This window comes from Rhizobium sp. 01L410 (genome assembly GCF_056400165.1).
Genome location: NZ_JBFTST010000002.1, coordinates 1 through 113525 on the forward strand (window position 1 = coordinate 1; position 113525 = coordinate 113525).

General features: G+C 61.3%; 102 protein-coding genes, 1 tRNA gene and 1 other RNA gene (1 of these 104 running past the window's edge). 66 read left to right on the top strand and 38 right to left on the bottom strand.

Going from position 1 to position 113525, the window contains the following annotated elements:
* Positions 1-98: 98 nt before the first annotated feature.
* Both AC1DV9_RS04540 and AC1DV9_RS04545 read right to left on the bottom strand, forming a co-directional pair.
* Complete coding sequence (locus AC1DV9_RS04540; RefSeq protein ID WP_477946388.1) at positions 99-758, bottom strand: DUF6538 domain-containing protein; 660 nt, start codon at positions 756-758, stop codon at positions 99-101.
* 85 nt (positions 759-843) lie between these two features.
* Positions 844-919: transfer RNA gene (locus AC1DV9_RS04545), tRNA-Ile, on the bottom strand.
* Positions 920-1071: 152 nt separating this feature from the next.
* Here AC1DV9_RS04545 and AC1DV9_RS04550 point away from each other — a divergent pair.
* The 4 genes from AC1DV9_RS04550 (at position 1072) to AC1DV9_RS04565 (ending at position 3583) form a co-directional block, all read left to right on the top strand.
* The gene (locus tag AC1DV9_RS04550) at positions 1072-1818 is read left to right on the top strand and encodes an SIMPL domain-containing protein (protein WP_477946390.1); all 747 of its coding nucleotides are present in this window, start codon (positions 1072-1074) and stop codon (positions 1816-1818) included.
* 243 nt (positions 1819-2061) lie between these two features.
* Positions 2062-2442, top strand: a complete 381-nt coding sequence (locus AC1DV9_RS04555) for a BRA0787 family protein (protein WP_112386932.1) — start codon at positions 2062-2064, stop codon at positions 2440-2442.
* A gap of 99 nt (positions 2443-2541) precedes the next feature.
* Positions 2542-2943, top strand: coding sequence for a DUF4174 domain-containing protein (locus AC1DV9_RS04560; protein WP_477946392.1), 402 nt, complete (start codon positions 2542-2544; stop codon positions 2941-2943).
* A 151-nt stretch (positions 2944-3094) separates the two neighbouring features.
* A complete protein-coding gene (locus AC1DV9_RS04565; RefSeq protein WP_477940193.1) occupies positions 3095-3583 on the top strand; it encodes a heme-degrading domain-containing protein in 489 nt (162 codons plus the stop codon).
* 44 nt (positions 3584-3627) lie between these two features.
* Here the strand turns inward: AC1DV9_RS04565 and AC1DV9_RS04570 are convergent, their stop codons facing one another.
* The gene (locus tag AC1DV9_RS04570) at positions 3628-4887 is read right to left on the bottom strand and encodes an AGE family epimerase/isomerase (RefSeq protein ID WP_477946394.1); all 1260 of its coding nucleotides are present in this window, start codon (positions 4885-4887) and stop codon (positions 3628-3630) included.
* Positions 4888-5059: 172 nt separating this feature from the next.
* Here AC1DV9_RS04570 and metH point away from each other — a divergent pair, with 172 nt between their 5' ends.
* The 3 genes from metH to AC1DV9_RS04585 all read left to right on the top strand — a co-directional run bounded on the left by metH (position 5060) and on the right by AC1DV9_RS04585 (position 9630).
* Positions 5060-8833 carry a methionine synthase gene (metH, locus tag AC1DV9_RS04575; RefSeq protein ID WP_477946396.1) on the top strand — a complete coding sequence of 1258 codons (3774 nt, stop codon included), beginning with the start codon at positions 5060-5062 and terminating at the stop codon, positions 8831-8833.
* A 165-nt stretch (positions 8834-8998) separates the two neighbouring features.
* Complete coding sequence (locus AC1DV9_RS04580) at positions 8999-9232, top strand: type II toxin-antitoxin system Phd/YefM family antitoxin (RefSeq protein ID WP_477946398.1); 234 nt, start codon at positions 8999-9001, stop codon at positions 9230-9232.
* Entirely contained in the window at positions 9229-9630 is a 402-nt protein-coding gene (locus tag AC1DV9_RS04585) for a type II toxin-antitoxin system VapC family toxin (RefSeq protein ID WP_477946400.1), read from the top strand. The genes AC1DV9_RS04580 and AC1DV9_RS04585 overlap by 4 nt, the downstream gene beginning before the upstream one ends.
* 14 nt (positions 9631-9644) lie before the next feature.
* Here AC1DV9_RS04585 and AC1DV9_RS04590 read toward each other — a convergent pair whose 3' ends face one another.
* The 3 genes from AC1DV9_RS04590 to AC1DV9_RS04600 are packed head-to-tail and all read right to left on the bottom strand — an operon-like array spanning position 9645 to position 12211.
* The gene (locus AC1DV9_RS04590; protein ID WP_477946402.1) at positions 9645-10517 is read right to left on the bottom strand and encodes a hypothetical protein; all 873 of its coding nucleotides are present in this window, start codon (positions 10515-10517) and stop codon (positions 9645-9647) included.
* Positions 10518-10568: 51 nt separating this feature from the next.
* Positions 10569-11330 (bottom strand): GntR family transcriptional regulator, encoded by a 762-nt coding sequence (locus AC1DV9_RS04595; RefSeq protein ID WP_477946404.1) that lies wholly within the window; start codon positions 11328-11330, stop codon positions 10569-10571.
* Positions 11327-12211, bottom strand: a complete 885-nt coding sequence (locus AC1DV9_RS04600; protein WP_477946405.1) for a glucosamine kinase nucleotide-binding domain-containing protein — start codon at positions 12209-12211, stop codon at positions 11327-11329. Before AC1DV9_RS04600 ends, AC1DV9_RS04595 begins: the two co-directional genes overlap by 4 nt.
* Positions 12212-12743: 532 nt before the next feature.
* Here AC1DV9_RS04600 and AC1DV9_RS04605 point away from each other — a divergent pair.
* From AC1DV9_RS04605 to AC1DV9_RS04625, 5 genes are all read left to right on the top strand, one after another.
* Complete coding sequence (locus AC1DV9_RS04605) at positions 12744-14003, top strand: ABC transporter substrate-binding protein (RefSeq protein WP_477946407.1); 1260 nt, start codon at positions 12744-12746, stop codon at positions 14001-14003.
* Positions 14004-14249: 246 nt separating this feature from the next.
* Positions 14250-15197: a carbohydrate ABC transporter permease gene (locus AC1DV9_RS04610; protein ID WP_477946409.1), complete on the top strand. Its 948-nt coding sequence runs from the start codon at positions 14250-14252 to the stop codon at positions 15195-15197.
* A 10-nt stretch (positions 15198-15207) separates the two neighbouring features.
* A complete protein-coding gene (locus AC1DV9_RS04615) occupies positions 15208-16050 on the top strand; it encodes a carbohydrate ABC transporter permease (protein WP_112386942.1) in 843 nt (280 codons plus the stop codon).
* Positions 16047-17111, top strand: coding sequence for a Gfo/Idh/MocA family protein (locus AC1DV9_RS04620; protein WP_477946411.1), 1065 nt, complete (start codon positions 16047-16049; stop codon positions 17109-17111). Before AC1DV9_RS04615 ends, AC1DV9_RS04620 begins: the two co-directional genes overlap by 4 nt.
* 12 nt (positions 17112-17123) lie before the next feature.
* Complete coding sequence (locus tag AC1DV9_RS04625; protein ID WP_477946413.1) at positions 17124-18125, top strand: ABC transporter ATP-binding protein; 1002 nt, start codon at positions 17124-17126, stop codon at positions 18123-18125.
* 190 nt (positions 18126-18315) lie between these two features.
* On the opposite strand, the gene AC1DV9_RS04630 is transcribed toward AC1DV9_RS04625, so the two are convergent.
* The 5 genes from AC1DV9_RS04630 to AC1DV9_RS04650 all read right to left on the bottom strand — a co-directional run bounded on the left by AC1DV9_RS04630 (position 18316) and on the right by AC1DV9_RS04650 (position 23305).
* On the bottom strand, positions 18316-19377 hold the full coding sequence (locus AC1DV9_RS04630; protein WP_112386945.1) for an ABC transporter ATP-binding protein: 1062 nt from the start codon (positions 19375-19377) through the stop codon (positions 18316-18318).
* Positions 19378-19389: 12 nt separating this feature from the next.
* On the bottom strand, positions 19390-20178 hold the full coding sequence (locus AC1DV9_RS04635; protein WP_112386946.1) for an ABC transporter permease: 789 nt from the start codon (positions 20176-20178) through the stop codon (positions 19390-19392).
* Positions 20175-21068, bottom strand: coding sequence for an ABC transporter permease (locus AC1DV9_RS04640; RefSeq protein ID WP_112515849.1), 894 nt, complete (start codon positions 21066-21068; stop codon positions 20175-20177). The genes AC1DV9_RS04635 and AC1DV9_RS04640 overlap by 4 nt, the downstream gene beginning before the upstream one ends.
* Positions 21069-21138: 70 nt before the next feature.
* Positions 21139-22242 carry an ABC transporter substrate-binding protein gene (locus AC1DV9_RS04645; protein ID WP_477940180.1) on the bottom strand — a complete coding sequence of 368 codons (1104 nt, stop codon included), beginning with the start codon at positions 22240-22242 and terminating at the stop codon, positions 21139-21141.
* Positions 22243-22432: 190 nt separating this feature from the next.
* Entirely contained in the window at positions 22433-23305 is an 873-nt protein-coding gene (locus AC1DV9_RS04650) for a MurR/RpiR family transcriptional regulator (protein WP_477946416.1), read from the bottom strand.
* 215 nt (positions 23306-23520) lie between these two features.
* On the opposite strand from AC1DV9_RS04650, the gene AC1DV9_RS04655 reads away from it, so the two are divergent.
* The 6 genes from AC1DV9_RS04655 to AC1DV9_RS04680 all read left to right on the top strand — a co-directional run bounded on the left by AC1DV9_RS04655 (position 23521) and on the right by AC1DV9_RS04680 (position 31067).
* Positions 23521-24294: an N-formylglutamate amidohydrolase gene (locus AC1DV9_RS04655; protein ID WP_477946418.1), complete on the top strand. Its 774-nt coding sequence runs from the start codon at positions 23521-23523 to the stop codon at positions 24292-24294.
* A 117-nt stretch (positions 24295-24411) separates the two neighbouring features.
* Positions 24412-25959 carry an amino acid permease gene (locus AC1DV9_RS04660; RefSeq protein WP_477946420.1) on the top strand — a complete coding sequence of 516 codons (1548 nt, stop codon included), beginning with the start codon at positions 24412-24414 and terminating at the stop codon, positions 25957-25959.
* A gap of 151 nt (positions 25960-26110) precedes the next feature.
* Complete coding sequence (locus AC1DV9_RS04665) at positions 26111-27481, top strand: glutamine synthetase family protein (protein WP_477946421.1); 1371 nt, start codon at positions 26111-26113, stop codon at positions 27479-27481.
* 107 nt (positions 27482-27588) lie between these two features.
* The gene (locus tag AC1DV9_RS04670) at positions 27589-28974 is read left to right on the top strand and encodes an aldehyde dehydrogenase family protein (protein WP_477946422.1); all 1386 of its coding nucleotides are present in this window, start codon (positions 27589-27591) and stop codon (positions 28972-28974) included.
* Entirely contained in the window at positions 28971-30122 is a 1152-nt protein-coding gene (locus tag AC1DV9_RS04675; RefSeq protein WP_477946423.1) for an iron-containing alcohol dehydrogenase, read from the top strand. The genes AC1DV9_RS04670 and AC1DV9_RS04675 overlap by 4 nt, the downstream gene beginning before the upstream one ends.
* Before the next feature lie 231 nt (positions 30123-30353).
* Complete coding sequence (locus AC1DV9_RS04680) at positions 30354-31067, top strand: ParA family protein (RefSeq protein WP_112386953.1); 714 nt, start codon at positions 30354-30356, stop codon at positions 31065-31067.
* 65 nt (positions 31068-31132) lie between these two features.
* Here the strand turns inward: AC1DV9_RS04680 and AC1DV9_RS04685 are convergent, their stop codons facing one another.
* A complete protein-coding gene (locus AC1DV9_RS04685) occupies positions 31133-32497 on the bottom strand; it encodes a L,D-transpeptidase (RefSeq protein WP_477946424.1) in 1365 nt (454 codons plus the stop codon).
* A gap of 249 nt (positions 32498-32746) precedes the next feature.
* On the opposite strand from AC1DV9_RS04685, the gene AC1DV9_RS04690 reads away from it, so the two are divergent.
* The 3 genes from AC1DV9_RS04690 to AC1DV9_RS04700 all read left to right on the top strand — a co-directional run bounded on the left by AC1DV9_RS04690 (position 32747) and on the right by AC1DV9_RS04700 (position 34398).
* The gene (locus AC1DV9_RS04690; protein ID WP_112515858.1) at positions 32747-33586 is read left to right on the top strand and encodes a DUF4432 family protein; all 840 of its coding nucleotides are present in this window, start codon (positions 32747-32749) and stop codon (positions 33584-33586) included.
* A gap of 71 nt (positions 33587-33657) precedes the next feature.
* Positions 33658-33996: a protein tyrosine phosphatase family protein gene (locus AC1DV9_RS04695; RefSeq protein ID WP_112386955.1), complete on the top strand. Its 339-nt coding sequence runs from the start codon at positions 33658-33660 to the stop codon at positions 33994-33996.
* 57 nt (positions 33997-34053) lie between these two features.
* On the top strand, positions 34054-34398 hold the full coding sequence (locus AC1DV9_RS04700; protein WP_112515859.1) for a RidA family protein: 345 nt from the start codon (positions 34054-34056) through the stop codon (positions 34396-34398).
* 64 nt (positions 34399-34462) lie between these two features.
* Here the strand turns inward: AC1DV9_RS04700 and AC1DV9_RS04705 are convergent, their stop codons facing one another.
* From AC1DV9_RS04705 to AC1DV9_RS04720, 4 genes are read right to left on the bottom strand one after another with little or no spacing between them, the layout of a single operon-like run.
* Positions 34463-36115: a thiamine pyrophosphate-binding protein gene (locus AC1DV9_RS04705; protein ID WP_477946426.1), complete on the bottom strand. Its 1653-nt coding sequence runs from the start codon at positions 36113-36115 to the stop codon at positions 34463-34465.
* Entirely contained in the window at positions 36112-37326 is a 1215-nt protein-coding gene (gene caiB, locus AC1DV9_RS04710; RefSeq protein ID WP_477946428.1) for a succinate--glutarate CoA-transferase, read from the bottom strand. The genes AC1DV9_RS04705 and caiB overlap by 4 nt, the downstream gene beginning before the upstream one ends.
* Positions 37327-37344: 18 nt before the next feature.
* Entirely contained in the window at positions 37345-38283 is a 939-nt protein-coding gene (locus AC1DV9_RS04715; protein WP_477946429.1) for a DMT family transporter, read from the bottom strand.
* A 29-nt stretch (positions 38284-38312) separates the two neighbouring features.
* Entirely contained in the window at positions 38313-39242 is a 930-nt protein-coding gene (locus tag AC1DV9_RS04720) for a lysophospholipase (RefSeq protein WP_477946430.1), read from the bottom strand.
* A 150-nt stretch (positions 39243-39392) separates the two neighbouring features.
* Between AC1DV9_RS04720 and AC1DV9_RS04725 the strand changes: the two genes are divergently transcribed.
* From AC1DV9_RS04725 to metF, 4 genes are all read left to right on the top strand, one after another.
* On the top strand, positions 39393-40130 hold the full coding sequence (locus AC1DV9_RS04725) for a ribonuclease T2 family protein (protein WP_477946432.1): 738 nt from the start codon (positions 39393-39395) through the stop codon (positions 40128-40130).
* Between the two features lie 113 nt (positions 40131-40243).
* Complete coding sequence (gene ettA / locus AC1DV9_RS04730; protein ID WP_112386962.1) at positions 40244-41893, top strand: energy-dependent translational throttle protein EttA; 1650 nt, start codon at positions 40244-40246, stop codon at positions 41891-41893.
* A gap of 161 nt (positions 41894-42054) precedes the next feature.
* A complete protein-coding gene (locus AC1DV9_RS04735; protein WP_112386963.1) occupies positions 42055-43071 on the top strand; it encodes an ArsR/SmtB family transcription factor in 1017 nt (338 codons plus the stop codon).
* 3 nt (positions 43072-43074) lie between these two features.
* Positions 43075-43980: a methylenetetrahydrofolate reductase [NAD(P)H] gene (gene metF, locus AC1DV9_RS04740; RefSeq protein WP_477946434.1), complete on the top strand. Its 906-nt coding sequence runs from the start codon at positions 43075-43077 to the stop codon at positions 43978-43980.
* Between the two features lie 519 nt (positions 43981-44499).
* Here the strand turns inward: metF and AC1DV9_RS04745 are convergent.
* The 4 genes from AC1DV9_RS04745 to AC1DV9_RS04760 form a co-directional block, all read right to left on the bottom strand.
* Positions 44500-45744 (bottom strand): lytic murein transglycosylase, encoded by a 1245-nt coding sequence (locus tag AC1DV9_RS04745; protein WP_477946436.1) that lies wholly within the window; start codon positions 45742-45744, stop codon positions 44500-44502.
* 80 nt (positions 45745-45824) lie between these two features.
* Positions 45825-46619 (bottom strand): glycoside hydrolase family 25 protein, encoded by a 795-nt coding sequence (locus AC1DV9_RS04750; protein WP_112386966.1) that lies wholly within the window; start codon positions 46617-46619, stop codon positions 45825-45827.
* 124 nt (positions 46620-46743) lie between these two features.
* Positions 46744-47364 (bottom strand): class I SAM-dependent methyltransferase, encoded by a 621-nt coding sequence (locus AC1DV9_RS04755; RefSeq protein ID WP_477946942.1) that lies wholly within the window; start codon positions 47362-47364, stop codon positions 46744-46746.
* 50 nt (positions 47365-47414) lie between these two features.
* The gene (locus AC1DV9_RS04760) at positions 47415-48659 is read right to left on the bottom strand and encodes a BtaA family protein (protein WP_477946438.1); all 1245 of its coding nucleotides are present in this window, start codon (positions 48657-48659) and stop codon (positions 47415-47417) included.
* A gap of 177 nt (positions 48660-48836) precedes the next feature.
* Between AC1DV9_RS04760 and AC1DV9_RS04765 the strand changes: the two genes are divergently transcribed.
* Positions 48837-50216 (top strand): serine hydrolase domain-containing protein, encoded by a 1380-nt coding sequence (locus AC1DV9_RS04765; RefSeq protein ID WP_477946439.1) that lies wholly within the window; start codon positions 48837-48839, stop codon positions 50214-50216.
* 25 nt (positions 50217-50241) lie between these two features.
* On the opposite strand, the gene AC1DV9_RS04770 is transcribed toward AC1DV9_RS04765, so the two are convergent.
* The 3 genes from AC1DV9_RS04770 to AC1DV9_RS04780 form a co-directional block, all read right to left on the bottom strand.
* A complete protein-coding gene (locus AC1DV9_RS04770; RefSeq protein ID WP_477946441.1) occupies positions 50242-51195 on the bottom strand; it encodes a transglycosylase SLT domain-containing protein in 954 nt (317 codons plus the stop codon).
* Between the two features lie 125 nt (positions 51196-51320).
* Positions 51321-51956, bottom strand: a complete 636-nt coding sequence (locus AC1DV9_RS04775; RefSeq protein ID WP_112386971.1) for a LysE family translocator — start codon at positions 51954-51956, stop codon at positions 51321-51323.
* Positions 51957-52014: 58 nt separating this feature from the next.
* Positions 52015-53226: a pyrophosphate--fructose-6-phosphate 1-phosphotransferase gene (locus AC1DV9_RS04780; RefSeq protein WP_112537757.1), complete on the bottom strand. Its 1212-nt coding sequence runs from the start codon at positions 53224-53226 to the stop codon at positions 52015-52017.
* Between the two features lie 335 nt (positions 53227-53561).
* Between AC1DV9_RS04780 and AC1DV9_RS04785 the strand changes: the two genes are divergently transcribed.
* The 17 genes from AC1DV9_RS04785 to murB all read left to right on the top strand — a co-directional run bounded on the left by AC1DV9_RS04785 (position 53562) and on the right by murB (position 71955).
* Positions 53562-54269, top strand: a complete 708-nt coding sequence (locus tag AC1DV9_RS04785) for a J domain-containing protein (RefSeq protein WP_112386973.1) — start codon at positions 53562-53564, stop codon at positions 54267-54269.
* Positions 54266-55027 carry an N-acetylmuramoyl-L-alanine amidase gene (locus AC1DV9_RS04790; RefSeq protein WP_477946444.1) on the top strand — a complete coding sequence of 254 codons (762 nt, stop codon included), beginning with the start codon at positions 54266-54268 and terminating at the stop codon, positions 55025-55027. Before AC1DV9_RS04785 ends, AC1DV9_RS04790 begins: the two co-directional genes overlap by 4 nt.
* A gap of 266 nt (positions 55028-55293) precedes the next feature.
* Positions 55294-55821 carry a lytic transglycosylase domain-containing protein gene (locus tag AC1DV9_RS04795; RefSeq protein WP_112515871.1) on the top strand — a complete coding sequence of 176 codons (528 nt, stop codon included), beginning with the start codon at positions 55294-55296 and terminating at the stop codon, positions 55819-55821.
* A gap of 210 nt (positions 55822-56031) precedes the next feature.
* Complete coding sequence (locus tag AC1DV9_RS04800) at positions 56032-57207, top strand: FAD-dependent oxidoreductase (protein ID WP_477946446.1); 1176 nt, start codon at positions 56032-56034, stop codon at positions 57205-57207.
* 55 nt (positions 57208-57262) lie between these two features.
* Positions 57263-57659, top strand: an RNA gene (gene rnpB, locus AC1DV9_RS04805) — RNase P RNA component class A.
* A gap of 418 nt (positions 57660-58077) precedes the next feature.
* Positions 58078-58515 carry a division/cell wall cluster transcriptional repressor MraZ gene (gene mraZ / locus AC1DV9_RS04810; RefSeq protein ID WP_112386977.1) on the top strand — a complete coding sequence of 146 codons (438 nt, stop codon included), beginning with the start codon at positions 58078-58080 and terminating at the stop codon, positions 58513-58515.
* A gap of 17 nt (positions 58516-58532) precedes the next feature.
* Positions 58533-59558 (top strand): 16S rRNA (cytosine(1402)-N(4))-methyltransferase RsmH, encoded by a 1026-nt coding sequence (rsmH, locus tag AC1DV9_RS04815; protein WP_477946448.1) that lies wholly within the window; start codon positions 58533-58535, stop codon positions 59556-59558.
* A 1-nt stretch (position 59559) separates the two neighbouring features.
* Positions 59560-60033 carry a cell division protein FtsL gene (gene ftsL, locus AC1DV9_RS04820; RefSeq protein WP_112443980.1) on the top strand — a complete coding sequence of 158 codons (474 nt, stop codon included), beginning with the start codon at positions 59560-59562 and terminating at the stop codon, positions 60031-60033.
* Between the two features lie 3 nt (positions 60034-60036).
* Positions 60037-61788, top strand: a complete 1752-nt coding sequence (locus AC1DV9_RS04825) for a peptidoglycan D,D-transpeptidase FtsI family protein (protein ID WP_112386980.1) — start codon at positions 60037-60039, stop codon at positions 61786-61788.
* Between the two features lie 62 nt (positions 61789-61850).
* Positions 61851-63311, top strand: coding sequence for a UDP-N-acetylmuramoyl-L-alanyl-D-glutamate--2,6-diaminopimelate ligase (locus tag AC1DV9_RS04830; protein WP_477946450.1), 1461 nt, complete (start codon positions 61851-61853; stop codon positions 63309-63311).
* On the top strand, positions 63308-64741 hold the full coding sequence (locus AC1DV9_RS04835; RefSeq protein ID WP_477946452.1) for a UDP-N-acetylmuramoylalanyl-D-glutamyl-2,6-diaminopimelate--D-alanyl-D-alanine ligase: 1434 nt from the start codon (positions 63308-63310) through the stop codon (positions 64739-64741). Before AC1DV9_RS04830 ends, AC1DV9_RS04835 begins: the two co-directional genes overlap by 4 nt.
* Positions 64742-64763: 22 nt before the next feature.
* The gene (gene mraY / locus AC1DV9_RS04840; protein ID WP_112386983.1) at positions 64764-65864 is read left to right on the top strand and encodes a phospho-N-acetylmuramoyl-pentapeptide-transferase; all 1101 of its coding nucleotides are present in this window, start codon (positions 64764-64766) and stop codon (positions 65862-65864) included.
* Positions 65865-65871: 7 nt separating this feature from the next.
* On the top strand, positions 65872-67284 hold the full coding sequence (gene murD, locus AC1DV9_RS04845; RefSeq protein ID WP_477946454.1) for a UDP-N-acetylmuramoyl-L-alanine--D-glutamate ligase: 1413 nt from the start codon (positions 65872-65874) through the stop codon (positions 67282-67284).
* Between the two features lies 1 nt (position 67285).
* Positions 67286-68440, top strand: a complete 1155-nt coding sequence (ftsW, locus tag AC1DV9_RS04850; RefSeq protein ID WP_112515877.1) for a putative lipid II flippase FtsW — start codon at positions 67286-67288, stop codon at positions 68438-68440.
* Positions 68441-68447: 7 nt separating this feature from the next.
* Positions 68448-69572 (top strand): undecaprenyldiphospho-muramoylpentapeptide beta-N-acetylglucosaminyltransferase, encoded by a 1125-nt coding sequence (gene murG / locus AC1DV9_RS04855; RefSeq protein ID WP_477946455.1) that lies wholly within the window; start codon positions 68448-68450, stop codon positions 69570-69572.
* A complete protein-coding gene (gene murC, locus AC1DV9_RS04860; protein ID WP_477946457.1) occupies positions 69569-70984 on the top strand; it encodes a UDP-N-acetylmuramate--L-alanine ligase in 1416 nt (471 codons plus the stop codon). Before murG ends, murC begins: the two co-directional genes overlap by 4 nt.
* Positions 70981-71955 (top strand): UDP-N-acetylmuramate dehydrogenase, encoded by a 975-nt coding sequence (gene murB, locus AC1DV9_RS04865; protein WP_477946459.1) that lies wholly within the window; start codon positions 70981-70983, stop codon positions 71953-71955. Before murC ends, murB begins: the two co-directional genes overlap by 4 nt.
* A 7-nt stretch (positions 71956-71962) precedes the next feature.
* On the opposite strand, the gene AC1DV9_RS04870 is transcribed toward murB, so the two are convergent.
* Together AC1DV9_RS04870 and AC1DV9_RS04875 are read right to left on the bottom strand one after the other, a co-directional pair.
* Entirely contained in the window at positions 71963-73057 is a 1095-nt protein-coding gene (locus AC1DV9_RS04870; RefSeq protein ID WP_477946460.1) for a metallophosphoesterase, read from the bottom strand.
* Positions 73058-73171: 114 nt separating this feature from the next.
* On the bottom strand, positions 73172-74482 hold the full coding sequence (locus AC1DV9_RS04875) for an MFS transporter (protein WP_477946461.1): 1311 nt from the start codon (positions 74480-74482) through the stop codon (positions 73172-73174).
* Positions 74483-74706: 224 nt separating this feature from the next.
* Here AC1DV9_RS04875 and aqpZ point away from each other — a divergent pair, with 224 nt between their 5' ends.
* The 9 genes from aqpZ (at position 74707) to ligA (ending at position 87404) form a co-directional block, all read left to right on the top strand.
* Positions 74707-75393 carry an aquaporin Z gene (gene aqpZ / locus AC1DV9_RS04880; protein ID WP_112515881.1) on the top strand — a complete coding sequence of 229 codons (687 nt, stop codon included), beginning with the start codon at positions 74707-74709 and terminating at the stop codon, positions 75391-75393.
* Between the two features lie 289 nt (positions 75394-75682).
* Positions 75683-76609 carry a D-alanine--D-alanine ligase gene (locus AC1DV9_RS04885; RefSeq protein ID WP_112386992.1) on the top strand — a complete coding sequence of 309 codons (927 nt, stop codon included), beginning with the start codon at positions 75683-75685 and terminating at the stop codon, positions 76607-76609.
* Positions 76597-77529: a cell division protein FtsQ/DivIB gene (locus tag AC1DV9_RS04890; RefSeq protein WP_112386993.1), complete on the top strand. Its 933-nt coding sequence runs from the start codon at positions 76597-76599 to the stop codon at positions 77527-77529. Before AC1DV9_RS04885 ends, AC1DV9_RS04890 begins: the two co-directional genes overlap by 13 nt.
* On the top strand, positions 77526-78857 hold the full coding sequence (gene ftsA, locus AC1DV9_RS04895) for a cell division protein FtsA (protein WP_112386994.1): 1332 nt from the start codon (positions 77526-77528) through the stop codon (positions 78855-78857). The genes AC1DV9_RS04890 and ftsA overlap by 4 nt, the downstream gene beginning before the upstream one ends.
* A 57-nt stretch (positions 78858-78914) precedes the next feature.
* Positions 78915-80648, top strand: coding sequence for a cell division protein FtsZ (gene ftsZ, locus AC1DV9_RS04900; protein WP_112386995.1), 1734 nt, complete (start codon positions 78915-78917; stop codon positions 80646-80648).
* A 290-nt stretch (positions 80649-80938) separates the two neighbouring features.
* Positions 80939-81895, top strand: a complete 957-nt coding sequence (gene lpxC / locus AC1DV9_RS04905) for a UDP-3-O-acyl-N-acetylglucosamine deacetylase (protein WP_112387448.1) — start codon at positions 80939-80941, stop codon at positions 81893-81895.
* Between the two features lie 266 nt (positions 81896-82161).
* A complete protein-coding gene (locus AC1DV9_RS04910) occupies positions 82162-83031 on the top strand; it encodes an outer membrane protein assembly factor BamD (RefSeq protein WP_477940138.1) in 870 nt (289 codons plus the stop codon).
* A gap of 13 nt (positions 83032-83044) precedes the next feature.
* Entirely contained in the window at positions 83045-84718 is a 1674-nt protein-coding gene (gene recN / locus AC1DV9_RS04915) for a DNA repair protein RecN (RefSeq protein WP_477946463.1), read from the top strand.
* A gap of 529 nt (positions 84719-85247) precedes the next feature.
* Positions 85248-87404, top strand: a complete 2157-nt coding sequence (gene ligA, locus AC1DV9_RS04920) for an NAD-dependent DNA ligase LigA (protein WP_477946465.1) — start codon at positions 85248-85250, stop codon at positions 87402-87404.
* Positions 87405-87413: 9 nt separating this feature from the next.
* Here the strand turns inward: ligA and AC1DV9_RS04925 are convergent, their stop codons facing one another.
* Complete coding sequence (locus tag AC1DV9_RS04925; protein ID WP_477946466.1) at positions 87414-87941, bottom strand: GNAT family N-acetyltransferase; 528 nt, start codon at positions 87939-87941, stop codon at positions 87414-87416.
* A 269-nt stretch (positions 87942-88210) separates the two neighbouring features.
* Here AC1DV9_RS04925 and AC1DV9_RS04930 point away from each other — a divergent pair, with 269 nt between their 5' ends.
* Both AC1DV9_RS04930 and AC1DV9_RS04935 read left to right on the top strand, forming a co-directional pair.
* The gene (locus tag AC1DV9_RS04930; RefSeq protein WP_477946468.1) at positions 88211-88801 is read left to right on the top strand and encodes a 3'-5' exonuclease; all 591 of its coding nucleotides are present in this window, start codon (positions 88211-88213) and stop codon (positions 88799-88801) included.
* Positions 88802-88874: 73 nt separating this feature from the next.
* Positions 88875-89363, top strand: coding sequence for a CreA family protein (locus AC1DV9_RS04935; RefSeq protein ID WP_112387002.1), 489 nt, complete (start codon positions 88875-88877; stop codon positions 89361-89363).
* Between the two features lie 164 nt (positions 89364-89527).
* On the opposite strand, the gene AC1DV9_RS04940 is transcribed toward AC1DV9_RS04935, so the two are convergent.
* Both AC1DV9_RS04940 and AC1DV9_RS04945 read right to left on the bottom strand, forming a co-directional pair.
* Positions 89528-89998 (bottom strand): chemotaxis protein CheW, encoded by a 471-nt coding sequence (locus tag AC1DV9_RS04940; protein ID WP_112387003.1) that lies wholly within the window; start codon positions 89996-89998, stop codon positions 89528-89530.
* Entirely contained in the window at positions 89998-91962 is a 1965-nt protein-coding gene (locus AC1DV9_RS04945) for a methyl-accepting chemotaxis protein (protein ID WP_477946470.1), read from the bottom strand. Before AC1DV9_RS04945 ends, AC1DV9_RS04940 begins: the two co-directional genes overlap by 1 nt.
* 368 nt (positions 91963-92330) lie before the next feature.
* Between AC1DV9_RS04945 and AC1DV9_RS04950 the strand changes: the two genes are divergently transcribed.
* Genes AC1DV9_RS04950 through AC1DV9_RS04960 form a run of 3 tightly spaced genes read left to right on the top strand, consistent with a single transcriptional unit; the run spans position 92331 to position 94963 of the window.
* A complete protein-coding gene (locus AC1DV9_RS04950) occupies positions 92331-92939 on the top strand; it encodes an SCO family protein (RefSeq protein ID WP_112516109.1) in 609 nt (202 codons plus the stop codon).
* Positions 92940-92942: 3 nt separating this feature from the next.
* Positions 92943-94070, top strand: coding sequence for an FAD-dependent oxidoreductase (locus AC1DV9_RS04955; RefSeq protein ID WP_477946472.1), 1128 nt, complete (start codon positions 92943-92945; stop codon positions 94068-94070).
* Positions 94071-94084: 14 nt separating this feature from the next.
* On the top strand, positions 94085-94963 hold the full coding sequence (locus AC1DV9_RS04960) for a 50S ribosomal protein L11 methyltransferase (RefSeq protein ID WP_477946474.1): 879 nt from the start codon (positions 94085-94087) through the stop codon (positions 94961-94963).
* A gap of 170 nt (positions 94964-95133) precedes the next feature.
* Here AC1DV9_RS04960 and AC1DV9_RS04965 read toward each other — a convergent pair whose 3' ends face one another.
* Entirely contained in the window at positions 95134-95307 is a 174-nt protein-coding gene (locus AC1DV9_RS04965; protein WP_477946476.1) for a hypothetical protein, read from the bottom strand.
* Positions 95308-95585: 278 nt separating this feature from the next.
* Between AC1DV9_RS04965 and AC1DV9_RS04970 the strand changes: the two genes are divergently transcribed.
* A complete protein-coding gene (locus tag AC1DV9_RS04970) occupies positions 95586-97421 on the top strand; it encodes an aminopeptidase P family protein (protein ID WP_477946478.1) in 1836 nt (611 codons plus the stop codon).
* A 50-nt stretch (positions 97422-97471) separates the two neighbouring features.
* Here AC1DV9_RS04970 and AC1DV9_RS04975 read toward each other — a convergent pair whose 3' ends face one another.
* The gene (locus AC1DV9_RS04975; protein WP_477946480.1) at positions 97472-97780 is read right to left on the bottom strand and encodes an AzlD family protein; all 309 of its coding nucleotides are present in this window, start codon (positions 97778-97780) and stop codon (positions 97472-97474) included.
* Positions 97781-97782: 2 nt separating this feature from the next.
* Positions 97783-98502: an AzlC family ABC transporter permease gene (locus tag AC1DV9_RS04980; RefSeq protein WP_112387451.1), complete on the bottom strand. Its 720-nt coding sequence runs from the start codon at positions 98500-98502 to the stop codon at positions 97783-97785.
* Positions 98503-98631: 129 nt separating this feature from the next.
* On the opposite strand from AC1DV9_RS04980, the gene AC1DV9_RS04985 reads away from it, so the two are divergent.
* Positions 98632-98880, top strand: coding sequence for a DUF2164 domain-containing protein (locus AC1DV9_RS04985; RefSeq protein WP_112387009.1), 249 nt, complete (start codon positions 98632-98634; stop codon positions 98878-98880).
* 3 nt (positions 98881-98883) lie between these two features.
* Here AC1DV9_RS04985 and pncA read toward each other — a convergent pair whose 3' ends face one another.
* From pncA to AC1DV9_RS05000, 3 genes are all read right to left on the bottom strand, one after another.
* Positions 98884-99510: a bifunctional nicotinamidase/pyrazinamidase gene (gene pncA, locus AC1DV9_RS04990; protein ID WP_112387010.1), complete on the bottom strand. Its 627-nt coding sequence runs from the start codon at positions 99508-99510 to the stop codon at positions 98884-98886.
* Positions 99511-99733: 223 nt separating this feature from the next.
* Positions 99734-100285: a hypothetical protein gene (locus AC1DV9_RS04995; protein ID WP_477940122.1), complete on the bottom strand. Its 552-nt coding sequence runs from the start codon at positions 100283-100285 to the stop codon at positions 99734-99736.
* Between the two features lie 424 nt (positions 100286-100709).
* Positions 100710-100985, bottom strand: a complete 276-nt coding sequence (locus AC1DV9_RS05000) for a hypothetical protein (protein WP_477946481.1) — start codon at positions 100983-100985, stop codon at positions 100710-100712.
* A gap of 14 nt (positions 100986-100999) precedes the next feature.
* Here AC1DV9_RS05000 and AC1DV9_RS05005 point away from each other — a divergent pair, with 14 nt between their 5' ends.
* Positions 101000-101347, top strand: a complete 348-nt coding sequence (locus tag AC1DV9_RS05005; protein WP_477946482.1) for a hypothetical protein — start codon at positions 101000-101002, stop codon at positions 101345-101347.
* 112 nt (positions 101348-101459) lie between these two features.
* On the top strand, positions 101460-101780 hold the full coding sequence (locus AC1DV9_RS05010; RefSeq protein ID WP_477946484.1) for a hypothetical protein: 321 nt from the start codon (positions 101460-101462) through the stop codon (positions 101778-101780).
* A 27-nt stretch (positions 101781-101807) separates the two neighbouring features.
* Here AC1DV9_RS05010 and AC1DV9_RS05015 read toward each other — a convergent pair whose 3' ends face one another.
* Positions 101808-104264 (bottom strand): ATP-dependent helicase, encoded by a 2457-nt coding sequence (locus tag AC1DV9_RS05015; protein ID WP_477946486.1) that lies wholly within the window; start codon positions 104262-104264, stop codon positions 101808-101810.
* Between the two features lie 68 nt (positions 104265-104332).
* Positions 104333-105010 carry a YoaK family protein gene (locus tag AC1DV9_RS05020; protein WP_477946488.1) on the bottom strand — a complete coding sequence of 226 codons (678 nt, stop codon included), beginning with the start codon at positions 105008-105010 and terminating at the stop codon, positions 104333-104335.
* Positions 105011-105297: 287 nt separating this feature from the next.
* Between AC1DV9_RS05020 and AC1DV9_RS05025 the strand changes: the two genes are divergently transcribed.
* The 4 genes from AC1DV9_RS05025 to AC1DV9_RS05040 all read left to right on the top strand — a co-directional run bounded on the left by AC1DV9_RS05025 (position 105298) and on the right by AC1DV9_RS05040 (position 111778).
* Positions 105298-106494, top strand: a complete 1197-nt coding sequence (locus tag AC1DV9_RS05025; RefSeq protein WP_477946489.1) for an efflux RND transporter periplasmic adaptor subunit — start codon at positions 105298-105300, stop codon at positions 106492-106494.
* Positions 106491-109643, top strand: coding sequence for an efflux RND transporter permease subunit (locus AC1DV9_RS05030; RefSeq protein ID WP_112537729.1), 3153 nt, complete (start codon positions 106491-106493; stop codon positions 109641-109643). Before AC1DV9_RS05025 ends, AC1DV9_RS05030 begins: the two co-directional genes overlap by 4 nt.
* A gap of 266 nt (positions 109644-109909) precedes the next feature.
* Positions 109910-110908 carry a flagellin N-terminal helical domain-containing protein gene (locus AC1DV9_RS05035; protein ID WP_112515898.1) on the top strand — a complete coding sequence of 333 codons (999 nt, stop codon included), beginning with the start codon at positions 109910-109912 and terminating at the stop codon, positions 110906-110908.
* A gap of 204 nt (positions 110909-111112) precedes the next feature.
* Positions 111113-111778, top strand: a complete 666-nt coding sequence (locus tag AC1DV9_RS05040) for a YiaD family glycine zipper/OmpA-like lipoprotein (RefSeq protein WP_112515899.1) — start codon at positions 111113-111115, stop codon at positions 111776-111778.
* Between the two features lie 51 nt (positions 111779-111829).
* Here AC1DV9_RS05040 and AC1DV9_RS05045 read toward each other — a convergent pair whose 3' ends face one another.
* Positions 111830-112237, bottom strand: coding sequence for a DUF2000 family protein (locus tag AC1DV9_RS05045; RefSeq protein WP_112387019.1), 408 nt, complete (start codon positions 112235-112237; stop codon positions 111830-111832).
* A 15-nt stretch (positions 112238-112252) separates the two neighbouring features.
* Here AC1DV9_RS05045 and AC1DV9_RS05050 point away from each other — a divergent pair, with 15 nt between their 5' ends.
* The gene (locus AC1DV9_RS05050) at positions 112253-113158 is read left to right on the top strand and encodes an AraC family transcriptional regulator (protein WP_477946491.1); all 906 of its coding nucleotides are present in this window, start codon (positions 112253-112255) and stop codon (positions 113156-113158) included.
* Here AC1DV9_RS05050 and AC1DV9_RS05055 read toward each other — a convergent pair.
* Positions 113118-113525: the end of an AbrB family transcriptional regulator gene (locus AC1DV9_RS05055; RefSeq protein ID WP_477946493.1), read on the bottom strand. It continues 690 nt past the right edge of the window; 408 of the gene's 1098 nt are visible here — the last part of the coding sequence; the start codon falls outside the window, past its right edge — the gene reads right to left on this strand; the stop codon is at positions 113118-113120. The genes AC1DV9_RS05050 and AC1DV9_RS05055 overlap by 41 nt on opposite strands.

Sequence of the window (113525 nt, forward strand, 5' to 3'; positions counted from 1 at the left end):
TTGTTAGGAAGAAGCGGCTGGATAATGCTCCATTCGAAATCAGTCAGGTCGAACCGGCGACGGGTCATCTGAGGCCTCCAAATCAAAGCCTCATTGAATCAAAGCCATGCCCGCGTGTGAACCCCGTTTATGAGTGCAGGGCCTAGTTCGACAGCGGCCCGCCGGACAAGATCGAAAAAGAAGCGGTATTTCCAGCCAGCAACGTTGGCGACAAGTTCCACCCTAAAGGTCAAAGCGTCTTTCTTCGTCCTTCGAGTGGCCAATCCATTTCTTTGAGCAATTAGCTGGATGGTCCGCCGGAGAAGGGGATCATGCATGGGATGCGACTGTAGAGATAGAAGCTGTAGTTCCTTGACTGCCTTTAATCGCCGCTCTTCAAGCTCCCCCTTATCTTCAACTTCCTCCGGCTCTGGCTCATAGAGATCACCACCCGCGAAATAGTTGGCTCGTGCCACGTAGGTGTTTGAGAACCAGTCTATGACGATCTTCTCAATTTCATCGGCAGAAAGGTCGTCCAGCTTTCGGCTATTTTCCGGTGGATAAAGCCGTCCAGAAGCCGCATCCAATAGCTTCTGGTGGTCTGCGTTGATGAATGTCGCCAGTCGGGAGGCTTGTTTGAAGTCCGATGTCTTCAAACTGGTGATTAGAAACTCCTTCCCGATGGCGTTCCTAAGTTCCGTTGGGACCCTTCTCCGCACGTAAAAACAGCGTCCACGAAGGTATAGGTACTTGTCGGGAGAAATTGACTTCCAAGCCATATGTGTAACACTTGTGTGTAACAGTACGTTTCAAAAACCACCATAAACTCAAAAAGTTAGAAAAATCAAACTCTGATAAGGTCGATGGTGGGCCCGGAGGGACTCGAACCCCCAACCAAGCGGTTATGAGCCGCCGGCTCTAACCATTGAGCTACAGGCCCTGGCGCAGGTGTCTGCGCTGCTTTGGGGCAATGGTTCCCCGCAGCGGTTTCGCTCTAGCGTAATTCGGATGCAGCGACAAGACGTTGCCGCAATAGCTTCACAATCAAACGCCAAAGAAGGGAAAGGGGTAGCGACAACCAAGGAGTGAATCATGGCGCTGCGGAATTCCACAAAGCTTGTGCTTGGCCTTTTGATGACGGCAGCGGCCGTTTTGCCGGTGACGGCGGCGGCTCTGGCCGATGATTCAAAGCCGCGCGAGGCTGTTATCACCGTGTCGGGGGATGGGCAGTCTTCGGTGGCGCCCGACATGGCGGTTATCAATCTCTCGGTCGTCAAACAGGCGAAGACGGCGCGCGAGGCGCTCGACGAGAACAACAAGGCGATGACAGACGTGCTTACCGCCTTGAAGAAGGGCGGGATCGCCGAGAAGGACCTGCAGACATCGGGCTTTTCGGTGCAGCCGCAATATAAGTATCCGCAGAGCAGCGACGGCCAGCCGAAGCAGCCGGAGTTGATCGGCTACCAGGTGTCGAACGGCATCACGGTGCGGGTTCGCGATCTTTCGAAACTCGGTGCCATCATCGACCAGTCGGTGACGCTCGGCATCAATCAGGGCGGCGATATCTCCTTCACCAACGACAAGCCCGAGGGCGTGATCGATGAGGCGCGCAAGGATGCTGTCGCCTCGGCGCTGAAGAAGGCGAAGACGCTGACGCAGGCGGCTGGTGTGAAGCTCGGCCGGATCATCGAAATCACGGAAAACAGCGGCCGGCCGATGCCGCAGCCGGTCTATCGCGCGGCAATGATGAAGGAAGCGGCCGATTCCTCGGTGCCGGTTCAGGGTGGCGAAAATACCTATAATGTCAGTGTCAGCGTCACCTTCGCGCTCGAGCAGTAAGCGCTAACATCGCTTTCCGATGTCAAAAAATGGCCGTTGGTATCCTGAGCGATATCAACGGCTTGTCTGTTTCCGGCAGGCGCTTGCAGAGAGCCCCGGGCATAAATAGCTTTATCACGCGACTGTTACACTATAAAATCGATCGTGTTATTCGGCCGTGCGAGGGAACCCGAGTTCTGTTTTCCGCATTATACCCGGCCGATGAGGAGGAAATGGCTTCATCCCTGCCAAGAGGAGACAGACATGACGAATGCCTTGCCGCCACTTCACAACGGACACGCCCCGTTCACCCTTCAGGAACTCTTTCGCGAGGCGCTCTATGCCTTCGAAGAATGGGATACGGAACTCACGGAACCGATCGTGACCTTCGAGGGGAAGGTCCTGCCGATCAGCATGGTGTTCGAAGCCATGCGCGAATGCGATGACATCGTGCCGCGGAATATCGTCGGCGCCGTCACCGAACGGCTCACCAAGCCCTGGGAAGGCGAGGGGCCGCTCGACCAGATGACGTTTTCGACGGCGGCGCGCGTCATGCGCGTTCTCGTCCGCAAACGGCTTCTCGCCAATGGCGTGACCGATGTCGTCGCCATCGAGGGACGCGCAGCGCGCGAATCCTGCGAATAGCCTTTAAGGCTCGGGATCGCTGCCTCGCGGCGATCCCATCTCTGCAACGGGAACCGCTCACGCTTCCAGCCGTTGATGGTGATAGGAAGGACGGGCATCATGCTGAAATCATTCGTACGGGAAATCATGGGAACGGCGCCGCATAAACTGCCGGCGCCGCGATGCCTCAGGCAGTTCGCCGGCAAGAAACGTGTTCTCCTGGTGTTTGCCGATGCCGAGGACGACCGCGCCAGCAGGCAGGACGATCTGCTGCGCAAGGCGCATATGCGCTTCATCGAGGAAGACATCGAGGTTTTCAATGTCGCCGGCGGCGGGGTATTTCCGCTGTTCGACGATCCGCACGATCTCGATGCCGACGAACTGCGCGAGGATCTCGATGGTCCGCAGCCGGGCGAGTTCGGGCTGATCCTGATCGACCGCGACGGCAAGGTTAAGCTGCGCGCCAGCGAGCCGATGCGGCCGGAAGAGATCATCGGGGCGCTTGTAACGATGCCGCATTGACGAAGGGCTTCCATGTGGCAGCGGCTGATGCCGCGCCAGCCACTATCGCCGATGCCGCACCAACAGCTATCACTACGATTTCGCTTTACTTTTTTCCGCGGCCTGCGGATGTTCTCTTCCGGTTGCTTGTTTCGGAAGAGGATTGCTTGTCATGACCATCGAGGACGATCTGGTTCGCATTGCCGAGCAGGAGAAGGTGCTGGCCTTCGACAGTTTCGACCTGACGACTGCCTGGCAGCTCGGCAAGCTCCTGCAGGAGCTGGCGACAGAGCGCGGCCTCGGCGTGGCGATCGATGTGTCGCTGCATTCCATGCCGGTGTTCTATGCGGCGCTGCCGGGCGTCACTCCTGACAACGTCCAGTGGGTGAGGCGCAAGCGCAATATGGTCTTCCGCTATTCGAAGAGCAGTTATGCCTCTGGCCTGAAGCTGAAATCGGACGGCAAGACGATCGAGACCAACGGGCTTTCGAGCGCCGATTACGCCGCCCATGGCGGCAGCTTTCCGATTACTGTGAAAGGCACCGGCTGTATCGGTGCGGTGACGGTTTCGGGCCTGCCGCAGCGCGATGACCATAATCTCGCGGTCGAGGCTCTGGCGCTGATGCTCGCCAAGGACCTGGATTCGCTGCGGCTTGCCTGAAGCCGGAAAGCCATTCCCGCCGGAGCGGGAATGGCAGATGCCGTTCAAATCTTGCCGCCGGCCTCGATGATGCCCTTGGTGATGCTGCCGGTTGCCGGGAAGAGCGGGATCAGGCAGGCCTGCAGGGCGTGGTAGATATCGCCCTTGCCGGGGAAGAGGCTGTGCGAGGGCACGAGGTCTTCCGTCAGTTCTTCGTGCCAGCCGCCGTTCTTGTGGTCGATGAAGCGGCGCTCGATGAGGTTCCAGACCTTGCGGTAGCTTTCCTCGTGGAAATCGCTCGGCTGATGCTCGTTGAGGAAATGTGCCGCAGCGGCTGCCTCGCAGACCGGCCACCAGAGCTTGTTGCGCTTGGCGGGCTTGTCGTCCCAGTCGAGCGTATAGAAGAAGCCGCCCTTGTCGTTGTCCCAGCCGAGTGCGATCGACTGTGAGAACAGGCCGCGTGCGGCTTCCGGCATCCAGTCCTGCTTCTTGCCGCCGAGCACCCAGAGCTGCAGGATGAGGCGGCACCATTCCAGCGAATGGCCGGGCGTGGTGCCGGCAGGGCGGAACATCTCGTTCGGGTGGTAGTAATTCTTGTCGAGCTGCCAATCGGCGCCGAAATGCTCGGCAACGCGCCAGCCTACGGAACCGGCAGCGCGGCGGATGACGAGATCGGCGATGCTTTCGGCCTTGGTCAGGTATTCGCGGTCGCCGGTCGCCTCGAAGGCGGCCATCAGCGCTTCGGTCAGATGCATGTTGGAATTCTGGCCGCGGTAGTTGCCGCCATCGAGCGGCTGCCAGTCGGCGGTGAACTCTTCGGCGATGGCGCCGTGCTTGGCTTCCCAGAAGCGGGTGTTCAGTACCTCGGTGATATCGGCGATCATGCCGTCGGCGAGCGGATGGCTGATGGTCTTGGCGGCGGAGGCGGCGAGCAGCACGAAGGCGTGGCCATAGCCCTGCTTGTTGGAATCGACAGGGCCGTTGTTGTCCAAAGACCAGAAATAGCCGCCGTTCTTGCGGTCGCGGTGGTGGTTCCAGAGATAATCCATGCCGTGGTCGACGGCATCGGATGCGCCGGGGCGGCCTAACAGCGCGCCGAGGGTAAAGCAATGCACGGAGCGGGCGGCGATGTGGATGCTGCGCACCTGTCCTTCGGCATCCAGCGGCTTGCCCTGATCATCGAGATCGTAGAAGCCGCCCTTCGGGTTAATGGAATTGTGCTGGAAGAAGTCGAAAAGGCCGTTTGCCTGGGCGAGAAGCCAGTTCCGGTGATAGGCGCGGTTCGTCCAATTGCCGAGGGCGGTGCCGCCAGTTGCGAGTGCCATGCTACTCCTCCGAATTCGTGCACAAAGCTTTGCGGAACGCCTATATAGGGGTCCGCCGAGTCTGTCATCCGCCGGGGCTTGCAAATGGCGGAATCGCGCTGCATATATTGACATAAAGATATCTTTATGTGATTTGATCGCCCTGTTATTAGCGACGTCAAGGAGTCCGCCCGTGTTCGACAATCTTTTTGGCCCCGATGGGGTAAAACGCGACGGCAGTGAGGTGTTCGCAGCGCTGAAGAAAGCTGCCAGCGAACGCATCCTCGTTCTCGACGGCGCCATGGGCACGCAGATCCAGGGGCTCGGTTATGACGAGGACCAGTTCCGCGGCGACCGGTTCATCGGCTGCGCCTGCCACCAGAAGGGCAATAACGATCTTCTGATCCTCAGCCAGCCGGATGCGATCGAAGAGATCCATTATAAATATGCCAAGGCCGGCGCCGACATTCTCGAAACCAACACCTTCTCCTCGACCCGCATCGCGCAGGCCGATTACGAGATGGAAGGCGAGGTTTATGCGCTGAACAAGGAAGGTGCCGAGATCGTCCGTCGCGCGGCCATCCGCGCCGAACGCGAAGATGGCCGCCGCCGTTTCGTGGCCGGTGCCATCGGCCCGACCAACCGCACCGCCTCGATTTCGCCCGACGTCAACAATCCGGGCTATCGCGCCGTTTCTTTCGACGATCTGCGCATCGCCTATGGCGAACAGATCGACGGATTGATCGACGGCGGCGCCGATATCATTCTGATCGAAACGATCTTCGATACGCTGAACGCCAAGGCGGCGATCTTTGCCTGCGAAGAGCGCTTCGAGGCCAAGGGCATCCGTCTGCCCGTCATGATCTCCGGCACGATCACCGACCTTTCCGGCCGCACGCTGTCGGGCCAGACGCCGTCGGCCTTCTGGAACTCGGTGCGCCACGCCAATCCATTCACTATCGGTCTCAACTGCGCGCTCGGCGCCAATGCGATGCGTCCGCATCTGCAGGAGCTGTCGGGCGTTGCCGACACCTTCATCTGCGCCTATCCGAATGCCGGCCTGCCGAACGAGTTCGGCCAGTATGACGAAACGCCGGAGCTGATGGCGGCGCAGATCGAGGGCTTTGCCCACGAAGGCCTGGTCAATATCGTCGGCGGCTGCTGTGGCTCGACGCCGGAACATATCCGCGTCATCGCCGAGACCGTTGCCGAGTACAAGCCGCGGCCGATCCCGGAGCATCGCCCCTTCATGTCGCTGTCGGGCCTCGAGCCCTTCGAGCTGACCAAGGACATTCCGTTCGTCAATGTCGGCGAGCGCACCAACGTCACGGGTTCGGCCAAGTTCCGCAAGCTGATCACCAATGCCGATTACACCGCAGCGCTCGACGTGGCCCGCGACCAGGTCGAGAACGGCGCGCAGGTTATCGACATCAACATGGACGAAGGCCTGATCGATTCCGAAAAGGCGATGGTCGAGTTCCTGAACCTGATCGCCGCGGAGCCGGATATCGCGCGCGTGCCGGTGATGATCGACAGTTCGAAGTTCCAGATCATCGAGTCGGGCCTGAAATGCGTTCAGGGCAAGCCGATCGTCAATTCGATCTCGCTGAAGGAAGGCGAAGAGAATTTCCTGGCGCAGGCGAAGCTGCTGCATCGCTACGGTGCTGCCGTCGTTGTCATGGCGTTCGACGAAACCGGGCAGGCCGATAGCTACGACCGCAAGGTCGAAATCTGCCGCCGCGCCTACAAGCTGCTGACCGAAGAGGCGGGGCTCTCGCCCGAGGACATCATCTTCGATCCGAACATCTTCGCTGTCGCGACCGGCATCGAGGAGCACAACAATTACGGCGTCGATTTCATCGAGGCGACACGGACGATCCGCAAGGAAATGCCGCTGGTGCATATTTCGGGCGGCGTCTCGAACCTGTCCTTCTCGTTCCGCGGCAACGAGCCGGTGCGCGAGGCGATGCATGCCGTGTTCCTCTATCACGCCATCCAGGCGGGCATGGACATGGGCATCGTCAATGCCGGTCAGCTGGCCGTCTATGACAATATCGATGCCGAGCTGCGCGAAGCCTGCGAAGACGTGGTGCTGAACCGCCGGTCTGACAGCACCGAGCGCCTGCTTGAGGTGGCCGAGAAGTTCCGGGGCGGGGCTGCGCGCGAAGGCCGTGTGCAGGATCTCTCCTGGCGTGAATGGCCGGTCGAGAAGCGTCTTGAGCATTCGCTGGTCAACGGCATTACCGAATATATCGAGGCCGACACCGAAGAAGCGCGACTAAAGGCTGCGCGTCCGCTGCATGTCATCGAAGGCCCGCTGATGGCCGGGATGAATGTCGTCGGCGATCTCTTCGGCTCGGGCAAGATGTTCCTGCCGCAGGTGGTGAAATCCGCCCGCGTCATGAAGCAGGCCGTTGCCGTACTGCTTCCCTTCATGGAGGAAGAGAAGCGGCTGAATGGGGGCAGCGAGCAGAAGTCGGCCGGCAAGATCCTGATGGCGACCGTCAAGGGCGACGTGCACGATATTGGCAAGAACATCGTTGGTGTCGTGCTCGCCTGCAACAATTACGAGATCATCGATCTCGGCGTCATGGTGCCGGCCACGAAGATCCTGGAGACTGCGATTGCCGAGAAGGTCGATGTCATCGGCCTCTCCGGGCTGATCACGCCTTCGCTCGACGAGATGGTGCATGTGGCGGCCGAAATGGAGCGCCAGGGCTTCGAGATCCCGCTGCTGATCGGCGGCGCGACGACGAGCCGTGTGCACACCGCGGTGAAGATCCATCCGGGCTATAACAAGGGCCAGGCGATCTACGTGACGGATGCCAGCCGCGCAGTCGGCGTGGTGTCGTCGCTGTTGTCACCTGACAACCGGGACGGCTACGTGGCCGATATCCGCACCGAATATGCCAAGGTCGCGGCCGCGCATGCGCGCAGCGAAGCCGAGAAGGTGCGCCTGCCGCTGTCGCGTGCCCGTGAAAATGCTCACAAGGTCGACTGGACCGGTTACAAGCCAACCAAGCCGAGCTTCCTGGGAACCAAGGTTTTCGAAGACTTCGATCTTGCCGATATCGCCCGCTATATTGACTGGACGCCGTTCTTCCAGACCTGGGAATTGCGCGGCCGCTACCCCGCCATTCTCGAGGACGAGAAGCAGGGCGAGGCGGCGCGGGCGCTCTGGAATGACGCCCAGGCTATGCTGAAGAAGATCATCGACGAGAAATGGTTCCGGCCGCGCGCGGTGATCGGCTTCTGGCCGGCAAATGCCGTCGGCGACGATATCCGTCTCTTCACCGGCGAGGGCCGCAAGCAAGAGCTCGCGACCTTCTACACGCTGCGCCAGCAGCTGTCGAAGCGGGACGGCCGTCCGAATGTGGCGCTGTCGGATTTCGTCGCGCCCGAAGCAACCGGTCTCGAGGAATATGTCGGCGGTTTCGTCGTGACCGCCGGTATCGAGGAAGTGGCGATCGCCGAGCGTTTCGAGCGGGCGAACGACGACTACTCGTCGATCCTCGTCAAGGCGCTGGCAGACCGCTTCGCGGAAGCCTTTGCCGAGCGCATGCATGAGCAGGTTCGCCGCGAGTACTGGGGTTACGCCAAGGACGAGACGCTCTCCAACGACGAGCTGATCACCGAGCAGTACGCCGGTATCCGCCCGGCGCCCGGCTATCCGGCGCAGCCCGATCATACCGAGAAGAAGACGCTGTTCGAACTGCTCGACGCTGAGAAGACCGCGGGCGTGACGCTGACGGAAAGCTACGCGATGTGGCCGGGTTCTTCGGTATCAGGCATCTATATCGGCCATCCCGACTCCTACTATTTCGGCGTTGCCAAGGTGGAGCGGGATCAGGTGGAAGACTACGCCGCCCGCAAGGGCATGGAGGTCGCCGAGGTCGAACGCTGGCTCGGCCCGGTGCTGAACTATGTGCCTGCCAAGGTCAGCGACGAGATCGAGAACGCGGCCTGATCTCAGGGCGGCAAGTTCAGAGATTGAATCAAGAAGGGCGGAAAGTGATTCACTTTTCGCCCTTATCGTTTTGAAATAATGATGTTTTTGGTCCCCACGTATCAGTGCTCTGGAAAATTGCTGCAGTTTCGCGTATCTTAGCTAAGTTAGCTAAGGAGCTGTGCGATGCGCGTGACCGTCCATGCCGCGAAGACCAATCTCTCGAAACTTATCGACGCCGCCTTGTCGGGCGAAGAGGTGGTTATCGCCAAGGGCCAGAAGCCCGCGGTCAAGCTCGTGCCGATCCCGCAAAACACATTTCAGATCGGTCTGCTGAAAGGCGAGATCGCCGGCGGCGGTCCGGATTTCTTCGAGCCGCTTGATGAGGCCACCCTCGCGGATTGGGAAGGCGGCAATTGACTGCCATCCTGCTCGATACCCATGCCTGGGCCTGGTCGCTGACCGGCGACGAGCGGCTGAGCCGGAAGGCCATCCATGTCATCGGTCAAGCGGACGCAGTCTTCGTCTCGCCGATTTCCCTGTTTGAAATCGGTCAGAAGGTGCGGATCGGCAAATGGCCGGAGATGGAGCCCCAGGTTCTGAAGCTGGCCGATATCCTCGAACGCCAGGGCGGCAGCAGCGCTTCGCTGACGCCTGAAATCTGCCTGCATGCATCGACGATGGCTTGGCAGCATCGCGATCCCTTCGATCGGCTGATCGCGGCAACGGCTATGGCCGAGGGGCTTCCGCTTGTTTCCGCGGACACGGTTTTCGACGAACTGTCAGGTCACAGCCGGTGGCTGGCGCGGCTCTGGTAGGGAATGCCGCGCGGCTAGGCTCTGAGCTCTGCCAATATCGCCGTCGTATCATCGCTCTGCTTGAAGCGGGGATAGTGGAGACCTTCGGGGTCGATCTCCCGTTCCAATTGGCGGAGTTCTTCGATCATCGGGCGCAGTCCCTTGTCGAGTGCCGTCCGGACCAGGCTTGCCGCGTCGTGACGTGCGTAGAGCACGACGAGGTCGGCCAGGCCGTCGCTGCAGACGATGGCGTGCGCCCGGGTTTTGACCGGTAGTTGCTGATAGACAAGATGGTCGGCTGCCTCGGGAACGAGGCCGAGCGTCCAGATGCCGCCCGGCGTGTTCTGGCTTTCGCGGTGCCGCCGAAGTGCGGCGAGCGTCTCGGTGTCACCGAGCGCGCCGCCGCCTTTGTTGATGCCGCCGGTGCGGGCGATGTGGCTGCGCGCGTGCTCCTGCTCGCGCGCATAGGCACCCGGTATCGCCGTGTGGAGGCTTGCCGAGCCGTCGTCTTGAAGCAGGAATACGCAGGAGTCGCCGAGACCATAGAAGTCGAAGGCCTCATCCGTCGCATGAATCATGGCGAAGGCCGAGAGCGGCCAGGCATAGCGGGGGACGCCTGGGTGGCTGTCGGTGAAGTCCTTGCGGGCGCCCTCGGATATAGCGCGGGCGATATCCGATATTGCCGTCTTGCGCGCAATGCCGCGCTGAAAACCATCCGCGAAACGTGCGGTGATCCAGGCGGCATCACTGCCATCAGCATCGATATATTGGCGATCGCCGAGACCAGTTGCGCCGTCGATGACGAAGGCGCAGGCCTCGTTGTGACCGAGGCGGTCTTCGTTTGCCTTTGCCGGATTGCCCGGGTCGGAAACCGCGTCGAGAACGGATATTCTGGGTCCTGTGATCATGATCTCAAGGAATAGCGCCAGGCGAGCGGCTCTTCAATGTGATCTGCATGACTACGAGGCGATCGTCAGCTCCGCGACGAAATCATAGGCATCGCCACGGTAGAGCGAGCGAGTGAATTCCACGGCGCGGCCGGAGGCGAGATAGGAGATACGCTCGATCGACAGGCCCGCGGCGCCGACCGCGACGCCGAGGAGGTGGGCGTCGGCTTCCTTCATGTTGGTGGCCGAGATGCGCTGGACGGCGCGGGTCGGGCGGACCTGGCGGCGTTCGAGTTCGGCATAGAGCGAGGTGGTGACCACCGAAGGGTCGGGCAGGAACTCGCCTGACACACTGGCGTTTTCGATCGCCAGCGGCTGGTCGTCGGCGATGCGCAGGCGTGACAGGCGCGAGACCTTGATGTCGGTGCCGAGGCCGAGGATCATCATTTCGTCAGGCGAGGGCGTGTGGATGCCCTTGTGCAGCCATTCGGAGCGAGAGGTCATGCCGCGCCGCGCCATGTCTTCGGTAAACGAGGTCAGTTGCGACAGGCGCTGTTCGACCTTGGAAACCGGTTTGGTGACGAAGGTGCCCGAGCCGTGGCGGCGCACCAGCAGGCCATCGGCGACGAGATCATCGATCGCCTTGCGGACGGTGACGCGGCTGACGGCGGCGAATTCGGCAATGTCACGTTCCGGGGGCAGGGCATCGCCGTGTCCCAGCGTGCCGCTGCGAACGGCCTCTTCCAGCGTGCGGCGAAGCTTGACGTAGAGCGGCCCGGTGCCGCCGGCCTGGACGCGTTCGGGCGAGAGGATGGCGGAGAGATCTTCGGTCATGCCGCCCCCCGAGTCTCGATGGCAAGGCGTTTGACGGCCAGTTCGACCGCCCCCTGCAGGACGTCGCCTTTCGGCTCGGCCAGCAGCGCGGCATGACGCTTCGCGAGCCAGGGGCGATAGGCTTTTGCCAGGCCACCCAGCAGGCAGATCGCCGGGCATTCCGGCCAGATCAGCGCATCGAGATTTTCGCCGATCGCGGCTGCGGCTTCGCTGACGATGGCTGCTGCGACTTCGTCATTGTTGTTCGCATGATCGAAGATCACTGGCGCGTAGCGCGCGAAATCCTTGGGCTTGGAGATATGGGCGAATTCGACGAGCTTTTCCGGATCGTTTCCGAACTCGGCCATGATCTTCTCGGTCAAGGCCGAACCGGGCCGCACTTTGTCATAAGCGAGAAGCGAGCGCTCCAGCAGGTCGCGGCCGAGGCGGGCGCCGCTCGCCTGGTCGCCGACGATGAAGCCCCAGCCGCCGATGCCGCTGATCGTGCCGTTGCGCCGCGCGTTATAGACAGAGCCGGTGCCGAAGGCGCCGATGACGCCGTCGGAATCGCCGAGCGCTCCCTGCAGCGCGATCAGGGCGTCGGTCACGACCTTGCCATCGGCAAAGGGAAGGGCCTTTTCGATGCGGCTGCCGTAGTCGCCGACATTGGCGCCTGCGACGCCGACGACGGCGGAGACACTGGAAACGGTTTCAGGCGGCAATGCGGCATCGCGCAATGCTTCTTTTGCGGCGAGAATGATGTTTTCCAGGGATCCCTGGAGATTGGACAGGATATTGGCGGAGCCTGCGGTGCCGCGGCCCAGAATCTTGCCGCTCCGGTCTGCGACCGCGGCGCGGCAGCTTGACCCGCCGCCATCAATGCCGATTGCCAGTTCCGTCATCGGACCCCCGGATAACGCTGTTCCCGTCGTTTTTTATTACCATACCAAAAAAATACCATTTACCAAGCAAAATTGGCTTTGAAATTTCATATTTCTATCATGTTGATATTTAATGATAAAAATTTTTTATGAAAATTCGGACTGCCAAAAGTTAAATTCGGCTGGACAATTGGTATTTTTTTGGCCTTAATTCTGAAAAAGGGAACAGCAAACAGGGGCAAATTTACACCGGCGCCAAAATCAAATGCCGGGACGCTCCTGAAAGTGATTGGGTTTGACACGGAACTGCCCGTTCAGGCAATCCGCCGGCTCGTCATCATCAGCTTTTTCCTCATGAAAACACCGCGCCCCGCTTGTGTATGGGAGGGTGCAGTCCGGCCCGGGGGCTCCAAGCCTTCATGCCGGTTCGAGCTTAAGGGACCGCCAGCACTGGCGATCCTCCAAAGGGGCGTTGGGTGTTTCCTCAGACACTCCGATTGCTTGTTTCAGAACCAAAGACGCGCCTGATGGCGCTTAAAAACAGGAGAGGGAAATGAAAAACACTGCTCTGAAAAGCTTCCTGCTGGCGTCGAGCCTGCTGACGTCGGCCGGTTTTGCCTATGGCGCCGACGTGACGCTAACGGTCGAAAGCTGGCGTAACGACGACCTGCAGATCTGGCAGGAAAAGATCATCCCGGCTTTCGAAGCCAAGAATCCGGGCATCAAGATCGTCTTCTCGCCGACCGCTCCGACTGAATACAATGCTTCGCTGAACGCCAAGCTCGATGCCGGTTCCGCTGGCGACATCATCACCTGCCGTCCGTTCGACGCATCGCTCGAGCTCTTCAACAAGAAGCAGCTGGCCGACCTGACGAGCCTGCCGGGCATGGAGAACTTCACGCCGGTCGCCAAGGCTGCCTGGTCGACCGACGACGGCAAGTCGACCTTCTGCGTGCCGATGGCCTCTGTCATCCACGGCTTCATCTACAACAAGGATGCCTTCGACAAGCTGGGTATTGCCATTCCGAAGACGGAAGACGAGTTCTTCGCGGCCCTCGACAAGATCAAGGCTGACGGCACCTATATCCCGCTCGCCATGGGCACGAAGGATCTCTGGGAAGCCGCAACCATGGGCTACCAGAACATCGGTCCGAACTACTGGAAGGGTGAAGACGGCCGCGCCGCTCTGATCTCCGGCAAGCAGAAGCTGACGGATGCCGACTGGGTCAAGCCGTATGAAGAGCTTGCCAAGTGGAAGCCTTACCTCGGCGACGGTTTCGAAGCCCAGACCTACTCGGACAGCCAGAACCTCTTCACGCTCGGCCGCGCAGCGATCTATCCTGCCGGTTCGTGGGAAATCGCGCTGTTCAACACGCAGGCACAGTTCAAGATGGGCGCATTCCCGCCGCCGGTTCCGAAGGCTGGCGACCAGGGCTACATCTCGGATCATCCGGATATCGGCGTTGCCCTGAACGCCAAGAGCGCCCATGCCGAGGAAGCCAAGAAGTTCCTGTCGTGGGTTGCTTCCAGCGAATTCGCCGACATCTACGCGAACTCGCTGCCGGGCTTCTTCAGCCTGAACTCCAACCCGGTGAAGATGAGCGATCCGCTGGCTCAGGAATTCGTTTCCTGGCGCGGCCCGTACAAATCGACCGTCCGCTCGACCTACCAGATCCTGTCGCGCGGCACCCCGAACCTCGAAAACGAGACCTGGGTTGAATCGGCCAACGTCATCAACGGCACCGATACGCCGGCCGTTGCCGGCGAGAAGCTCCAGAAGGGCCTCGACAGCTGGTACAAGCCGGGCAAGTAACGCGAAAACCCCTCCCCAACCCCTCCCCATAAGGGGGAGGGGTTTTTGCCGCATCCAGTCTGCGGCAATTGGCAGGGAGGGACGCATGCCGCGAGTCTTCTTCCCCCTTGTGGGGAAGATGGCCGGCAGGCCAGAAGGGGTCTTTCGTCATGCCGCAGGCGTGACGCACAAGAGAGCACCTGACCGTCCCCGAGATTCATCTGCGCTGCGCTTTGACGTCAGCCAATAGCAATAAGGCGAGGGCCAATGAGCGAAGCCGCAAACAGTCTTGACGTGATACCGATCAAACGCCCCATACGCTGGCATATCGGCGTCTTTCTCTTTCCGGCATTCGTCGTCTATTCGGCGATCATGATCCTGCCGCTGATCGAAACGCTCAGGCTTTCGTTCTACAATCTCGTCGACGGTCAGCCGGCCTTCGTTGGGCTGGCGAATTACAAGGTGCTGTTCGGAGACGCGCGCTGGGCGCGGGATTTCTGGAACGCGCTGGTCAACAACCTGATCTTCTTCGTCATTCATATGTGCGTGCAGAACCCGATCGGCATTGCGCTGGCAGCCCTGCTGTCGACGCCGCGGCTGCGGTTCGTGGCCTTTTACCGCACCGCCATGTTCCTGCCGACGCTGCTGTCCTTCGTCATCGTCGGTTTCATCTGGAAGCTGATCCTGTCGCCGATCTGGGGGGTAGCGCCTTGGCTGATGGGCCTTGTCGGGTTGAAGGGGCTTTTCGCGCCCTGGCTCGGCCAGTCCGGTCCGGCGCTGATCGCCGTGTCGCTGATTTCCAACTGGCAGTATATCGGCATACCGATGATGCTGATCTACGCGGCGCTGCTGTCGATCCCCGAAGAGGTGATCGAGGCTGCCGAATGCGACGGCATTACCGGCTGGGCGCAGTTCTGGAAGATCAAGCTGCCGCTGATCCTGCCTGCCATCGGCATCATCTCGATCCTGACCTTCGTCGGCAATTTCAACGCCTTCGACCTTGTCTACACCGTGCAGGGCGCTCTCGCCGGGCCAGATATGTCCACCGATATTCTCGGCACGCTGCTCTACCGCACCTTCTTCGGTTTCCAGCTGCAGCTCGGCGACCGCTCGATGGGGGCGACGATCGCCGCCGTGATGTTCGTCATCATTCTCGCCGGCGTCTCCTTCTATCTCTTTGCCATCCAGCGGCGCATGCGCCGGTACCAGTTCTGAGGAGCGCGACATGTCCAACAAAGCACGCACGTCTCCTCTGCGCACCGGCCTCGTCCACCTGGCGCTCCTCGGCTACACGCTGATTGCCATCTTCCCGGTGTTCCTGACGATCATCAACTCGTTCAAGGACCGCAACGCGATCTTCCGCTCGCCGCTGCAGATCCCGACGCCGTCGACTTTCAGCCTTGTCGGCTATCAGACGGTGCTGGGGCAGGGCGATTTTGCGCTCTACTTCCAGAACAGCTTTATCGTCACGGTGGTGGCGATCTTCCTGGTGCTGCTGTTCGGTGCCATGGCGGCTTTCGCGCTGTCGGAATACCGCTTCAGGGGCAATACGCTCGTCGGCCTCTACATGGCGATCGGCATCATGATCCCGATCCGTCTTGGTACGGTCGCCATCCTGCAGGGCATGGTCGCTGCCGGTCTCGTCAACACGCTGACGGCGCTTGTTCTCGTCTATACGGCGCAAGGCATTCCGCTCGCGATCTTCATTCTCTCTGAGTTCATGCGCACAGTCTCCGACGATCTGAAGAATGCCGGGCGCATCGACGGCCTCTCGGAATACGCCATCTTCTTCCGCCTGGTGCTGCCGCTGGTGCGGCCTGCGATGGCGACGGTTGCCGTCTTCACCATGATCCCGATCTGGAACGACCTCTGGTTCCCGCTGATCCTGGCCCCGGCGGAAGCCACCAAGACCGTGACGCTCGGTTCGCAGATCTTCATCGGCCAGTTCGTCACCAACTGGAATGCGGTTCTGGCGGCGCTGTCGCTGGCGATCCTGCCGATCCTCGTTCTCTACGTCATCTTCTCGCGGCAGCTGATCCGCGGCATTACTTCCGGAGCAGTGAAATGACCAGTTCACAGAAGCCCGTCCGCGTCCTTGTTGCCGGTCTCGGCAATATGGGCCGCAGCCATGCGCTCGCCTATCACAACAATCCCGGCTACGAGATCGTCGGCCTCGTCAACCGCTCGGCGCCGAAGCTCGATCCGGCGCTCGCGGGCTACAAGATCCATGCGGATTTCTATGCGGCCCTTGCCGAGCTGAAGCCAGATCTCTGCGCTGTCTGCACCTATTCCGACAGCCATGCAGACTACGCCGTTGCGGCATTCGAAGCGGGCTGCGATGTCTTCGTCGAAAAGCCGCTGGCGACCACCGTTGTCGACGCCGAGCGCGTCGTGGCGGCTGCGAAGAAGGCCGGGCGCAAGCTTGTCATCGGCTATATCCTTCGCCATCACCCGTCCTGGATCAAGCTGATCGAGGAAGCGCGCAAGCTCGGCGGCCCCTATGTTTTCCGCATGAACCTCAATCAGCAGTCCAGCGGCCCGACCTGGGAAACCCACAAGTCGCTGATGCAGACGACGTCGCCGATCGTCGATTGTGGCGTGCATTATGTCGATGTCATGTGCCAGATCACCGACGCCAAGCCGGTTGAAGTGCGCGGCATGGGCCTGCGCCTCTCCAATGAGATCGCGCCTGACATGTACAACTACGGCCAGCTGCAGGTGCTGTTCGAAGACGGTTCGGTCGGCTGGTACGAAGCGGGCTGGGGTCCGATGATTTCCGAGACGGCCTTCTTCGTGAAGGACGTGATGTCGCCGAACGGCGCGGTCTCGATCGTCATGGATCCGAACGCCAAGTCCGACGATATCGACACGCATACGAAGACATCCGTCATCCGTCTGCATACCGCCGAGACCGGTCCTACCGGCAAGTTCATCACGCCGGATCAGGACATGACGATGGCGGGCGAGCCTGGCCATCAGGAACTCTGCGATTTCGAGCAGGCCTTCATGCTGAAGGCCATCCGCGAGGATATCGACCTTAACAGGCATATGGGCGATGCGGTGGCTTCGCTGCGCATCTGCCTTGCCGCCGACGAGAGCGTACGCACCGGCCAGCCGGTCAAACTGTAAGGAATTCGACCCTTGGGATCGCTTCAACTGAAATCCATTCGCAAGACCTACGGCACGCACGAAGTGCTGAAGGGCATCGACCTCGAGGTCAAGGACGGCGAGTTCGTCATCTTCGTCGGCCCGTCCGGTTGCGGGAAATCGACCCTGCTGCGCAGCATCGCCGGCCTTGAGGACGTGACCTCCGGTACGGTTCTGATCAATGGCCGCGATGAAACGCTGACGCCGCCTGCCAAGCGCGGCATCGCCATGGTCTTCCAGTCTTACGCGCTCTATCCGCACCTGACCGTCAAGGACAATATGGGCCTCGGCCTGAAGCAGGCGGGCAAGCCGAAGGACGAGATCGAGAAGCGGGTGACGGAGGCCTCCGGCATGCTGTCGCTGGCGCCCTATCTCGCCCGCCGCCCTGCGGAGCTCTCCGGCGGCCAGCGCCAGCGCGTCGCCATCGGCCGCGCCATCGTGCGCGAGCCTGAACTCTTCCTGTTCGACGAGCCGCTGTCGAACCTCGATGCCGCCTTGCGCGTACAGACGCGTCTGGAGATCGCCAAGCTGCACCGTCAGCTGAAGGCGACGATGATTTACGTCACCCACGACCAGGTCGAAGCGATGACGCTGGCCGACAAGATCGTCGTCCTGAATGCCGGCGCGATCGAGCAGGTCGGTTCGCCGATGGAGCTCTATAACCGCCCGGCTAATGTCTTCGTCGCCGGCTTCATCGGCTCGCCGATGATGAACTTCATTGCCGCGGACAAGCTCGGTGACGCGCAAGCCAAGACCATCGGCGTGCGTCCCGAGCATTTGACGCTGTCGCGCGACAGCGGCACCTGGAAGGCGAAGATCGTCCATGTCGAGCATCTCGGCGCTGACACGATCGTCTATCTGGAATCCGACCAATGCGGGCTGCTGACGGCGCGGCTTTTCGGCGAGCATCAGTATGCTCCTGACGAGATCGTCTACGCAACGCCGGACCGGGCGCATATGCACCGCTTCGACGCGAACGATCAGGCGATCCGGTAGGGTTTGAAGGGGTGAGGGCGCTTGCCGCCCTTCTCCGGGCCGAAGCATTTGAGAATAGAAGGCGGTGTTGCTTCGCAATGCCGCCCTTTTTGCGCCAGCCGATGGGATTCCCGCCGTGCATCGCGGAAATTGCACAAAGAAAAAAGGCGCCGCTGAGAGCGGCGCCTGGCAGGAGGGTATGCTTGTCCGGTCAGTCGCGGATGACGAGAAGATCCGCCGCCATGAAGCGCAGCGTGACGCTTTCGCCCGACTGGGGCGGGGTGACGCCCGGGTTGTTGAACATGTCGAAGGAAATGATGTTGCCGCCGACATTCATGCGGGTGCGGATGACCGAGCCCAGGAAGTGGGCGGAAACGACTTCGCCGGTGAGTGCCGTGTCGCTCTTGACGCCTTCGGCGAGCGATCCGGCTTCCGGGCGCAGCGCCAGCTGCACGGTATCGCCGGCCTTGTAGGTCTGCACCGACTGCTTCAGCGTCACGCCCTGATCGCCGATCTGGATGCGGTTGGCGGCGGGGTCGACGACCTTCGCTTCGATCAGGTTAAGCGTGCCGACGAAGGAGGCGACGAAGCGGGTCGACGGCGTGTTGTAGATCTCGAAAGGCGTGCCGATCTGGTCGGCCTTGCCGGCGTTCATGACGACGATGCGGTCGGAGATCGACAGCGCCTCTTCCTGGTCATGGGTGACGAAGACGGTGGTGATGCCGAGCTGGCGCTGGATGGCGCGGATTTCTTCGCGCAGCGATACGCGGATCTTGGCGTCGAGAGCCGAGAGCGGTTCGTCGAGAAGCAGGACCTGCGGCTTGACGGCGAGCGCGCGGGCGAGAGCCACGCGCTGCTGCTGGCCGCCCGACATCTGGTAGGGGTAGCGTTCCGCCAGGTGGTCGAGGCGGATCAGGCCGAGCATTTCCTTGACGCGCGCGTCGATCTCGGCCTTCGGCTTGCCGGCAACCTTCATGCCGAAGGCGACGTTGTCGTGCACCGTCATGTTCGGGAACAGCGCGTAGGCCTGGAACACCATGCCGATATTGCGCTGGTTCGGCTTCAGCGGGCTCTGGTCCTTGCCGTTGATCGTCAGCGAGCCGCCGGTCGGCGTTTCGAAACCGGCGATCATACGCAGGATGGTGGTCTTGCCACAGCCCGATGGGCCGAGGAAGGAGACGAACTCTCCCTTCTCGATATTCATGTTGAAGTTCTTGACGACCTGAACCTGGCCGAAGGACTTCTGAATGTTGGTCAGCGTGAGAAATGACATGAGACGGATACCTTAAGCCTTGGCCGGACGGGCTTTGCCGAAGCGGGAGACGAGATTGAGCAAGCCCATGCTGAGCCAGGTGATGGAGAAGGCGATCACGGCGAGCGCCGACGGCTCATAGGCCTTGTTGGCACCGACGAGCTGCAGGTAGGGACCGAAGGCCGGACGGTTCAGCAGGGCGGCAAAGGTGAATTCGCCCATGACGATCGCCAGTGTGATGAAGGCGCCCGAGAGCACACCGCTCATGACGTTCGGGAAGATGCACTTGAACATGATCGTCGGCCACTTGGCGCCGAGGCTTTCGGCGGCTTCCGTCAGCGTCCGCACATCGATGGCGCGCATCGCCGTATCGACGGAGCGGTACATGTAAGGCAGCGACAGCGTGATGTAGGCGAAGACCAGCAGCACGTTGGTCCCCATGGTCGAGCCGGTCAGCGGCAAGATCGACGAGGAATTATACAGACGCAGATAGCCGAAGACGATGACGATCGCCGGGATAACCAGCGGCAACAGCGTGATGAACTCGATGATCTGGCGCATCTGCGGCACGCGCAAGCGAACCCAATAGGCTGTCGGCACGACGAGCAGCATGCCGAAGATGATGGTCATCAGCGCCATCAGCATCGAATAGCCGAAAGTCTGCTGGAACTGGGCATCGGAGAAGACCGACTTGTAGGCATCGAAGCTGTAGCCGTCGCGGCGCATGCGCAGCGAGAACTCGAGCGTGCCGAGAAGCGGAACGATGAAGTAGGTCGCACCAATGATGATGGCGAACCAGGCGCCGATACGAGAACCCTTCATTTCTGCCACCGTTCAGCGCGCATGCGCAGCATGAGGTAAAGAACGTTCGACACACCTGTGATGACGATCATGCCGAGCGCGATCGCGTAGCCGAGGTTGGCGTTGTGCAGCACGTCGCCGCGGATCTGTGCGTAGAGCAGGATCGGCACGATGTTTAGCGAGGAGCCGGTCAGCGCATAGGCCGTGGCGATGGCGCCGAAGGCGTTGGCGAACAAGAGCAGCGTGGTGCCGAGCAGGCTCGGCCACAGGATCGGCAGGGCGACCATCGTCCAGTACTGGCGATTGGTGGCGCCGAGGATTTCGGAGGCCTCGCGCCATTCCTTCTTCATGCCGTCGAGGGCCGGCGTCAGGATCAGCACCATCAGCGGGATCTGGAAATACATGTAGGTGATGGTCAGGCCGAAGAAGGACAGCAGGTTGAAGCCCGTGCCGTAGAGATTGAAGCCGAACCAGTCACGCAGGAAGATGGTGACAAGGCCGGTGCGGCCGAGCGTCGCCAGGAACGAGAAGGCGAGCGGGATGCCGGCGAAATTGGAGGCAACGCCCGAGAAGGTCAGCAGCGTGCCGCGCACCCAGGAGGGCAGGCCGCCGAGCACCACGGCCCAGGCAAGGAAGAAACCGATGAGCGCGCCGCCGAGAGCCGATGCGACGGAAACCCGGATACTGATCCAGTAGGCGTTCATGATCGAGGGCGTGAAGAGATCCGAGATGTTCTTCAGCGTGAACTGACCATCCGGAGTGAAAAAGGCGCCGATGACCAGATAGAGCGTCGGGATGATCAAAAACAGCAGCGCGAAGATGATGAAGGGCGCAATGCCGAGCCAATCCACCACGCGATCGCGGTTGAAGAATGGGGCAGTGCTTGCCACAGGCGCAGTCACAGTGCTCATGGAAGCTATCCGGGGGCGTCGAGGTGAAAAAGAGCCTCCCCGCCGGATGGGCGGGGAGGCGTGGCAGATATTACTGAACGTTGGCGCCGACGACGCTATCCCACTTCGTGGTGATAGCAGCCTTGCCCTTGTCCTGCTCGTCGAGCGTCGGGAAGACGGCCTTTGCATAGCCTTCAGCCGGCGGCAGCTTGTCGAGCAGTTCCTTCGGAACCTTGCCCTTTTCGGCGAGGTCGTTGAAGCGGATCGGGTGGCAATAGCCCTTCAGCCATCCGAGCTGACCTTCGTCCGAATAGAGGTATTCCATCCAGAGCTTGGCAGCATTCGGGTGCGGAGCGAAAGCCGAGATCGCCTGAACGTAAACGCCGGCGACAACGCCAGACGTCGGAACGACGACTTCAACCGGCGGGTTGCCGTTCAGGCTGTCGCGCCAGGAGAGACCGTTGTAGTCCCATGCGACGACGATCGGGGTCGAACCCTGAGCGAGCGAAGCGGACTTGCCGATAACCGGAACGAGGTTGCCGGCCTTGTTGAGTTCTGCGAAGTAGGAGAGACCTGCTTCACCAGCCTTCGTTGCGTCCTTTTCGCCGGCAGCGAGGCCAGCAGCGTAGACGGCCTGAACAGCCTGGTTCGAAGCGCGCGGGTCACCAGCGAGCGAAACCGAGTTGGCGTATTCCGGCTTCTTCAGGTCGGCCCAATCCTTCGGGACGTTCTTGACGATGTCGGTGTTCACGACGAACGAGAGAACGCCGTAGTAATCGCCGTACCAGTAGCCGTCAGCGTCCTTTGCGGAGTCCGGAATGGAATCCCAGGTGGAGACCTTGTAGGGCTGGATCAGGCCATCGGCCTTGGCAGACGGGCCGAAGGAGAGACCGACGTCGATGACGTCAGGAGCCTGCGGGCCAGTGTTGCCCTTGTTGGCCTTGATGGCTTCGATTTCGTCGCCCGAACCAGCGTCCGGGTTCAGTTCGTTGACTTCGATGCCGTACTTGGCCTTGAAGCCTGCGATGACGTCGCCGTAACCGCACCAGTTGTGCGGGAGAGCGATGGTCGTCAGCGTGCCTTCCTTCTTGGCGGCAGCGATGAGGTCGGCGCTCGGTTCAGCCGCGGCAATCGCAGTCGAAGCTACGACGATCGCAGTAGAAAGCGAAAGCAGTCGAGAAATGTTAGAGATCACTGTTGTTCTCCTTCGGTTTTCAGTGGTCTGGCGAAGCTGTTACTGACGTTGCATGAAGCTTGTATGACAGCCGCGTGACGTTAATTTTTCTTATGATTGCAGGTGCTTGCGGCCGCTGTCTTGTTTGCGACGCGCTATTCTATTTTATCTACGCCCTCATTGATTTCGTTTAGTCTTGCCCCTTTCCCTCTCAACCCAGCTTGCGGAAGAGCCTGGTCTGTTCAAACAGGCCCTCCAGCGTTTTCATGCGCCCCTTCGTTTCGTCCCATGTCGAGCTCTGGACGGCTTCGATCAGGGCCTCGACGATGAAAAGGGTAACGACGGAAGAGTCCCAGGCCGACGGTGCCTCGATCTGGACGCGGAACGCGTGCCTTGCGAGCTTGGCGGCGGGAGATCCCCATTGGTCCGTGAAGACGATGATTTCAGCACCGCGCTTGCGGGCGGCCTGCGCCAGGCTCACCATCTCCTGCTCGTAGCGGCGGATATCGAAGATGATCAGCAGGTCGCCGGCATTCATGTTGAGCACGTATTGCGGCCAGCTCGACGAATTCGAGGAGAGCAGGGCGGTGTTCGGCCGGATGACCTGCATGTGAGTGAAAAAGTACTCGGCCAGCGCGCCGGTGATGCGGCCGCCGACGAAATAGAGGCCGCGCTTGCGGTCAGACAGCAGCGACGCGACGTTCTCGAAGGTTGCCGTGTCGAGATCGGTCAAGGTCTGGCGCAGGTTGCCGATGATGGCATCGGCGAAGCGGTTGAGGATATGCGTGCCCGGCGCATTCGAGGCCCAGCGGTCGTGCTTGGCGATCGGGTTGGAGATCGTCGCTTCGACCTCCTGATGCAGATGTGCCTGGAAATCCGGATAGCCCTTGAAGCCGAGCTTCTGCACCATGCGCACCACCGTCGGCGTCGAGACGCCGGCATTTTCCGCAATGGTGGTGATGCTGCCCAGCCCGGAGACTGGGTAGTTGTCCAGCAGACTTTCAGCCAACTGCTTCTCGGCGCGCGTCAGCGCGTCGAAATGCGAGTGGATGACGTCCGAGACCGTCTTCGACGCGGCGTTCACTCGATCATGCTCCCCGGGAATGGCTTGTTTTGATCCCGACGCTTTCCCTTTGCGTCAGGTGCCACTTTCCCACTCAAAGTTAACAACGCTGTCACAATCCATGTCAACTACTGTCATGAAAAGAAATTTTCAGGATGCGCTTGACAGTGTGGAGAACCTGAAGAATTCTTTTCTTATTAATTTTTTATAAAGCCATCTGGCGAGGCGTTGCCCCCGTGCTCACTGAACTGAAGGTGCTAAACGAAGCAGAAGGAAGTTGCGTCAGCATCGAGCGGCGCGACGGCAAGAGCGCGCTGCTGATCATCTGCGAGCATGCGTCGCGAACGCTGCCTGAACGCTATGGCGATCTCGGCCTTTCGAAGGATGCGCGGGAGAGCCACATCGCCTGGGATCCGGGGGCTTTGGCGGTTGCGCGCGGTATTTCCGCCGCACTTGACGCAACGCTCGTCTCGCAGCGTTTTTCCCGCCTGATCTACGATTGCAACCGCCCGCCGGAAGCGCCGGGCGCGATGCCGGAGAAGAGCGAGATCTATCCCATTCCGGGCAACCAGAATCTCGGCGCGGAAGAGCGCAAGGCTCGCACCGAAGCGCTGTACATTCCTTTTCACGATGCCGTGCGCAGGCTGATCGCGGAGCGAAAGGCGAGGGGGCAGGAGACCGTCGTCGTCACAATCCACAGCTTTACGCCTGTTTTCAACGGCAAGCCGCGTGCAGTCGAGCTCGGCATCCTGCACGATGCCGACAGCCGCCTGGCAGACGATATGCTTTCAGCTTCGGCTGACGCGCCGCTCTACAAGACAGAACGCAACGAGCCCTACGGCCCTCAAGACGGCGTGACGCATACGCTGATCCTGCACGGGGTTTCCAACGGGTTCCGCAATGTAATGATCGAGGTCCGAAACGACCTCATCAAGGACGATGCCGGTCAAGGGGTCATGGCCGACTATCTCTCAGGGCTTCTCCAGCACTGTCTGGAAGGCTCGCACTAAAAAAGAAAACGGCCCCAGGGAGCAGCTTTGCTGCGGACCGCCCGATGGCAAATGCCACGGGCAATTTGGCACAAGATCGACCGCAATCCCGCGGCCGATCGGGAACAGGGGGAAGTCATGTCTGACTATACCGATCTGGATAAGAAGCAGGACATGAGTGTCTTGCATTCCATGGGCTATGCCCAAGAACTTGAACGACGCATGAGCTCGTTCTCGAACTTCGCAGTCTCGTTTTCGATCATTTGCATTCTCTCCGGCGGCATCAACTCGCTGGCTCAGGCAACGGCAGGTGCCGGTGGCGCGGCAATCGGCATCGGCTGGCCGATCGGTTGCTTCGTCTCGCTCGTCTTCGCCGTGGCGATGGCGCAGATCAGCTCTGCCTATCCGACGGCCGGCGGCCTCTATCACTGGGGTTCGATCCTCGGCAACCGCTTCACCGGCTGGCTGACCGCCTGGTTCAACCTGCTCGGTCTGGTCACCGTTCTCGGCGCCATCAATGTCGGTACCTATTACTTCTTCATGGGTTCCTTCGGCACCAGCTATTTCGGCCTGACCGATACGACTGTCGTGCGTATCGTCTTCCTGATCATCATCACCGGCGCACAGGCTCTCGTGAACCACATGGGTATCGGCCTCACCGCCAAGCTCACGGACTTCTCGGGCTATCTGATCTTCGCAACGGCCATCGTGCTTTCGGCCGTCTGCCTTTTTGCAGCCCCGTCCTACGAAATCGGCCGCCTGTTCACCTTCGCCAACTATTCCGGCGAAGCTGGCGGCAATGTCTGGCCGGCGACATCGGGCACCTGGGTGTTCCTGCTCGGCCTGCTGCTGCCGATCTACACGATCACCGGCTATGACGCTTCGGCGCATACGTCCGAAGAAACCGTCAAGGCGGCACATTCCGTGCCGCGCGGCATGGTTTCCTCGGTGCTGTGGTCGGCGCTGTTCGGTTACATCATGCTGTGCTCGTTCGTCCTCATGCTGCCGAACATGGACGATGCCGCAAAGCAGGGCTGGAACGTATTCTTCTGGGCGATGGACGCGCAGGTGAATCCTCTCGTCAAGGACATCCTGTACTTCGCAATTCTCGTCAGCCAGTGGCTGTGCGGTCTTGCAACGGTCACCTCGGTGTCGCGCATGATTTTCGCCTTCTCGCGTGACGGCGGTCTGCCGACTTCCAAGGCGCTTGCCAAGGTCAGCCCGAAATACCGTACGCCGGTTGCTGCGATCTGGACGGGTTCGATCCTCTCGGTCCTCTTCGTCTGGGGCTCTTCGCTCGTCTCGATCGGCGATACGCCGGTCTATACGATCGTCGTCTCGTGCACGGTCATCTTCCTGTTCTTCTCCTTCGCAATCCCGATCACGCTCGGCCTCTTTGCCTGGGGTACGTCGAAGTGGGACAAGATGGGCCCGTGGAACATCGGCGAGGGCGCCTTCAAGCTGTTCGCGGTGCTGACGGTCCTGGCGATGATCCTGATCTTCGTTCTCGGTGTTCAGCCGCCGAACGGCCCGGCTCTCTACGTTACGGTCGGCTTCCTTGTCCTGGCCGGTATCGTCTGGTTCGGCTTCGAGCAGCGCCGCTTCAAGGGTCCGCCGATCGGCGACGAAGTGGCACGCCGTCAGGCAGAAATCGCTGCTGCCGAAAAGGCCGTGGGCGAACACTAAGGCCAGAGGCTTCCCTCTCGAATGGCGGGGCCGCGGCGCACGCGGCCCCATCCCCGGTTCAATGAAAAAGCATCAGGCGGGCTTCGTCTCGCCGCTGCATGCCCTTTCGTTGTTCCGAAATCGCAAAATCAAAAATTCAGGCGGGTAAATCATGACCACCAGCTACACTCTCGACGATCTCAAGAAGGACGTGGCCGAGGGCCGCATCGATACCGTTCTGGCGTGCCAGATCGACATGCAGGGCCGCTTGATGGGCAAGCGCTTCCAGGCCGAGTATTTCCTCGACAGCGCCTGGAAGGAAACCCACAGCTGCAACTATCTCGTCGCCACCGACATGGAGATGGAAACCGTCTCCGGTTACAAAGCGACCAGCTGGGAGAAGGGTTACGGCGACTATACGATGAAGCCTGACCTTTCGACGCTGCGGCGCATTCCGTGGCTCGAAGGTACGGCCCTGGTGCTCTGCGATCTGCTCGATCATCATACGCATGAGGAAGTGGCACATTCGCCGCGCGCCATCCTGAAGAAGCAGGTGAAGCGTCTGGAAGCGATGGGCATGAAGCCGTTCATGGCCTCGGAACTGGAATTCTTCCTGTTCGACCAGACCTATGAATCCGCGCATGCCTCGGGCTATCGCAACCTGAAGCTCGCCAGCGCCTATAACGAGGACTACCACATCTTCCAGACCACCAAGGAAGAAGAGGTGATGCGGGCGATCCGTACCGGTCTGCAGGGCGCCGAAATCCCCGTCGAGAATTCGAAGGGCGAGGCCTCCGCCGGACAGGAAGAGATCAACGTTCGCTATGCCGAAGCTTTGACGATGGCCGACCGCCATACGATCATCAAGAACGGCTGCAAGGAAATCGCCTGGTCGAAGGGCAAGGCCATCACCTTCCTTGCCAAGTGGCATTACAATGCCGCCGGTAGCTCGTCGCATATCCACCAGTCGCTCTGGAGCCTCGATGGCAAGAAGGCGCTGTTCTTCGACGAGAAGGGCAGATACGGCATGTCGCCGTTGATGGAAAACTACGTCGCCGGTCTTCTCGCCCATGCAAGCGAGATCACCTATTTCCTGGCGCCCTACATCAATTCATACAAGCGCTTTATGGCCGGCACCTTCGCGCCGACCAAGGCGATCTGGAGCAAAGACAACCGCACCGCCGGCTACCGCCTCTGCGGCGATGGCAGCAAGGCGATCCGCATCGAATGCCGCGTCGGCGGCTCCGACCTCAATCCCTATCTCGCCTTCGCGGCGCTGATTGCCGCAGGCATCGATGGCATCGAGAACAAGCTTGAACTCGAAGCACCCTTCGTGGGAGATGCCTACGGCGCCCGCAAGGTTCGCGAGATCCCGCGGACGCTGCGAGCGGCGACGACGGTGATGACCAAGTCAAAGATGCTGCGCAGCGCTTTCGGCGACGATGTCATCGACCACTACACGCGCGCTGCGGAGTGGGAGCAGGAAGAATATGATCGCCGCATCACCGATTGGGAAGTGGCGCGCGGTTTCGAGAGAGCATAAGAGGCGTATCGAAGGCGGATGCAATAAACGCCACATGATCTCCATATATCCGGAGATGGTGGTGGCTGCGTCCGCCATAAGGTCGCGAAAAACATAGGATGAAGATCATGGCAATGATCCAATGCATATCACCGGTGGACGGATCGGTTTACGCGGAGCGTCCGGCGCTTTCGCTGGAAGCGGCGAAAGAAGCCGTGGCGCGGGCGCGCAAGGCGCAGAAGACCTGGGCGAAGCGCCCGCTCGAAGACCGCGTTCAGCTGGTGCTGAAGGGTGTCGCGCGTCTCAACGAGATGTCGGACGTCGTCGTGCCCGAGATCGCCTGGCAGATGGGCCGTCCCATCCGTTATGGCGGCGAGTACAAGGGCTTCAACGAGCGCTCCAATTACGTGGCCTCGATCGCTGCCGAGGCGCTGGCACCGCTGGTGGTCGAAGAGAGCGACAAGTTCGAGCGCCGCATCGAGCGCGAAGCCCATGGCGTCGTTTTCGTCGTGGCCCCCTGGAACTATCCCTATATGACGGCGATCAACACGATCGCTCCGGCGCTGATGGCCGGCAACACCGTCGTTTTGAAGCATGCGTCGCAGACGCTGCTGGTTGGCGAGCGCCTCGTGCAGGCTTTCGTCGAGGCTGGTGTCCCTGAAGATGTCTTCCAGAATGTCTTCCTCGATCACCAGACGACCTCGGCGCTGATCGCGGCCGGCAGCTTCAATTTCGTCAACTTCACCGGTTCGGTCGAAGGTGGACGTTCGATGGAGCGCGCGGCAGCCGGCACCTTCACCGGTCTCGGCCTTGAGCTCGGCGGCAAGGATCCGGGCTATGTCATGGAAGATGCCGATCTCGACGCTGCCGTCGATACGCTGATGGATGGCGCGACCTACAATTCCGGTCAGTGCTGCTGTGGTATCGAGCGCATCTATGTGCACGAGTCGCTCTACGACAGCTTCGTCGAGAAGTCGGTCGCCTGGGTCTCGAACTACAAGCTCGGCAATCCGCTCGATCCTGAAGCCTCGCTCGGCCCGATGGCGCATAAGCGCTTTGCCAAGGTGGTGCGCGATCAGATCGCCGATGCGATTTCCAAGGGCGCCAAAGCGCTGGTCGATCCGAAACTCTTCCCGCAGGATGATGGCGGCGCCTATCTCGCGCCGCAGGTTCTCGTCAATGTCGACCACTCGATGGCCTTCATGCGCGAAGAAACCTTCGGTCCGGCTGTCGGCATCATGAAGGTCAAGAGCGACGAGGAAGCGTTGGCGCTGATGAACGACAGCCAGTACGGCCTGACGGCCTCGCTCTGGACCAAGGACGCGGAACGGGCAGGGCGGCTCGGCCGCGAAATCGAAACCGGCACGGTGTTCATGAACCGCGCCGACTATCTCGATCCGGCGCTTTGCTGGACCGGCGTCAAGGAAACCGGCCGCGGCGGCTCGCTGTCGATCATCGGCTTCCAGAACCTGACGCGTCCGAAATCCTACCATCTGAAGAAAGTCACAGCATGAGCAGCAATATCACAGCCAACTGGAGCTATCCGACAGCGGTCAAGCTCGGCCGCGGCCGCATCAAGGAGCTCGCCGACGCCTGCAAGAGCCTCGGCATGAAGAAGCCGTTGCTGGTCACCGACCGTGGCCTGGCCTCGATGGCAATCACCAAGAACGCGCTCGACATTCTCGAAGACGCCGGTCTCGGCCGCGCCATCTTTGCCGATGTCGATCCGAACCCGAACGAGAAGAACCTCGAAGCCGGTGTGAAGGCGTTCAAGGATGGCGGTCATGACGGTGTCGTCGCTTTCGGCGGCGGCTCCGGTCTCGATCTCGGCAAGTGCGTCGCCTTCATGGCAGGCCAGACGCGCCCGGTCTGGGATTTCGAGGATATCGGCGACTGGTGGACGCGCGCGAGCATCGAAGGCATTGCGCCGATCGTTGCCGTACCGACGACAGCGGGCACCGGCTCGGAAGTCGGCCGCGCCAGCGTCATCACCAACTCGGCGACGCATGTGAAGAAGATCATCTTCCATCCGAAGTTCCTGCCCGGCGTCGTGATCTCCGATCCGGAACTGACCGTCGGGATGCCGAAGATCATCACCGCCGGCACCGGCATGGATGCTTTCGCGCATTGCCTGGAAGCCTATTCCTCGCCGTTCTACCATCCGATGTCGGCCGGCATCGCGCTTGAAGGCATGCGCCTCGTCAAGGAATTCCTGCCGCGCGCCTACAAGGAGGGCACGGACCTCGAAGCCCGCGCCAACATGATGGCTGCTGCCGCCATGGGCGCCGTCGCGTTCCAGAAAGGCCTCGGCGCTATCCATGCGCTGTCGCACCCGATCGGCGCCGTCTACAACACCCATCACGGCATGACCAATGCCGTCGTGATGCCGGCCGTGCTGCGTTTCAATCGCGCTGTGATCGAAGAGAAGATCGCCCGTGCGGCGGCTTATCTCGGCATCGCCGGAGGTTTCGACGGCTTCTATGATTACGTGCTGAAGCTGCGCTCCGAACTCGGCGTTCCCGAAAGCCTCTCGGCGATGGGAATCGCACCTGACAGGATCGACGAATTGTCAGCGATGGCGATCGAAGACCCGAGCGCCGGTGGCAATCCTGTCACGATGACGCTCGAAAACACCAAGGCTTTGTTCAAGGATTGCTTCTGAGTTAACCAAGGCGGACCAACCAGCTGGCCCGGAAAGCACAGGCTTTCCGGGCTTTTTTTGTCTGCAAACATCCCAAATTCTTGGGATGTAAAAAATCCGGGCTGCAATTTCGGGTCGTCCGTTTAGATTTTGTTAACCACGATTGGAAAGGATGCATTAACCGCACGATGAATCGAAAAGTGCGTATGAGAGCGATAACCGGCTCGCCACTTTTCCCTTCGAGGACCTGATATGCCAGTCATTACTTTTGCAAATACCAAGGGCGGCGCCGGCAAGACTACGGCCGTGCTGCTGCTGGCGACCGAGCTTGCGCGCAAGGGGTATCGCGTCACCATTCTGGACGCCGATCCCCAGCATTGGATTTCCCGCTGGCATGAGATTTCCGGCAACGTGAAGAACGTCTCTGTCATCGACTTCGTCACCTCGGCATCGCTGCCGCTGCATATCAGCGAGAACAAGGCCAATACCGACTATTTCATCATCGATCTGCCGGGCGCGCGCAATCCGCTGCTTGCCACTGCCGTCGGTCTTTCCGACCACGTGCTGATCCCGATCCAGGGCTGTGCCATGGATGCCCGCGGCGGCGCGCAGGTTCTGGAACTGCTCCAGTATCTGGATGAGAAGGCAGGCATCAAGATCGGTCATTCCGTCGTCCTGACCCGCGTCAACTCGATGGTCACGACCCGCGCGCTGCAGCTGGTCAAGGCGCTGCTCAATGAGCGTCACGTGCCGGTTCTCGACACGGCGATCATCGAACGCTCGGCTTTCCGCGACATCTTCGATTGCGGCGGCACGCTCGCCACCATGGATGCGACCCGGGTCTCGAACCTCGAAAAGGCCCGCGAAAATGCTCTCTGTTTCGCCGAGGAAATGATGCGCAAGCTGCCGGTCAAGCTTCCGGTTGCGGCACGTCTTTCCGGCCTGCTGATGCGTGACGCGGCCTGATTTCACAAGCCGAAACAAAAAAGCCGCCGGGAGACCGGCGGCTTTTTTGTTTCAATGCATGGCGATCAATCGACGAATTCGACCGTGACGCCGGGCTTGACCATCTTGGCCAGTTCCGTCGCGTCCCAGTTGGTCAGGCGGATACAGCCGTGGCTCTGGGTGCGGCCGATCTTCGAGGGCTCTGGGGTACCGTGAATGCCGTAGGTCGGCTTGGAGAGTGCGATCCAGACAGTGCCAACCGGGCCGTTCGGGCCTGGCGGGATGTTCAGGACCTTGTCGTTGGCGCCCTGTTGGAAGTTGATCTTAGGATTGTAGGTGTAGCCCGGGTTCAGCGCGACGCGATCGACCTGAACCGTTCCCGACGGCGAGGGCGTGTCGTTGGAACCGATCGAGGCCGGGTAAGCGGCGATCAGGTTGCCCGCATCGTCATAGGCGAAGACCTGCTTCTTGGCCTTGTCCGCCAGGATCTTGGCGACCGTACCGGTCTTCGGGTCGCCCGGATTGACAACCTTGATGATGGTGCCGGGGACGGTGAAGTCGTCGCCGGGGTTCATTTCCTTCAGGAAGGCCTCGTCCATATGGAAACGCTCGGCCAGCATCTCGGTCGTGGACGTATAGGCGAGCGACGGCAGAAGCGCCTTGTGTGCGTAGTCTTCCGGAATCTCGGCGACATAGGGGCCAGCCGCGTCTGCAGGGGTGATGGTATAGCTGATAACAGGCAGGCCGCCCGACAGGCGCAGCTGTTCAAGGATCGCGTCGGTATTGTTCGGATCGAGATTTTCGCCGGTCATCTGGTTGTAGGCATAGATCGCCTTGGTGACGTTCGAGCCCATGTGTCCGTCGATGACACCTGGCGAGATGCCGGAGCGGTCGAGGAACACCTGCAGTGCGACGATCTCCGGCTTCGACTTGCCCTTCAGGGTGATCGCGGGCTCTTCGGGTGCCCTTGGCTGCTGTGCCTGAGGTGCCTGCTGATCGGGATCGATCGCGGCATAGTCACCGTTATCAGGATAGGGCTGATCGAGCGGCTGACGCTCGATGCTTCCGTCACGCGGGATCGCGCCGGTGACTGCGCCGCGCTCCATGTAGCGGGTGCTGCCATAGCGCGTCTGATCGCCGCTCTCGGCATTATAGGGGTCGTTGTTATAGGGATCGCGCGAGGGAGCCGCGGGATAATAGCCCTTGGAGCGCATTTCGGTGGCGACGACATTGCCATAGCTGTCGACGAGAACGCGATTGCCGTTACGGTCACGCGAATAATAGACGTCGGCGCCCGGCGGGATATAGTTAACGATCTGGCCATCCGGCGTGACCATGACGACGTCGCGCTGGCGGCGGCCATATTGCTGCGCGTCCGCGACCGGCGCGACGGATGTGACGGCCAGAACGACAGCGGCGAGCGAAAGGCCGTATTTCAGAATGCGATTCACGTCTTGCACCTCAAGCAGGGACTGGGCCGACACACACCCGCGAATTTTGACGCTAGTGTGGAATTTATGAATTCGTACTGAACAAATTATGAAAATATCCGTGATCACTTGCGTGAAGCTAAACGTTTGGTTTGCCACGGTGGTTCCTCAGCGGATCGCCGGTTGCGGGCAATCATGCGCGACGTGATTGACGAAACCTTGCGCTGCCCCTAACGCTACGGCAGTTTTGAGACAGGGGGAGGGATTGAAATGATCGAGTTTGCAGCCGCCAAGGGGCCGCGCCTGATGCTGGACGAAACGTCGGTGATGGATATCGGTGCCTGCGTCGTCGATGGCGTCGACATTTCGCCCAAGCGCGCCATTCCGGATGACGGCGATCCCCGCATCGACCATTCGCTCGAAGGCTTCCTGTTCACCTGCGGCCCCGACCATATCCGTCACCGCGAGCCGATCCCGGGCCGCACCGACGGCGCGATCTATCCGCTGCATGGCTCGGTTTCCGGCCACAAGGCGAAGGTGCTGTGGACCAAGTTCGAAAACGGCAATGCCGAATGCCGCGCCGATATCGACCTCGTCACTGTCGAGGGACTGCCGCAGCGCATCGAGCGCCTTTGGAAGATCGATGGCGCAACGGGCGAAGTCTCGCTCGAGGACAAGGTCATCAATACCAGCGACCAGACCGTCCCGACCTTCCTGATGTATCATATGAATGTCGGCGGCAAATGGTTCGACGAGGGCACCCGGCTTGAAGGCAAGATGCTGGAAGACGGCGGCTTCCCCTGGACCTTCGGCGACGAACTCGGCGGGTTGTTCTGCGTCGAGGCACCGGCGACCGAAGGTGGCTTTGCCGAAGTACGCCTCGGGCCGATGAAGGCCGTGCACGGCAAGACGCTGAGGGTGCGCACGCGCTCCGATACGCTGCCGCACCTGCAGGTCTGGCGCAACCAGAATGCACCGGCGCATATTCTCGGCATCGAGCCGGTCTCGCATCGCTGGGTGCTGCGCAGCGAGCTGGAGGCGGCGGGCGAATTCAACATGCTGAAGCCCGGCGAAAGCCGCAGCTATGCGCTGACCTTCGCCTTTGTATGAGCTAACAATTGTTGACGCTCGCGGTCGCGCATCGTAGAGCTTCTGCCGTTCATTTTCAGGAGGTACGCGTGATGGACATCCGCCAGATCGACGACGACTATTCGGTATCCGGCCAGATTGCGGTCGAGGATCTCGACCAGATCAAGGCTCTGGGTTTCAAGTCGATCGTCTGCCATCGCCCGGACCAGGAAAGCCCCGACCAGACGCCGTTTTCCGTGATTGCGGCACGCGCCAAGGAGCTTGGCCTGGAGATCGCGCATGTGCCTGTCGGCACCATGGGCGTCACCGAAGAAGCCGTGACCGGCATGGTCGACGCGCTTGACGAATTCCCGCGCCCGATGCTCGGCTATTGCCGCTCCGGCGCCCGTTCCACCGCGATCTATCAGAAGACCCATCATATTCGCGGCTGACCCTGCGGCGCGGTTTTGTCCGCGCCCTTCATTCCATAAGAAACTCAGGAGAAAACCATGAGCATCAAGCGCATCGGCCCCGGTCCCCGCATGAGCGGCGCCGTCGTCCACGGCAACACCGTTTACCTCGCCGGCCAGGTTGCCGAAGGCGAGAGCGTTACGGATCAGTGCAAGGCTGCTCTTGCCGAAGTCGACCGCCTGCTGGCGGCTGCCGGCTCCAGCAAGTCGAAGATCCTGCAGACACTGATCTATCTCTCCGACATTTCCGACTTCGCCGAAATGAACGCTGCCTGGGAAGCCTGGGTCGATCCGGCCAACACCCCGGCGCGCGCCACCAGCGAAGCCAAGCTCGCTGCACCGAAATACAAGGTCGAGTTCATCGTCACGGCGGCGATCGACTGATTTTCCGGAATTACCGAAACCGGAAGCCGGTGGGTTCGCTCACCGGCTTTTTTGTTTGGAGCCCTTAGCTCTTCGTCCTGATCTGCGTCAGCGTGCGGGCCGGTGTGATGGCTTCAGGATCGAGCTTGATCTCGATGATCGCCGGCTTGCGGCTGGCACGGGCGCGCTCGAAGGCGGGCACGAACTCTGCGGTCGTCTCGACCGTTTCGCCATGGCCGCCATAGGCGCGGGCGAGGGCGGCAAAATCGGGGTTGGTGAGATCGGTACCGCTGACGCGGCCCGGATATTCCCGCTCCTGATGCATGCGGATCGTGCCGTAGATGCCGTTGTTGATGACAAGCACAATGATCGGCAGGTTATAGCGCACAGCGGTGGCGAATTCCTGACCATGCATCATGAAGCAGCCGTCTCCGGCAAAGCAGATCACCTCGCGCTCCGGAAAGAGCTGCTTGGCGGCAACGGCGGCGGGCAGGCCGTAGCCCATTGAGCCTGAGGTCGGGGCCGCCTGCGTATTGAACTGCCGGAAGCGGTGGAAACGGTGCAGCCAGGTGGCGTAGTTTCCGGCGCCATTGGTGAAGATCGCATCGGCTCTGGTATTGCCTTCGATCCAGTCCATGATCGGCCCCATCTGTACCGCGCCGGGGCCGGTTTGGGGCGGCTTCGACCATGTGAGATAGGCTTGGTGCATGCGCTCGGTACGCTCCGCCCAGCGTGGTTCTCCCGGCGCTTCGAGATCGGCAAGCGCATCGACGAAATCCTGCGGCGAGGCGCAGATGGCGAGATCCGGGCGATAGATGCGGCCGAGCTCGGATGCATCGGGATAGATATGGACGAGCTGCTGCTGGGGATAGGGGATATCGATCAGCGTATAGCCTGACGACGGCATTTCCGACATGCGGCTGCCGAGCAGGATCAGCAGGTCGCTTTCCTTGATCTCTCTCGCCAGAGCCGGGTTGATGCCGATGCCGACATCGCCGGCATAGCTCGGATGCAGATGATCGAACAGCATCTGGCGGCGGAAGGAACAGCCGACCGGCAGCTTGAAGCGCTCGGCGAAGGCGCGGAAATCGGCGACCGCATCGGCATCCCAGCGGGTGCCGCCGAGGATTACCAGAGGACGCTCGGCCTTCAGCAGGCGCATGTAGAAATCATCCACCTGACGGCGGCCGGGATAGGCGGCAACGCGGACATAGGGCTTGGCGCGGGATGCCTCGACCTCGTCGCGCAACATGTCTTCTGGCAGTGACAGGACGACGGGGCCGGGGCGGCCGGATGTGGCGATGGAAAAGGCGCGGGTGACGAATTCCGGGATGCGTGCGGCATCGTCGATCTCGCCGACCCATTTGGCATATTCCGTCAGCGCCCTGCGGAACTCGACCTCCTGGAAGGCTTCGCGCTCGCGGGCATCGCGCTGGACCTGGCCGATGAACAGGATCATCGGGATCGAATCCTGGCGGGCGATGTGGAGACCGGCCGAGGCATTGGTGGCGCCGGGGCCGCGGGTGATCATGCAGATGCCGGGCTCGCCGGTCAGGCGGCCCCAGCAATCGGCCATCATCGCAGCACCACCTTCCTGGCGGCAGACGATGACTTCGATGTCGCTGTCGTGAAGGGCATCGAGGACCGCGAGGAAGCTTTCGCCGGGCACGCAGGAAAGGCGGGTGACGCCATTTGCCTTCAATGCCTCGACGATCAATTCTCCGCCGGTCTTTCTCATGATGCCTGTTCCCTCCCTTGTGCCTTCCGTTCCAGCGCTTCGAGTTCGGCCAGCACCTCCTCCTGGTGCTCGCCGAGGCGCGGGCTCGGTCTTTCGTAGCGTAGCGGTGTTTCCGAGAGAACCACAGGGGTTCGAACCGTCGGGATCAGTGTTCCGGCGGCATCGGCGAGATCGAGCCGCAGGCCGCGGGCAATGACCTGCGGATCGGCGAACATCTCCTCGATCGTATTGATGGCGCCGGCCGGCACGGCATTGTCCTCGCAGGCCTTCAGGAGATCGGCCTTCTGCCAGCCCAATGTCTTGCCGGAAACCAGGCGGCGGACCTCGTCGCGGTTGGCAACGCGCGCCTTGTTGGTGGCGAAACGCTCGTCCTCGCCGATGCCGTCGAGGCCGAGGATGGTGCAGAGGCGGCGGAACTGGCCGTCATTGCCGACGGCGAGAATGAGATAGCCATCGGCGGCCGGAATGACTTCGTAAGGCGAGATGTTCGGATGCGCGTTGCCGAGCCGCACCGGCGCCTTGCCCGAGACCAAATAGTTCATGTTCTGGTTCGCAAGAATGGCGGACTGCACATCGAGCAGCGCCATATCGACCAGCTGGCCTTCGCCGGTCTTCAGCGCGTGGATCAGTGCCGCTTCGATGGCGGAGACCGCATAGATGCCGGTGAAGATATCGGCGATGGCGACGCCGGCCTTCATCGGCTGCCCGTCTGGTTCGCCTGTCACGGACATGAAACCCGACATGCCCTGGACGATGTAATCGTAGCCGGCGAGATTGGCATAGGGGCCGGTCTGGCCGAAACCGGTGATCGAGCAATAGACGAGTTTGGGATTGATCTGGCGCAGGCTCTCGTAATCGAGACCGTATTTGACGAGGCCGCCGAGCTTGAAGTTCTCGATCAGCACATCGGCTGTTGCAGCCAGACGGCGGACCAGCGCCTGGCCTTCCTCTGTCTTGAGGTCGGCGGTGATCGAGCGCTTGTTGCGGTTGGTGGAATGGTAATAGGCGGCGGAAAGATTTTCGCCGTCGGCGCCCTCGACGAAGGGCGGCCCCCATTGCCTCGTATCGTCGCCGCCATCGGGATTTTCGACCTTGATGACGTCGGCTCCGAGATCGGCCAACATCTGCCCGGCCCAGGGACCGGCAAGCACGCGGGCCAGTTCGATGACCCTGATGCCCGCAAGCGGCGGCTTTTTGCTGCTGACCGTCATGTTGCTCCCGCGGGCGGATTACGGCGCCCGTGTTGCCTCAGATGTATCGGATACGGGCTTCGATGCAAAGCGCCGCTCGCGCCAGATGATGTAGAGGCCCGAAGCGATGATGATCAGGATACCGAGCCATTTGATGGCATCCGGGAAGTCGCCAAAGACCAGCCAGGCGAAGATCGTCGCCGAGACGATCTCGAAATATTGCAGCGGCGCCAGCGTCGATGCCGGAGCGGCGCGATAGGCATAGACGCCGAGAATGCCGGCGATCGCCGCCATGACGCCGACGCCCGCAAGATAGGCGAAGGCGATCGAAGAGGGCATGACCGGATCGAAGACATCGGAGCCGCTTCCTTCGCCGACATAGAGAATGATGGCGCAGAAAAGCAGGCCCCAGAGGCCCATCTGGAACTGCATGACCCAGGGGTCTTCGCGCTGCGCCAGGGCCCGGTTCATCATCGCCGAAATGGCGATGCAGACGGCGCTGACGACGGGAAGCAGCGCCACGAAGCCGACTTCCTGGAAGCTCGGCTGGATGATCAGGATGGCGCCGAAGAAGCCGACGCCGCAGGCTGTGTAGCGCCGCCAGCCGATGGCTTCGCCGAGGAAAATGCTGCTGAGGATCGTCAGGATGATCGGCTCGACGAAGAAGATGGCGATGGCATCGGCGACCGACATGTATTTCAGCGTCGCGACGAAGGAGATCATCGAGATGGTCATGATGATCCCGCGGATCGCGTGATAGAAGGTCTGCTTCCACGACAGGTCGGCGAGGTTCTTGCGCCAGATGACGACGGGCAGCATGCAGATCGCCTGGACGGCGAAACGCGCGGCGGTAATCTCGGCCGAGGGGACGGTGGCGATCGCCAGCTTGGCGAAGATGTCGATCAGCGGTGAAAACAGCACCGACAGAAGCATGAGCGCCAGGCCCATGGTAACTTCGGAGGAGGTGTTCGTCTTCATTGCCGCGCCTGCCATGTGGAATGTTCCCGTCAGGACCGCATGACCGCGCCGTCGCACCAATCGGCGAAGGCCGAGATGGCATCTGCTGCGCCGGTCTCGTTCAAGGTCTCGTGCCTGAAGTCCTGATATATTTCAGTGGTGATACGGGAGAAGCCCTGCCGTTTCAAATGGTTTGAGAGCCACAGAACGGCTTTTCCGCGCTCCGTTGCCGGATCCTGCCCACCGCCGACAAGATGGATCGGACGATCCTTCGGAAGCCGGTCGAGCTGTTCCTTTTTCATCGCCCGGAATGTCAGTTCGAAAACGTCGAGCCACATCGATACAGAGGCATCGAAGCCGCACAGAGGATCGGCGATATATTTCGCGACCTCCGCCGGATCGCGCGACAGCCAGTCGAATTCCGTTGTGTGGCCGGGAATGGACTTGCCCCAGGCGGCGAAGGTCAATCGCGGCAGCATGCCGCTTGGCACATCCGAGCCCTTCAGCGCCTTTTCGGCGCGCAGGATCATTTGCGCGGCGCGGCCGGAGAGGCCAACGGCGAAATTCGAATTCCAGACGGCAACCGCATCGAATTTCTCCGGATAGGTCTCCGCGGCGTTGAGCGCGATCAGCCCGCCCATCGAATGGCCGAAGAGGATGACGGGGAGCCCCGGGTGCAGGCTCGCTGCATGATCGCGCATGGCGGCGACGTCATCGATGACGCGGGATACACCGTCGCGCCTCGCGAACTGCCCGACCGGCGCATCCGGCGCCTTGGTCTCGCCGTGGCCGCGATGATCGTGCACAAAGACATGATAGCCGCGCGCGGCCATGGCCTCTGCGAAGCGCTGATAGCGTTTCGAATGCTCGGCAAGGCCGTGGCAGACGACGAGGATACCGCGTGGCGCGCCCGCGGCCGTCTCGCTGTGAAAAGCGAGCGACGCTTCTGTCACGTTAAGCCATTGTGTTTGCGAAAACATCCGATCCTCCCGGCGCGCAGAAGATCAGATCGGCCGTCAAATGCAAGCGGGCCTGCGGCGATTTGCAGGGGAAAATGCTGCGATTCAGGGTTGCGGAACGTTGCGCTTCGTGCTTACTTGTTCTTGTATTGTTCTGTCTAGGGGATGGAGATGAGCAGGTTCTTTCTGAATGCGGCAATCGTGGCTTTGTCAGGCCTGTTGGCGGCTTCGGCTTTCGCACAGGAAGGGCAGGGGCGCACGCGCTTCATCCTCGCTGCAAGCTGGCAACCGGCCTTTTGCCAGACGAACCAGAAGAAGCCGGAATGCGCCAGCCAGAGGCGGGATCGCTTCGACGCGACCAATTTTACCCTCCATGGTCTCTGGCCGATGCGGCAGAATTATTGCGGCGTCTCGAAGGAGGAGCAGGCGGCGGACAAGGATGGCGACTGGCGGTCGTTGCCTGAGGTCAAGCTGACGCCGGAGAATGCGGCGGCGCTGGCAAAAGCGATGCCGGGCACGCAATCGGCGCTCGAGCGTCACGAGTGGACCAAGCACGGCACCTGTACGAAACTCTCGGCCGACGCCTATTTCGGCACGGCCGTGCGGCTGATCGGCGATCTCAATGCATCGGCGGTGCGCGAGCTGTTCGCCGCCAATATCGGCAAGTCTGTCAGCGCCGATCAGATCAAGGCCGCCTTCGACAAGAGTTTTGGAGCAGGCGCTGCCGACCGGGTCAAGATGAGCTGCCGCAGGGCCGGCGGTGTGCGGGTTATCAGCGAGCTGACGATCGGCTTGTCTGAGGATGCGGTGGCACCAGGCTCTGCCGATAATCTCGGCACGCTGATCCAGGGGGCGGGACGAACCTCCTTCGGATGCGACCAGGGTGTGGTAGACGCGGCCGGTTTCTGAGGCAAAGACTGCTGCAAAGCGTAAGAGAGGCCGGTTTCGGCGTTGCCCGGGAGCCGGGTTTCGCCTACATAGCGGCCACGGATTTACACGTTTGCGCGCGGAGCAGTTTAAAGATGGCACGTCAGTTCATTTATCACATGTCGGGACTCAACAAGTCTTACGGCGCCAAGAAAATTCTCGAGAACGTCAACCTGTCGTTCTACCCGGATGCCAAGATCGGTATTCTTGGCCCGAACGGCGCCGGTAAGTCGACGGTGCTGCGCATCATCGCCGGTCAGGACAAGGAATACACAGGCGAAGCCTGGCTCGCCGACGGTGCGACCGTTGGCTACCTTGAGCAGGAGCCGCATCTCGATCCGACAAAGACCGCCTTCGAGAACGTCATGATGGGCGTTGCCGACAAGACGGCGATCATCGACCGCTACAACGAGCTGATGATGAACTATTCCGACGAGACGGCGGACGAGGGCGCCAAGCTCCAGGACATCATCGACAGCCAGAATCTCTGGGATCTGGAACAGCAGGTCGAAATGGCGATGGAAGCGCTGCGCTGCCCGCCGAAGGATTCCGACGTCACCATTCTCTCGGGCGGTGAACGCCGCCGTATCGCACTCTGCCGCCTGCTCCTGTCGCAGCCGGACCTGCTGCTGCTCGACGAACCGACCAACCACCTCGACGCAGAAACCATCGCGTGGCTCGAAAAGCACCTGCGCGATTATCCGGGCGCCGTGATGATGATCACCCACGACCGCTACTTCCTCGACAACGTAACGGGCTGGATCCTCGAGCTCGACCGCGGCCGCGGCATTCCGTACGAAGGCAACTACTCTGCCTACCTGACGGCCAAGGCCAAGCGCATGCTGCAGGAAAACCGCGAAGAAGCCGGCCGCCAGAAGGCGCTGTCGCGCGAACAGGAATGGATCGCCTCCAGCCCGAAGGCCCGTCAGGCGAAGTCCAAGGCCCGTATCAAGGCCTACGAACAGCTGGTCGATGCCGCCGAAGGCATCCGTCCCGGCGATGCGCAGATCATCATCCCGGTCTCCGAGCGTCTCGGCAATGTCGTCATCGAGATGGAAGGCATCACCAAGGGCTTCGAAGGCCGCACGCTGATCAACGACCTGTCGATCAAGCTGCCGCCGGGCGGCATCGTCGGCATCATCGGTCCGAACGGCGCCGGCAAGACGACGCTGTTCAAGATGATCACCGGCCAGGAAAAGCCGGATGCCGGTTCGGTGCGCATCGGTGACACCGTGCATCTCGGCTATGTCGACCAGAGCCGCGATGCGCTGGATGGCAACAAGACGGTCTGGGAAGAAATCTCCGGCGGTGCCGAAGTCATCAAGCTCGGCAAGTTCGACATGAACTCCCGCGCCTATTGCGGCGCCTTCAACTTCAAGGGCGGCGACCAGCAGCAGAAGGTCGGCAACCTCTCGGGTGGCCAGCGCAACCGCGTTCACCTTGCCAAGATGCTGAAGGCCGGCGGCAACGTGCTGCTGCTCGACGAACCGACCAACGACCTTGATACGGAAACGCTGGGTGCGCTGGAAACGGCGCTAGAAAACTTCGCCGGCTGCGCCATCATCATCAGCCACGATCGCATGTTCCTCGACCGTCTGGCGACGCATATCCTCGCCTTCGAAGGCGACGGCCATGTCGAATGGTTCGAAGGCAACTTCGAAGACTACGAGCAGGACAAGGTCCGCCGCCTCGGCCCCGACGCCCTCAACCCGGGCAGCCAAGCCTACAAGCGCCTGACTCGCTGATATCTGCCTTTATGCCTTTGGAAAGCCCCGGTCATGGCCGGGGCTTTTGCATGTCTGCGGCGTCGTGATCTGGCCAATGAATTTCGTGATTATCTGAATTGAAGCTTGCTACCGCTACGCAAATCACATAAAGATATCTTTATATCTTGATTGGGCGGAATATGGCTGAACCGGTAAAGCTTGGATTGGATGCGATCGTGGACGTCTTGAAGGCGGCCGGCGAGCCGACCCGTCTGCGATTGCTGGCGCTTCTGGCGGCCGGAGACCTGACCGTCACCGACCTTACCGAAATTCTCGGCCAGTCCCAACCCCGCATTTCCCGTCACCTGAAGCTGCTTGGTGAGGCCGATCTCATCGATCGCTACCAGGAAGGCGCCTGGGCCTATTTCCGGCTGAAGCAGGAGGGTAAGGCTGCGGCGCTGGTGCGCGTGCTCCTGCAGCATTCCTCGGAGAACGATCCGGTCGTCCAGCGCGACGGCGAGCGCCTGTCTTCGGTCAAGCGCCAGCGCGCCGAGCGGGCACAGGCCTATTTCAGCCGCAATGCGGCCGAGTGGGACGAGTTGCGCCGCCTGCATGCCGCCGACGAAGAGGTCGATGCGGCGGTCATCAAGCTTCTCGGCAGCCAGCCGGTCTATTCGCTTCTCGATCTCGGCACCGGGACCGGCCGTATCCTGCAGCTGTTGTCAGGGCTCTACCGCCGGGCGATCGGCGTCGATGCCAGCCGCGACATGCTGAGCGTGGCGCGCTCCAATCTCGACAAGTCAGGGATCAACAAGGCGTCGGTGCGCCATGCCGATATCCTGAACCTGCCGTTCGACGGGCAGGATTTCGACCTGGTGACCATCCATCAGGTGCTGCATTTCTTCGATCAGCCCGAGATCGCTATCAATGAGGCGGCGCGCATGCTGGCGCCCGGCGGGCGGCTGCTGGTCATCGATCTGGCCCCGCACGGGCTCGAATATCTCAGGGACGAGCATGCCCATGTCCGTCTCGGTTTCTCGCACCAGTCGATGTCCGACTGGCTGCGCAAGGCGGGGCTCGATGTCGAGCAGGCCGTCGATCTTCATCCGGGTCAGGCCGGCGAGCAGGGCCTCACGGTCACGATCTGGCTCGCCCGCGACCCGCGGCGCCTGATGGCATCCGAAGGCGCCGGAACAATATTGGCAGCGGAGGTTTGATTTATGACTTTGAACACTAGTGGCCGCCGCGATATCGGCATTTCCTTCGAATTCTTCCCGCCCAAGTCGGAAGAGATGGAAGGCCAGCTCTGGAAAGCCGTCAGTGAGCTACAGGACTGGAATCCGGATTTCGTTTCCGTCACCTATGGCGCCGGCGGCACGACCAAGGCGCCGACGCTGACGGCCGTCACGCGGTTTCTGAACGAGACGCCGCTTGCCACCGCCTCGCATCTCACCTGCGTCGGCGCGACGAAGGAAGAGACGCATCAGGTGATCGACAATTTCCGCAAGGCGGGCGTGAAGCATTTCGTGGCGCTGCGCGGTGACGCGCCTGGCGGTGCCGGGGCGCCCTATCAGCCGCATCCGGGCGGCTATGCCAATGCCTCCGAGCTGGTGGCGGGGCTGCGCGAAATCGGCGATTTCGAGATTTCCGTGTCGGCCTATCCGGAGAAGCATCCGGAGAGCAAGGATGTGACCGCCGATATCGACATGCTGAAGCGCAAGGCCAATAATGGCGCCAACCGTGCGCTGACGCAGTTCTTCTTCGACAACGACAATTTCGAGCGCTACCTGGAGAAGGTGCGGGCGGCGGGCGTGACGATGCCCATCGTTCCGGGCATCATGCCGATCCTTAATCTGACGCAGCTGAAGCGCTTTGCCGGCGCCTGCGGTACGGTCATCCCGGCTTTCCTCGACGAGCGCTTCGCTGGTCTCGATGACAAGCCGGAAGAGCGCGCCAAGGTGGCGGCGGATGTCGCAGCCGAACAGATCGAGGATCTTGTGGCCCGCGGGCTCCACGAATTCCATCTCTATACGATGAACCGTTCGCCGCTGGTCTCGGCTGTGCTCACCAATCTCGGCCTGCGCCGAGGTGAGACGAAGGCAGCGGCAGCCGGCGCTGCCGCCTGATCAGGCAGCTCTTCGAACGCAATAAAAAAGCGCATGTCAGGCGGGACATGCGCTTTTTTAATTGGCTGAACTGTTAGTTACTCAGGAGTCCGGTATTCCAGTCATAGGGTCCGTTTGCTGCTCAGATGAAGAGCATAGACAAGACGAACGCGAACGCTGCACTGACCAACAGGACATTCAAGGATCGTGTGATACCCATGTCTGCCTCCTTGCGTTAACGAGCCGATACTATGTCCGAAATGTGTCGGCTGAAAAGCGAATTCAATGTTGCATTGCAGCAACAGCCGGTGGATAACTGCTGCACAACGTAGCCACGGCATTGAAATCATTCGAAAAAGCGCGGTGAAATTTTATTCACACATTTTAACGGTGCGTTAAAGTCGGCGATTGGGCGTTAAGGCCTGCGCCCATATCAAGGCTTCGCCGGAAGCTGCTGAAATCCTGAGCTAAAACGAAAATCGCGTCCGGCCTGACGGACGGACGCGATGGGATTGCTTGTGAATGGCCGGTTATGGCGACTCAGAGCGCGCCGAGAAGACCGGGGGTCGCCCAGCCGTCGGCCGGCATGCCGAGGCGCTGCTGTTCCTTCTGGATGGCAACGCGGGTGCCGGATCCAAGGATACCGTCGATCTCGCCGACATCGTGGCCGAGCGACTGCAGCTTGGTCTGCAGCTGCTTCATCTCGTCGTTGGCAAGGCCCTGTTCCGGCGTGCCCTTCTGATAGGGCTGGGCGCCGGAGAGGCGGGTACCGAAATAGGCTGCTGACGTCGTGTAGATGAAGGACTTGTTCCACTCGAGATAGATCTTGAAGTTCGGATAGGCGATGAATGCCGGTCCGAGGCGGCCCTGCGGCAGAACGAGATCGCCTTCGAGCTCGCCGAAATTGGTGTTGCCATCGCGCGGCTTGACGCCGAGCGCAAACCAGTCGCCCGCCTTCATCGTGCCGCCGAGGCCCGACTTTTCCCACGGAAGGTTATCGGGAAGGGTGACTTCCTGCAGCCAGGGCTGGCCGCGCTCGAAACCGAGATGCTGGATGAACTTGGCGGCCGTCAGGATGGCGTCCGGGCCGCTCTGCTTCAGGCGGACGTGGCCGTCGCCATCGCCGTCCATGCCGTAGGCGATGATGTCGCGTGGCAGCATCTGAACCTGGCCGATTTCGCCGGCCCATGCGCCGGTGTTGGTGGCCGGGTCGAGGTCGCCGTGCTGGACCATCTCGATCAGCGCGATCAGCTGCGGACGGAAGAGCTCGGGGCGGCGGCAATCATGGGCGAGCGTCACCAGCGCGTTGCGGGTGTTGAAATCGCCCTGTACGGCGCCGAAGTCGGTTTCCATCGCCCAGAAGGCGGTGATGACGCCGGCCGGTACGCCGTAATCCTGCTCGGCCTTGGCGAACACGTCGGCATATTGCTTCATCTTCTGGCGGCCGATGTCGAGACGCGCCTGGCTGACGGTGCGCTGCGAGAATTCGAGGAAGGTCTGCTTGAAGACGCCCTGGGCGCGGTCGCGGCTCAGAACCTTGGGGTCGATCTCGGCGCCTGCAAGCGCCTGGTCGGTGGCCTCGGCGGTGGCGCCGGCTGCAATCGCATCGGCCTTCACGCCTGCCAGGAACTGCGAGAGGTCACCGTCGCAGGCAACAGCCGGCGCCTGCGGAGTGGCGGGAGCCGCCGGGGCAGGGGCTGCCGCCTGCTGCGCAAATACCGTGGTTGCTGAGGTGACGGCAAACAGAAGAGCAAGTGCAGAGCGGCTTGCGAGCGAGCGGTGCATGGGTTCGTCCTTATATCCGAAATATGTCCGCCGCTTTCACAGATGAATGTGACGGAAGCAAGAAAGTTCGGTGGACGTTACTAAGAATTTCTATCCTTGGAAACCGCAGCGACCCAATTGTTCCAGTTCTTCTGGTTGCCCGCGAAGACATTGATGTCCGTCGGCCCCTGAATGCCTGGAATGACGCCCGTCGAGGTGTATTGCCAGAAGGCCCAGCGGCGGTCCGCATAGGTGACTTCGGGGTGTTTTGCGGTGGAACGGACCCAGAAATGGTAGTCCTGGAAATAGCCCTGCAGATTCTCGCGATGGAAATCGACGGAGGTGTAGATGATCGGTCGCTTGCCGTAATAGGCTTCCAGCCGATCCATGAAGCGCTTCATCTCGGAGCGCACGGTGGCCGGATCCGGGCGAAGGCGGCATGTCTTGGATTCGCCGTTCCACTCGACGTCGAGAACCGGCGGCAGCCGCATCGCCTCCTTCGGCACATTCTGGATGAACCAGTCGGCCTGTTCGTCTGCCGAGGAGCAGAAATAGTAGAAGTGATAGGGCGCATGCGGAATGCCGACGGCGCGGGCGCGCTGCCAGTATTCGCTGAAGCGCGGATCGACGCGGTCCTTGCCTTCGGTCGCCTTGATGAAGGCGAAGGACACGCCGGAGGATTTCACCGTCTGCCAGTCGATATCGCCCTGCCACTTGGAGATGTCGATGCCGTGGATATCGTTTTGATGCGGGGTCTTGGCGCCGAAATCCTGCGGATCGGTGTCCTGGAAACGGCTCTTCTTTATCGAAGCTGTTTCGAGATAGTCATAGCCCGTGGAGCTGCAACCGGCGAGCATAAGAGCCAGCGGCAAAACGCAAAACAACAGCCTGCGCATGGTTATCCCGTCATGTAACGAATGATCTACTTGCCCCACAGCATGACCTTCGAAGACGAATTCAGCCGAGGAATAATCCTCTTTTCACCATATCAACGTAAAAAATCGGTTAGTTTCAAGCGAATTATGCGCGCTTGGCGGATATGACGGCCTGCCAGGCATAGCCGCCGCCGATCGTCTCGAAGGCCAATCCTGCACCGTTTTCATGGGCTTGGGCTTCCAGAACCTCACGCAGATTGGCGCGCGGCGTGACGTGGAATTTTGTCAGCCATCCCTGCAGCAGGGCTCTGAACCAGCCGGGAAGACCCTCCTGCTGGCCGAAATCGACGATATGCAGCTGGCCGCCCGGATTGAGCGCGGCGATCGCAGCGTCGATGGCGCGTTCCCAATCGGGGATCATCGACAGGGCATAGGAGATGAGGATGCGATCGAAACCGGCGGCGCCGAATTCGCGCGGGGTGAAGGCGGTGGCGTCGGCAACGCGGAAGTCGGGCAGGGTGGCCTTCGTCGCGAAGGTCTTGCGGGCCGAGATCAGCATCTCCTGCGAGATGTCGAGGCCGTAGAGCCGGGCATCCGGAAAGCGCTTGTGGGCGAGCGCCAGGTTGCGGCCGGTGCCGCAGCCGACTTCGAGCAGCGTGCCGCCCTTGGGTACATCGAGGCCGCGGATCGTCTTGTCGCGGCCAAGCAGATAGTATTTGCGCGTCAGATCGTAGATATGGCGCTGGTAACGGTACATCCCGTCCATCAGGCCGGCATGCGCCTCGGAGCGATCGTCCGGAAGCGTGCGGATCTCTGTCACGCCTTCTTCCCGTAGATGTGGAAGCCGCCGTAAATCGCCGAGCGATCGAGCGCCGTCATATCGCGCGACCTGTCTTCGAAGTAGTCCCACTGATCGCGGATCGCCGGCGACAGACGTCCCTCGATGATGCTCTTCTCCGCAGCCGTGCGGAAGATGACGCGGGCGCCGGGGCGGGCGGTGCGGCTGATCTCGGCCCAGAGGCCGTTCAGCTGCTCGTCGGTCATCCAATCCTGTGCATCGAGCAGGATGTAGCGGTCGCGCGATGCGGCAGGCTCGCCAGCCAGCAGCTCGGTGAAGTTCGCATGGTGAACAGTGACGCGATCGACATTCGCGCGGATCACATCATGATGCTCCGGCTTCAGATAGGTCGGCAGCGGACCTTCGTCGCCGGCGGCGTAGCGGCGCGCGAAGGCCTGCCAGGCGAAATAGTTGTCGCGCATCGGGAAATGACAGGCGAGCTTCTCGAGACGGTGGCGGAGAACCGGAGCGATCGAGTGATCGGCAGCCAGGCTTGCCAGCTCGTCATATTGCTGCGGCGGGATGCCGAGGCCGAACAGCGAGCTCTTGCGGCCGGTGATCCAGCGCACGACGGGCTTTTCGAAGAGGGGAGCGACCTGCTGGTCGAAGAAGGCGCGCTGCTCCTCCAGCGACTGCGTCTTGGTGATCTGCTTCAGATCGACGCCGTGCAGGCGGGCTAGCAGATGGGCGGCGCCGATGAAGCGTCCAAGCAGGCCCGTCTCATAGATGTTGCGATCGAAGACGGTGACGCGGCGGCGGCCGAACTTGCGGCCGTTCCAGTAGCTGCGCGTCGCATCATCGAGAACCGGAGAGAGGTAACGGTCGAAGGCGCGGCTGTTCGACGCTTCGTTCGGCATGGCGAGGAAGCGAACGAGATCGGCATGACCAGGCAGATGCTTGAAGGCGGCAAGCTTCAGACGGTTCAGCGCGATGTGATGCGGGTTCAGATCGACGACGTCGATCGAGGCCGGGCCCTTGGAGAGGTAGGCGAGCATATTGCAGCCGCCGGAGCCGATGGTGACGATACGGTGATGCGGCTGCAGCTCCATGGCCTGCATGTCGAGATCCGGATCTTCCCAGATCTGCGGATAGACGAGGCCGGAGAAAAGCAAGCCAAAAAGCCGCTCGGAAAGGCCCTCCTTGGAGAATGCCTTGTGGCGGAGGAGTGCGTCCTTGAGTTTCCGGTTCTTGCGGAAGCCGGCATCCGGTGCAAATTCGGTCATCTGATTCCATCACCGTTTTTAGCGTTCAGGGCGTTTAACGCGGCGCTGCTACAGTTTGATGACGCGGGCTGTGGGCAGCCTTTTGCGGGCAATAGCGTGGATGAAACGGCACTCTCGCTTTTGTGCCCTTTTCTATGGTGGCATTTGCTGCTTCTCTCTACCTGTGGAGGAAGAAACATGCGAGTAGTTCTGCGTATCCTGAAGGTGCTTCTGGCGCTGGTGATCGTCGCGGTCATCGGCGGGGCGCTGTGGCTCTATATTCGCCCACCGGAACTGCTGCGCGTCGGCGACAACTATGCTGCAAAGATCGTCTGCTCGAATGTGTTCATGGCCGGGCGCGATCCGGATACCGTTCTTGCAGAGGACGTTCAAGCGCCCGGAAACCCGCTGCTGCGGCTGATCCGCGTATCCGTCAACCGTGAGGAGGGGAAAGTATCGGCCCGCATCCTCGGCCTGTTTGCGCCGGGCCATGCGCTCTACCGCGGCGCCTTTGGCTGCACCAGCGTTCCTGATGGCGACTTCAACGCTGCGATGAACGCTGCGCCCGAAGAGGATCTCGCTGTGCCGCCACCAAGCGACGACCTCTGGCCCGAGGGCGAGCGGGTCGCTGCCGCCAATAACGGCAAGCTTGCGCCGCTGCTTGCCGACGAGGCGCTGGCCGGGCCGGAGATGCGGGCGATCGTCGTCGTCCACAATGGCCGCATCGTCGCCGAGCGCTATGGCGACGGATTTGATGCGCGCACACCGCTGCTCGGCTGGTCGATGACCAAGACCGTCAATGCGGCGCTAGTCGGCCGGGTGATGCTGTCGGGCAAGCTCAATTTCGACGACGCCAAGCTGTTTGCCGCCTGGCATGGCGACGAGCGGGCGGCCATCACGCTTGCCGATCTGCTCGGCATGGAAAGCGGCCTGGCGTTCAACGAGGATTACGGCGCCGTCGCCGATGTGACGCGCATGCTCTATCTCGACCCCGATATGGTGACACTACCGGTAAATGCGGCGCTGGAAGACAAGCCCGGCCAGCGCTTCCGCTATTCGAGCGGCACGGCGGTGCTTCTGTCCCGCATCTGGATGGACAGGCTCGGCGATCCGCAGAGTGCATTCGACTATCCACGCGATGCGCTGTTCGGGCCGCTCGGCATGTCCAGCGCCGTGCTGGAGGTCGATGCGCGCGGCACCTTCGCCGGAAGCTCCTATCTCTACGCGACGGCGCGGGACTGGGCGCGCTTCGGGCAGTTCCTGATCCAGGATGGCGTCTGGAACGGCCAGCGGCTGCTACCGGAAGGGTTCGTGGCGACAATGCGGACGCCGACGCAGTCGTCGGGCGGCAAATATACGCAGGCGCAGGCCTGGCTTGCGGCCCCGGGCGGCGATCTGAGCGCGGCTGCGGGGCTTCCGGGCGATACGTTCTGGCTGGAGGGGCATGACGGGCAGAGCGTGGCAATCGTGCCATCCGCCGGTCTCATCGTTGTCCGCATGGGGCTGACGCCGAGCCGGCTCGGTTACAGGCCGCAGGTGCTGGTCAAGCAGATCGTCGGGGCGCTGTCGGCGCCCTGACCATTCGGTTCACGGATGGTGAGGCTCAGTAGTTGCCCTGGGCAACGTCGTCCATGCCCTTGCGCTTGGCATCGTAATAATAGCCGCGAGCATAGAGTCGAACGGCATCGTCTTCCTTGTTGTCGGACACGAGCCAGGCGCCGCGCAGATATTTCGCGGCATATTTGATGTTGGTCTCGGCATCGAGCAGACCGGACGGCTGGCCGTCGTAGCCCATAGACTTCGCGGTGTTGTACTTGATCTGCATCAGGCCGAAATAGCCGCGCTTGTTATAGGCGCGCGGATTGTAGCGGCTTTCGCGGTGAACGACGCGATGCAACAGCGATTCCGGCATCTCGTAGAGCTTTGCGTATTTGGCGATCAGCTTGCTGACGAAGCCCTTTTCTGCGGTCGGCGCATCGTCGGCATCGTTGTCGCTGAACATCGGCGGTGCCGTCGGCGGATCCATCGGGGCCGACTCGTCGAAGGAGAAGTCCGACATCGAGCGCGGCGCGCTGGCCTGAACGGCGAGCGCTGCAAGCGCGCCGTTCTGCGGCGTCGTTGCCGCGAAGGCAAGCTGCGTCGAGGGCGAGGCCGGGGTTGCGGGACGCGGCGTCGGGATCACCGACTGCATCGCGGTCATCTCTGGCGTCAGCGGAATTTCGGTGGCAACGCTGGCGCCGGCCACGGGCTGGAACGCCGCATCGGCAGGCGAAACGGCCATCGGCAGGACGGCTGTCTGTGCCGAAAGGGCGGGCGTTGCCTGTGGATTGGCGGAGGCAAATGCCATCGGGGTCTGCGGAGCGGAGCCGTCGGCAGCCGGAACGGCGGCCATCATCATCGCGTCTTCACCCGGCTTCGGCGTCGGAACGACGGTCTGCACCGCGCTCAACTCAGCCTGAGAGGTGTACTCGACGGTCGAGCATCCGGTCATGATCCCGCAGAGCATCGTCGAAACGACCAGACTGCGTTTCAGGCCGGAAAATCCGTTCGCTACCATTCTGTCACTTTCGGGAATCGCGCCGCCCAGGCAGCGTTTAAAAAGTTACTGAGAAGCTAAGCACTGATTTTTCCCATTAACCTATTCGACTGGGCGTCGCAACCCGCTGAAAATTGCGATTGCACTCAGGCCGCGATGCGGCGGTAGCCGGCAGTGACCGCGCCGGCGGCAATCAGCAACGTTCCGCCCGTGCGGTTGACGGCGCGCTGGACGCTTGCCTTGCGGATCAGGCCGCGGGCGGCATGGGCAAGCAGAGCATAGCTGGAGGCGTTGATCGTGGCCAGCACCAGGAAGGTGAGTTCCATGATCAGCATCTGCTCGAAGAAGGGAGCGGCAGGGTTGAGGAACTGAGGGACGAAGGCGACGAAAAAGACGATGCTCTTCGGATTGAGAGCAGTCACCACATAGGCGTGAAGAAAGATCTTCAGCGACTTTTCTTCCGGCAGATTGTCGTTGTCGGCGACAGGGCCGGGGATGATCGGGGCGCGCCAGAGCTTGATGCCGAGCCAGATCAGATAGGCGCCGCCCACCCATTTCAAAACGGTAAAGAGAGTCGCGGACGCCGCGAGCAGGGCGCCGAGACCGAAGAGAGAGGCGGTCATGGCGGTGAAATCGCCGAGCGCCACGCCCGATACGGTCGCCAATGCCGTCTTGCGGCCATGGCCGAGCGCATAGGAGACGACGAGCAGGATCGTCGGCCCCGGAATGGCCAGCATAATGGCGGAAGCAGCGGCAAAAGCGAGCCAGGCTTCGAGCGACATGGAATCTCCTCCTATTCCCCAGGAAACAAGCAAAGACACCATATCAACCCTGCGTCAATCATGCGGCGCGGTATTTTTGGCCGATCTTATTCATCAGTTCGGCGAACCACTTGGTCGAGGTGTCGAAGGCCTTGCCGCCCTTGATGCGGGGAAATTCGATGGTGCGCAGCTTGCCGTTCTGGTCCTCGTCGTGGCCGGTGACGCCGGAGATCCTGTTCAGCGCGCTTTCGACCGCAAGATCGGTCATGCTTTGAATCAGGCGCAGGTCGTCGCCGTTGGCAGGAGCCGAGCGGGCGAAATAGCCGGACTTCTGAACGAGCGAGCGTTCGGCATTCAAAAGGCTCGCGAACTGCTTCTGGAACCAGCCGCCGACATTGATCGTATCGATCTTCACATGGCCGAAAGCGTCGCGCTTGATGGTCTCGCCGGCAGCTTCGCGCTCGGCGACGATGGCATCGAGGCAGGCGCCTTCCGAGACGAAGACGGTGGCGTGGCCGGTGCGGTCCATCACTTCCTTAAGACGGGCGGCTTCGGCCTGCAGGTCGAAGGCCATCTCGGGCAGGTAGACGGCGTCGATGCTCTTCATGCCGGCATTCATCAGCATGCCGTCGACATATTCATTGTGCTTCGTGCGGCGCAGATAGGCATCGGCGGTTGCAGCCGTCAGCCAGCCGCAGTGGCGGCCCATGACCTCGTGGATGACGAGGGTGCGCGGGGCAGCACTCTGCTCGTTGCTGACATTGTCGAAGAAATGCGCGCCGACTTCGGCAGCCGTCCATGCGCCAAGCGACTGGCGGATCGGCACGACGTCGTTGTCGACGGTCTTCGGTAGCCCGACGACGGTCAGGTTATAGTTGTTGGCTGCGAGATAGGCCGCGAGATCGGCTGCCGTGGTGTTGGTGTCATCGCCACCGATCGTGTGCAGGATGGTGATGCCGTCAGCGGCGAGCCGTTCGGCCGCGACGCGCAGCGGGTTTTCGCCTTCCTTGACCAGGCCGCGCTTGACGCAATCGGCAGCGTTGGTGAGCTTGACGCGGCTGTTGCCGATCGGCGAGCCGCCGTAGCGGTGGAGCAGCGGCGCCTTGTCGCGCATGTCCTTGGTGATCTTGATGCTGTCGCCGAGGAGTACGCCCTGATAGCCGGATTTGTAGGCGATCAGCTCGATATCGGGAGCGACATCGCTATAGCGTTCGATGAGGCCGCCGACGGCTGATGACAGACAGGGGGCAAGGCCTCCGGCGGTCAGCATTGCGACTTTCTGTTTGGCCATAATCCCTCCTAGACGGCTTCGATGCGCGATTGCACGCGCTTAGCTAATGCATGCATGCGGCAGGGAAAGAGGCCTGTAAAGTAAAGAATTGACGAAAAATCAGTGCTCCAGGCGAAGGGTCTGTGGAAGCGGCGATATAATCGGTTCAGGCGGCGAAACTGTATCGCCGAGATCTGTGGAAACTGTCTCAGACGAGACGCAAATTGCGGCACCAGATCGGCGCACAATTACCGAATTGTGAAAAGTGTTTTCAACCCTACGACTAATCGCTGCCTTGCATTAGCAACGATTATTTGGTCATGGTGTTGTCAGATATTGCGATGCGAGAAACTTCGATGTCCTTCTGGGAAAAACTGCTGAACGCCATTGGCAATACCGCGGGCAACGTGCTCTCCGCGGTTGTCGAGGCTGTCCGCACGGTTTTCGAAGGCGACCCGGAGACGCGCCGGAAGGTGGCTTTCTCTGTGGCGGTGATCGCGCTTTCCGCCAAGATGGCGAAAGCCGATGGCATCGTCAGCGAGAAGGAAGTCCAGGCTTTTCGCGACATCTTCGAATTTCCGCAGGATCAGGCGAAGAATGTCGCCCGTCTCTATAATCTGGCGCGTCAGGACGTGGCCGGTTACGAGGCCTATGCCGAGAAGCTGTCGTCGCTCTGCGTCACCTGCGCGGCCAACTGCCCGGTGCTGGAAGATGTGCTCGATGGTCTGTTCCACATCGCCAAGGCTGACGGGTTGATCCATGAGAAGGAAATGAACTTCCTTCGCCACATCGCCGAAATCTTCCAGATGAGTGAGCAGCGCTTCGAGCAGATCGCCGCCCGTCACGTCTCGATCGGCCGTGACCCCTATAAGGTTCTCGGCGTTTCCTCGGCTGACGATTTCCCGACGATCCGCCGCCGCTACCTGGCGCTGGTCAGCGAAAATCATCCTGACCGGCTGGTCTCGCGCGGTGTGCCGGAAGAGTTTCATGCCATCGCCAATGAGCGGATGGCAGCCCTCAACGACGCCTATGCGGCGATCGAAAAGGAACGCCGGGCAGCATGACCTCCTTCGAGGCCGATTACCGAAAGGCCACCGTCAAGCCGTCGCCGAACCATGGCGAACGTGCGGATGGACGCAAGCCGGATATCATTCTTCTCCATTATACGGGCATGTCGACGCCAGACTCGGCTCTCGACTGGCTCTGTCGCGAGGAAAGCCAGGTCTCGTCGCACTACTTCGTGCACGAGAATGGCGAGGTCGTGCAGATGGTGCCGGAGACGCGCCGTGCCTGGCATGCGGGCAAGAGCAGCTGGCACGGCCAGGACGACGTAAATTCGGCGTCGATCGGCATCGAGATCGCCAATGCTGGCCATCCCGGCGGGCTGCCCGAATTCCCGAACGAGCAGATTGCGGCGGTGATCGAACTGTGTCGGGATTGTGGCGAACGTTGGTCCATCGTGCCCGAAAGGGTGCTTGGACATTCCGATGTGGCGCCGGTTCGCAAGGTCGATCCGGGCGAGAGATTCCCCTGGGGAGAGCTGCATAAAGCAGGGGTCGGGCACTGGGTCGAACCGGCGCCGATCACCGGCGGGCGGTTCTTTCAGCGAGGCGACCGGGGGCAGCCGATCGAGGCACTGCAATCGATGCTGTCGCTTTATGGTTACGGCACGGAAATCACGGGTGAATTCTCCGACAAGATGGCCGGCGAACTGGAGGCTTTTCAGCGCCATTTCCGCCCTGAGCGGGTGGATGGGATAGCCGATTTCTCGACGATCGATACGCTGCATCGCCTGCTTGCCGCGCTGCCCCGCTATTCCTAAGCGGCGTGCCGGTGCCTTCACCGGCGAATTTGCCGATTCACACTTGAATTGTGCAGTGCCACATCATTTCCCTATTATCTCCTCATTGCGATGGTCTAACCCCTGCCGCTGAACAGCGTCCGCCGCCTTGGGTATAGTGTAGCGGAAGGGCGCCAACTGAAAAGATAAGAATTGCTGCGGCATGCAGTCATTCCTTGGCTGCGTGTTACCGTGAGACGGCGAGGCGCGCAGTCCGGCAATTCTTTGGGTCGGAGTATCAAGACTACATGAGAAATGCGATTATTGGTGCTGCGGCATGCGTGGGCGTGCTGCTGGCAGGGTATAACTGTGCCTTCGCAGGCGAAGCAGATAATAAAACTGATAAGACTGAGACCGTTAAATTCAAGACCGTCGATCGTGGTAGCGGCTACGCCATGCCAGACTTTGCGACCAACAAATATTCGGTGCTGATCGCAAAATACGCAAAGCAATACGATGTCCCCGTAGCGCTGGCGTCCGCCGTGGTGCGGGTCGAAAGCAACTTCAATCCGAATGCCCGCGGCAGCGCAGGCGAAGTCGGCCTGATGCAGATCAAGCCGGCAACCGCACGGATGATGGGCTATGCCGGTACGAAGAAGGGGCTCTTCGATCCCGAGACCAACATCAAATACGGCATGAAGTATCTCTCCATGGCGCATGAGCTCGGCGGCGGCGAAACCTGCGGCACGATCCTGAAATACAATGCCGGTCATGCCGCCAAGCGCATGAACCCGGTCTCCAAGGCCTATTGCGGCAAGGTTCTGGCGCTTCTCTAAGGGCGCCCGTAACCTGTTGATGCGGAATCCCTTTCCGCCTGCACTTCAGAAAATGATTCAACTTGCCGGCCTTGGTGTCTGACGTCGCGAAGCGAGGTGAGGCACGGCCCGGTTGACAACGGTTCGGCCGCCTTGCCGCTCACCTCGCAGGCGGCTATCCCTATCCCCGAATTTTCTGGAATCGTATTCCGGCAGGCAGGGAAGGCAGCCATGGCAGCAGACTTCAAGTATATCGTGGTTGGCCGGGGCATGATGGGTGCGGCTGCGGCCAAGCATCTTGCAATGCAGGCGGGTGGTGTGGCTGTCATCGGCCCCGACGAACCGGAGAATCGCAAGGCGCATCAAGGCGTCTTTGCCAGCCATTACGACGAGGGCCGCATCACCCGCACGGTCGATCCGGACCGGGACTGGGCGCTTCTCGCCAACCGCTCGATCGCCCGTTACGCGGAGATTTCGTCCGAAAGCGGTGTGGATTTCTATACCGAAGCAGGCTGTGTCGTGATCGCTCCCGCCGGTGGTGATTATGTTGGCGATACCAGGGCAGCGGCGGATTCGCTCAAAGTCGATGTCCAGACGCTGGATGCTGCAGCACTTGCGCAGACCTTTCCGTATTTCTCCCTGCCGCAGGGCTGCGAGGGTGTCTTTCAGCCGAAGGACGCTGGCTACATCAGCCCGCGGCGGCTGGTGAAGGCGCAGTCGATCATCGCTGAAAAGCGGGGCGCCACCGTGATCCGCGACTATGTCACGGCGATCCGGGAAGAGGGCGATGCGGTTACCGTCACGACAGCGGCCGGCGGGACGGTCACGGCCGAAAAAGTCCTCCTCGCCGCCGGCGGTTTTTCGATCAGCGAGAGTCTCTTGGCGGAAACCGTTGATATGGCAGTTTATGGACGGACGGTGACGCTGTTCGAGATCAGCGAGGAGCAGGCAGAGGCTTTTGCCGGCATGCCGTCGCTCATTCTGGATGCGCCTGGTATCGACATCTACTTGCTGCCGCCGATCCGCTACCCTGATGGCAAGCTCTACCTGAAGATCGGTGGCGACCCTGATGATTATCAGCTGAAGACCGACGCCGAACTGCGGGCGTGGTTTCGCACCGACGGCAGGCCGCGGGCGCGCGATCACCTGATGCTGATTACCAGACGTCTGATTCCGGAACTGAAGCCGCTTTCGGTTTCCACGACCTCCTGCGTGGTGTCGAAGACATCCAGCAAGCATCCGATGATCGGCCTCACCTCGTCGCCCAATATTGCCGTCCTGACCGGTTGCGCCGGGACCTCGGCAAAGAGCTCGGACGAGATAGGGCGGCTCGGGGCGGAGCTGTTGCTGACCGGCCAGATTGCTCCTCAGGGCTATCGGACGGATTTCAAACCGTCTTTCCGGTAACTGGCGGCGATATTTGCTGTGGCAATTCGCTGACGGCTCCGCTAAGGGAGCGCTGCCAGTTGGCCGGGCAGCCGCGCTTTACAATGCCGAAAGGTGGTAAGGTGAGGAAAGTCCGGGCTCCACGGAAATACGGTGCCGGATAACGTCCGGCGAGGGCGACCTCAGGGAAAGTGCCACAGAAAGCAAACCGCCTGCGCTTGCGCAGGTAAGGGTGAAAGGGTGGGGTAAGAGCCCACCGCGTCTCCGGCAACGGCGATGGCAAGGTAAACCCCACCGGGAGCAAGACCGAATAGGGATGACGTGGTTGGCGCAAGCCTTCCGGCCGGTTTCCAGGCCAGTCATCCGGGTGGGTTGCGAGAGGCGGCGTGCAAACGCCGTCCCAGAGGAATGGCTGCCACGTTCCGGGTCAAACCGGAGCCATACAGAACCCGGCTTACAGGCCAACTGGCGATTACACTTTCTGTCTCTCAGCACATTCGGCGCAAAAGCCGAAGGTGTTGTTATCGCCTGATTTTCGCGGAGCGAAATCGGGCCTCCAGTCTATATTTCCATTTTCTTACGGATGCTTTTCCGGGTGCCGGAAAATGCCGATCCTAACCCTTTGTTAAACTTAACAGCTTATAAATTTTCGATACTGCGCTCATCGCGAGAAGGGCGTTTCCCATTGACGCCCATATGGTCCCATGGTATCCCATAAGAGCACTGCACAAGGGCAATCATCTGCCCATCAATCGCAAAGCCAAGGCGCCTTCCGTTCCGGAAGCGCCGGATGGAATTCCATTCATCCGGCTAGCGAAGCTGTGTCTGATTTTGGGAGTTTTGGGCGCGTTGTTTCTGTCCGGGCTCTTTCGGGAACGGATGTTTCGTGTCATGAGCCGCTTCCTCTCAAATGCGACCAACAGGATCGATTCCAAGGGCAGGGTTTCCGTGCCGGCGGTGTTTCGTTCCGTGCTGGCGCAGCGCAATATCCAGGAGCTGTATTGCTTCCAGGATTTTGTGTTTCCGGCGATCAGCGTCGGCGGTCCGGATCTTCTCGAAAGGTTCGAACGGCAGATTGCTGCGGAGGATCCGTTTTCGCCGGTTGCGAACGAGATGTCGCTTCTCATTCATGGGGGCGGGGTCTTCATGAAGCTCGACGCCGAGGGGCGTTTGATGGTCACGGATTTCATGCGGGATTTCACGGGGATCTCGGACGAAGTGACTTTCGTTGGTCGGGCAGATCATTTTCAGCTGTGGCAGCCGCAGGCATTTCAGGCGGCCCAGCTTCAGGCACGAGGGGAGCGCGCGCTGGCGGGCAAGCGCTCCTGAGCAAGCGAGGGCGCGGAATGGTGACGAATCCTGGCGGAGATTCTTCTGATGCCAGTGGCGGACCGGTTCGTCACATTCCGGTTCTTCTGCGCGAAGTCCTTGATGCGCTTGCACCTTCATCCGGCAAGATCGTTCTCGATGGCACGTTCGGGGCTGGCGGCTATACGTCGGCAATCCTTTCGGCTGGCGCCAATGTGATCGCGCTCGATCGCGATCCGACGGCAATCGCTGCCGGTCAGGCGCTGGTCGCGGACCATGCCGGTCATCTGCGGCTCGTTCATTCGCAATTTTCCCATCTTGCCGATCATGCGCCTGATGCGGGTCTCGACGGTGTCGTGCTCGATATCGGTGTCTCCTCGATGCAGATCGACGAGGCGGAGCGCGGCTTTTCGTTCTCGAAGAACGGTCCGCTCGACATGCGCATGTCGGCTGTCGGGGTTTCCGCTGCCGATGTCGTCAATCGCGCCAAGGTCGCCGAACTCATCCGCATCTTCCATTTCCTCGGCGAAGAAGATCAGGCGCCGCGCATCGCGCACGCGATCGAAAAGCGCCGCGCCGAAAAGCTGTTCGAAACGACCCGCGATCTTGCCGGTCTCATCGAGCTGGTGACGCCGCGCAAGATGAAGGACAAGATCCATCCGGCAACGCAGGTGTTCCAGGCGCTGCGCATCTTCGTCAATGACGAGCTTGGCGAGCTGGCGCAGGCGCTGTTTGCCGCCGAGCGGGCGCTGAAGCCCGGCGGGCGGCTCGTCGTCGTCACCTTCCATTCGCTGGAAGACCGGATCGTCAAGAAATTCTTCTCCGACCGCGCAGGCAAGGCCTCGGGCTCGCGTCACCTGCCGGTGGCGCACGAGCGCGCCGCGACCTTTACTGCAGTCGGGAAGTCTATGGTTGCTGCCAGTCAGGCGGAAGCCGAAGTGAATCCACGGGCACGTTCCGCCAAACTGCGCGCTGGGGAGCGCACATCGGCTCCGGCCGAAGCGGCGGACATGTCCATCTTCGGTCTGCCTAGTCTGGCCAGTCTCGGAAAACTTGGGGGTTGATGTGCTGAGAACGTTCGACTTCGTCTTGATTGGTGTGATGACGGCCGCGGCGGCCGTGACATACACGATCAAGCATCGCGCCGAGCTGAAACTCGAGGAGGTTCACCGCCTCGAATCCGAGATCAAGCTCGAGAAGGATACGATCGAGCTGTTGAAGGCCGACTGGGCGCTGCAATCGCAGCCGAACCGGCTGGAGCGCCTCGTCAACACCTATAATGACGAACTCAAGCTGCAGCCGACCGATTCCACCGCTCTCGTTCATGCCCGCGAACTGCCGATGCTGAAGGCGGAGGTTCCGGTTCCGGATGTGACCGAGGCCAAGGCGGACCAGAAGCATGCGACGGGTGCTGTGGCGTCCGCCGCAAAGCCTGCCGCCGGTGCCAAGGTTGCCGCAAAGGTAACGCCGAAGCCGGTGCCGCGGGTCGAAGAGCCTGAGGACGATACGGATCAGATCGCAACCGGATCGGTGGAGTAGGCCATGTCGTTTCTCTCCCGCATCATGGTGTTGAAGAGCCAGGCGCATTTCTCGTCCGGCGTTTATAACCGCTTCGGCGGTCCGTCGGGCAGCATTCCGCTGGAAGGTTCGCGCAAGAAAAAGGCCGGCCAGGCGAAAAGCCGCGTCGGCCTGCTGATCTTGGGCTTCACGGCGCTCTACGGCGTCATCGGTGGCCGTCTGGTCGAGTATGCGATGAAGGATCAGGAGATCGTTTCCTCGATCCTGCCGCCCGATCGTCTCATGGCATCGCGCCCCGATATTCTCGACCGCAACGGCGAGGTGCTGGCGACCGACATCCGCACCGTCTCGCTGTTTGCCGAGCCGAACAAGATTGTCGACGTTGACGAAGCGATCGAGAAGCTGGCGACCGTGCTGCCCGATCTCGACGCCAAGGGCACCTACAAGAAACTGTCGGTAAAGACCTCGCACTTCGCCTGGCTGCGCCGTCAGCTGACGCCGAAGCAGCAGAGCCAGATCCTGGCGCTCGGCATTCCCGGCATCGGCTTCCGTCCGGAAAAGCGCCGCTTCTATCCGGGTGGCCCGACCGCTTCTCACATTCTCGGTTACGTCAACATCGACAACCGCGGCGTCTCCGGCATGGAGAAATATATCGACGACCAGGGCCTCGCCGATCTCGCCTCCGTCGGCATGACCAGCGACCAGCCGCTCGAGCCGGTGAAGCTGTCGATCGATATCCGTGTCCAGAACATTGTTCGCGACGTCGTCACCAGCGCCGTCACCAATTATGAAGCCAAGGGTGCCGGTGCCGTCGTCCTCGACATCCATACCGGCGAAGTGCTCGGCATGGCCTCCGCGCCCGATTTCGATCCGAACAATCCGGAAGAGGGCGCCAAGGAAGGCTGGCTGAACCGCATGTCGAACGGCACGTTCGAAATGGGCTCGACCTTCAAGACATTCTCGACGGCCATGGCGCTCGACAGCGGCAAGGTCAGCATCAACGACAGCTTCGATGCCAGCCGCCCGATCCGCATCGGGGGGTTCACCATCAACGACTTTCACGGCCAGCGCCGCTGGCTGACCGTGCCTGAAATCTTCGAATATTCGTCGAATATCGGTACGGCGAAGATGATCGATATCGTCGGCATGGAGATGCAGAAGGATTACCTGACGCGCTTCGGCCTGCTGACGCGGATGAAGACCGAGCTTCCCGAAGTCAAGATGCCGAGCCAGCCAAAGGTCTGGAAGAAGATCAACTCGATCACGATCTCCTTCGGCCACGGCGTCTCGACGACGCCGATGCAGACGGCGGTTGCCGGTGCGGCGCTCGTCAACGGCGGCAAGCTGATCGAGCCGACCTTCCTGCCGCGTACCCGCGAGCAGGCTGACGAAACCGCCGAAGTCGTCGTCAAGAAAAGCACCAGCGACGCGATCCGCTATCTCTTCAAGCTGAATGGCCTGAAGGGCTCGGGCCGTAACGCCGATGTGGCGGGCTTCAATGTCGGCGGCAAGACGGGGACGGCCGACAAGGTCGTCAATGGCCGATACGCCCATAACCTCAATTTCAACGCCTTCCTGGCGGCCTTCCCGATCGACAATCCACGTTATGTGGTGCTGACCTTCTGCGACGAGCCGCATAACGGCGAGAAGGGCCAGAACATCGCGGCCTACACCGCCGCGCCGATGGTCAAGAACATTATCCGCCGCGCTGCCCCCATTCTCGGCGTCGAGCCGCAATTCGGCGAAGACGGATCGGCCTTGTTGGTGTCTTATTGAGTCTGAATGAATACGGCGCCGATTCGCGTGGGGTGAACGGCGCCAGAGAGAAAAGACGTTCGATGAAACTGCGGGACATTGCCGGAAGCGCATTTCCGGAAATCAAGGATCAACTCGACGGACCGGTGGGCGCGCTGGAGATATCGGGCCTCACGGCTGACAGCCGCAAGGCCGGGCACGGCGCGGCCTTCGTCGCCGTCGCTGGCACCAAGGCCGACGGTGCGAGCTTCATCGCCGATGCGGCGAAGAACGGTGCCGCCGTCGCCATCACCTCGCAGCCGGTCGAAGCCTCCATTCCCGTTCTCGCCGTCAAGGAACCGCGCCGCTTCCTGTCGCTGGCTGCCGCCAATTTCTACGGCAAGCAGCCCGCTACCATGGTTGCCGTGACAGGCACTGCGGGGAAGACCTCCGTCGCCTCCTTCACGCGCCAGATCTGGGCGCATGCCGGTCACCCAGCGGCGATGATCGGCACGACGGGCGTCGTCTCGCCCACGCGCAACGATTACGGTTCGCTGACGACGCCGGATCCGGTTTCGCTGCACAAGCTGCTGGCGGAACTCGCCGATGAAGGCGTCACCCATGCCTCGATGGAAGCCTCAAGCCACGGTCTCGACCAGAGCCGTCTCGACGGCGTGAAGCTTTCCGCCGCCGCTTTCACCAATCTCGGCCGCGATCACATGGATTATCATCCGACGATCGAGGATTACATGGCTGCCAAGATGCGGCTGTTCGATACGCTGCTGCCGAAGGGCGCGCCGGCGATCATTTTCGCCGACGATGCCTGGTCGGCGCAGGCGATCAAGGCGGCGACCGATGCCGGTCACGACGTCCGCACTGTCGGCCGAAAGGGCGATTACCTTACCCTGAAGCGCGTCGAGCATTTCCGTCACAAGCAGGTGGCCGAAGTGCATGTCGGCGGTGAGATCTTCGAGGTCGATATTCCGTTGGCCGGCGATTTCCAGATTGCTAATGCGCTGGTTGCCGCGGGTCTTGCGATGTCGACGGGCGTGCCGGCCAAGGTGGCGATGGCGGCTCTCGAAAAGCTGCAGGGCGCTTCCGGGCGTCTGGAGCTGGTTGGCCATACCCACGATGGCGCGCTCGCCTATGTCGATTACGCCCACAAGCCGGATGCGCTTGAAAACGTTCTGAATTCCGTCCGCCCGTTCACCACCGGCCGTGTCGTCGTGGTGTTCGGCTGCGGCGGCGACCGCGACAAGGGCAAGCGGCCGATCATGGGCGAGATCGCCTGCCGTCTGGCCGATGTGGTGATCGTCACCGACGACAATCCGCGCTCGGAAGACGCGGCGACGATCCGCGCCGAGATCATGGCGGCCGCGACCTGCGCCACCGAGATCGCCGACCGCTCGCTGGCGATCAGCAAGGCGGTAGCGATGCTGAAGGCTGGCGACACGCTGATCGTTGCGGGCAAGGGGCATGAAGAGGGGCAGACCATCGGGAGTGTGACGCTGCCTTTCTCCGACCACGCCGAAGTGCGTGAAGCCTTGGAGGAGGCGAAACCTTGAACTGGCTTTGGACCACTGAAGACATGATTGCCGCCATGGCGGGGCGTCCTTTCGGGACGCTTCCCCAGGGCATAACAGGCATTTCCATCGACAGCCGCTCGATTGCTTCAGGCGAAGCCTTCTTCGCCATCAAGGGCGATCGCGTCGACGGTCACGACTACGCCTCGATGGCGATGGCCAATGGCGCGTCGCTGCTTGTCGTCAGTGAGGCGCGGCTTGCGGGTCTCGGCCGTCTGACAGTGCCGATGATCGTCGTCGAGGATGTGCTGGCGGCGCTCGAGCGTCTCGCCGTCGCATCGCGCCAGCGGTCGCGGGCGCAGATCATCGCCGTCACCGGTTCGGTCGGCAAGACGACGACCAAGGAAATGCTGCGCCATGTGCTGTCGCCATCCGGCAAGGTGCATGCGTCGGTGGCGTCCTTCAACAATCACTGGGGCGTGCCGCTGACTTTGGCGCGCATGCCGCTCGACACGCATTTCGGCGTGTTCGAAGTCGGCATGAACCACCCGGGCGAAATCCGTCCGCTGGTGCAGATGATCCGCCCGCATGTCGCCGTCATCACCACGATCGCACCGGCGCATCTCGGCAACTTCAAGAGCATCAAGGAAATCGCCACCGCCAAGGCCGAGATCTTCGAAGGTCTGGTGCCCGGCGGTCATGTCGTTCTCAACCGCGACAACGACCAGTATAATTTCCTGGAGCGCACGGCGCAGGCGCTTGGGATCAGCAACATCCATTCCTTCGGCCAGCACGCCAAGGCCGAGTACCGTCTCGCCGAATTCAACGGCTCGGACGAGAGCTCGGCGCTGTGGCTGACGATCGACGGCGATACGCTGGAAGTGGCGATCGGTGCGCCCGGCCGACACATTGCCGAAAATGCGCTTGCCGCCCTCGGCGTCGTGACGCTCGTCGGTGCCGATCTCGACAAGGCGATCGATGCACTGGCGAGCCTGCAGCCCGAAAAGGGCAGGGGGCAGCGCCACAAGCTGCGGCTCGGCGCAGGCAGCCTGACGCTGATCGACGAAAGCTACAATGCCAATCCGGCCTCGATGCGCGCGGCGATCGCGCTGCTCGCGGCTGCCGTACCCTCGGGCTACGGACGCCGGATCGCCGTTCTCGGCGACATGCTGGAGATGGGGGAATTTGCCGAACGGGTGCATGCCGATCTGGCCGGTCCGCTTCTGGCGGCCGGTATCGAACATGTTTGGCTGGCAGGCAAGGATATGCAGGCGCTGAGGGAATCGCTTCCTGACAGTGTCGCCGTCGAGTATCGCGAGACGACGGCAGAACTCAAAGATTATGTACTGAACTCGGTCGAGCCGGGCGATGTCTTGATGGTCAAATCGTCATTGGGGATAGGTTTCGGCAAGATCGTTGCCGCGCTCCTTGACAAGTTTGCGCCATTTGCGGACACGCAGCGCGAGATTTGACCGGGTAAACAAGGGGCCCTGAATGCTGATTTGGCTAGTCGAACTGTCGGAACATTTTAAATTTCTGAACCTGTTCAGATACATTACCTTCCGCACAGGGGCCTCCCTCTTTACCTCCGCACTGATCGTCTTCCTGTTCGGGCCGGTGATCATCCGTTCGCTGCGCATCCGCCAGGGCAAGGGTCAGCCGATCCGTGCAGACGGGCCGCAGACGCATTTCAAGAAGGCCGGGACGCCGACCATGGGCGGTCTGATGATCCTGGCGGGCATCGTCGGGGCATCGCTGCTCTGGGCCGACCTTTCGAACGTCTATGTCGTGGCGACGCTGCTGGTGACGCTCGGCTTCGGCGCGATCGGCTTCTATGACGACTATCTCAAGGTGACGAAGCAGAGCGACAAGGGCTTTTCCGGTAAGGCCCGCCTCGGCATCGAATTCATCATCGCCGGCATTGCCGTCTATTTCATGATGCGCACGTCGCTGGCGTCGGGTCCTGCAGGCTCGACCTTCGGTTCGTCAGTCGCATTTCCGTTCTTCAAAGATTTCCTGATCAATCTCGGGATCATGTTCGTGGTCTTCGGCGGTTTCGTCATCGTTGCTGCGGGCAATGCCGTGAACCTGACCGATGGTCTCGACGGTCTGGCGATCGTGCCTGTAATGATCGCAGCCGCCTCCTTCGGCATCATCTCCTATCTCGCCGGTAACGCGGTGTTCGCGGGCTATCTGCAGATCAATTTCGTGCCCGGCACCGGCGAGCTCGCTGTGGTTCTCGGCGCCGTCATCGGCGCCGGTCTCGGCTTCCTCTGGTTCAACGCGCCGCCCGCCGCAATCTTCATGGGCGATACCGGTTCGCTGGCGCTCGGCGGCACGATCGGCACCGTTGCCGTTGCCACCAAGCACGAGATCGTCATGGCGATCATCGGCGGTCTGTTCGTCATGGAAACGCTGTCTGTCATCATCCAGGTCGGCTTTTTCAAGATGACCGGACGGCGCGTCTTCCTGATGGCGCCGATCCACCACCATTTCGAGAAGAAGGGCTGGACGGAAAGCCAGGTCGTCATCCGTTTCTGGATCGTCGCGGTCGGCCTTGCGATGCTCGGCCTCTCGACCCTCAAGCTGCGGTAAGCGGACGATGATCCCGGTCACCACACTTGCTGGCAAAAAGGTCGCGCTCTTCGGGCTCGGCGGGTCCGGCCTTGCGACGGCGCGGGCGCTGGTCGCGGGCGGGGCTGATGTCATTGCCTGGGACGACAATCCTGACAGCGTTGCAAAAGCCGGCGCCGAGGGGATTGCCACGGCGGACCTGCGTAGCATCGACTGGGCGTCGCAATCGCTTTTCGTGCTCTCTCCCGGCGTGCCGCTGACCCATCCGAAGCCGCACTGGACCGTCGATCTGGCGCGTGGCGCCGGTGTCGACATCGTCGGTGACGTCGAGCTCTTCGTCCGCGAGCGCCGGGCGCATGCGCCGGATTGCCCGTTCATCGCCATCACCGGCACTAACGGCAAATCGACCACCACGGCGCTGATCGCCCATATCCTGAAGTCATCAGGCCGCGACACGCAGCTCGGCGGCAATATCGGTACCGCGGTGCTGACCCTCGACCCGCCGAAAGCCCAGCGTTTCTACGTCGTCGAATGCTCGTCCTACCAGATCGATCTGGCACCGACGCTGAACCCGTCAGCCGGTATCCTGCTCAACCTGACGCCCGACCATCTCGATCGCCACGGAACGATGCAGCACTATGCCGACGTCAAGGAGCGGCTGGTGGCGGGCAGCGATACGGCGATCGTCGGTGTGGATGACAGCCATTGCGAGATGATCGCCGACCGCGTCGAGCGGGCGGGCACCAAGGTGGTGCGCATTTCGCGCCGTCATCCGCTGGCCGACGGCATCTATGCCGAGGGTACGAAACTCATTCACGCAACCAATGGCGCGGCGCTTCCGCTGGCCGATCTCGACGGCATCCAGACGCTGCGCGGCAGCCACAACGCGCAGAATGCGGCGGCAGCCGTCGCGGCCTGCCTTGCTGTCGGCGTCTCTGCCGATGAGATCCGTGCGGGGCTTGCCTCGTTCCCCGGCCTCAAGCATCGCATGCAGCCGGTCGGCAAGCGCGGCAATGCCGTCTTCGTCAACGATTCGAAGGCGACCAATGCGGATGCGGCGGCACCGGCACTATCGAGCTACGACCGGATCTATTGGATCGCCGGCGGCCTGCCGAAATCCGGTGGCATCACGACGCTTGCGCCGTTCTTTCCGCGCATCGCCAAGGCCTATCTGATCGGCGAGGCGGCAGCGGAGTTTGCGGCAACGCTTGGCGAGGCCGTTCCCTACGAGATATCGGGCACGCTGGAACGCGCCGTCGCGCATGCGGCTGCCGATGCGGAAAAAGATGAAACTGGCCCTGTCGCGGTGATGTTATCCCCGGCTTGCGCAAGCTTCGACCAATATAAGAACTTTGAAGTCAGGGGCGATGCATTTGTCAGCCATGTGGCAGCGCTCGACGGAATCACCATGCTGATCGGTTCGGCAACAGGAGATAAATGACATGGTAAGCCGTGCGGAACGTGGGCCTCTGGCCGATTGGTTTTGGACCATCGACCGCTTTTTCCTGGCGATGTTCGTCTTCCTGATGGGCATCGGCTTCATGCTGTCGTTTGCCGCATCGCCCGCGGTGGCGGAGCGCATCGGGCTTGAGCCCTTCCATTTCGTCAAGCGCCACGCGGCCTTCATGATCCCGTCGCTGATGGTCATGATCGGGCTGTCGTTCCTGACGCCGCGCCAGGTGAGGCGCACGGCGATCCTGCTTTTGATCGTCGCGATCGCGATGATGCTGCTGGCGCTGTTTTTCGGTGTCGAGGTCAAGGGCTCCAGGCGCTGGGTGACGCTGGCCGGCATCTCGATCCAGCCGTCGGAATTCATGAAGCCGGCATTCGTGGTCGTCTGCGCCTGGCTGTTTGCCGAGCATGCGCGCCAGCCTGAGATCCCGGGCAATCTCTTCGCCATCATCCTGTTCGGCATGGTCGCCTCGCTGCTGGTGGCCCAGCCCGACCTTGGCCAGACGATCCTGACGACTGCTGTCTGGGGCGGCATGTTCTTCATGGCGGGAATGCCGTGGCTGTGGATCATCGTGCTCGGCGTCGGCGGGGCGGGCGGCCTTGTCTCGGCCTATTATGTGTTCCCGCACGTGGCGGGACGAATAGACAAGTTCATGACCGGCGAGGGCGACACGTTCCAGATCGATACCGCCCGCGAGGCGATCATTCGCGGCGACTGGTTCGGCCAGGGGCCGGGCGAGGGCATCGTCAAGCGGATCATTCCGGACGCCCATACCGACTTCATCTTCTCGGTCGCCGCCGAAGAGTTCGGCATCATCTTCTGCATCGCCCTTGTTGCGCTGTTCACGGCCCTTGTCTTGAGGGGGCTGTCGCACGCATATAAGGAGAAGAACGATTTCAACCGGTTTGCCGTTGCCGGCCTCGTGCTGCAGATGGGCATCCAGTCGATCATCAATATCGGCGTCAATCTCGAACTGCTGCCGGCAAAGGGCATGACGCTGCCGCTGATTTCCTACGGCGGTTCGTCGATGGTGGCGATCTGCGTCACCGCCGGTTTCATTCTCGCGCTGACGCGCCATCGCCCGGAAAAACGTGCGCAGGAGCGGAGCCTCTTCCGCGTGCCGCACGGAATGCCGGCGGAGTAAAAGAACTATGAGTCAAGGCATCGTCCTTCTTGCCGCCGGGGGAACCGGCGGCCACGTCTTTCCCGCGGAAGCCTTGGCCTATGAGCTGAAGGCCCGCGGTTATTCCGTTCATCTGGTCACCGACAGCCGCGCCGAGCGCTATGCCGGCAAGTTCCCGGCCGAGCAGATCCATGTCGTGCCGTCTGCGACGATCGGTTCGAAGAACCCGATCGCGGTCGCCCGTTCGCTGTGGACGCTGTGGAGTGGCATGCGGGCGGCGAAGAAGCTGATCCAGCGCCTGAAGCCTGCCGTTGTCGTCGGTTTCGGCGGCTATCCGACCGTGCCGCCGCTGCTGGCCGCAACGCGCCTCGGCGTGCCCGCCATGATCCACGAACAGAACGCGGTGATGGGTCGCGCCAACAAGGCGCTGGCGGCGCGTGTCCAGGCGATCGCCGGTGGCTTCCTGCCGGAGAATGGCGGCGTCTATCCCGAAAAGACGGTGACGACAGGCAATCCGGTTCGCCCGGCGATCATCGAGGCCGCCAAGGTTCCCTATGCGCCGTCGCATCCGGGCGAGCCGTTCAATCTCGTTGTGTTCGGCGGCAGCCAGGGCGCGCAATATTTCTCCAAGGCGATGCCGACGGCGATCAGTCTGCTCGATGACGATCTCCGGGCGCGGCTGCGGATCACCCAGCAGGTGCGGCCCGAGGATATGGAGATGGTCGGCGGCTGCGTCGCGAAGCTGAAGATGGGGGCGGATATCGCGCCGTTCTTCACCGATATGGCCGAACGTCTCGCAAAAGCGCATCTCGTCATCTGCCGTTCGGGCGCCTCGACGGTTTCGGAGATCGCGGTCATCGGCCGTCCTGCCGTTCTCGTGCCCTATCCGCATGCGCTGGATCATGACCAGGCGGCGAATGCCGCAGCACTTGCCGCGACCGGTGGCGCAAAGGTCATCGTCCAGGCGGAGCTTTCCTCCGAGAAGATCGCCGCGATCCTGACGCATGCGATGAACGACCCGGAAAAGCTGGCGCGCATGGCGGCGGCGGCAAAGCAGACCGGGAAACCGGATGCTGCGAACTTGCTTGCCGGCATGGTAGAGGCTATTGCCGCCGGACGTACAATTGCAGAGTTCAAGGGGGCACAGTCATGAAACTGCCGAAGGCTATAGGCCTCGTCCATTTCATCGGCATCGGCGGCATCGGCATGAGCGGCATTGCCGAAGTGCTGCACAATCTCGGCCACAAGGTCCAGGGATCCGATCAGTCCGACAGTGCAAACGTTCAGCGTCTGCGCGAAAAGGGCATTGAGGTCTTCGTTGGTCACAAGGCCGAAAACCTCGGTGATGCCGAAGTCGTCGTCGTTTCCACGGCGATCAAGAAGAGCAATCCGGAACTGATCGCGGCGCGCGAAAAGCTGCTGCCCGTCGTTCGCCGCGCCGAAATGCTCGCCGAGCTCATGCGCTTCCGCAATGCGATCGCCATCGGCGGCACGCACGGCAAGACGACCACCACCTCGCTGGTGGCGACGCTGCTCGAGGCCGGCGGGCTCGATCCGACCGTCATCAATGGCGGCATCATCAATGCCTATGGCACCAACGCCCGCATGGGCGAGGGCGAGTGGATGGTGGTCGAGGCCGACGAGTCCGACGGTACCTTCCTGAAGCTGCCTGCCGACGTTGCCGTCGTCACCAATATCGATCCTGAACATCTCGACCACTACGGCAATTTCGATGCCGTGCGCGCTGCGTTCCGGCAGTTCGTCGAGAACGTGCCGTTCTACGGCTTTGGCGTCATGTGCCTCGATCATCCCGAAGTGCAGGCGCTGGTCGGCCGTATCGAGGACCGCAAGGTCGTGACTTACGGCGAGAATCCGCAAGCCGACGTGCGCTTCACCAATGTGCGTATCGACGGGCCGCGCTCGATCTTCGACGTCGAGATCCGCCGCCGCCGCACGGGCAAGGTCTTCAAGCTCGACAATCTCGTCATGCCGATGCCTGGCCGTCACAACATTTCCAATGCGACAGCTGCGATTGCCGTTGCCAACCGCCTCGGCATTTCCAACGAGGACATCGCCAAGGGCCTCGCGTCCTTCAGCGGCGTCAAGCGGCGCTTTACGCTGACCGGCGAATGGAACGGCGTGCAGGTGTTCGACGATTACGGTCACCACCCGGTCGAGATCAAGGCTGTGCTCAGGGCCGCGCGCGAGGCCTGCAAGGGCCGCGTCATCGCCGTTCATCAGCCGCACCGTTATTCGCGCCTTTCGAGCCTCTTCGAAGAGTTCGCCAACTGCTTCAACGATGCCGACAGCATCTTCCTGGCGCCTGTCTATGCCGCCGGTGAGGACCCGATCGAGGGCGCCGATTCCGAGACGCTGGTCTCGCGCATCAAGGCTGGCGGCCATCGCGACGCACGCTATCTTCCGTCGCAAGACGTACTACCGGAGATGGTTGGAGAGATTGCAAAGCCGGGCGACTTTGTGGTTCTCTTGGGGGCTGGAAGTATCACCTACTGGGCAGCGGCCCTGCCAAAACAACTGGAAGGCCTTTCGGGAAAGTCGGCATGAAACAGGTAAATGGGGAAAAGCTTCTCGAAACTCTCGGAGAAGGCGTCAAGGACATCCGCGGCCGTATCACGCCGGATGCCCCCATGGACCGCGTGACCTGGTTCCGTGCCGGCGGCCTCGCCGAGCTGATGTTCCAGCCGCATGACGAAGACGATCTCATCGCTTTCATGAAGCTTCTGCCTGAGGACGTGCCTGTCACCGTTGTCGGTGTCGGCTCCAACCTTCTGGTGCGCGACGGCGGCATTCCGGGTGTGGTTCTGCGCCTGTCGGCCAAGGGCTTCGGCGGGCTGGAGATTGCCGGTGAAAACCGCATCCGCGCCGGTGCGATCTGCCCGGACAAGCACGTTGCGGCCATGGCGATGGACAATGGTATCGGTGGCTTCCATTTCTACTACGGCATTCCCGGTAGCATCGGTGGCGCGGCACGCATGAATGCCGGCGCCAATGGCGGCGAGACCCGCGAGCGGCTCGTCGAACTGACGGCGATCGACCGCAAGGGCAACAAGGTCGTGCTCTCGAATGCCGAGATGGGTTATTCCTACCGTCATTCCGCTGCTGCATCCGATCTGATCTTCACCTCGGTGTTGTTCGAAGGCTATGCGGAAGACCGCGCCAAGATCCGCGCCGACATGGATGCCGTGCGCAACCATCGCGAGACGGTGCAGCCGATCCGCGAGAAGACCGGCGGCTCGACCTTCAAGAACCCCGAGGGACATTCGGCCTGGAAGCTGATCGATGAAGCGGGCTGCCGCGGTCTGGTCATCGGCGGCGCGCAGATGTCGTCGCTGCATTGCAACTTCATGATCAACATGGGCCAGGCTACCGGCTACGATCTGGAATATCTTGGTGAACAGGTTCGCCGCGAAGTGTTCGAAAATTCCGGCGTCAAGCTGGAATGGGAAATCAAGCGTCTCGGCGTGTTCATGCCGGGCCGCGAAGTCCGCCCGTTCCAGGGCGTGACCAGCGACTGATTGCTTCCTATCGAAGAGCTTTGCTGAAGGCGGTGTCGAAGATGACGCCGCCTTTGTCGTCTGCGGCTTCGCCGATCGCCACGTCCATGCGGCCGTTGGCAACGCGCACCAGCGTGAAGCCGCCCATGAAGGCGGCCTTGGCCTTGAAGACGTCGATACCGTTGACCTTGTAGGCCATCGCCGTGTCGTGTTCGTGGCCGTGGAAGATGCCGATTACGTTGTAGCCGCTGAGGGTTGCAAGCAGATCCTGACGTTCTGATTCATCCCACCAATGCGGCGTTCCGGTGCCAGTGTCGTCGAAGGTGCTCTTGGCCGGATCCCAGCGTTCGGTGGAGAAATGATCCCAGCCGTAGTGCTGGAAGATCACCACAGGGCGCCCGTCGGACGCATAGGTCTTCAGGTCCTGTTTCATCCAGTCGAGGCTGCTGGCGGTTCCCTTGCTGTTATCGCCGCCATAGCGCTGCGCCTGGATCAGATGCAACCCGCCCCAGTTCCAGGAGTAATTGTCGGAGGCTTCGTCGTAATTATCGACGGGGACGGCCGGTTTGAAGAAGACGCTCGGCTTGTGGTTCATCTGCACGTAGTCGCGCAGTTCGTCGCGATACCAGTCGACCTGCGGCGGGCGGCCGTCCTGATCGAGATCGTGATTGCCGAGGCCGACATAGACAGGGAAATGCACATGGTCAGGGCCGCGGCCCTCCTGGTAGCGGTGCGAGAACTGCAGGAGCTGTGATCCCTCGGCAAACTCCGCCATCTGGCCGCCGCCATCGTCGGTGACGTCGCCGCAGACGATGATGCCTTGAGGCCGGGCAATCGTCTGGCCGGCAACGCTGAGGCCGCTCGGCTTTCCAGCGATCTGCTCGGGCCATGTCTGGTGATGGATGTTGTTGAGCGCCAGGATATGGCGCAGCAGATTGGCGTCGGTCTTGCCTTCCTGCTGGCAATTGGGGCTGAGCCCATCGCCGATGCGGCAGGCATGGACGTCGTTGATGACGAGGAAGGTGACGTTGACGTCGGGGACGGCGGCGCGTGTCAACGACGGCAGCGAAAGGGCCATTCCGGCGCCGAGGCCCTGTGTCAACAGCGATCGTCTTGTCAGCATCGTGGTCTCCCGTCTCTCTGAAATGGAAGAGTAGGAGCAAGCCGTTAACAGACAAGAATCAAAAAAGGCCGCGGCGTCTCCGCCGCGGCCTTGGATCGATTGAACCCGAAGTCCTCAGACTTCTTCGCGGCCTGACAGCAGGATGCAGACCAGCGAGATCACTGCTGCGCCGGAAAGATAATAGCCGACATAGGAGAGGTCGTAGGTCGTTGCCAGCCAGCTGGCGATGTTAGGCGCCAGCGAGGCGCCGAAGATGCCGCCGAGGTTGAAGGTCATCGAGGCGCCGGTATAGCGCACCGTGGTCGGGAAGGGGGCTGCAAGTGCTGCACCGATCGGACCATAGGTGAAGCCCATCAGCGCGAGGCCGATGATCGAGCACAGGAAGGCGCCCGTCAGGCCTGCAGTCAGCAGCGAGGCGTAGAAGAAGCCGAAGATCGCGATGCCGATCGTCACCAGGATCAGAATCAGGCGGCGCGAGTAGCGGTCCGAAAGCAGGCCGGAGATCGGGATCGTCAGGCCGAAGAACACGACGCCGACGAGCTGGATGACCAGGAACTGCTCACGCGAATAGCCGAGCTTCGACGTGCCCCAGGACAGCGTGAAGACCGTCATCAGGTAGAATAGCACGAAGGTGGCGACGGCGATGAAGGTGCCGAGAACCAGGCTGCGGAAATGCTTGCGGAAGACGACGGCAACCGGAACGGCGACGCGCTCGTGCTTCTCGACGGCCTTCTGGAACTCCGGCGTTTCGGCGATCTTCAGGCGGACATAGAGGCCGACGGCGACGAGTGCCAGGCTGGCGACGAAGGGAATGCGCCAGCCGAAAGCCAGGAAGTCCTCGTTGGTCATCGTCTCGGTCAGGATCAGGAAGAAGCCGGACGAGAGGATGAAGCCGATCGGCGCGCCGAGCTGCGGGAACATCGCGTACCAGCTGCGCTTGCCGGGAGGGGCGTTTTCGGTGGCGAGCAGCACGGCGCCGCCCCATTCTCCGCCGAGGCCGAGGCCCTGGCCGAAACGGCACAGCGCGAGAAGCAGAGGCGCGACGATGCCGATCGAATCATAGCCCGGCAGCATGCCGATCGCCACGGTCGACAGACCCATGGTCATCAGCGCTGCGACGAGCGTCGCCTTGCGGCCGATACGGTCACCGAAATGGCCGAAAAGGATGCCGCCAAGCGGGCGGGCGAAGAAGGCGATCGAGAAGGTGGCGAAGGACTGCAGCTGCGCAGACGCCGGATCGCTCGTGGGGAAAAAGAGGTGCGGGAAGACCAGCACGGCGGCTGTGGCGTAGACGTAGAAGTCGAAGAATTCGATGGTGGTGCCGACGAGGCTCGCGATCAGAACACGCGCCGGCGAATTGACTTGCGCTTTGTTCGATGAGGAGGGCGTCGGCGATACCGGAGATATCGCGTCAGACATTGTCATTCCAATCAGGATTGCTGTTTGCCTTGGGAGGCAATCGGCTCATAGCGCAATTTTCGGTCTCAGCAAACGCTAAATGAGCAATAAACTGATGAAATCCCTGGCCGGTGTTGGGAGCGTTTCCGGACGGGCCAATCCGCGTTTCTAGCAAAATTACCAGATTGACGAGACTCGATTTGAGGTGACTTGCTGTTCTCGCTCTGGTTGAGAGCCTCGGAGGGGAAATCATGCAAAGAAATCTTATTGCAGAGTTTTTGGGTACGTTCTGGCTCGTTTTCGGCGGATGCGGCAGTGCTGTGCTGGCGGCGGCATTTCCGGCGCTCGGAATTGGCTTTGCCGGTGTCGCCCTTGCATTCGGACTGACAGTGCTGACGATGGCCTATGCGGTCGGCGGCATTTCCGGCGGACATTTCAATCCGGCGGTCTCCGTGGGTCTCGCGGTTGCCGGGCGGTTTCCGGCGGGCCGCGTCATTCCCTACATCATCGTGCAGGTCATCGGTGCCGTTGCGGCAGCGGCACTTCTCTATCTGGTTGCCAGCGGAAAAGCCGGTTTCGAACTCGGCGGCTTTGCCTCGAACGGTTATGGCGAGCATTCGCCGGGCGGTTATTCGCTGACGTCGGCGCTAATCATCGAGGTCCTGCTGACGATGTTCTTCCTGATCGTCATCCTGGGCTCCACGCATGGGCGCGTGCCTGCCGGGTTCGCGCCGCTGGCGATCGGCCTGGCACTGACGCTGATTCATCTGATCTCGATCCCGGTTACCAACACATCGGTCAATCCGGCGCGTTCGACAGGGCAGGCGCTCTTTGCCGGCGGCTGGGCTCTGCAGCAACTTTGGCTCTTCTGGCTGGCGCCGATCGTGGGTGGCGCGCTCGGCGGGACGGTCTGGAAACTGCTTGAGAAAGACGACTAAGCGCCGTCGTAATCACGCTGCGCATGCCAACCCGCACAGCTCGTCTGTGCGGGTTTTTTCATCCTCCGAGCGAACTTCCGGATGCCGGTGCAAGCCACTGATTTCGAGTCGAAACGGCACAGGTTTGCCGCGCTGTTGGGCGGCCTGGAGGCGGCAGGTTAACAAAAGTAAACGCTTCGTTAACCATATTGTTGTCAAACTGCCATCAAGCCTGAGTGGGCAAGATTCGGTGGGCGAAAGCCTCGCGCAAGCGTCGGAATTCATGCCGTAAGTTATTTTGGGGGTACGTATGAGTCGCAAGCATGTCGCTGTCCTGATGGGCGGATTTTCCTCGGAGAGGCCGGTAAGCCTGTCTTCGGGGAAGGCATGTGCCGACGCGCTGGAAGCCGAAGGTTTTCAGGTGACCCGTATTGATGTCGACCGCGATGTGTCGGCCAAGCTCGTTGCTGCCCGCCCGGATGTCGCGTTCAATGCTCTGCATGGCCCGTTCGGCGAGGATGGCACGATCCAGGGCATTCTCGAATATCTCGAAATTCCCTACACGCATTCCGGCGTTCTTGCCTCGGCTCTCGCTATGGACAAGAGCAAGGCGAAGGGTGTTGCTGCTGCTGCCGGTATTCCGGTGGCGCAATCCGAAGTCATCAACCGCTTCGCCTTTCCGGCCGAGCATCCGATGAAACCGCCTTATGTGGTGAAGCCGGTTCGTGAGGGGTCGAGCTTCGGTGTGCTGATCGTGCAAGAGGATCAGTCGCATCCGCCGCAGGTGATCAGTTCTTCGGAGTGGCGCTATGGGGAAGAAGTTCTCGTCGAGCGCTATATCCATGGCCGAGAGCTGACATGCGGCGTGATGGGCGATACGGCGCTGGGTGTCACGGAAGTGGTGCCGCAGGGCCACAACTTTTATGACTATGACGCCAAGTATGCGGCTGGCGGTTCAAAACACGTCATTCCGGCGAAAATTTCACCGAAAATTTACCAAAAAATACAATCATTGGCACTAAGGGCGCATCAAGCAATTGGTTGCCGTGGCGTCAGCCGGTCTGACTTTCGCTACGACGATCGCTTCTCCGAAGATGGCGAAATCATCTGGCTCGAGGTCAATACTCAGCCGGGAATGACTCCAACCTCTCTGGTGCCCGAAATGGCCGGTTATGCCGGTTATTCCTTTGGTGAGTTTCTGCGCTGGATGGTGGAGGACGCTTCTTGTTCTCGTTGACGGTCAAAAGGATGGGGCGCCCGAGCCATCGCGACGATATTGCCTTCCCGGAAGGCGATAGCCGCATGGTGCTGCCGCGTCCGCTGCGCCGCGCCGTTCGCTTTCTCGTCAGCCTCGGCACTGGCCGCATCTATATTCCTGCGCATACCGGCACTGTTTCGGCTCTGGCGTTTCTGGCTGCGACCGGCCTCTACGGCATGTCGCTCGGCGGTCACACGGAAGCTGTCGCTCAGGCGACGACCACGGCTGCAGGCTTTGCCATCGAAGACGTGAAAGTGTCTGGCAATCTGGCGACCTCGGAAATCGAGATCCTCGATCTCCTCGGTCTCGACGGCACGACCTCGCTGGTCGCTCTGGACGTCGATACGGCGCGCCAGAAGATCGCCAAACTTCCCTGGGTCGAAAGCGCCGAAGTTCGCAAGATCTATCCGAAGACGATCGAGGTGAAGCTCAAGGAGCGCCAGGCCTATGCGATCTGGCAGCACGGCCAGGAGCTTTCGCTGATCGAGCGCAATGGCAGCGTCATCGCGCCGCTGCGCGACAACAAGTTTTCCAACCTGCCGCTGGTCGTCGGCCGCGACGCCGAGACGGCTGCTGTTGCGCTTGAAGGCGAATTCGCCAACTGGCCCGACATCAAGGCGCGGGTGAAGGCCTATGTCTGGGTTTCCAGCCGCCGTTGGGATCTGCATCTCGACAACGGTGTCGTCGTGAAGCTGCCGGCTGACGATGTCGATCAGGCGCTGGCGACGCTGTCGAAGCTCAACAAGGAACAGGATCTTCTGGCGCGCGACATCGCAGCCGTCGATCTCAGATTGGCAGATCGGACCGCAATCCAGCTCACCCCCGAGGCCATGGCCCGGCGGCAAGTGGTGCTCGACCAGCGGACGAAGGATTTGAAAAAGGCGGGGCAAAATATATGAGCTTGTTCGGTTCATCCCATTTCGGATTGCCGCGCCTGAAGCCGCTTTCGTCGAAGCGGTCGCATATCGTTTCGGTGCTCGACATCGGATCGACCAAGGTCGTCTGCATGATCGGCCGGCTGACGCCGCGTGAGGAGAGCGAGATTCTCCCGGGCCGCACGCATGACATCGAGATCATCGGCATTGGCCATCAGCGTTCCCGCGGTATCAAGACCGGCGTCATTGCCGATCTCGATGCGCTCGAAAGCGTCATTCGTCTCGCGGTCGATGCCGCCGAGCGCATGGCTGGCCTCACCGTCGAAAGCCTGATCGTCAACCTGACGGCCGGCCGTCTCGGTAGCGATGTCTATACGGCGACGATCGATCTCGGCGGTCAGGAAGTCGAACTCAACGACCTGAAGAAGGTTCTTTCCGCAGCCTGCCAGCAGTCGCTGCGGCAGGATCGCGCCGTGCTCCATTCGCTGGCAACCGGATTCTCGCTGGATGGCGAACGCGGTATCCGCGATCCCTTGTCCATGTACGGTGACATGCTCGGCGTCGACATGCATGTCGTCACCGCCGAGCGCGCTGCACTCAAGAACCTCGAGCTCAGCGTCAACCGTGCGCATCTCTCCGTCGAAGGCATCGTCGCGACGCCTTACGCTTCCGGTCTTGCTGCTCTTGTCGATGACGAAGTCGAGCTTGGCTGTGCGGCGATCGACATGGGCGGCGGCACGACGACGATTTCCGTCTTCGCCGAAGGCAAGCTTGTCCATACCGACGCCGTCGGCCTTGGCGGTCATCACGTGACCACCGATCTGGCCCGCGGCCTTTCGACCCGCATCGAAGATGCCGAGCGTCTCAAGGTGGTTCACGCTTCGGCGATGGCGAATTCGTCCGACGAGCGCGAACTGATCTCGATCCCGCCGATCGGCGAAGATGAGCGTGATCTGCCGACGCAGGTGCCGCGTGCGCTGGTGTCGCGCATCGTCGGCGCCCGTATCGAGGAAACGATGGAATTGATCCGCGACCGGATCCAGCGCTCGGGCTTCAGCCCGATCGTCGGCAAGCGCGTCGTGCTGACGGGCGGCGCAAGCCAGCTCACCGGCCTTGCAGACGTTGCCCGCAAGATTCTGGCTCGCAACGTTCGTATCGGCCGCCCGATGGGCGTCTCTGGGCTGCCGACGGCAGCCAAGGGCCCGGCCTTTTCGACGGCAGTCGGCCTGATGATCTATCCGCAGGTCGCGGACATGGAAACACATGCGTCACAGAGCGGGCTGCTCTTGTCGCTTGGGGGAAATAACAGCCGCATAGCCCGGATGGGCCAGTGGCTGAAGGAAAGCTTCTGAACATTGAGTGAATTGGCCGGCGTGGCGATGCGGCCATAAAGAGAAGGAACGGGTACCATGACTATCAAGCTGCAAAAGCCTGACATCACAGAGCTGAAGCCGCGTATCACCGTATTCGGTGTCGGCGGCGGCGGCGGCAATGCTGTCAACAACATGATCTCCGCTGGCCTCCAGGGCGTCGACTTCGTCGTTGCCAACACGGATGCGCAGGCTCTGACGATGACCAAGGCAGAGCGGATCATCCAGCTCGGCGCCAACGTCACCGAAGGCCTCGGTGCAGGTTCGCAGCCGGAAGTCGGCCGTGCGGCCGCCGAAGAGTGCATCGATGAGATCATCGATCACCTGAACGGCACGCATATGTGCTTCGTCACCGCCGGCATGGGCGGCGGTACCGGGACCGGTGCTGCTCCTGTCGTCGCACAGGCCGCCCGCAACAAGGGCATCCTGACCGTCGGCGTCGTCACCAAGCCGTTCCAGTTCGAAGGCGGCCGCCGCATGCGTCTGGCCGAAGCCGGTATCGAAGAGCTGCAGAAGTCGGTCGATACGCTGATCGTCATTCCGAACCAGAACCTCTTCCGGATCGCCAACGACAAGACGACCTTTGCCGACGCTTTCGCGATGGCCGACCAGGTTCTCTACTCGGGCGTTGCCTGCATCACCGACCTGATGGTGAAGGAAGGTCTCATCAACCTCGACTTCGCCGATGTCCGTTCGGTCATGCGCGAAATGGGCCGCGCGATGATGGGTACCGGCGAAGCTTCGGGCCAGGGCCGTGCAATGCAGGCTGCCGAAGCCGCAATCGCCAACCCGCTGCTCGACGAAACCTCGATGCGCGGTGCGCAGGGCCTCTTGATCTCGATCACCGGTGGCCGTGACCTGACGCTCTTTGAAGTCGACGAAGCCGCAACCCGCATCCGCGAAGAAGTCGATCCGGACGCCAACATCATCCTTGGCGCCACGTTCGACGAATCGCTCGAAGGCATCATCCGCGTATCGGTCGTTGCGACCGGTATCGATCGCGCTGCCGCCGAAGCCTCCACCAAGACCTTCCAGCCGGCCGCAAAGCCGATCATCCGTCCTTCGGCGGCCGTTGCTCCGGCTCCGGCCGCAGTTCAGCCTGCTCCGGTCATGCAGGCACCGAAGCCGGTTGATACCGTTGCGCAGACGATCCGCATGGCAGAAGCCCAGATGGAACGTGAACTCGACATCGTTGCTCCCCGCGCTCCGGCTCCGGTACAGCAGCCTGTCGCACAGGAAACCTTCCGTCCGCAGAGCCGCATCTTCGCAGCAGCACCGGAAGCTCCTGTTGCCCGTCCGGCACCGATGCAGATGCAGCCCGCTCCGGCTCCGGTCATGAGCCAGCCTGCTCCGCAGCCTGTCATGATGCAGCAGCCTGCACCGGTGGCGCCACAGCCGGTCCGCCAGGAACCTGCCATGCAGCAGCCGACGCGCATGCCGAAGGTCGAGGACTTCCCGCCGGTCGTTCAGGCCGAGATCGACCACCGCTCGCAGCCTGTCGCAGCACAGGCTCACGAAGAGCGCGGCCCGATGGGTCTGCTCAAGCGGATCACGAACTCGCTGAACCGCCGCGAAGAGGAAGTTGCTCCTGAGATGACGTCTGCTCCGGCAGCCGCTTCGCAGCAGCGCCGTCCGCTGTCGCCGGAAGCCAGCCTTTACGCACCACGCCGCGGCAACCTCGACGACCAGGGCCGTGCCGTTCCGCAGGCTCGCATGATGCAGGAAGACGACCAGCTCGAAATCCCCGCATTCCTGCGCCGCCAGTCGAACTGAGACGACACAGAATCGCCACGCCGAGCGCCCGGGATCACAGTCCCGGGCGCTTCTGTTTCAAAGCCTCGCGTGAGGGCTAAATTAACAAGTCATTTCAATTGCATGGTTTCGTAACAATCCGAAACGAACAGTGATTTGGAATGCAGAGCGGGCACACGTATGTATGAGGTCAAACGACCGTTCCTTGACGCATTTTGGCGACAATTCAGCGGTGTGGACAAAAGAACTTCGTGGTTTGATTCCGGCGCCTTGAGCGCTACGAACCTTGAAGGGCAATGAAGGCAGATTTTATGGTTATTGGCATGCTTGGCTTCCAGACGACGGTTTCTCGCCCGGTAACGCTTTCGGGTACCGGCGTACATTCTGGCGCGGAAGTCTCGATCACCTTCAATCCGGCCGAGACCGATACGGGCGTTGTTTTCCATCGCATGCATGACAACGGTTCTGTCACCGAGCTGCGCGCGGTTTCCTCGCAGGTCGGCAATACGGATCTCTGCACCGTTCTCGGTTTCTCTCCTGCACATTCGGTCGCGACGATCGAGCATGTGATGGCCGCCGTTTACGCGCTTGGCCTCGACAACGTGCTGATCGAAGTTCACGGCGCCGAAATGCCGATCATGGATGGCAGCTCTGCTCCGTTCATCGATGCGATCGAGCAGGTCGGTCTGGTTTCTCTTGGCGTCAAGCGCCGCTATATCCGCATCACCAAGCCTGTTCGTATCGAGCATGGCGGTTCGTGGAGCGAATTCCGCCCCTATGACGGCACGCGCTTCGAAGTCGAGATCGATTTCGACTGCCCGCTGATCGGCCGCCAGAAGTGGGAAGGCGACCTGACAGCCCAGACCTTCAAGACCGAACTGTCGCGGGCCCGCACCTTCGGCTTCATGCGCGACGTCGAGCGTCTCTGGGCGTCCGGCCACGCTCTCGGTTCCTCGCTGGAGAACTCTGTCGTCATCTCCGACGACAACACCGTGATCAATGTCGAAGGCCTGCGCTACGCCAAGGACGAGTTCGTGCGTCACAAGACGCTCGATGCCGTCGGCGACCTGTCGCTGGCGGGCGCGCCGTTCATCGGGTGCTACCGTTCGTATCGTGGCGGTCACAAGATGAATGCCAATGCGCTCAAGGCACTGCTCAGCGATCCCAGCGCCTATGAGGTCGTCGAGACCTCTGCCGCCCGTCCGCGCGTTGCTGCGCGTGATTTCATTGCCGTGAATGCTCCCGGATTCGCCCCCTGGTCGGCGTGACCTCCAGAACGATTTCCTAGACCAGGACCGCCTCTTTCGGGAGGCGGTTTTTTTATGCGGATTTTCCGGCCGATAGTGTTTTCGGCGCAGATGCTTAGCTGCAACACGGGGAATCAAAGATGAAAACCCGGATATTCTCTGGGCCTATGCCACAAAAATGCGTTAATGCGTCATCATTGCGTTGCTCTCGCCTCGCATTTGTGGCTAGAAACGCCAGCGAGGTGTGGCTGCCGTTAAGAGTGGGTAGCGGGAGTCGGGATTAATCTATGGGTTATGCAAGGTCTGAAGGTATGATGAAGACAGCGCGCGCTTTGCTCGCATCGCTCGTGGTGCTGAGCGCAGGCGCCTTGATTTCCGGTTGCCAGTCGGATCCGGACATCGACATCACCAAACTCGGCCTCGACAATGACCCGCCGGATGTTCTCTACAATCAGGCGCTTGCCAACATGAAGGCAGGCAACATGGCCGAGGCAGCGCGCAAGTTCGACGCCATCGACCGTGAGAACCCGTTCTCGGAATGGGCCCGCAAGGCGCTCGTCATGAGCACCTTCGTCAAGTACCGCCAGGGCAAGATCGACGAAGCGCTGGCATCGGGCAACCGCTACATGGCGCAGTATCCGCAGTCCAAGGACGCGGCCTATGTCCAGTATCTGGTCGGCCTAAGCTATTCGAAGCAGATTTCCGACGTGACGCAGGACCAGCGCGCCTCATCGAAGACCATCGAGGCGATGCAGGCCGTCATCGACAAGTATCCGGACTCCGAATATGTCGACGACGCGCAGGCCAAGATCCGCTTCGCCCGCGACCAGCTCGCCGGCAAGGAAATGCAGATCGGCCGCTACTATCTGGAGCGCAAGGAGTATCTTGCGGCTATCTCCCGTTTCCGTATCGTGGTTGAAAAGTACCCGAATACGAATCAGGTCGAGGAAGCGCTCTCGCGTCTGGTGGAAGCCTATTATGCGATGGGTATCGTCGAAGAGGCACAGACCGCCGCTGCCGTTCTCGGCCACAACTATCCGGATAGCCAGTGGTACGCCGATTCCTACAAGCTGCTGAAGAGCGGCGGCGCAGAGCCTCGGGAGAACAAGGGTTCCTGGCTCTCCGAAGCGGGCAAGAAGCTGCTCCTCGGCTCGTGAGGCCAGTAACGCAATGCTGATCCAGCTTTCGATCCGCGATATCGTTCTGATCGAGCGGCTGGATCTCTCGTTCGAGGCCGGGCTTTCTGTGCTCACAGGCGAAACTGGCGCCGGCAAATCCATTCTTCTCGACAGTCTTTCGCTGGCGCTCGGCGGGCGCGGCGATGGCGGGCTTGTGCGCCATGGCGAAGACAAGGGGCAGGTGACGGCCGCTTTCGACGTGCCGATGAACCACGGCGCCCGCAAACTGCTGCGCGAAAACGGCATTGACGACGATGGCGACCTGATTTTCCGCCGTCAGCAATCCGCCGACGGCCGCACCAAAGCCTATGTTAACGACCAGCCCGTCAGTGTGCAGTTGATGCGCCAGGCGGGCCAGATGCTGGTGGAAATCCACGGCCAGCACGACGACCGTGCGCTTGTCGATACCAATGCCCACCGCATCCTGCTCGACGCCTTTGCCGGTATCACCGAGGATGTCTCAGGCGTGTCCGAGCTTTACAGAATCTGGCGCGATGCCGAGCGGACGCTGAAGAAGCACCGCGAGAAGGTGGAGAACGCCGCCCGCGAGGCCGATTATCTGCGCGCCTCCGTCGAGGAACTCGAAAAGCTTTCTCCGCGTGACGGCGAGGAGGAAGAGCTTGCCGACCGCCGCCAGAAGATGATGAAGGCGGAGCGGATCGCCGGCGATATCGCCGAGGCGTCCGAGTTTTTGAACGGCAATGCCTCTCCCGTGCCCCATATCGCCTCGCTGGTGCGCCGGCTGGAGCGCAAGAGCCATGAGGCGCCGGGATTGCTCGAAGACACTGTGGCGCTTCTGGACGCCGCGCTGGACCAGCTTTCCAACGCGCAAATGGAAGTCGAGGCGGCGCTGCGCAAGACCGAATACGATCCGAAGGAGCTGGAGCGCGTCGAAGAGCGGCTGTTTGCGCTGCGCGCCGCATCCCGCAAATATTCGGTGCCCGTCGTCGAGCTCCCGGCCCTTGCCGTCAGGATGATCGCCGATCTCGCCGATGTCGATGCCGGCGAGGAGAAGCTCGTCAAGCTCGACGCCGAGGTTGGTCGCGCCAGGGCCGCCTATGGCGAAGCTGCCCGTTCGCTGTCCGAAAAGCGTCACCATGCCGGTAATTCGCTGGCGGAGGCCGTGATGGCCGAACTTCCGGCGCTGAAGCTGGAGCGCGCCCGTTTCATGGTGGAAATCACCACGGATGCCGAGCAGGCTGCGGCCGAAGGCATCGACGTCGTCGAATTCCATGTGCAGACCAATCCGGGCACGCGTCCGGGCTCGATCATGAAGGTCGCCTCGGGCGGCGAACTTTCGCGCTTCCTGCTGGCGCTGAAGGTGGCGCTTGCCGATCGCGGCTCGGCGCCGACGCTTGTCTTCGACGAGATCGATACCGGTGTGGGCGGGGCGGTGGCCGATGCCATCGGCCAGCGGCTGAAGCGGCTGTCGGACAAGGTGCAGGTGCTCTCCGTCACCCACGCGCCGCAGGTGGCGGCGAGGGCGGCGACGCATCTCTTGATCTCCAAGGGACCGGTGGATGCCGGATCCGAAAAGATCGCCACCCGTGTGGCAACCATGGAGCCGAAGGACCGCACCGAGGAAATCGCCCGGATGCTCGCCGGTGCTTCGGTCACCGACGAGGCGCGGGCTGCGGCCGCCAAGCTGTTGTCGGGAAACGGGTAGGGGCTGTTGAGGGCGCCGCCCTCGTCCTTCGAGGCTACGCCTTCGGCTTCGCACCTCAGGATGAGGGCTCTGGGGAAGGCTGCGATTAGCAACCCTCGAGGCTGACCAATCCGAGCACAGCTCCCTCCACCCTCATCCTGAGGCGCGACCGCAGGGAGCCTCGAAGGACGAGGGTGGCCACCTTGCTCGGCTTCGAACCCTCGGGGCTCCTAGGGCGGGCGCGATCTGTCGCTCATGAAACTTGGTGCACTGCATTTTCACTTGCCGGTATATTGCGGCTCCGCTGCGGTGCCGCCGCCCTCGTCCTTCGAGGCTACGCCTTCGGCTTCGCACCTCAGGATGAGGTGCTCCCCGGGAGGGCTGCGATTGGCAGTCATCAAGGCCTACCACTCCGAGCACTTTCCCTCCACCCTCATCCTGAGGTGCGACCGCAGGGAGCCTCGAAGGACGAGGGCGGCCACCACCCCGCCACTTCCCATCCGGACAATTTGCGCTAAAAACAACTCCAGATTCTCCGGAGTGATCATGCATGTCGAGCGAAGTTGAAACCCTGACGATCGAAGAGGCCGCAGCCGAGCTGGAGCGTCTGGCGAAAGAGATCGCCCATCACGACGCGCTCTATCACGGCAAGGACCAGCCGGAGATTTCGGACGGCGACTATGATGCGCTGAAGCGGCGGAACGATGCGATCGAGGCGCGGTTTCCCGAGCTCGTCCGCGAGGACAGCCCGTCGCGGCGCGTGGGTGCCGAGCCGTCCGTCACCTTTGCGCAGATCACCCATGCAAGGCCGATGCTCTCGCTTGACAACACCTTCTCGCAGGACGACGTGCAGGATTTCGTCGGCAGCGTCTACCGCTTCCTGGGGCGCCTGCCGGATCAGTCGATCGCGTTTACCGCCGAGCCGAAGATCGACGGCCTGTCGATGTCGATCCGCTACCAGAACGGCAAGCTCGTCAGCGCCGCAACGCGCGGCGACGGCACGACCGGCGAGAATGTCACGGCCAATATCCGCACCATCAAGGAAATCCCGCAGGTGCTGCCGAAGGGCGTTCCAGATGTCGTCGAGGTGCGCGGCGAGGTCTATATGGCCAAGAGCGACTTCCTGGCGCTGAACAAGCAGATGGAGGCCGAGGGCAAGCAGACCTATGTCAACCCGCGCAACACGGCGGCGGGATCGTTGCGCCAGCTCGATGCCAAGGTGACGGAGAGCCGCAAACTGAAATTCTTCGCCTATGCATGGGGCGAAATCTCCGAGCCCAACGACCTGCCGAAGACACAGTTCGATATGGTGCAGACCTTCAAGGACTGGGGTTTTCCGGTCAATCCGCTGATGAAGCGGCTGAACTCGGTGGCCGATATCCTGGCGCATTACGACGATATCGGCCTGAAGCGCCCTGATCTCGACTACGACATCGACGGCGTCGTCTACAAGGTTGACAGCCTCGAACTGCAGCAGCGCCTCGGCTTCCGCTCGCGCAGCCCGCGCTGGGCGACGGCGCACAAGTTCCCGGCCGAGCAGGCGTTCACCGTCGTCGAGAATATCGACATCCAGGTCGGTAGGACTGGCGCGCTGACGCCGGTGGCGCGCCTGACACCGGTCACCGTCGGCGGCGTCGTCGTCACCAATGCGACGCTGCATAACGCGGACTATATCAAGGGCATCGGCAATTCCGGCGAACGCATCCGCGAGGAAGAGCATGATATCCGCATCGGCGATACCGTGATCGTCCAGCGGGCAGGCGACGTCATCCCGCAGGTGCTCGATGTGGTGATGGAGAAGCGGCCGGAGAGGGCCGCGGCCTATACATTCCCGAAGACATGTCCGGTCTGCGGTTCGCATGCCGTTCGCGAAGTCAACGAGAAGACCGGCAAGGTCGATGCCGTGACGCGCTGCACCGGCGGCTTCATCTGCCGCGCCCAGGCAACCGAGCATCTGAAGCATTTCGTCTCGCGCAACGCCTTCGATATCGAGGGCTTCGGCACCAAGCAGGTCGATTTCTTCTTCGAGAGCGACGACGCATCGCTGCAGATCCGGACGGCGCCCGATATCTTCACGCTGGAGAAACGCCAGCAGGCCTCGACGCTGACGAAGCTCGAGAATATCGACGGCTTCGGCAGGGTCAGTGTCGGCAAGCTCTACACGGCGATCAACGAGCGCCGCAACATCGCGCTGCACCGCTTCATCTACGCGCTCGGCATCCGCCATGTCGGTGAGACCACCGCCAAGCTGCTTGCCCGCTCCTACGGTACCTATGAGGCCTTTGCCGCGGCCATGCAGGATGCGGCGCCCTTGTCCGGTGATGGCTGGAACGAGTTGAACGCCATCGACGGCATCGGCGAGATCGTCGCCCGCGCCATCGTCGAGTTCTACAAGGAGCCGCGCAATGTCGAGGTCATCAGCCGTCTGCTGGAAGAGGTTGTGCCTGAGAAGGCCGAGCAGCCGGTAACATCGGGAAGCCCGGTCGCCGGGAAGACCGTGGTCTTCACCGGCTCGCTGGAAAAATTCACCCGCGACGAAGCCAAGGCCCGCGCCGAAAGCCTCGGCGCCAAGGTTGCCGGATCGGTCTCCAAGAAGACCGACATCCTCGTTGCCGGCCCGGGCGCCGGCTCCAAGCTCGACAAGGCCAAAGAACTCGGCGTCCAGACGATGGATGAGGACGAGTGGCTGGCGTTGATCGGTGGGTGATTTCAACGCCTAAACCCTGACCCGCGCCATCGTATAGGCGTCGACATAGTCCCCGGCGCGATAGGCGAAGGCTTTCAGCAGGCCTTCCTGTTCGAAGCCGAACTTTCGGTAGAGGGCAAGGGCGGCCGGGTTGTCGGTATAGACGGTCAGTTCCAACCGTCTGATATCGAGCCAGTTGTCGGCGGTATCGACAAGGGCCGCCATCAGCGCACTGCCGATGCCCTTGCCGGCATAGTCTTCGTGGACGCCCATGCCGATGCTGGCGGCGTGGGCGCGGCGGCCCTGGTTGCGCATCAGGTGGGCGTCGCCGACCAGCGTGCCGTCGAGTTCGGCGACGATGCTGATATTGCCCTGCGGCATGGTCTCGATGCGCTTTCGCGTTTCCTCCAGGGTCTGGTAGGGAAGGCGAAGCGTGCCGTAGCGAAAGGCAGGCAGATTGACGAGGGTGGTGACGGCCTCGGCATCGCTGACGCGCATGGCGCGGATGGTGAGACCTGCGGCCGATCGCTTGGGTGGATTGTCTCCCGGGATTCTCAAAATGCTCTCCTTTGAAATGATGGAGGAGAGCCGGTTTGAAAACCCTGCTCACCTCGGCAGGGTCTTCGGGACAGATCGCACGCTTAACGCGCCAATGCCTCCCCGAGCCCTGCAGGGGCCGTGGTGAGATGCATGGTGGCAAGATGCGCGTTCGATACGATCATGACGGGAAAAGTCGTTGATCACAGGTGCGAAGTCAACTGCCGCGTTTGCCTGAGCCTGCGCGCGCCGCTAAGCCTGAGTCATCACCAGCGAATCACGGGCCTACCTTGAAGACCATTGCCATCGATTTCGAAACGGCCAACGAACAGCGCGGCAGCGCCTGCTCGGTCGGGCTTGCCTGGATCGAGGACGGCAGGGTGACCCGCGTCGAGGAGCGGTTGATCCGTCCGAAGGATATGCGCTTTTCGGGCATGAACACCGCGATCCACGGTATTCGCCCTGAGCATGTCGAGGATGCGCCGGAGTTCCCTGAGGTCATGGACGAGTTTCATGACGATTTCCGCGGCGCGACGATGATCGCCCATAATGCAGCCTTCGATTTCAGCGTCTGGCGGGCCTCACTCGATCTCTACCGGCAGGCCTATCCCGAACTCACCTATCTCTGCAGCCTGAAGATGGCGCAGCGCATCTGGCCGCAGTTCCTGTCGCACCGGCTGAACATCATCGCCGAGCATCTCGGCCTGCGGTTCGTCCATCACAACGCAGCCGAGGATGCCGTCGTCTGCGCCCAGGCGGCGATCGAGATGGCCAAGGCGGTGAAGGCGGCGGCGGTGCATGCGATCCCGGCTGCGATCGGCATGAAGCCCGGGCGGCTGCTCGCCACCGGCTATGAACCTTGCACCTGCAAGCGCGCCTGATTTATCAGCGGTTTCTTGCATTGTCCCTCGTGCTGCTTATCTACAAAGCGGGCCAACCAGGGAGCTTCCATCTATGTTTCGTAAGATCGTTCTTGCCGCTGCCTCAGCTGCCACGCTTTGTGCGGGTGCGGCTTCTGCCGAAGTGGTCGGCAAGGTCGGGGTCGACTGGATCGGCAACGATATCATCGTCGATGCCATTCCCGATCCCGAGGTGAAGGGCGTGACCTGCCATGTCACCTATTTCGACCGCAGCCTGATCGACCGGGTGAAGAACGGCAACTGGTTCGAGGATCCGTCCAACAATTCGATTTCCTGCCGCCAGACGGGGCCGATCGAGATCGGCGACATCAACCTGTCGAAGGACGGCGACGAGGTGTTCAAGGCGGGCATGTCGCTTATCTGGAAGAAGCTGGTCGTCAACCGGATCTACGACAAGACCAACGACACGCTGATCTATCTGGCGCATTCGCGCGAGCTGACGGATGGCTCGGCGAAGATGTCGATCTCGACCGTGCCGCTCTATGGGCAGAACCCGGTCTGGAAGAACGGCAAGCCGCAGTAACGTACTCCGTCATGCTCGGGCTTGTCCCGAGCATCTGCGATGGTTGACGAATGGGTTTGTTAGATCCTCGGCACAAGGCCGAGGATGACGCCGAGCGAGTGATACGACCAACGAAAAAGGCCCGGCGATGACCGGGCCTTTCTGTATCTGCGATATGTTGCCGGTTAGGCGGCTTCGCGTGCCAGCTCGTCGGCGATGACGGTGTCGAGATTGAGGAAGCAGACCATGGTCTTTTCCAGTGCGACGATGCCGCGGCAGAAGGCGCGCTGCTGTTCCGGGATGATCTCCGGCGCCGGCTGCAGGTCTTCGCTCTTGATGGTCATCATGTCGGAAACCTGCTCGACCAGGAGGCCGACCAGCTTGCCGGCGATGTCGGTGACGATGATTGCCGAGCGCTCGGACGGCTCGGTCATCTTCATGCCGAGGCGGCAGGCCATGTCGATGACCGGGATCACCGCACCGCGAAGGTTGATGAGGCCGAGAACGTAGGGCGGGGTATGCGGCATCGGGGTTACTGGCGCCCAGCCGCGGATTTCGCGAATCGCCATGATGTCGATGCAGAATTCCTGCTCACCGAGATGGAACGAGACGATTTCCAGGTGGGAACCGGCCTGTGTGATAATGGCGTTGGTCATCAAAATTCTTCCCAATTGTCTCCGGCCGGAGCGGCCATGGCTCTGGCGGCGGCGCCGCCACTGAATGCGCCCGCGACCTTGCCGATCAAGCTCCGTGCGGGTGAAGGTTTAGGATGCGAGGCGGCGGATGCTTCTCGCGGCGTGGAACGGGCATTCATGCCTTCGCCGATCTGGAACTGTCCAACCAGCCTGATCAGATTGTCGGCGTCCGAGGCGAGCGTATGGCTCGCAGCGTTCGTTTCCTCGACCATTGCCGCATTCTTCTGCGTCATCTGGTCCATCTGGCTGATGGCTGTATTGATCTCGTGCAGTCCGGTGGATTGTTCGCGTGCAGAGGTTACGATTGATTTAACATGTTCATCGATCCGCAAAACATCTTCGCCGATCTGCCGCAAAGCCTCGCCTGCGGCCGTCACCAGCTCGCCGCCGGTCTTCACTTCGGCGCCTGACTTGGTGATCAGCGCCTTGATGTCCTTGGCGGCACCTGCGGCGCGTCCGGCGAGTTCGCGGACTTCCTGGGCGACGACCGCAAAGCCCTTGCCGGCTTCACCGGCGCGAGCAGCCTCGACACCGGCATTCAGCGCCAGAAGGTTGGTCTGGAAGGCGATCTCGTCGATGACGTTGATGATCTGGCCGATTTCGCGCGAGGCGCCTTCAATGCGTTCCATGGCGGCCATGGCCTGGGTGACGACCAGATCCGACTTTTCGGTGTTCTGGCGCGTATGCGCGACCATGTGGCCGACCTCTTCGGCTCGGCTGGTGGCGCTGCGCACGGTTGCCGTGATTTCGTCGAGTGCTGCGGATGTCTGCTCCAGCGAGGCTGCCTGCTGCTCTGTGCGCTTTGCAAGGTCGTCGGCGGCAGAGCTCATCTGGCGGCTGTTTGCCTGGATGGAGCTGCTGTTGGAGGTGATATCGGACATCGCCCGGCGCAGGTTGATGGTCGTCTGGTTGAAGTCGCTGCGCAGGCGTTCGAGCTCGGCCTTGAACGGCTGATCGATCGTCGTCGTGACGTCGCCGCCGGCAAGGCGGTTCAGGCCCTGGCCGAGAGCGTTGACCGCGCTGTTCAGCGCCTCGGTGTCGGCAAGCTTCAGGGCTTCGCGTTCGCGGCGTTCCGTATCGCTCTTCCGGCGCTCGGTCTCCGTCTGGCTTTCGAGATTGCGCTTGTCGATCGCCGACTGACGGAAGCTCTCGGCCGCACGGGCCATTTCGCCGATCTCGTCGCCGCGCTCCGTCGCCGGAACTTCGCTGGAGAGATCGCCCTGCATGATGCGCGCCATGCTTGAGCGAACGGCTTCGATGCCGTTGCGGATGGAACCGCCGTGAACGTACTGGAGAAGGGACATGGACAGAATGGCAAAGGCGCCGAGACCGATCTGGATCCAGAGCGCGCCGACCGATATCTCGTTGGCCTGGTCGATCCGCTGCTGCGCGACGGCGCTCCCATCCTGCGCAAGCTTGTCGAGCGTTGCCGTCAGCTTCTCGCCGCCGCCATCAATCGCATCGTCCAGCTTGTCGAAGGCATCGTCTGCTGCACTCGCTTCAACGGCCGCCTTGAGATCGACGAGGATCGCCTTCTGCAGGGCTGCGACGTCAGCGTCATAGCTGGCGACCAGGCTGCCGGCTTTGAGCTCGTCGGCGAGGAGAGCCATTTCCTTCGATCCGTTCTTCAGCTGTTCGATCGATTTCGACATTGAAGTGAGGCGGGCCGTATCGACCTTCTTGTCGCCGCGGTCAACAATCGTGTCCATGGCGGCAAGGACCAATGTCAGGTTGGCCATGCGCATCTCGTTGATGCGATCGACACTCAGCTGAATGTCGTTCGCACGATTGAGGGCGCGGTCGATCCGGATATTTTCATACCAGCCAACGGCGACCATCGATCCGAAGCCGATGAGTGCCGCGCCGGCGAGTGTCCACAGCCTTTGGCTGACGGAAAAAGTCTTACGTATGGTATTGCTGCTCATGAAATGATGTCCCCCGCCTGAAAACGCCGGATAAAATACGGTTTTCACTATGCGATCGCTGGAGCTTTCCGCCGGCGCAGACATCATGTCAGTACGGCACCAATAGCGCCGGACGCAGTGTCAAATATAGCTTTCAGAAATTAAGCGTTCGATAACGATGTATTTCTTGGAAGTGATACAGAAATACCATCTAAATGCTTGCAGGATATGCAATTTAGGAAACTTGCCTTGCCGGTTTTCAACATTTCGGATCTTGCAAGGTGAGGCAATTAATCACGGGTAAGAAAACGGGTTGTTGAATTGCGTGGACGGGCGGGAGGTTATATCCCGCTGTCGATGGGCGCTTTGGCGCCGCTAGGGGCTGAATGATGAAGAATTTTCGTATTGCCGTCTGGATTGCCGTGCTGCTCGTTGCCGGTGTGTTGGGCTGGTTGACGCTCAACATTACCAAGACCAAGGACCTGCCGCTGGCGGCTGAGGGTCCCTATGGCGTTCCGTTCACGCTTGTCGCCCAGGACGGCAAGCCGATCACCGAGCAGGCGCTGCGCGGCAAGCCGAGCGCACTGTTCTTCGGCTTTACCCATTGCCCGGAGGTCTGCCCGACGACGCTGTTCGAGCTCAATGGCTGGATGGAGAAGGTTGATCCGGCAGGTGACAAGCTGAACGCCTATTTCGTTACCGTCGATCCGGAGCGTGATACGCCGGAGATCATGAACCAATATGTCTCGAACGTCTCGAAGCGCATCACCGGCATCTCCGGCCCGCCGGACAAGATCGCCGATGTCGTCAAGGGTTTTCGCGTTTACGCCAAGAAGGTTCCAGTTGATGAGAACAACCCGAATGGCGACTACACGATGGACCATACGGCGTCCGTTTTCCTACTCGACGGGCAGGGCCGCTTTGCCGGAACCATCGCCTATGGCGAAAATCCCGATACGGCTGTAAAGAAGCTGGAGAACCTGGTTACCAAGGGGTGACACATGCCGGGGGGACATCGTGACATTCTGATTGCCGGGGCAGGCGCAACCGGGCTAACGGCAGCATTGGAACTTGTGCGGCGGGGTCACCGGCCGCGCATCGTCGACAGCGATGAGGGGCCGGTGCCGATGGTGGAAAGCCGGGCGCTCGGTATCAATGCCCGGACGCTGACGCTGCTTTCGCCCTCCCGGGTGAGCGATGTCGTGCTGCAGGATGCGTACCGCATCGACCGGTTTCGGGCCCGTTCCGGCGGAAAGCTGCTTTTCCAACTCGATCCCGGCCGGGTCACCGGACGATTCCCTGCCATCCAGATGCTGGCGCAGGGGCAGACCGAGCGGCTGCTGCTCAGCAAGCTCTCCGACTATGAAGTGGTGCCGGAATGGCAGACGGTTCTGGAGCGCGTCGAAAACGCCGGCGGCAAGCCGCATGTCGTGCTTCGGCGTCCCGATGGTTCGGCGGAAGAACTGACCCCGGATATATTGATCGGCGCTGACGGAGCGCATTCGGCGGTGCGCAAGGGGGCTGGTCTCGGGTTTCCCGGGCAGGCGCTGGAAGAGAGCTTCTACATTGCCGACTTCCGCTATCCTGCGCCGATCGATCCGCATTATGTCGAAATCGATCTGTTCAATCCGGGCATGATCGGTCGTCTGCCGGTATCTTCGGATACGGTGCGCTATCTCTCGACGCTTTCGGATTTCGAAAAGCGGATTCGGCATCCGGTTGCGGGAGGCCAGGCCGTCTGGGTTTCGAATTTCCGCATCCATTTCCGCCATGTCGAGCGCATGTCATCGGGCAACATCTTTCTCGCGGGTGATGCGGCGCATATTCATTCGCCGGCCGGTGCGCGCGGTATGAATCTCGGCATCGAGGATGCCTGCTGGCTCGCCTATTTGATCTCCGAAGGACGCGAACAGGAGTATTCCGGGCTGCGCCTTCCCGCGGTGGAAACCGTGCTGAAGCAAACCTATGGTTTGACGTCGCTGGTGACGATGCGTAATCCGGTGGTGACAGGACTGCGAAACGCGCTGATGCCGATCGCCGTCCGCATCCCATTCGTTGCAGACCGCCTTCTGCGCGGCATTGCAGGTTACGATACGCCGCCTCCGCCCTGGATCGACGGCGCCAAATAAAGAAAGACGAATTCGTGAGTGAAATCCGCCTCTACGTCTCGACCACCGAGAAGCAGGCCGAGCAGGTTCTCGACCTCCTGAGCGAAGTTTTCGGCGAAGAGGATTTCGCCATTGCGACGACAGAGATCGACGAGAAGAAGGACATCTGGGAAGCGTCCGTCTACATGATGCGCGAGGACGAGGACGAGGTGCGGCAGCGCGTCGATGAGGCGCTGACGGCCGCCTATCCCGAACTTTCCATCGAGCGCGAAGTGATCCCGGATGTCGATTGGGTGGCGAAGTCGCTGGAAGGTCTGAAGCCTGTCCGGGCAGGGCGTTTCCTGGTGCATGGCTCGCATGACCGCGACAAGGTACGCTCCAGCGATATCGGCATCGAGATCGATGCCGGCCAGGCCTTCGGCACCGGCCATCACGGAACGACGGCGGGCTGCCTCGAAGTCATCGACAGCGTGATGCGTTCGCGCACCATCCGGAACGCGCTCGATCTCGGCACCGGCAGCGGCGTGCTGGCGATTGCCGTGCGCAAGCTGAAGAACATTCCGGTTCTTGCGACCGACATCGATCCGATCGCCACGCGCGTTGCTGCGGAGAACGTGCGCACCAACGGCATAGCCAACGGCATCGTCACCAAGACGGCGCCGGGTTTTCATTCGACGGCTTTCTCCGAATACGGACCTTTCGACCTGATCATCGCCAATATTCTGGCACGGCCGCTGATCCGCATGGCGCCGAAGCTGACCGACAATCTGGCGGCTGGCGGCACGGTGATCCTGTCTGGCATTCTGGCATCGCAGCGCTGGAAGGTGCTCTCGGCCTATAACGGCCAGAAGCTTCGCCATGTGCGCACCATCTGGCGCAACGGCTGGGTGACGATCCATCTCGATCGTCCGTAAGGTCAGGGAAAAGCAATGCCGGGAAAAAGAAAAGGCGGTGCCAGTGGCACCGCCTTTTGACCGTCAAACGGTCGTGCCCACGAGCTAAAGGAGGAGGAGCGCTCGAGTGGGCTCTACAGTTCTGATTGCCGGTCCGTCGAGGGAGGAGGAGAGACGAAGCGGCAAATAGCTCAGAACGCGTAGCTGGGTGCGCCCCTGTGGCGCGTAGACTTGTGGCTGGTGCCGAGCATCTTGAGGCTATCCTCGTTGAGCGGGCGGCGCGAGCCGATGACGTGACGGACAGTCTGGCGCTCGCCAGCCTGCACCGGGCTGCTGTAAGCGAAGCGCGACAGAGAGGCAGTCATTTCATAATTCCTTTTTCGTTTAAGGTTCATCTCGAACCCGTTTGATGCGCCCTATATAACCATCCGAAAAAACTCTGGCAGAGGGTTTGTGTCATGGGAGCCATGCGTGGAATGCATAAAGCGTGCCAGTTTCGTTTTTCGTGTCACATTTCTGCCAAAATAATGGGCGGCTTGCCTTACGGGGAGGTGATCTTGTTTTTCTCCACTTCCCTAGGAATTCCGGTAACATAGCGCCAACCGCTCTGAGCGGATTCGGCCTTCAGCATTGGGTTTTCAGCATGTTTCAGTCTTTCGAAGTGACCTCTACGCCGCAATTCGGCCGCGATCGCGTCAGCGCCTTGCGTGAAAGTTTCGATGCGCTCGGGATTGATGGCTTCCTCGTGCCGCGCGGCGACGAGTTCAACGGCGAATATGTGCCGAAATGCGCCGAGCGGCTGTCATGGCTGACCGGCTTCACCGGTTCGGCCGGTATCGCGCTGATCGCCCGCACTCAGGCCGTCGTCTTCGTCGATGGCCGTTACGTGACGCAGCTTGCCGAGCAAGTGGACGGTTCGGTCTTTACCGGCGGTGATCTGGTCAACGAGCCGCCGCATCTTTGGTTGCCGAAGAACGGCAAAGAAGGCATGCGCCTCGGCATCGATCCGTGGCTGCATTCCGGTTCGGACGTCCGCAAGCTGCAGCAGGCGCTGTCGGAGATCGGCGGCAGCCTGGTGTTCCTGCCGCACAATCCGCTCGACAAGCTGTGGAGCGACCGCCCCGCCGAACCGCTCGGCGCCGTGGCGATCCAGAATATTGCGCAGGCAGGCGTGCTGGCGCGTGACAAGATCGCGACTGTTGCCGCCGACCTTGCGAAGAAGAAGGTGGCGGCGGTACTGATCGCCGATCCGTCGTCGATCGCCTGGATCTTCAATATCCGCGGCGCCGACGTGCCGCATACGCCGCATCCGCTGGCGCGCGCCATCATCCATGCCGACGGCAAAGCCGAGCTTTTCCTCGACAAGCGCAAGACCGGTATCGAGCAGGAAGCCTATCTGGCGCAGATTTCCACCCAGCTGCCGCCGTCTTCGCTGGATGAACGGCTGGCTGCCGTGTCCAAGGATGGTGGCCGGATAATGATCGACCCCGAGATCGCCTCCTATGCGCTGGCCGAGATCATCCGCAAGGCAGGCGGCGAAGTGGTAGAGGGCGCCGATCCCGCCAAGCTGCCGCGGGCCATCAAGAACGATGTCGAGATCAATGGCTCGGCTGCCGCCCATCTGCAGGATGGTGCTGCCATGGTCGAGTTCCTCTACTGGCTTTCGACGCAGAAGCCCGGCGGTATTACCGAGATCCAGGCGGCCGAAAAGCTCGAGGCGGTGCGCGCCAGCGTTGGCCAGAGCATGCAGAACCCTTTGAAGGATGTGTCCTTCGATACGATCTCCGGTGCCGGTGAGCACGCGGCGATCATGCATTACCGCGTTACCGTCGATACCGACCGGCCGATCCAGGCGGGCGAGCTGTTCCTGATTGACTCAGGGGCGCAATATATCAACGGCACGACTGATATTACCCGCACTGTCGGGATCGGTGCCGTCACCGAGGAGCACAAGCGCTTCTTCACGCTGGTGCTGAAGGGGATGATCCAGATCAGCACGGCGCGCTTCCCGAAGGGGACGCGCGGCTGCGACCTCGATCCACTGGCACGTATCGCGCTCTGGCGGGCAGGGGCCGATTTCGGCCATGGCACCGGCCATGGCGTCGGTTCCTATCTTTCGGTGCATGAGGGGCCGCAGCGCATCTCCAAGCTTTCGACGCAGGAGCTGCTGCCCGGCATGATTCTCTCCAACGAACCCGGCTACTACCGGCCGGGCAGTTTCGGGATCCGCATCGAGAACCTGATCTATGTGCGCGAGGCCGAGGAGGTCGAGGGCGGCGATACGCCGATGCGCAGCTTCGAGACGCTGACCTTCTGCCCGATCGACCGCTCGATCGTCATCCCTGAGCTGCTGACCCATGACGAGCTGCATTGGTTCAACGACTACCACGCCCGCACCCGCGAGGCGCTGATGCCGCTGATCCATGACAGGGATATCCAGGCGTGGCTGGAGAATGCGACGCTGCCGCTGGAATATTGAGCGGTTCAGGGAACGGATAAAGGAAAGGGCGGTCTGGCCGCCCTTTTTCATTACATGCCGATCGTATGGCGCCAGGCCATGACGATGACCCAGGCGACGCCCAGCATCCACATATGTGAATAGCGCAGGCCGATGACGAGGGCGGCGGCGAGTGCCAGCTTCGAATCCAAGCCGCCGTCGAAGAAGGCGGGGGCGACGAGCGTGGTCAGGACCGCGGCCGGGACGGCATTCAGCGCCGCCTCCATGCGTGGCGGGATACGCTTCATCGTGGTGATCAGCACATAGCCGCCGATTCGTGTCGCATAGGTGGCGATGGCGGCCGCGATGATGACCAGGACCATGTGAAGATCGAATTCCATGATCAGACCTCGTGCGGTTCGTTGGCCGGTTCCGGCTGGTGGACGGCGGGAAGCGGCAGGACGGCGGCGAGCACGATACCTGCGGCCGCACCGAGGCTGACATGCCAGGGCGAGCCGACGAGATGATAGGCGATGACGGAGGCGACGGCGCTGACCGCTGCGACCGGCAGGAAGTTATCGCGGCTGCGGAAGCCGAGAACGATGCCGAGGAAATAGGCGGGCAGCAGGATATCGAGGCCGAGCGTCTTGGGATCGCCGATGAAGCTGCCGAGAACGCCGCCGAGCAGGCTGATCAGCACCCAGGGAACGTAGATGATGATGCCGAAGCCGAAGTACCATGCAAAGGTGACCTGCCTCCCGGATTCGCTGCGCTTGACGGTCTCGGCAAACTGCGGATCGACCAGCAGGAAGAAGGTGAAGAATTTCTGCAGCGCCGTGAAATGGCGGATGTGCTTGGCGATCGCCGCCGAATAGAGAACGTGGCGGAAATTGACGGCCAGGATCGAGGCGATGATGACCCAGGCCGGGACGTTGCCGCCGAAAAGCTCGATGCCGACCATCTGGCTGGCGCCGGCATAGACCGTGGCGCTCATGAAGGTGAGCTCGGCCAGCGACATGCCGTGATCGGCGGCAAGCGCACCGAACAGTGCGCCGAAGGGGGCGGAGGCGAGGGCCACGGCAGAGCCGCCCCGTAAGCCATCAACGAATTCCGATCGACTCATCGGCATGCATGCTTCCTTTTTCTCGAATAGGCTTCCTCTAGGAGGCAAAGGCCGCTGCCGCAATCGAATTTCCTTGATTGGACGATTGATTTCGCTGAACGGTGGGCTGCAAACGAGGAGAGACAGCAGATGGTCGCGATCGAGTTTTCAAAGGATGAGAAGGCGCAGCTGATGGCGAGTATCCAGCATTTCTTCGATGCCGAACTCGATCAATCCATCGGTATCATCAAGGCGGAGCTGGTGATGGATTTCTTCGCCAAGGAGGTCGGGGCAGCCTATTACAAGAAGGGGCTGCAGGATGCGCATGCGGCCTTTGCCAAGCGCGCCGAGGATTTGGCCGACGATATTTACGGGCTGGAGCGGGCGGCGACCGACTGAGGTTCAGCCTTCGAGCACGTCGCGGCTGTCGATAATGGCAATGCCGCGGAATTTCATCTCGGCGATTGCGGTCGCGACACCCTCGGGCGTGATGCCACGGCTGGCATCTTCGATGAAGCGCACCCGGACGCCGGGGATCATGTCCAGCGCATCGATGGCCGAGAACTTGACGCAGTAGTCCGTTGCCAGGCCGCAGACGTCGAGATCGGTGACGCCCTGGTCCTCAAGGAAATCGGAAAGGCCTGTCGAGGCGTCGTGATCGTTGTCGCGGAAGGCGGAGTAGCTGTCGACGCGCGGATCTTCGCCCTTCTGTTGGATCAGGTCGATCTCTTCGGCCTTCAGTTCCGGATGCAGCTCGGAATCGACGGTGTACTGGACACAATGATCGGGCCACATCATCTGCGGTTTGCCTGCGAGTTCACCCATCTCGAAGGGCTGCTTTCCCGGATGCGAGGAGGCGAAGCTGCCGTGACCTGGCGGATGCCAGTCCTGCGAGGCAACGATGAGCTGGTATTTTCCGCTGTCGATCAGGCGGTTCGCGACCGCCACCACCTTGTCGCCTTCGGGAACAGGAAGATTGCCGCCGGGACAAAAGCCATTCTGGATATCGACGAGCAGAAGAGCTCTCATGCAAGGACTCCGTCAAAGCGTGCCGTCCGCAATCGGGATCGTGAGTATCCACCGATTAGTGGGGGGCTGGCGCTCAGCATGCAAGCCCTATTTTTCGGGTATTTCGATTGATGGTGCGGTACTTTAAGCAGTTCCGCCAATCTGACGGCGCCGCGAAATGCTGCGGCCTTCTTCAAACAATGGTCTTCCCCGGCAAGGCTCCCCCGGCGGAGCCCGGCACGGGTCAGATAGCCTGGATTTCGCCCTGATGGTCTGCCGCATCAGCGGCGGCCGGCGAAGAACCGTAGGTACTCTGGTAAGCCTGCTGCGATTTCTGGATATCGGTCAGCATATTGGTCAGGAACTGATCGTCTTCGCCGCCGGAGGCATCGCCTGAAAGGGCCTGCGTATCGCCGGAGAGGATTTCGTCTGTCGTCAGCTTGCCGTCGCCATTGGCGTCGAGCGAGGCGAGAATGCCCTGCGGGCCGCTTGCATCGCTGCTGGTGTCACTGCCATCATCGCTGGCGCCGCTATCGGACTGCTGCTGCATCTGCAGCATCATGTTGAGGATATCGGCGGTGATGCGCTGCACGACGTCGGTGGTGGAACCGCTGTCGTCATCACTGCTGGTGGAGGACGCCTTCGCAGTACTGTTGGCGGTCGTCGAAGCACCGGTGGAAATGTTTGCCGCTGCAAGCTCGTCGGCGGAGATAATGCCGTCGCCGTTCTTGTCGAGGCTCGAAATCGGGGACTGATACTGGGTGAGGGCGCTGCCCAAGGATGAAACGCTGGTCACTGGAACCTCCTTTGCGAGTTCTTCGTGAAGCCCGGTCTTCATGGCCGGACAGGAGCCGGGCTAAGCCGATTTGCGGAGGTGGTCAAAGCGACGTTTTGACAGGGGATAACTGCGATTGACGGATGGCGGCGACGCAGTTTAATCTTTCGTTTACCGTATTTATTTCATTGAAATCGTTATTGAATTTTTGTCTTCCGCTGCGGAATCCATGTGTTGTTGGCGTCCGCCGGTTGCGCATGGCCAGCCGTCTCGGCAGCCAGCGGGTGCAATGCGCTGTTTGACGCTGCTTGTGCTGCTGCGGCAAATTGTCGGGCGATTTTGCGCTTCCCGCGCGGCGGAAGAATCAGCGCGCTCGTTTCCGTTCGCCGAAAACAATGAAGGCGCGAACCCCGGCCCGTGCCTCCGCTTCGTTCTCATCGAGGGCTCAAGTTCCGATGATCTTGTTGCAAGCCATGGCGATGCCCGGATTGCCGAGCACGGCGACCAGGAGCGCGAGGGCGATTATCGGCAGCGAGTAGCGTTTCATCTGCGTCCTCCTTTGCCAGCCCGCGCGCAGTATGCGGGAAGAGGTGCGGTGGACGAAGTCACGAATGGGTGACATGGCCGCTGCCCGGGCCACCGAAGCTTCGTGGCGCACGGCACCTTCAGACGGGCTCTTGCCGATCCCACCCATTTCTGCCTTTCTTTCGATGACCGTCATCGGGAGGGAGAGCGATGGCCGAGCCGGACCCTGAGGAGAAGATCGATTCGACGTTCCGCAACGGTTCGCTGACCGCGGCCGGGATCATCCTCGGCTTCTCACTGAACTTCATCGGCCGCTGGGTCTCGAACCCCAACGAGTGGAGCCGCATCGACATCGTGCCGATGGTCTTCCTGACCATCGGCATCGCCATCCAGGTCAAGGTCTTCGCCGACCTTCTCGCCCGCGACTCGCTGATCGCCGCCAAATACGACCGTTCACGCCGGCTGTTTCTGATCGGACTGGTGATCGTGGCGCTGGGGATGGGGATCGCGCTGCTGAATGATATTCTTGGGCTGGGGTCGATGCAGATGCTGGGGTGAAGTTAGGACTTTCCGCAGTTGTCGATTTTAACTTTAAATTGTATTATTCCTTACTTATGTTCGCGCTTAAGGGTATAGCTGACGTTTCTTGGTATTAAACTGGAGTAGACCTTTGAGGGCGGAGCCAAGCGGTCGGAGACTTGATGAATTTGATGCCGCCTTAGTGAAAGGTATGGGCGCACGGCTTGATCGACATCACGATATAGCTGCGTGGTTCGGCGTTAATCAGGGCCGGGTTGCCGACATTCTTTCTGGAAAGAAGTTTCAATGGGTCGTTGCAGCGCCCCTAGAGCAATTGCCTCCACCAGGACCATATTCATCTGGTAGAGCCGCACATCATTCGTTGAAGGCTTTACAGGATGCAAAAGCGGCGCTTGAGCTAGCGATAGAGAATATCGATCTAGCGTTGGAGGAAGTTAAGAAGTTAAAATAGCTTCTATGTCCAACGCGGCGTACAACTCTAAACCCGCTCCACAAACCCATCCAGCACGCGCTTCTGCCCCGCCCGGTCGAAATCGATCGTCAGCTTGTTACCTTCGATGCCGGTAATGTTGCCGTTGCCGAACTTGATGTGGAAGACGCGGTCGCCGGTGCTGAATTTCGAGGGCTCGGCGGAGGTCGATTTGGCGACGAGTTCGCCTTCGATGGTGCGGCCCTTGGGGCCGCTTTCGCCGTAGCCGATGCGTTCGACGGCGTGGCCGGAGCGGCTGCCCCAGTTGTCGCGGGTGGCTTCGGTCTTGTTCTGCTGGGCGCGCTTCCAGCCGGGTGTCGAATAGGAATTGGAGAAAGGGTCCGACTTGTCGAAGCGCGACTGGCCATAGCCGCCGCGGCCATAACCACCGTAGCTCTGCTCGACTTCGGCAACTTCGACATGGCTTTCCGGCAGTTCGTCGAGGAAGCGTGACGGGATCGTCGATTGCCAGAGGCCGTGGATGCGGCGGTTGGAGACGAACCAGATGTGGCAGCGGCGCTTGGCGCGGGTGATGCCGACATAGGCGAGGCGGCGTTCTTCCTCGAGGCCGGCACGGCCGCTTTCATCGAGCGAGCGCTGATGCGGGAAGAGGCCTTCTTCCCAGCCGGGTAGGAAGACGGTCTCGAATTCCAGACCCTTGGCGGAGTGCAGCGTCATGATCGAGACGGCGTCGAGGTTCTCGTTCTGCTCGACATCCATGACCAGCGAGACGTGCTCGAGGAAGCCGCGCATCGATTCGAAACTGTCCATCGAGCGGATCAGTTCCTTCAGGTTGTCGAGGCGTCCGGGCGCTTCGGCACTCTTGTCGTTCTTCCACATGTCGGTGTAGCCCGACTCTTCGAGGATCTGCTCGGCGAGATCGGTATGCGGAGTTCTTTCAAGCATTTCCTGCCATCGGCGGAACGATTGAATCACGTCGAACAGTGCCTTGCGGGCCTTGGGTTTCAGCTCATCGGTCTCGATCATGTCGGCGGCTGCCGCCAGCATCGGGATGTCGCGGGCGCGGGCATAATCGTGCAGGGCGCGCACCGTCGTGTCGCCGAGGCCGCGCTTCGGCGTGTTGATGATGCGCTCGAAAGCCAGGTCGTCGGAAGGCTGCGCGACGAGGCGGAAATAGGCCATCGCATCGCGGATTTCGAGACGCTCGTAGAAGCGCGGGCCGCCGATGACGCGGTAGTTGAGACCGAGCGTCACGAAGCGATCTTCGAACTCGCGCATCTGGAACGAGGCGCGCACCAGGATCGCCATGTCGTTCAGATTGTGCTTGTCGCGCTGGAGTTGCTCGATCTCCTCGCCAATGGCGCGGGCTTCTTCTTCCGAGTCCCAGGAGGCGTGCACCTGCACCTTGACGTCGTCAGGGTCGGAGCGATCGGTGAACAGCGTCTTGCCGAGGCGGCCCTCGTTATGGGTAATCAGGTGGGCGGCAGCACCAAGAATATGGGCCGTCGAGCGGTAGTTGCGCTCAAGCTTGATGACCTTGGCGCCCGGAAAATCCTTTTCGAAGCGCAGGATATTGTCCACCTCGGCGCCGCGCCAGCCATAGATCGACTGGTCGTCGTCACCGACACAGCAGACATTCTGCGGCTCGCCCTTGGGACGCTGCGCCAGCAGCCGCAGCCACATGTACTGGGCGGTGTTGGTGTCCTGATACTCGTCGACGAGAATGTAGCGGAAGCGGCCGTGATATTCCTTCAGCAGATCCGGGTTCTTGCGGAAGATATGGATCGGATGCATCAGCAGGTCGCCGAAATCGCAGGCGTTCAGCGTCGAAAGGCGATTCTGGTAGGCGAAATAGAGCTCACGGCCACGGCCATTGGCAAAGGCGCGGGCATCACCTTCCGGAATATCGGCGGGGCTGAGGCCCTTGTTCTTCCAGGTGTCTATCATCCCGGCGAACTGTTTGGCCGGCCAGCGCTTGTCATCAAGGCCTTCGGCCTGGATCAGCTGCTTGATGAGGCGCACGACGTCGTCGGTATCGAGAATGGTGAAATCGGAGCGCAGGCCGACGAGCTCGGCGTGGCGGCGGAGCAGCTTGACGCCGATCGAGTGGAAGGTGCCGAGCCAGGGCATGCCCTCTACGGCGCCGCCGACCAGATGGGCGATACGCTCCTTCATCTCGCGGGCTGCCTTGTTGGTGAAGGTGACGGCGAGTATCTGCGAGGGGAAGGCGCTGTTGGTGTTCAAGATGTGAGCGATGCGGGTCGTCAGCACCCGCGTCTTGCCGGTGCCAGCGCCGGCGAGCACCAGGACGGGGCCTTGAAGCGTTTCGACGGCTTCGGTCTGTTCCGGGTTGAGGCCCGAGAGATAGTCCGGCTTCTGGTTTGCGCCATTTCGCGCCGCCATGGCGCGAGCCGCGAGGCCGCCACCTTGCGCGGCGGGGACCGGCTTGCGCGGTGCCTGCGGCTCTTCGTCGAAGAAGGGAATATCGTCGAAACTATTGCTCATGCCGCGTAATGTAGTGATTCGGTATCGAAAGACCAGAAAAGATGTTCTGCTTCCGTACCCCCAGGCTTTTATGGGGTTTGCTGTGGCTGGAAGGCCAGCGTCACTGAAACCAGCGCCAGAAGCGGCGGAAGGGCGAAACACCAGATGCCCAAGAGGACGTAAGCCAGTGCTGCCAGTCCACAGCCGAGCGCGAAGGAGGCGACGGCTAGCGCCATCTTCGAGAGCCGGGTTTTTACCGGTGCAGCAGCGTCAACGGGCGTTCCCTGCGTCAGGTCGGCGAGATCGATCATCATCTGCGTCGTCGTGCCGGTCATCAATGTCGTCGGCGGCGCGCTGGCTAGATGGATGCGGTGCACGGCATTCTGGATAGCCATGGCGACCACCAGCAGCATGCCGGTGACAACAAGCGGCATCCCGTCTGGATCTGCGAATGGGCCAAGGTGGATCGCCATGACAGCGGCGGCGATCAGGAACAGGAGCTTCAGGATCAGCATCAGCCGCAGGCTGCGGTCTTCAACCGTGGCTGTCAGGCGCGTCACATAGCGCAGTAGAAAGATCGTCAGGCAGAAGACCGGCAGCGCCAGAAGTTTGGCGATGATGCCTGAAGTCCCCGATATCAGGGCGGCACCCAGCGTCACGAAGTTGCCGGTGACGTGGGCAGTAAACAATCCGCCGAGCGCCAGGAAGCCCGCGGTATCGACATAGCCGCCGGTGAAACTCAGCAGGAACGGAAGGGCGCGGCGCATGGTTTTGCCTTATTCTGTGGAGGAGTGTCGCCGGTTTTATTGCGCTTTTCTGGTGCCGCTAAAGAAGTGAACGGTAAAATTCCCTCAACAATCGCTCATTCTCAAGCAAAAGTGACTTGCATCGCCTCTTTCCGGGCTGCGTCCAGATTACAATTCTGTAATGACGGACGGATACGCTTGAAGCCGGTCTGTAAAGGGGTGATATTGCCGCAGACAGGCGGGAATCTTGCCCCATACGCCTCTTTCGACCGACCCTGGTCCAACCTCGAGTCCCTCTGGAGACGTGAATGGCTTTCTGGAAGCAGTTTATTCTTTCTATTATCGTGATTGCTGCCGGTTTTGTCGGATGGATATTTTTTGTGCCGGGTTCGGCTGACAGTTTGAGAAATGCCGGGGTTCCCGAAAGTCTCGTTTCAAAGATTTCCTCTTCGGAGAAAACCGCGGATGCAGCGGCGCCAGCGGCCGGCGAAGGCCAGAGCCGCGGTGAGGGCGGCAACCGGCGCAATGGCGGCGGACGAAACGGCGCCGTGCTGGTGGTGACCCAGGCCGTGGTGCAGGGTGTGGTCAACGATCAGCTGAGCGCCATCGGCACCGGCGATGCGATCCGCTCCGTCGCCGTGACACCGCAGGCGACGGGCACGTTACGCGAAATCCACATCAAGTCCGGCGACAAGGTGAAGGCCGGTCAGGTTCTGGCGACGCTCGATAGCGAAGAGCAGGTAATCGCCAAGGGCCAGGCCGAAGTTGCGCTGAAGGCGGCGCTCGAGAAGTCCAATCTCTACCACAATATCAAATCCAGCGTTTCGCGCATGGATGTGTTCGATGCGGAGATCGCCGAGCAGGGCGCGCGGCTGCAGCTGCAGGCCGCCGACCTCAACCTGACGCGCCGCAATATCGTTGCGCCGATCGACGGCATTGTCGGCATCGTGCCTGTGAATATCGGCGACAACGTCACGACAAGCACGCCGATCGTGACGCTCGACGACCGCAGCGAGATCCTCGTCGATTTCTGGGTGCCGGAGCGGTTCGCCAACACGGTGTCCGTCGGCCAGCCGGTCGATGCGACGTCGGTTGCGCGTCCGGGGCAGGTGTTCTCGGGCGCAGTCGAAGCGGTCGACAACCGTATCGATGCCGCCAGCCGCACGCTGCGGATCCGGGCGCGTATCGACAACACGTCAGACGAGCTTCGCGCCGGCATGTCCTTCAATGTCGGCATGAAGTTTGCGGGCGACAAATATCCGGCGGTCGATCCGCTGTCGGTCCAGTGGGATTCGCAGGGTTCCTTCGTCTGGCAGGTCACCGATGGCAAGTCGCACAAGGTGCGCGTCAGCATCGTCCAGCGCAATCCGGACTTCGTTCTCGTCAAGGCCGATATCAAGGATGGCGACGCGATCGTCACCCAGGGCCTGCAGCGTGTGCGTGAGGGCGGGGCGGTGCGCGTCAGCAACGAGGTTGCCTCCAGCAACGGAGTGGCAACCCAATGAGCGTGACCGAGATTCCCGAGCGCGCCTCCGGCAAGCAGAGTTTCACTGCGCTCTTCGTGCGCCGGCCGATCCTGGCGCTGGTCTTCAATACACTGATGGTCGTCGCAGGCCTTGCCGCCTATGTCGGCGTCGAGGTGCGCGAACTGCCTGACGTCGATCGTCCCGTCGTCACCGTGCGCACGACATTCGATGGCGCCTCGCCGCAGACCATCGATCAGGAGTTGACGAAGGTGATCGAGGGCGCGGTTGCTCGCGTCAGCGGCCTCAAGTCGATCTCCTCGCAGTCGCAGTTCGGCCAGAGCCGGGTGACGCTGGAGTTTTCCGATTCCATCGATCTGGCGGTTGCCGCCAACGACGTGCGCGATGCGATCGGCCGCATCACCCAGAACCTGCCCGATGACGCGGATGCGCCGCAGATCGTCAAGGCGGATTCGGATTCGCAGGCGATCATGCGCCTCGCGGTGACATCCAGCACGCTCAACATGGACGACCTGACGCTGCTCGTCGAAAACGAGATCGTCGACCGGCTCGCTTCCGTCGATGGCGTTGCCGATGTCGAGGAATATGGCGACCAGGAGAAGGTGTTCCGTGTCGATGTCGATCAGAGCGCACTGGCTAGCCGCGGCCTGACGGTCGGGGATTTGACGCAGGCGCTCGCCAATTCGGCGCTTGACGTGCCTGCCGGCTCGCTGAAAAGCACGACGCAGGATATCGTCGTACGTGCCACGGCCAATCTGCAGACGCCGGAGGATTTCCAGAACGTCATCCTGCAGGATCGCGTCCGGCTCGGCGATGTCGCCACCGTCACGCTCGGACCGCGCGACGGCGAAACGGCACTGCGCTCCAACGGCAATCCGGGCATCGGTCTCGGCATCATCCGCCAGGCGCAATCGAATACGCTGAACATCTCGACCGGTATCCACGCCGCCGTCGAGCAGCTGTCGAAGACGCTGCCGGAGGGCACCAAGATCGCCATTACTAGCGACGATGCCGTGTTCATCGACGGCGCGATCCATGAGGTCGAGCTGGCGCTGATTCTGGCTGCCGTCATCGTCACCGCCGTCATCTATCTCTTCCTGCGCGACTGGCGGGCAACGCTGATCCCGGCGGTCAGCATGCCGGTGGCGCTGATCGGCACGCTGGCGGCGATCTATATGGTCGGCTTCTCGATCAATATCCTGACGCTGCTGGCGATCGTGCTGGCGACGGGCCTCGTCGTGGACGATGCGATCGTCGTGCTCGAAAACATCGTCAGGCGGCGCTCCGAGGGGATGGGGCCGCGTGCTGCGGCCGTTCTCGGCACCCGCGAAGTGTTCTTCGCAGTCATCGCAACAACGGCAACGCTGGCCGCCGTGTTCATTCCGCTGTCGTTCCTGCCGGGGCAGGTGGGCGGTCTGTTCCGGGAGTTCGGCTTCGTGCTCGCCTTCTCGGTCGGCCTTTCATCGCTGGTGGCGCTGACGCTCTGCCCGATGCTGGCGTCGCGGATGCTGACCAAGCCGATGAAGGAAGATCATGGCCTGCTCGGCCGCTTCGGAACGCTGTTTGCCGATACCTATAAATGGGGTCTGCAGCGCTGCCTGAATGCGCCCTTCGTGGTCATCGTCGCCTCGTTGCTGTTCGGCTGCGCGGCGCTGATCGCCTTCTCGACCGTCAAGAGCGAGCTGACGCCGAACGAAGACCGCGCCATGGTAATGATGCGGCTGACGGCGCCGCAGGGCTCCAGCCTCGAATATACGCGCGACAAGATGCAGCGCGTCGAGGAATATCTGCAGCCGCTGGTCGATAGTGGTGATATCCGCAACGTTTTCTCGATTTCGGGACAGGGCGGCCAGGCCAATAGCGGCTTCATGGTGCTGACCCTTGCGCCCTGGGGCGAGCGCGAGCGGACGCAGGCGGAGATCGTCCAGGATATCAACCAGGCGGCATCGCGCGTTCCGGCGCTGCGCGGCAACGCGATCTCCTCGAACAGCTTGCGCATTCGCGGCGCCGGCAACGGGTTGCAGCTGGCGCTGATCGGCAACAATTACGACGATCTCACGGCGTCAGCGCTGAAGCTCGTTCAGGCACTCGATGCCACCGGTCAGTACGACACGCCGCGCCTGACCAACGAGCCATCACAGGCGCAGGTTTCCGTGGCGATCGACCGCGAGCGGGCATCCGATCTCGGTATCGATATCACCGGTCTTTCGACGGCGATCCAGTCGCTGCTGGAGGGGCGTTCGGTGGTCGATGTGTTCGTTGATGGTGAGTCCTATCCGGTGCTTCTGACCTCGACGACACGGCCGATCGATGATCCGACCGATCTCGAAAACGTCTTCCTGAAAACCGGAGACGGCAAGATCGTGCCTATGTCGGTCATCGCCTCGCTGAAGGAAGGCTCGGTGGCGCCGCAGCTGAACCGCGAATCGCAGCTGGCCTCGGTGGCGATCACCGCGGGTCTGAAGGATGGCATGTCGCTCGGCGATGCCGTCAAGCAGGTCACCGAGATCGCAACGCCGCTGCTGCCGCCGGGCGCCCGGCTGCTGCCGCTGGCGGAAGCGGCGACGCTGGAGGAAAATTCCAGCGGCATGGCGCTGACCTTCGGCTTCGCGATCGTCATCATCTTCCTGGTGCTGGCGGCGCAGTTCGAAAGCGTGCTGTCGTCGCTGATCATCATGTCGACGGTGCCGCTCGGTCTTGCCTGCGCGGTCTTTGCGTTGATCATCACCGGATCGAGCCTCAACATCTACAGCCAGATTGGCCTGGTGCTGCTTGTCGGCGTCATGGCGAAGAACGGCATTCTGATCGTCGAGTTCGCCAACCAGCTGCGCGATCATGGCGTAGCGGTGCGCGAGGCGATCGAGCGGGCCTGCGAGCTTCGTCTACGTCCCGTGATGATGACAATGATCGCGACCATTCTTGGGGGCGTTCCGCTGGTCTTTGCGCATGGTGCCGGTGCCGAAGCCCGTGTCGCGCTTGGCTGGGTGATCGTCGGCGGGCTGGGTTTCGCAACGCTGGTGACGCTGTTCATCACCCCGGTCGCTTACCTTCTGATCGCCCGCTTCGCCAAGCCGCATGCCCATGAAGAGGCCCGGCTGCACGAGGAAATGTCGGATGCGGCGCGCCCGAAACCGGTGCCGGATCCACAGCAGCTCCAGGCCGCCGAGTAGCGCATTGCGGCTCTATTTCGAGAAGGTGCCGCGGCTCGTCCGCGGCACCTTTTTATAGTCAACGAGCAATTGCAAAACAGCGTGAATCAATTGCGAATGTTAGCCGTTTTTTAAGTATAAGCGGCAATGATCGCCTCGTGACCGATCAATGCCTCCGGCGTTTTTGGAGGTGCATTTTCCGCTGATTTTCAGCGCCCGAACATGACGTTTCGCGGACCCGGTCATGTCAGTTAGTTGCGTATAGTTGTGTTCGGAGTTCTAGTTCTGTGAGTATCTTTCAACGCACATCGGTTGATGCGGCGCTTCATATCCTGCGCGATACCAACCGCAATTTGACCACGACACAAAATCATGTTTCCTCGGGCCTTCGCGTCGAAAAGGCGAAGGACAACGGTGCCTATTGGGCGATTGCCACGACCGTCCGCACCGACAACAAGGCGAACGGCGCGATCCAGGACGCTCTGGGCATGGCGGCGGCCACCATGGGGGTCGCCTATACCGCGGTTTCCAGCGCCATCGAGATCGTCTCCACTATCAAATCGAAGCTGGTTGCGGCCACCGAGAACGGTGTCGACAAGACCAAGATCAACGATGAGATTACCCAGCTGAAGGCGCAGCTGCGCTCGGTGTCTGAAGCTGCGAGCTTCAACGGCGACAACTGGGTGGTGCTGACCGACGAAGACGATCCGACGAAGCCGAAGGAAATCCCGGCGGCGTTCATTCGGGGCGATGATGGATCGGTCAAGGTCTCGACGCTCACCTATCACATCGATATGCCGTCCACTGGTGTGACGACCTCTCAGGACGCCCGCTATATGGTCGACGACCGCGCTGGCGGCACCGGTGAATATGGGGCGCTGACCACGGATCATTTTGCGACCGAGCTTGGTGCAGCGAAGAATTACGTGATGATGTTCAGCAAAGAGGGAAATACGGCCGGTCAGGTCGAGATAGGACTCGACGCCAATAGCTCGGCTGACGACATCAAGGATATGATCGGCGTGACCGATGCGGCGCTGAAGCAGATGACGACCGTTGGCTCGTCATTCGGGGCGCTCGAAAAGCGCATCGACCTGCAGAACGATTTCGCCAAGTCGCTGACCGATTCCTACACGTCCGGCATCGGACGCCTCGTGGACGCCAATATGGAAGAGGAGAGCGGCCGGCTGGCCGCCCTGCAGACGCAGAAGCAGCTCGGTCTGCAGGCTTTGCAGATCGCCAATGCGAGCTACAACACGATCACCCAGCTCTTCCAGGGCATCTGAGTTCTGTAAGCTGAAATCGAATCGCCCGGGCCATCCCGGGCGATTTGCGTTCGGCCACTTCGTAAAACTGGTGATATCCGGGCACAGTTGGCAGTCCTGCGTGTGCATTTCCAGAATTTTGGGCTATCGGATGATCGCATTCATCTTGTTGCCGCATTCCTTAATATTTGCTCGGGTCAGCTTCGAACGGAGAGCCTTCTGCCCATGATCAAGAAATTCCTTCTTCTGGCGCTTGCCGCCAGCTATCTGAGCGCCTGCACCACGACCGACCCCTATACGGGCGAGCAGAAGATGTCGAACACCGCGGGTGGTGCGATGCTGGGTGCCGTTGGCGGCGCGTTGGCAGGGGCAGCGCTCGGCGGACGCGGCCATGGTGCGCGCAACGCGGCACTGATCGGGGCCGGCGTCGGTGCGCTTGCCGGTGGCGCGATCGGCAACTACATGGACCAACAGGAAGCGGAGCTTCGCCAGCAGCTCGAAGGCACGGGCATCTCGGTGACCCGCAACGGCGACAGCATCATCCTCAACATGCCGTCGAACATCACTTTCGACGTCGATCAGGATGCGGTGAAGCCGGGCTTCTATCAGACGCTGAATTCGGTCGCGATCGTGCTGCGCAAGTTCAACCGCACGCTCATCGACGTCAACGGCCACACGGATTCGACCGGCAGCCTGCAGCATAACCAGGATCTGTCGCAGCGCCGCGCCTTGTCGGTTGCTGATTATCTCGGCGGCCAGGGCATCGATCAGCGGCGCGTTTCGGCCGTGGGCTTCGGTCCGTCTCAGCCTGTCGCATCGAACGCGACGGAAGCGGGCCGTGCGCAGAACCGCCGCGTCGAAATCCAGATCGCTCCGGTTACCCAGGGCTGATTTCGTCTTTCTCGATTGCAGACGGCCGGGTCATCGCCCGGCCGTTTTCGTTCAGGCATGCATGGATGCGCCCTTGGTGATCTTGTCGACGATCTTCTTGTCGGCGCGCAGCGCGATGCCGACGACCTTGGCGTCATCGGGCGCGAATTCTGCAAAGACGGCGCGGTTGGCGGCATCGTGGCCGGTGGCAAACATTTCCTCGATGAAAATCGACGTCGCAACGCCGCGCTCAAGAGATCGCCGGTGAACGGCTGATATCGTCGCGTCGTCGGCCGACAGCACGATGATCGGCTGTATGGAAAGCGGGTTGTAGAGATTTCCGGCGCGATCCCTGTAGGCTTCGCCGAGGATCTCCGGGTGCCGTCCGGCGATGCCGCTCATCAGGAAGGCTGTGACATTCAGCGTCTGCCAGGATGCAAGATTGTTTCGCAGGACGATCGCAATTTTGGTATCAAACATGTTCCAGTCTTTCAGATGCGTTTCGAGGTAGCCTTGAGCGAGGATGTAAATTCAACGGTCTTTGCGGGTCTTGAACATTTGTGCGCCCCTCTTGCGGGCGACGGGATCCTGACCGCGCCGGCATTTCCGGGGATCGAGCGCATCGAGGCGCAGTTTTCAGGCAATGCCTTCGAGCCGCACCGGCACGACACCTATGCGATCGGCGTGACGCTGAAGGGTGTGCAGACCTTTAGCTATCGTGGCGAGAGGCGTTTCAGCATGCCGGGGCAGGTGATCGTGCTGCATCCGGACGAGGAACATGACGGCGGTGCGGGAACCGAGGATGGGCTGCAATACCGCATGCTCTATATCGAGCCGGCGCTGGTCGCCGACTGTCTGGAGATGGAGAAGGTGGGGCTTCCGTTCGTCGATGAACCCGTGTTCGGCGATGCGGCGATGGCTGGCGTGCTGCTCGGCGCGCTTGCCGATCTCGATGGTGAGCTGGACGGATTGTTCGTCGACGATTTTCTGACCGACGTGGCGGGAGGCCTGGTGCGGCACGCTGGTGCATCGGTCCGCCCGATCGGCAAGATCGCCTGGCGGCAGGCGCGGCGGGCACGGGACTATCTCGAGGCGCATGCGACGCGCGCCGTTCATTCCAGCGAACTGGAGACGGTGACCGGCCTCGACCGGTTCACGCTGTCCCGGCATTTCCGCGCCGCCTTCGCCACCAGTCCGCACCGCTATCTGCTGATGCGGCGGCTGCAGCAGGCAAAGGCGCTGATCATTGCAGGCGAGAAACTGCCGGAGGTTGCCTTTGCGACCGGTTTCGCCGACCAGAGCCATCTCAACCGGCATTTCAAGAAGGCCTATGGCATGACGCCGGGGCAGTGGGCCTCGCTCAGACGCGGCTCATCGCCAGTCCGCTCTTTCGCGCAATGAAGCGGGCGAGCATCGGGCCGGTTAACAGGATCACCAGGAAACGCCCGACCTGCATCGCCATGACGAAGGGCACGTCGACATCGCTCGATGCAGCGATGATGGCGACGGAATCCGCGCCTCCGGGACTGGTCGCCAGATAGGCCGTGAGGGGATCGACGCCGGCGAGCTTGTGAAGCGCGAAGGCCATCAATCCGCAGATCGACATCAGCGTCAGGATCGAGGCGGCCACGCGCGGCAGGGCGCGCGCGGCATGGGCGATGATCGAAGGCGTGAAGCGCAGGCCGATGCTCCAGCCGATCAGGGCGTAGCTGATCGCGAGCAGCCAGAGCGGCAGCTCGATGGTCAGCACGCCGAGGCCTTGCAGCGT

Bases quoted from the DNA above. Each gene is read 5' to 3' on its own strand.
- AC1DV9_RS04540 (WP_477946388.1), bottom strand. From the start codon at position 758: ATGGCTTGGAAGTCAATTTCTCCCGACAAGTACCTATACCTTCGTGGA.
- AC1DV9_RS04550 (WP_477946390.1), top strand. From the start codon at position 1,072: ATGGCGCTGCGGAATTCCACAAAGCTTGTGCTTGGCCTTTTGATGACG.
- AC1DV9_RS04555 (WP_112386932.1), top strand. From the start codon at position 2,062: ATGACGAATGCCTTGCCGCCACTTCACAACGGACACGCCCCGTTCACC.
- AC1DV9_RS04560 (WP_477946392.1), top strand. From the start codon at position 2,542: ATGCTGAAATCATTCGTACGGGAAATCATGGGAACGGCGCCGCATAAA.
- AC1DV9_RS04565 (WP_477940193.1), top strand. From the start codon at position 3,095: ATGACCATCGAGGACGATCTGGTTCGCATTGCCGAGCAGGAGAAGGTG.
- AC1DV9_RS04570 (WP_477946394.1), bottom strand. From the start codon at position 4,887: ATGGCACTCGCAACTGGCGGCACCGCCCTCGGCAATTGGACGAACCGC.
- AC1DV9_RS04580 (WP_477946398.1), top strand. From the start codon at position 8,999: ATGCGCGTGACCGTCCATGCCGCGAAGACCAATCTCTCGAAACTTATC.
- AC1DV9_RS04590 (WP_477946402.1), bottom strand. From the start codon at position 10,517: ATGATCACAGGACCCAGAATATCCGTTCTCGACGCGGTTTCCGACCCG.
- AC1DV9_RS04595 (WP_477946404.1), bottom strand. From the start codon at position 11,330: ATGACCGAAGATCTCTCCGCCATCCTCTCGCCCGAACGCGTCCAGGCC.
- AC1DV9_RS04600 (WP_477946405.1), bottom strand. From the start codon at position 12,211: ATGACGGAACTGGCAATCGGCATTGATGGCGGCGGGTCAAGCTGCCGC.
- AC1DV9_RS04605 (WP_477946407.1), top strand. From the start codon at position 12,744: ATGAAAAACACTGCTCTGAAAAGCTTCCTGCTGGCGTCGAGCCTGCTG.
- AC1DV9_RS04610 (WP_477946409.1), top strand. From the start codon at position 14,250: ATGAGCGAAGCCGCAAACAGTCTTGACGTGATACCGATCAAACGCCCC.
- AC1DV9_RS04615 (WP_112386942.1), top strand. From the start codon at position 15,208: ATGTCCAACAAAGCACGCACGTCTCCTCTGCGCACCGGCCTCGTCCAC.
- AC1DV9_RS04620 (WP_477946411.1), top strand. From the start codon at position 16,047: ATGACCAGTTCACAGAAGCCCGTCCGCGTCCTTGTTGCCGGTCTCGGC.
- AC1DV9_RS04630 (WP_112386945.1), bottom strand. From the start codon at position 19,377: ATGTCATTTCTCACGCTGACCAACATTCAGAAGTCCTTCGGCCAGGTT.
- AC1DV9_RS04635 (WP_112386946.1), bottom strand. From the start codon at position 20,178: ATGAAGGGTTCTCGTATCGGCGCCTGGTTCGCCATCATCATTGGTGCG.
- AC1DV9_RS04640 (WP_112515849.1), bottom strand. From the start codon at position 21,068: ATGAGCACTGTGACTGCGCCTGTGGCAAGCACTGCCCCATTCTTCAAC.
- AC1DV9_RS04660 (WP_477946420.1), top strand. From the start codon at position 24,412: ATGTCTGACTATACCGATCTGGATAAGAAGCAGGACATGAGTGTCTTG.
- AC1DV9_RS04665 (WP_477946421.1), top strand. From the start codon at position 26,111: ATGACCACCAGCTACACTCTCGACGATCTCAAGAAGGACGTGGCCGAG.
- AC1DV9_RS04670 (WP_477946422.1), top strand. From the start codon at position 27,589: ATGGCAATGATCCAATGCATATCACCGGTGGACGGATCGGTTTACGCG.
- AC1DV9_RS04675 (WP_477946423.1), top strand. From the start codon at position 28,971: ATGAGCAGCAATATCACAGCCAACTGGAGCTATCCGACAGCGGTCAAG.
- AC1DV9_RS04680 (WP_112386953.1), top strand. From the start codon at position 30,354: ATGCCAGTCATTACTTTTGCAAATACCAAGGGCGGCGCCGGCAAGACT.
- AC1DV9_RS04690 (WP_112515858.1), top strand. From the start codon at position 32,747: ATGATCGAGTTTGCAGCCGCCAAGGGGCCGCGCCTGATGCTGGACGAA.
- AC1DV9_RS04695 (WP_112386955.1), top strand. From the start codon at position 33,658: ATGGACATCCGCCAGATCGACGACGACTATTCGGTATCCGGCCAGATT.
- AC1DV9_RS04700 (WP_112515859.1), top strand. From the start codon at position 34,054: ATGAGCATCAAGCGCATCGGCCCCGGTCCCCGCATGAGCGGCGCCGTC.
- AC1DV9_RS04705 (WP_477946426.1), bottom strand. From the start codon at position 36,115: ATGAGAAAGACCGGCGGAGAATTGATCGTCGAGGCATTGAAGGCAAAT.
- caiB (WP_477946428.1), bottom strand. From the start codon at position 37,326: ATGACGGTCAGCAGCAAAAAGCCGCCGCTTGCGGGCATCAGGGTCATC.
- AC1DV9_RS04715 (WP_477946429.1), bottom strand. From the start codon at position 38,283: ATGAAGACGAACACCTCCTCCGAAGTTACCATGGGCCTGGCGCTCATG.
- AC1DV9_RS04720 (WP_477946430.1), bottom strand. From the start codon at position 39,242: ATGTTTTCGCAAACACAATGGCTTAACGTGACAGAAGCGTCGCTCGCT.
- AC1DV9_RS04725 (WP_477946432.1), top strand. From the start codon at position 39,393: ATGAGCAGGTTCTTTCTGAATGCGGCAATCGTGGCTTTGTCAGGCCTG.
- ettA (WP_112386962.1), top strand. From the start codon at position 40,244: ATGGCACGTCAGTTCATTTATCACATGTCGGGACTCAACAAGTCTTAC.
- AC1DV9_RS04735 (WP_112386963.1), top strand. From the start codon at position 42,055: ATGGCTGAACCGGTAAAGCTTGGATTGGATGCGATCGTGGACGTCTTG.
- metF (WP_477946434.1), top strand. From the start codon at position 43,075: ATGACTTTGAACACTAGTGGCCGCCGCGATATCGGCATTTCCTTCGAA.
- AC1DV9_RS04745 (WP_477946436.1), bottom strand. From the start codon at position 45,744: ATGCACCGCTCGCTCGCAAGCCGCTCTGCACTTGCTCTTCTGTTTGCC.
- AC1DV9_RS04750 (WP_112386966.1), bottom strand. From the start codon at position 46,619: ATGCGCAGGCTGTTGTTTTGCGTTTTGCCGCTGGCTCTTATGCTCGCC.
- AC1DV9_RS04755 (WP_477946942.1), bottom strand. From the start codon at position 47,364: ATGGACGGGATGTACCGTTACCAGCGCCATATCTACGATCTGACGCGC.
- AC1DV9_RS04760 (WP_477946438.1), bottom strand. From the start codon at position 48,659: ATGACCGAATTTGCACCGGATGCCGGCTTCCGCAAGAACCGGAAACTC.
- AC1DV9_RS04765 (WP_477946439.1), top strand. From the start codon at position 48,837: ATGCGAGTAGTTCTGCGTATCCTGAAGGTGCTTCTGGCGCTGGTGATC.
- AC1DV9_RS04770 (WP_477946441.1), bottom strand. From the start codon at position 51,195: ATGGTAGCGAACGGATTTTCCGGCCTGAAACGCAGTCTGGTCGTTTCG.
- AC1DV9_RS04775 (WP_112386971.1), bottom strand. From the start codon at position 51,956: ATGTCGCTCGAAGCCTGGCTCGCTTTTGCCGCTGCTTCCGCCATTATG.
- AC1DV9_RS04780 (WP_112537757.1), bottom strand. From the start codon at position 53,226: ATGGCCAAACAGAAAGTCGCAATGCTGACCGCCGGAGGCCTTGCCCCC.
- AC1DV9_RS04785 (WP_112386973.1), top strand. From the start codon at position 53,562: ATGTCCTTCTGGGAAAAACTGCTGAACGCCATTGGCAATACCGCGGGC.
- AC1DV9_RS04790 (WP_477946444.1), top strand. From the start codon at position 54,266: ATGACCTCCTTCGAGGCCGATTACCGAAAGGCCACCGTCAAGCCGTCG.
- AC1DV9_RS04795 (WP_112515871.1), top strand. From the start codon at position 55,294: ATGAGAAATGCGATTATTGGTGCTGCGGCATGCGTGGGCGTGCTGCTG.
- AC1DV9_RS04800 (WP_477946446.1), top strand. From the start codon at position 56,032: ATGGCAGCAGACTTCAAGTATATCGTGGTTGGCCGGGGCATGATGGGT.
- mraZ (WP_112386977.1), top strand. From the start codon at position 58,078: ATGAGCCGCTTCCTCTCAAATGCGACCAACAGGATCGATTCCAAGGGC.
- rsmH (WP_477946448.1), top strand. From the start codon at position 58,533: ATGGTGACGAATCCTGGCGGAGATTCTTCTGATGCCAGTGGCGGACCG.
- AC1DV9_RS04825 (WP_112386980.1), top strand. From the start codon at position 60,037: ATGTCGTTTCTCTCCCGCATCATGGTGTTGAAGAGCCAGGCGCATTTC.
- AC1DV9_RS04830 (WP_477946450.1), top strand. From the start codon at position 61,851: ATGAAACTGCGGGACATTGCCGGAAGCGCATTTCCGGAAATCAAGGAT.
- mraY (WP_112386983.1), top strand. From the start codon at position 64,764: ATGCTGATTTGGCTAGTCGAACTGTCGGAACATTTTAAATTTCTGAAC.
- murD (WP_477946454.1), top strand. From the start codon at position 65,872: ATGATCCCGGTCACCACACTTGCTGGCAAAAAGGTCGCGCTCTTCGGG.
- ftsW (WP_112515877.1), top strand. From the start codon at position 67,286: ATGGTAAGCCGTGCGGAACGTGGGCCTCTGGCCGATTGGTTTTGGACC.
- murG (WP_477946455.1), top strand. From the start codon at position 68,448: ATGAGTCAAGGCATCGTCCTTCTTGCCGCCGGGGGAACCGGCGGCCAC.
- murC (WP_477946457.1), top strand. From the start codon at position 69,569: ATGAAACTGCCGAAGGCTATAGGCCTCGTCCATTTCATCGGCATCGGC.
- murB (WP_477946459.1), top strand. From the start codon at position 70,981: ATGAAACAGGTAAATGGGGAAAAGCTTCTCGAAACTCTCGGAGAAGGC.
- AC1DV9_RS04870 (WP_477946460.1), bottom strand. From the start codon at position 73,057: ATGCTGACAAGACGATCGCTGTTGACACAGGGCCTCGGCGCCGGAATG.
- AC1DV9_RS04875 (WP_477946461.1), bottom strand. From the start codon at position 74,482: ATGACAATGTCTGACGCGATATCTCCGGTATCGCCGACGCCCTCCTCA.
- aqpZ (WP_112515881.1), top strand. From the start codon at position 74,707: ATGCAAAGAAATCTTATTGCAGAGTTTTTGGGTACGTTCTGGCTCGTT.
- AC1DV9_RS04885 (WP_112386992.1), top strand. From the start codon at position 75,683: ATGAGTCGCAAGCATGTCGCTGTCCTGATGGGCGGATTTTCCTCGGAG.
- ftsA (WP_112386994.1), top strand. From the start codon at position 77,526: ATGAGCTTGTTCGGTTCATCCCATTTCGGATTGCCGCGCCTGAAGCCG.
- ftsZ (WP_112386995.1), top strand. From the start codon at position 78,915: ATGACTATCAAGCTGCAAAAGCCTGACATCACAGAGCTGAAGCCGCGT.
- lpxC (WP_112387448.1), top strand. From the start codon at position 80,939: ATGGTTATTGGCATGCTTGGCTTCCAGACGACGGTTTCTCGCCCGGTA.
- AC1DV9_RS04910 (WP_477940138.1), top strand. From the start codon at position 82,162: ATGGGTTATGCAAGGTCTGAAGGTATGATGAAGACAGCGCGCGCTTTG.
- recN (WP_477946463.1), top strand. From the start codon at position 83,045: ATGCTGATCCAGCTTTCGATCCGCGATATCGTTCTGATCGAGCGGCTG.
- ligA (WP_477946465.1), top strand. From the start codon at position 85,248: ATGTCGAGCGAAGTTGAAACCCTGACGATCGAAGAGGCCGCAGCCGAG.
- AC1DV9_RS04935 (WP_112387002.1), top strand. From the start codon at position 88,875: ATGTTTCGTAAGATCGTTCTTGCCGCTGCCTCAGCTGCCACGCTTTGT.
- AC1DV9_RS04940 (WP_112387003.1), bottom strand. From the start codon at position 89,998: ATGACCAACGCCATTATCACACAGGCCGGTTCCCACCTGGAAATCGTC.
- AC1DV9_RS04945 (WP_477946470.1), bottom strand. From the start codon at position 91,962: ATGAGCAGCAATACCATACGTAAGACTTTTTCCGTCAGCCAAAGGCTG.
- AC1DV9_RS04950 (WP_112516109.1), top strand. From the start codon at position 92,331: ATGAAGAATTTTCGTATTGCCGTCTGGATTGCCGTGCTGCTCGTTGCC.
- AC1DV9_RS04955 (WP_477946472.1), top strand. From the start codon at position 92,943: ATGCCGGGGGGACATCGTGACATTCTGATTGCCGGGGCAGGCGCAACC.
- AC1DV9_RS04965 (WP_477946476.1), bottom strand. From the start codon at position 95,307: ATGACTGCCTCTCTGTCGCGCTTCGCTTACAGCAGCCCGGTGCAGGCT.
- AC1DV9_RS04970 (WP_477946478.1), top strand. From the start codon at position 95,586: ATGTTTCAGTCTTTCGAAGTGACCTCTACGCCGCAATTCGGCCGCGAT.
- AC1DV9_RS04975 (WP_477946480.1), bottom strand. From the start codon at position 97,780: ATGGAATTCGATCTTCACATGGTCCTGGTCATCATCGCGGCCGCCATC.
- AC1DV9_RS04980 (WP_112387451.1), bottom strand. From the start codon at position 98,502: ATGAGTCGATCGGAATTCGTTGATGGCTTACGGGGCGGCTCTGCCGTG.
- AC1DV9_RS04985 (WP_112387009.1), top strand. From the start codon at position 98,632: ATGGTCGCGATCGAGTTTTCAAAGGATGAGAAGGCGCAGCTGATGGCG.
- pncA (WP_112387010.1), bottom strand. From the start codon at position 99,510: ATGAGAGCTCTTCTGCTCGTCGATATCCAGAATGGCTTTTGTCCCGGC.
- AC1DV9_RS05000 (WP_477946481.1), bottom strand. From the start codon at position 100,985: ATGACGGTCATCGAAAGAAAGGCAGAAATGGGTGGGATCGGCAAGAGC.
- AC1DV9_RS05005 (WP_477946482.1), top strand. From the start codon at position 101,000: ATGGCCGAGCCGGACCCTGAGGAGAAGATCGATTCGACGTTCCGCAAC.
- AC1DV9_RS05015 (WP_477946486.1), bottom strand. From the start codon at position 104,264: ATGAGCAATAGTTTCGACGATATTCCCTTCTTCGACGAAGAGCCGCAG.
- AC1DV9_RS05020 (WP_477946488.1), bottom strand. From the start codon at position 105,010: ATGCGCCGCGCCCTTCCGTTCCTGCTGAGTTTCACCGGCGGCTATGTC.
- AC1DV9_RS05025 (WP_477946489.1), top strand. From the start codon at position 105,298: ATGGCTTTCTGGAAGCAGTTTATTCTTTCTATTATCGTGATTGCTGCC.
- AC1DV9_RS05030 (WP_112537729.1), top strand. From the start codon at position 106,491: ATGAGCGTGACCGAGATTCCCGAGCGCGCCTCCGGCAAGCAGAGTTTC.
- AC1DV9_RS05040 (WP_112515899.1), top strand. From the start codon at position 111,113: ATGATCAAGAAATTCCTTCTTCTGGCGCTTGCCGCCAGCTATCTGAGC.
- AC1DV9_RS05045 (WP_112387019.1), bottom strand. From the start codon at position 112,237: ATGTTTGATACCAAAATTGCGATCGTCCTGCGAAACAATCTTGCATCC.
- AC1DV9_RS05050 (WP_477946491.1), top strand. From the start codon at position 112,253: ATGCGTTTCGAGGTAGCCTTGAGCGAGGATGTAAATTCAACGGTCTTT.